Origin of the sequence: Burkholderia mayonis (genome assembly GCF_001523745.2) — a bacterium.
Lineage (GTDB): Bacteria > Pseudomonadota > Gammaproteobacteria > Burkholderiales > Burkholderiaceae > Burkholderia > Burkholderia mayonis.
Genome location: NZ_CP013386.1, coordinates 3,491,922 through 3,605,101, shown reverse-complemented (window position 1 = coordinate 3,605,101; position 113,180 = coordinate 3,491,922). Strand labels below are relative to the sequence as shown.

The window sequence follows — 113,180 nt, the reverse complement described above, 5'->3', positions numbered from 1 at the left end:
AGCGCTGTGCTGATCTCCGAGGCGTCGAACCGGTCGGCGCTGCAATGGGGAATCACGGCGGCGGTCGCGGTGCTCGCGTACCGCACCCGTGTGCATCCGCTGTGGCTGCTCGCGGGCGGCGCGCTCGCCGGACTCGTCGGCGGTCTCTTCGCATAGACGGGCCGCGGTGGCGCGCGGTGCGCATCGCGCGGCAAGACGGGCGCGAATGCTTGCGCGTCGGCGCCGGGTCCGCGCGAGCGCCGCCGCTGAGTCCGCCGCCGCTCGTGCGCGCCGGATCGCCGGGCGGACGTCAGTCGGCCGCGTGCGCGTCGTTCTTCACGAGACCGAGCAGCTTGCCTCGCTCGGTGTTCAGATCGGTGCCTGTCGACGACCAGTCGAGCACATAGCCGTGGTTGAGCGAATCGCGCACGATCGACGAGTAATCGGACTTCGCAAGCTTGCCGTCGCGCATCGCGCGGTTCACTTCGTCCTGGAGATCCGGCGTGAAGCCGGGATAGGCGGCGACGAGCGCCGCGTACTGGCGCGCATCGATTTCGCCCGATTCGCGGTTGAGCGCCCACACGACGACGAGCACGATCGCGACGAACGGCACGGCGGTGTAGCGCAGGAAGAATTTGGCGGCTGTCATGGCAAGGCGGATGCAGTGAATCGTGAGACGGATCGCCGGGTGCGGGCGGTGCGTACAAGCGGGCGAGTATACTTTCACGCATTCGATCAACTGCAAATAAGGTTGCAACACCATGTCGACGCTTCCCGCCTGCCCGCAATGCGCAATGGAAAACACGTATCCGGACGGCGAACATTATATTTGCGCGGACTGCGGACACGAATGGCCGATCGCGGGCGAGGCGAGCGCCGCCGATGACGACGCGTCCGCCGTCGTGAAGGACGCGAACGGCAACGTGCTCGCCGACGGCGATGCGGTCGTGCTGATCAAGGACCTGAAAGTGAAGGGTTCGTCGATCACGCTGAAGATGGGCACGAAGGTGAAGAGCATCCGGCTCGTTGGCGGCGATCACGAAGTCGACTGCAAGATGGACGCCGGCAACTTCATGCTGAAGGCGTGCTATCTGAAGAAGGTCTGAGCGGCGCGCGACGGACGATGAATCTCGACGCCGCAAGCCGCAACCTGACGGTTGCGTCGTTGCTCACGCTGTCGGGCGGCTATCTCGACGCGTACACGTACGTCGGCCACGGCCACGTGTTCGCGAACACGATGACGGGCAACGTCGCGCTGCTCGGGATCAACCTGTCGGCAGGCGGCTGGGCGCAGGCGCTGCACCACGTGCCGCCGCTCGTCGGGTTCGTGATCGCGGTGTTCGTCGCGCATACGTTCGGCCTCGCCGCGCAAAAGGGCTGGATCCGGCACACCGCGTTCATCAGCCTGATCGTCGAGATCGTTTTTCTCGCGTTCGCGTCGAGCGGCTGGCCCGCGATGTCGAGTGCGTGGCTGATTCCGGGCATCTCGTTCGCCGCGACGCTGCAGACGCTGTCGTTCACGCATCTCGAGGATCTGTCGTACACGTCGGTGATGACGACGGGCAACCTGCGGCGTGCCGCGCAACTGCTGTTCGCCGGCCTGATCCCGCGCTACGACGCGCTTGCGCTGCATGACTCGGGCCTCCTCGCGGTGATCAGTTTCTGCTTTCTCGCGGGCGCGGTGCTGGGCGGTTTCGTCACGCGCGCGATCGGCGACGGCGCGTTGTGGGGAGCGGTGCTGCTGCTCGTCGCGGCGTTCGCTGAAATCGTCCGGCGCGCGCGTTACGATGCGGGTGTCGCCGTGCAACGCGACTGACGCCGCCGCGCGGGATGCTCGGCGTGGCGAATCCATCGAACGCATCGAACAACAACGATAGCGAGGTCGCATCCATGCAGTTTTCTTCCGCGATTCCGGTGCTGCGCATCTTCTCCGAGCAGAAGGCAAGGGAGTTCTACGTCGATTTCCTGGGCTTCGCGGTCGGATGGGCGCATCGCTTCGAGCCCGGCCTGCCGCTTTACGCCGAAGTGCGGCGCGGCGATCTGATCCTGCATCTGAGCGAGCATCACGGCGACGCGACGCCGGGCTCGACCGTCTTCGTGCCGCTCGAAGGCATCGACGCGCTTTCCGCCGAGCTGAACGCCAAGCGCTATCCGTATGCGCGCCCGGGGATCGAGCGACACGACTGGGGGCGGGTGATGCAGATCGCCGATCCGTTCGGCAACCGCTTGCGCTTTTGCGAGCGCGATGCGCAGGGCGCCTGAGCATCCGAACGCCGTTGGCCGGCGCGCACCGTTGCGCCACGACTACAACGCCGCGATTCTCGCGGCGTTTATTTTTTACAGAGCTTACATCGTCATATGATTCGTGAGCTCGCCGCAAGCGGCACGTGTGCGCGGCGGAGTCGGCCGCGGCCGTGGCCGGAGAAGAGATGGAGACAATGCACAAAGGAAAGCTCATGAAGCAAACCACCAAGATTACGGGACTGGTAGGAGGGGTGACGCTGGCGATCGCAGGCCAGCAGGCGATGGCGCAGAGTTCGGTGACGCTCTGGGGCGTCGCGGATGTGAGCCTGCGCTACCTGAGCAACTCGAACGCGCAGAACGACGGGCGCTTTTTCATGACGAACGGCGCGATCACCAACAGCCGCATCGGCCTGCACGGCAGCGAAGACCTGGGCGGAGGCCTGAAGGCGATCTTCAACCTCGAGAGCGGCGTCAATTTGCAGGACGGCTCGTTCTCGGACAGCAAGCGCATCTTCAATCGCGCCGCATACGTCGGCCTGTCGAGCCAGTACGGAACCGTGACGCTCGGCCGCCAGAAGACGGTGCTGTTCGATCTGCTGAGCGACACGTACGATCCGTTGACGGTCGGCAACTATCTGGAGAACGCGTGGCTGCCGGTTGCGCTCGGCGCGGGCCTGTACACGGACAACTCGGTCAAATACCGCGGCACGTTCGGCGGCCTGACGATCGGTGCGATGTACTCGTTCGGCACCGACTCGACATCGTCGACGGGCGCGGGCGGCTTCTCCGGCCAGATCCCCGGCCACACGGGCGCGGGCAACATGTACGGCTTCTCGTTGTCGTATGTCGCCGGGCCCGTCAGCGTCGCGGCGGGCGTCCAGCAGAACAGCGACAACTCGAATCGCAAGCAGACGATCTATCACGCGAACGTCGTCTATGCGTTCAGCAAGGCGAAGATCTACGCGGGCTATCTGCATTCGAAGGACGACACGGGCTTCGTCGACTCGCTGCTCGCGCAGCAACCGGGCCTCTTCACGAACGGCGCGCCGAAGCGCACGGGCCGGATCGACGACGGTCCGTTTGCCGGCGTGAGCTGGCAGGCGACGCCCGCGCTCACGCTGACGGGTGCGTTCTACTATGATCGGATGCGCAACGCGACGGTCGCGAACGGCCAGCTCGACAGCGGCAACCGCTACACGGTCGTCGGCCTCGTCGAGTACGCGCTGTCGAAGCGCACCGAGATCTACGGCGCCGTCGACTTCAACAAGGTGAACGGCGCGGCGACGGTCGAACTGCCGGGCCGCAGCAATCAGACGGGCGTCGCGATCGGTCTGCGCAACATCTTCTGAGCGGCCCGACGTCGCGCAGATCCAGTGAAAAGGCCCGCGCGAGCGACAATGCAGTTCAGTTAAGCGTGGTTCGCCGTGGCCTGGCCTTGCAGAACCAAGGAAAAAGGCCGCTCCGGTATCAATCGGAGCGGCCTTTTTGATCTCAACTGAACGGCATTACCGCGCGAGCGAGCCTTTTCGTCGACGTGTCTCGGCGTTCCGCGCTTCGGCATCGATGCGCGGCGTCCGCATCACGCGTGCACCCGAGGCAGCGCCCGCGTCGCCGCGCGCGCCGTCACGCCGTGCCGGCTCAACGCGCGGCGGTCACCGTGCTGCCCGCTTGCTGCAACACCTGCATGAGGATCTGCCTGGCCGCCGTGAACGACTGGTTCATGTAGATCTTCGTGAACGAATGGCCGAGCGGATCGGTGAACAGATGCATGCCGAGCGAAAAATTCGACGGCAATACCGTCTGAACGAGACCGAGGCTGCCGATCACCATGTCCGACGACGACGTCAGATAGCTCGAGCCCGGCAGCAGATAGCGCGCCGCATTGCCGACGTTCACCGAGCTGATCTTGCCTTGCGCGCGCTCCGGTCCCGTGATCAGCAGGTTCATCTCGAAGTTCGCATACAGCGAGCCCTGCGAGTGGCCGACGAGCACGACCTTGCGGTTCTGCTGCAGATACGTGCGGTACTGGTTCAGATGATCCGGCAGCTCGGGAATCTCACTTTTCGTCAGGATGTCGATGTATTTCTGTTGCAGCGCCGTGTCCATGCTGCCCGCCGGAATCGTGCCGCCGTCGATCGCACGCCAGAAATCCGCCGGGCTCGTGCCTTCGACCGATTTCTGCATGAATACCTGCCACAAGTCCTTGAACGTGCCTTGCGTCGCGTTGTACGCGTTGCCGTACACGTACGCATTGCTCGTGTTCCGCGCGTTCAGTTCGTTCTTCAGCACCTGCAGGCTCGCGATCGCATCGTCGAACGTGTTGTTGATGCCGTTGACGAACACGATCGCGGAACCGGGTGCGGCAGTCGCGGCGGCCGTCGTCTGCGCGGCGCTCAGGCTCGTCGAGTAGGGCAGCGAGACCAGCGCGCCGGCAATCATCAGCGTCACTAACTTTTTCATCGATGGTTCCCTCCGGTGGTGGTTGAAGCGCTACAGCGTCGGTAAGCTCAATTCGGCATGGACGTCGGATTGAAGCCGCACGATGCGGGGCCGGGATCGTCGTAGAACTGGCCGCCCGCAAGCGACTGGAAGCGGATGTACGCGAGCGTGTCGGCTTCGGTGTCGAGCATGATCGCGCGCGTGCTCTTGATACGGTCGAGCATCGTCTGCTGGTCGACGCCCGCTCTTACGAGCACGCGTGCACTCAGCGCGCACGCGATGCCCTTCGCGATCGCGTCGCCCGCCAACTTTGCGTCGCCCGGATCGTGGACATCGTGGACGGCTTCGCTCCAGCCGTATGCGATCTGCGTGAGCGCTTCGCGCGTGACGGCCGAATCCGCGTATTCGTGCGCGATGTACTCGGTGACGCGAGAGGGAAGCGGCGGCGGCACGGGGCGCGGCGTCGCCGATGACGCGAGGGTGAATGCGTTCGCCCGCGCGGCGGGAGCGGTCGATGCCGTTTGCTCAGCCGGCGCGGCGGCGGGCGCGGCATCGGTCGACACGATCCGCACGCAGGCCCACACGAATGCAGCGATCGCGAGCGCGGCCGCGGTTGGGTATTGCCATCGCATGCCTCCTCCTTTTTTGTTGTGAAGTCTTGTAGTGGTTGTGGAGCGTGATCGGTTGCCCGTCACGATCCGGCGGTCCTCGATTCCGCCAATGGCTCGCAAACGTTACTCGAATTCGGCGCAACGGGAAAGCGTCGCCCTGCCGGCAGCGTGGGCACCGCTTCGCCGTGATTCGCGCGTGGCTTCAATCGGTGCGATTGTTGCGGCGTTCGATGTGATGCGTCGGTGCGCGAACATGCATTGGGCAGCGCGCACGGTCGTGCTCGCCGACGCGAGATGCGGGACGGCCGCGCCCGATCATGCACGCGGAAACTGAAAGTGGCGTGACGGCGATCGCGCGTTGCGCGACGAATCGCGTCGATCGCCTACGAGGTGCTCGTGGCGACCGACGCTTCCGCGAACTGCCAGGCGAACAGGCCCGGCACGAAGATCAGCAGATCGCGGATGCGCCGCGCGCCGGCGAGTCCGAGCGACGTCGCCGGATCGAGTCCGAGCGCGCCGCCGATCAGCACGAAGCCGCCTTCCTGCACGCCGAGCCCGCCCGGCACGAAGAACGCGGCGCTGCTGAGCGCCTGGATCAGCGCCTCGATCGCGAGCGCGTCGACGAGCGACACGGGCGTGCCGAGAAAATGCAGCGCGAGCCAGATCTCGAGCGACGTCGCGAGATGCTGCAGCGGCTGCCAGAAGAACAGATAGCGCACGACGGTGCCGCGCCGACGCCAGACTGCCTTCAGCGCATCGTCGATCTGCGTGGAGCGTTCGACGAGCGACGCGAGCTGGCCGCCCGCGATGCGATTGAGCGCGTGCATCGCGCGCTCGAACGGCTTTGCGTGCTGTATGAGCGCGAACAGGATCAGGAGCGGCACGAGCGCGGCGAGCCCCCACGCGAACATGCCGGCGACGCGCAGCGTGTCCGACGTCGCGCGCGTGAGCAGATAGCCGACGCCCGCGAGCGCGAACAGCGCCTGGCTGATCAGCGTCAACTGCATGTCGGACACGAGGCTCGCGCTTGCCGCGGGCGCCGTCAGGCCGTGCGCGCGCAGGAGGCGGAACGATACGAGCTCGCCGCCGATGCGCGCGACGGGCAGCAGGCCGTTTACCGACTCGCGAATCCACACGAGCCGCAGCATCGCGCGCAGGCTCGGCCGGTCCGGCCGCGCGATCAGCGTTTGCCAGTCCTTCGCGTTCGCGAGCATCGGCAGCAGGTGCGAGGCGGCCGCGACGACGAGCCCGATGCCGGCCGCGCGCATCAGGTCGAGCACCGCGCGGGGATTGTCGCGTGCGACGAGCCAGAGCGAGATCGCGAGGCCCGCGAGCGCCGCGACGCGCCCCGCGTGTTTCATCAGTCGTCGGTTGAGCGTTGCGTGAGGAGCGGTTCGTGGTCGGTTCGGTTCGTTTTGCATGACGAAGAAAAGTATTGCGGGCGCGCGGCGCCGATCAGGCGTTCGGGCTTTTTTCGGGCGCGGGGCACAGGCGGCCGTCGCGGTCGACGTCGAAGCTGAAGCCGCGCCAGATCACGCGCGACGACGAGAAGCTCGCGACGAAGATGCCGAATGCGATCAGATCCGCGAGCGGCAGCAGCAATAGATCGCGCACCGGCCGCTTCGTCGCGCGATCGACGATGCATTTCGCGGTGATGCGCACGGCGAGCGTGACGGGCACGAGCGGCCACGCCCACGCGGCGCCGTGCGACAGCACGACGCCCAGCAGCGCGAGCGCAAGCGGGTGCGTGAGCAGCGAGCCGAGATGTCCGCCCGGGTCGACCGCGCGGATCGTGCGGCTCCAGCGCAATTCGTGTGCGGCGAGCTGCGCGGCGCGCGTCTCGACACAGCCGTGCTCGACTGCGAACGGTGGCACGGCGACCCGCTCACCGCGCGCGCGCACGGCTTCGCCGATCGCGTGATCCTCGGCGAGATGGTGCGCGAACTGCGTGAGGCCGCCGATCGCGTCGAGCGTCGCGCGGCGCATCGCGATCGTCTGGCCGAAGCATGGCCGCGCGAGCTTGAGCGCGAGGCCCGCGACGACGCCGGGCAGGAACTGATGATTGGTGACGAGCGCCTCGACGCGCGGCCAGAAACCCGGATCGGGGCGGCCGCGATAGACGCAGGTGACGAGCCCGACGCCCGGCTCGTCGAGCTCGCCGACGATATGGCGCACGTAGTCGGGGCCGACGCTCACGTCGCTGTCCGCGAAGATCAGCACGTCGTGCGCGGCGGCGGGCAGCATGTTGACGAGATTCGCGATCTTGCGGTTCGGGCCGTACAGGCGCGCGTCGGCGACGATCGTCACGTGCGCGTCGGGAAACGCGCGGCGCAGTGCATCGACGGCATGCAGCGCGGGATCGTCGCGATCGTGCACGCCGAACAGGAACTGGATCGGACCGTCGTAGCGCTGCTCGCAAAAGCTCGAGAGGTTCGCGAACAACGCCTGCTCGGTTCCGTGCAGCGGCTTGACGATCGTCACGGGCGGGCAGTGTCGCGGTTCGTGCGGCGCGCGTGCGAAAAAGCGCTGCGTGAGCATGCCTGCGAACAGCGTGTACGCGCAGCCGAACACGGCGGCAAGCACGCACGGCGCGGCGAGCGATACGGCGAGCAGCGCGACGAAATGCCCGACGTCGCCGAACGAGATCAGCTCGGCCGCGAGCAGCGCGGCGACGGTGCCGGCGAGCCACGCCAGCGTCTTCATCGTGCGGTCTCGCGAATGCGACGGCGCATGCGAGCGGCTGCCGCGCGATCGTTCGAGCGATCGTGGCGGCGAACGGCGAGATCGAAACAGGACAAGCTGATAGCTCCGCGTGAATGCGACTCTCGTCGGGAGGCGCCAGGCCGGGCGTTCGTGTGGGGCGGACGACCGGCTCAGCATGCCGTATCCGGCCGCACTCCGCAATCGCTCGGTTACGCGGAGCACCGCTTGCGCGCGGCCGGGCGAGTCACGATAAGGCGCGGAGCCGACTTTCTGATGGCATTCCGGTGACAAATCGGTTTAAGCGATTTGACAGCGTGCGAGCGACGGGCGAATGCGCGCCGCGCCGCGGCGAACGGCGCGCGCAAAGCCCGAAAGGCCTGCAAGATGACGTAGGCGAAACGAATCAGAAGATGATCGTCGTGCGCACGCCGACGATCGCTTCGTTGCCGATCCGCGAGCCGGGCTCGTTCGGATTCGGAATTCCGCCGCCCGGCCGGAACGCGTACTGGAAGTCGGCCTGCAATTGCCACCACGGCGTCACCTGATATTGATACGTCGCTTCGACGAGCGTTTCCGCGCGTCGTACCGGATAACCCGGCGTCGTGAACACGCCGGTGTCGCCGTCGACGCCGCGCGCATGCGAGCCAACTTTCGCGTAGCTGACGGCGAGCCCCGCGGTGTCGTTGTCGCGTCCCGCGAAGGGCGCCTTCAGCGTGACGCCCGCGTTCAGCGCGAAGTCGACCGCGTTGCGATCGCCGGGCGCGCCCATCACGCGCGCGAACACGTTGAGCGAGCGCGGGCTGTCCGCGCTCGGGCGCCACACCATCTGGTCGGCGACCGCATAGAAGCCGTAGTTGCCGCGATGCGTCGCGGCGATGCCGTTGCTCGCCGGATCGGCGAGCGATACGCCGTTCGTGTCGTAGCGCGGATCGTCGAACCGCTCGGAGTTGTACCAGACGCCGAGCTTGTACATGCCGGGCAGGCCAGCGGGCTGCGGCGCCTTCGGATCGGCTGGCGGCGCGTTGAGCGCGTACTGCAGCTCGCCGATGAAGAGCGCGCCGTTGTGCACGTTGAAGTTCGTGCCGTGGCGATTGAGTCGCTGCGCATCGCCGATGCCGCCCGCCGGATTGCCGTCGAACACGCCCGCCATCACCGTCCACGCGTCGGACGGTTTATACCGCAGCCTGACGCCGAGCGACGACAGCGGATACGCGGGGCCGCCCGCCGGCATGTCGACGGCGGGCAGCACGGGCCAGCCGAACGTTGCGTTGATGAACGTGCCCGCGTACTGGCTCACCATGAATTCCTGATCGAGGCTCTGCTGGCCGATCTTCACGTCGGCGCGGCCGCCCGCGAACGACTGCTGATACCAGAGCTCCCAGAGGCGCGTCGACCCTTCGGCCTCGATGCCGCTCGCCGTCTGCAGCAACTGCAGGTTGCGCGACGTGAGGCTCGTGCCGTGAATTTGCAGACCCGACGCGTTGAACGTGCCGCCGGGCAGCCCGATCGCCTTTTCGGTGTCGACGCTGAAGCCGAATTGCGTGAGGCCGTCGTACGCGCCGCCGCGGTGCGTGCCGCCCGACAGGTTGCGCAGGTATTCGCTCGTCTCCTGCAGGTTCAGCGTGATCCCGTGATCGCCGAGCTTGCTGCGCAGGCCGCCCATGTCGCCGAGCAGGTTCGAACGTTCCCAGAAGCCCGTCGGTGCGGGAGCGGCCTCGGCAGCTCGTGCGGCTGGCGCGGCGGGTGGGCTTTCCGCGGCGGCCGCCGCCGGCGCTGAGTTTTCGGCCGGCGCCGGCGCGGCATCGGCCGCCTGCGCGAGCGCGGGCTGCGCGACGCCGAGCGACAGCAGCAACGGCAGGCCGGAAACGACGCCGGATTTGACGAGCATGTGATGAATGGTTTTCTTCATGACGAATCGTGGCTTGGTTGAATGCGGCCGAGGATACCGTCCGCTTGCCGCTTGAGGTTGCCCGCCGGGCACGGCGAACCGGCGAGCTCGCCGGTGCTTACGAGAACCACCAGCTGACGCGCATGGCCTGATTCAGGCTGGTGTGGTCGCCCGACGCGGACAGCAGCGCGACGAGCGCAACGGCGCCCGCGATGGCGCCGACGATCGCGCAGTTGACCGGCCGCACGAGAAGCCCCGCGCCCGGCAGCGTGCCGTTGCTCGATGCGTCTGCCGCATGCGCGAGCGGCGAGATCGGCGCGACGACGATCCGGTGGCTCGCGAGATGGGCGTAGCGCCCGAGCTTAGCCTTGAAGAATTGAACAAGCATGACTCCGCTCCCGTCCGTTCCGGCATGCACCGGACGACGTAAGACATCGCTCGCGCGCCAGGAGGCGGCTTGCGACGAGACCCAAACAGAGGAAGCGTGCTGCGGACGGGCGGACGGACGCCGCCGGCGATGAAGCGCGCTAACTCGACCCATGCGAGCTAGCGGCGAGGGAGATCCAGGCGGCTATCTCGCGATTGCGTTGCCGGTTTCGACCGGCGTCGGACTGCTACAACTGGGGGACGTGTCCACGAGGGACTCTCCTTCTGTGACGAATTGCGGCGGATTGTATGCGTGCCGTACATGGGGGCGCAAGTAAAAACCGGATAAAAATACCGAATCGGTTAGCATGCGCGGCATTCGGCGATGCGCGCGGCAAGCGCCGTGCGACGCGGTGCCAAGGTTTGCGATCCGGCTTCCGTTTTCGGCGGAACGAAAGCAAAGGGCACGGTTTCATCGCGTAAAAACTTACAGTGCCGGAAGCGCCAAAATTTTTTTTCAGCGATGCTGACAATCAGCATTGACTTTCGGGTTATCACATCCATAGAATCCGCCCATCTCCACAAAAGGGGCATACGCCTTGGACACTTGCAGTAGTCGACCTTCGAGCAGTTTTTTCGCCTGAACGACAAGACGTCCGCGCCTTTTTCATTGCCGCCGTCTAGCCGATCAGGCAGACGGTGCGCGTCGCAGTTCGCAGTACCACTCCCCGTGCACCCTTGATTTGCGCCGCATGAGCGCTGCGTTTTCGCGCGCCCGTTCGGCCTTCGCCGCGAACCCGATTCGCGGCGCGCGTTCGCTTGGCGTCGCCGCGTGACGGCAGCGCCGAGCGCGCATGCACGCGTGCGTATTCGTCGCACGCGTGTGCGCGTCGCGCCCCTATCTTCGACAAGGAGCCGAGATGCCGGACAGTGACAGTTATCCCATATGCCGCACCCTGGATCTTTTCGATTTCGATCATCAAGGGAAGCGCGTAGGGCTCGATCGATAAGCGCATCGCGCGCATGAGCTTCGAGCACGCGGCTTCCCGCCATGCGCGAGAACCCGCGCCCGGAGAATCATCATGCAATTCGGTCTGCTTCTGTCGCAACTGCCGCACGTCGATGAGTCGCGCGTCCAGTACGACGCGATGCTGTCGCTCGAATCCACCGGCAAGCCGGCCTCCGCTTCGATCTGGCAGCGTCTGAAAAAACTGATTTCCTGACGCCAGCAGCGTGCTTCGGCATACGCAAGCGATGCCGCCGTGTGGCGGCGCTTGCGTATGCGCATGCCGGCGAAGCGCTTCGACGATCACCACACGCATTCGGAGAAACAACATGTCAACGCCAACCGACGTCTCGCCGCCCATCGCCATCGAGCGCAGCGCGGTCCTCGACCACGCGCACATCGGCGACATCAAGGGCGCGTTCGGCACGATCGCGCATCACGACACGGCGCCGCGCAGCGGCTGGTGGGCGCGCGTGCGCACGCTGCTCGCGATCCTCGGGCCGGGCCTCATCGTGATGGTCGGCGACAACGACGCCGGTGCGTTCGGCACCTACACGCAGGCGGGGCAGAACTACGGCACGACGCTACTGTGGACGCTGCTGCTGCTCGTGCCCGTGCTGTTCGTGAACCAGGAGATGGTGCTGCGTCTCGGCGCCGTCACGGGCGTCGGCCACGCGCGCCTCATCTTCGAGCGCTTCGGCAAGTTCTGGGGCGCGTTCAGCGTGGTCGATCTCTTCATCCTGAACGCGCTGACGATCGTCACCGAGTTCATCGGCATCACGTTCGTGCTCGATTTCTTCGGCGTGTCGAAGGTCGCGGGCGTGTGCATTGCCGCTGCGTTGACGATGGCGGCCGTCAGCACGGGCGACTTTCGCCGGTTCGAGCGCTTCGCGGTCGTGCTCTGCGTGTTGAGCCTGTTGCTCGTGCCGGTGCTCGTGTCGATCCATCCGCCCGTGCATCAGATGACGCGCGATCTGTTCGCGCCGACCTGGCCCGCGCACGCGAAGCTCTCCGACGTGATGCTGCTCGTGATCGGCATCGTCGGAACGACGATTGCGCCATGGCAGTTGTTCTTCCAGCAGAGCTACGTGATCGACAAGCGGATCACGCCGCGCTTCATGAAGTACGAGAAGGCGGATCTCTGGATCGGCATCGTGTTCGTAATGATCGGCGCGATCGCGATGATCTCGTTCTGCGCGGCGCTTTACGACGGTCGTCCGGAAGCCGGCAACTTCACCGACGCGGGCGGCGTGATCGCCGGCCTCGCGAAGTACGCCGGTCACACGAGCGCGACGCTCTTCGCAATCGCGCTGCTCGACGCGTGCATCATCGGCGCGGCGGCCGTGTCGCTCGCGACCGCGTACGCGATCGGCGACGTGTTCAAGATTCGCCACTCGCTGCATCGCGGCGTGTCGGATGCGAAGGGCTTCTATCTCGTCTACTTCGGCATCGTCGCCGCGGCGGCCGGGCTCGTGCTGATTCCGGGCAGTCCGCTCGGCCTGCTGACGGAAGCGGTGCAGACGCTCGCGGGCGTGCTGCTGCCGAGCGCGACGGTGTTCCTGCTCCTGCTGTGCAACGACCGCGCCGTACTCGGTCCGTGGGTCAACTCGACAAAATTGAATCTGTTTACAGGCGCGGTGATCTGGGTGCTCGTGATGTTGTCGATTATCCTGACGGCGTCCGTGATGTATCCGGACATGAGCGGCGAGACGATGCTCGAGGTGCTCGCGGGCGGCACGCTGCTCGCCATGGCGGGGCTCGTGGCGACGCTCGTGGTGCGCAAGCGTGCCGGCGGCGCGAACGAGATGGCCGACGCCGGCTTCGACCGCCGCCTGCGCGACACGTGGCGGATGCCGCCGCTCGACGCGCTGCCGGCGCCGCGGATCACGCTGTCGACGCGCATCTGGATGGGTGTGCTGCGCGGCTATCTCGTGCTCGCGGTCGGGCTCGTGATCGTGAAGGTCGTGCAGATGGCGTTTTTCAGGTAGCCGGCGCATGCAGCCGTTCGTGGCGCGCGGCCGGCCGTTTTCCGACGATTCGATTTCAAACGGAGCGACAGGATGAAGCGTTACGCGTGGGTTGCATCGATGATGGCCGTATTGCTGGTTGCCGCATGCACGAGGACGGACGACGACGAAGTGAGCAGCAAGACCAACGATGCGGCCGCCACGGCGACGGCTGCGTCCGGTGTGTCGGCAAGCACTGCGGACGCGGCCGCCGCGCCCGCATCCGGTGCGAGCGAATGAACGGAAACGCGCGCGCGATGAACGTCGTGCGCTGCGGCGCGAGCAGGAAAGTAGAGGATTTCTGCGAATGAAAGCCAGCCGAAATCCTTCCGACATAGTTTGACAGTTGCGCAGGCGCGAGTGAGCTAAGCTGCTTGCGCGCGACGTCGCGATCGTTTTCGGTCGCGCGCCGCGCGTGCGTTCCCCGTTCGGTGGAACGTGCGCATTCGCCGGCGTCATCCGCGCCGGTTCTCGCGAGCGGTCGTGCCGACGTAACGGGCGCTACCGAATGTTACAAACGCGGCGCTGCATGAATGTCCATGCAATCATGCTCGCTCACGTTCAACCTAAACGGTGATTGCGATGGGAATCTTGAATACGGTGGGTGAGATTGCAGGCGCGGTGGCGGCCGTCGAGACGGCCGAGAAGGTCGATCCGGATGCCGGTCTGCTGACGAAGGCCGCGGCTGCGGTCGCCGGCTTCAAGGGTGCCGAGGCGCTCGAGAATCTCGTCGAAAAAAAGAACGACGACAACGAAGCGGCGGAAGGCGGCGACAACACGGCCGCGCCGGACAGCGACGCGTCGCAGGCGTAACGCGTCGGCGCGAAGGCTTCGCGCGACACGAAGCGGAAGGCACTGCCTTTCGCTTTTTTTTTGCGCCGGAGAATCCGCAGATGATTGCGGTGCATGACAGTGCGCGCGCGCGGCGCCGCAAGAATGGCGAAATCTTGTTATCGTCGCCTGATCGAGACTTCGATCAGGCGACGCAATGGAATTCGACTACGATCTCTTTGTCATCGGCGCGGGCTCGGGCGGCGTGCGCTTGGGCCGAATCGCGGCATCCTACGGCGCGCGCGTCGGCATCGCGGAAGAAGAGCAGATCGGCGGCACCTGCGTGCTGCGCGGCTGCATTCCGAAAAAGCTGCTCGTCTACGCATCGCATTACAGCCATGACGTCGAGGACGCGGCGGGCTTCGGCTGGACCTTCGACATCGGCCTGTTCTCGTGGCCGGCGCTCATCGAAGCGAAGGACCGCGAGATCGGGCGCCTGAGCGGCATCTACGCCGATCTGCTGAACCAATCCGGCGTCGAGATCCATACGGGGCGCGCGACGCTCGTCGACGCGCACACGGTCGACGTCGCGGGGCGTCACGTCACCGCGCGGCACATCGGCGTCGCGACCGGCTCGCGGCCGGTGATGCCGCCGATTCCCGGCATCGAGCACGCGATCACGTCGCGCGAGGCGCTCAGCCTGCCCGAGCTGCCCGAGCGGATCGCGATCGTCGGCGGCGGCTATATCGCGGTCGAATTCGCGGGCATCTTCAACGGGCTCGGCGTCGACGTCGACCAGTTCTATCGCGGCGAGCAGATCCTGCGCGGCTTCGACGACGACGTGCGGCGCGTGTTGCACGACGAGATGACGAAGCAGGGCATGGCGATCCATACGCGCGCGAACGTCGAGGCGATCGTGCGCGGCGCCGACGGCGCGCTGACGCTCCAGCTCGCGACGGGCGAGCATGGCCCTTACGACGCGGTGCTGTATGCGACGGGACGCGTCGCGAATTGCGACGGACTCGGGCTCGAAGCGGTCGGCGTCGCGCGCGATGCGGACGGTGCGATCGAAGTCGACGCGTATTCGACGACGACGGTGCCGTCGATCCACGCGATCGGCGACGTCACCGCGCGCCCGCAACTCACGCCCGTCGCGACGCGCGACGGCATGCTGCTCGCGGCGAACCTGTTCGGCGGCAAGCGGATCGCGGCCGACCATCGCTACATTCCTTCCGCGGTGTTCAGCCAGCCGGAGGTCGCGACGGTCGGGCTCGCCGAAGCGAATGCGCGCACCGAGTTCGGCGCTGTCGACATCTACAAGACGTCGTTCAGGGCGTTGCGGCACACGCTGTCCGGCCGCGACGAGAAGACGTTCATGAAGCTCGTTGTCGCGCGTGACAGCCAGCGCGTCGTCGGCGCGCACATGGTCGGGCGCGATGCGGCGGAAATCATCCAGGGCGTCGCGATCGCGATCCGCGCGGGCGCGACGAAGGCGCAGTTCGACGAGACGGTCGGCATCCATCCGACCGCGGCCGAGGAATTCGTCACGCTGCGGCAGAAGGAACCGGACGACGCGTGACGTGCGATCGGACCGGCGCGTCGCGCCGGTCCGACAACGGCGACGGACGTCCGAGGCGCGAGGCGCTGCTTCGACATCTGGCCCGATCTCCGGTCCACACGAGGCTCGCGCGAGACTTGCCTCATAATCAGGCACAGCCGATACTCTCGGATTCCGCGAAATTCCCCCTTCCAACTGATTGAACGGTTTTCGTCATGACCACGATTCTTGAAAATCTCCCGGCCGGCCAGAAGGTCGGCATCGCGTTCTCCGGCGGCCTCGACACGAGCGCCGCGCTGCACTGGATGCGCATCAAGGGGGCCGTTCCTTACGCCTACACGGCCAACCTCGGCCAGCCCGACGAAGACGACTACGACGCGATCCCGAAGCGCGCGATCCAGTACGGCGCCGAAGGCGCGCGCCTGATCGACTGCCGCGCGCAGCTCGTCGCCGAAGGGATTGCTGCGCTCCAATGCGGTGCATTCCACATCTCGACGGCCGGCGTCACGTATTTCAATACGACCCCGATCGGCCGCGCCGTGACGGGCACGATGCTCGTCGCCGCGATGAAGGAAGACGGCGTCAACATCTGGGGCGACGGCAGCACGTATAAGGGCAACGACATCGAGCGCTTCTACCGCTACGGCCTGCTCGTGAACCCGGACCTGAAAATCTACAAGCCCTGGCTCGACCAGCAGTTCATCGACGAACTCGGCGGCCGCACGGAAATGTCCGAATTCATGCGTCAGGCAGGCTTCGAGTACAAGATGTCGGCGGAGAAGGCGTATTCGACCGACTCGAACCTGCTCGGCGCGACGCACGAGGCGAAGGATCTCGAGAGCCTCGAGAGCGGCATCAAGATCGTCAATCCGATCATGGGCGTCGCGTTCTGGCGCGACGACGTGAAGATCGACAAGGAAGAAGTGACGATCCGCTTCGAGGAGGGCCGCCCGGTCGCGCTGAACGGCGTCGAATTCAAGGATGCGGTCGAGCTGCTGCTCGAAGCGAACCGGATCGGCGGCCGTCACGGCCTCGGCATGAGCGATCAGATCGAGAACCGGATCATCGAGGCGAAGAGCCGCGGCATCTATGAAGCCCCGGGGCTCGCGCTGCTGTATATCGCGTACGAGCGCCTCGTCACCGGCATCCACAACGAGGACACGATCGAGCAGTATCGCGAGAACGGCCGCCGTCTCGGCCGCCTGCTGTATCAGGGCCGCTGGTTCGATCCGCAGGCGATCATGCTGCGCGAAACCGCGCAGCACTGGGTCGCGCGCGCGGTCACGGGCGAAGTGACGGTCGAGCTGCGTCGCGGCAACGATTACTCGATCCTCGGCACGCGCTCGCCGAACCTGACGTACCAGCCGGAACGCCTGTCGATGGAGAAGGTGCAGTCGACGTTCTCGCCGCGCGACCGGATCGGCCAGCTGACGATGCGCAATCTCGACATCACCGACACGCGCGAGAAGCTGCGCATCTACTCGCAGGTCGGCCTGCTGGCGGCGGGCGAGTCGTCGGCGCTGCCGCAACTGAAGGAAGACCAGGGCGGCAACTGACGCCCGCGCCGCGCCGCCGCGCGCGGCCGGCAGCGAACCGATGTGTTCGCCTCCGCCGCGGGAAAGCGGTGCGGCCGATTCGAACGAAAACGCCCGCGCGGCGATCGCGCGGGCCGCGCGCAGCCAAGCGCGAAACGGCGGGCAGCTCGCGTGCCCGCGCCGCAAGGCCGGGAATGAAGCCTCCGGCCGTGCGATAAGCATCAACCGTTGGACGCCGCCGCATTCGCGCGTTCGCAGAATAGATCACAAGAATGGAGGTTGATATGTTCCAGATGCTTCCGTCGATGACGTTCGGCCGACGCTTGTCGGTGTGGTGGTCCTGCATGTGGCGTCAGATGGTCGCGAACGTGCCGGTGTGGATCGCCGGCGTCGCGGTCGTCGCTTTTGGGGCGTGGCAAACCCGTTCCGTGTCCGGTCATCGGCCGCCGTCCGCTCTGCTCATCGCGGTCGGCATCGCCGTCGTCGTCGTCTGCTTCCTGGTTTGCGTGCCGATTACCGGATACATGGTGCGCAAGGGTTTCGCCGTGCACGAGTTGAGCGCGCCCGACCGGCTGACGGTCCGGCAAGCAGTGCTGGTCGGCTTGACGACGGTGGGTTGGAGCGTGCTCGTGTCGCTGCCGATCGATGCGCTGACGTGGCCGCTGCGCCGTGATGGCCATCAGTTGCTCGGTCAGGCGATCCGGCTGGTGTGGTATTTCGCAGGCGGAATGTACGTCGTGCTGCCGCGGCAGGCGCGGCGGCTGCGGCTGCTTGCGGGCGGTTCGGCGTGATGCCGCGCGCGTGGCGATCGGCGATGCGACCGGTTGCGGCGCACGCGCATTGCGCCGCACATCGACGAGGGGGGAGCGAATGAACTGGGGAATCCGCATGCGAACGGCGGTCGTGGCGGCCGCGTTGTCGGCGAGCGCATCGGCGATCGCCGCCGGCTCCGCAGTGGAGCCGGGCCGATATCTGTACGTCGAAGGCGGCAGCGCGCACGGCGTGCTGACCGTCAAGGGCAGCGCCTTCACCCTCGATACGATCGGCGGCAACTGCCATACCTGCTCGCTGAGCGGCACGTTCAGAGGGCGCGTCGGCGTGGTGGGCGATCGCGACAAGGCATGCCGCATCGCCGTGTCCGGCGGGCAAGGCGTCGTCAAGCTGGACGCGTCCGGCTCGGAACCGTGCCGCGACTATTGCGGCATGCGCGCGTCGTTCGACGGCGAATATCGCCGCCCGCCTGCCGCGTGCACCGACCAGTCTCGGGCCGTGCGCACCGAGCAATCGCACAAGCAGTACGCGGCGCGGGACTACGATGCGGCGCGCGCGACGCTGACCTCGCTGCTTGCCGAGTGCAACGGCTTCATGGACTGGATCGAGCAGGACCGGGCGAAGAGCGACCTGGCGCTGACGGAATACCATCGCGGCGACCCTGCGCGATGCGTGGCCGTGCTGTCCGATACGGTCGCCGTTCGCGCGCAGCGGGAGCACAGCGATTCGTTCGGCCTTCCACCGTGCGATGCCGACAACTATCGATCGACGGGCGACGCGATCCTGCACAATCTCGCACTCTGCCAGACGCCGGCAAAGCGCTGACGCGCGAGTCTCGCATATCGATCGCGGCGAACGCGCGTTGCTCGGTGGAAGGCGGCGTGCGGATCGCCCGTCGCGATCGCAATGACTGCCACGACCGCCACGGCCGCAACGATCGCATCGCGCGATCTCGCGGCGCTCGCGCTCGAATCCGCGTTCGACACGCGGCTCCGCTCGCTCGTTGATCGCCTGCCTGAGCGCTCGCCTGAGCGCTCGCCTGAGCGCTCGCCTGAGCGCTCGCCTGAGCGCTCGCCTGAGCGCCGACGCTTGACCTTTCCACTGTGGGAAGGTTCATTCTTCGGTCATCTCACATCTCTCGGAGAAGCAACATGAAGTTCGAAGTGAAAGACATGTCGTGCGGCGGCTGCGCGAACGCGATCACGCAGGCGATCACGGCGGTCGATCCGTCGGCGACCGTTTCGGTCGACGTCGCGTCGAAGGTCGTCGAAGTCGGCTCGACGCTCGGCGCCGAGCGTGTGGCGGCCGTCATCGAAGCCGCGGGCTTTCATCCGGCCGTCGTGACGGCGTGAGATCGCGGGGCCGGCGGCCGCCATCCTGCGTGGCTCGTCACTCCGTGCAGGATGGCGCGCGAAGCCCGCTGCGCGCCGCGCGGGCTCCGTCAGGTTTTCACGGTACGCAGCCGCAGCGCGTTGCCGATGACCGACACCGAGCTCGCCGCCATCGCGGCGCTCGCGATGATCGGACTCAGCGTGATGCCGAACCACGGATACAGCACGCCCGCCGCGACCGGAATGCCGACCGCGTTGTAGACGAACGCGAAGAACAGGTTCTGGCGGATGTTCTTCATCGTCGCGACGCTGAGCGCCCGCGCCCGCGCGATGCCGCGCAAATCTCCCTTCACGAGCACGATCCGCGCGCTGTTCATCGCGACGTCAGTGCCCGTGCCCATCGCGATGCCGACATTCGCCTGCGCGAGCGCCGGCGCATCGTTGACGCCGTCGCCCGCCATCGCGACGACGTGCCCCTGCTGCTGCAGCGCCTGCACGTGCCGGTACTTGTCCTCGGGCAGCACGCCCGCCTTGACGCCGTCGAGCGACAGCGCCTTCGCGACCGCGTTCGCGGTGACCGGGTTGTCGCCCGTCAGCATCACGATGCTCGCGCCCGATGCCTTGAGTAGCTGCACGGCGTCCGGCGTCGTTTCCTTGATCGGGTCCGCGACGCCGACGTAGCCCGCGAGCCGCCCGTCGATCGCGACGTACATCACCGTCTGGCCGGCTTCGCGCAGGCGATCGGCCTCCGCTTCGACGGACGCGCAGTCGACTACGAGATCCGCCATCAGGCGCGCGTTGCCGAGCGCGACTGCGTGTTCGTCGATCACGCCTTTCACGCCTTTTCCCGGCACGGAATCGAACGATTCGACCGGCGTGCGCGCGGCGCCCGCCTGCTTCGCCTGTTCGATGATCGCCTGCGCGAGCGGATGTTCGCTCGCGTCTTCGAGGCTCGCCGCATAGCCGAGCAAGTCGCGCTCGTCGCGCGCCTCTAGCGCGACGAGTGTCTGCACGCGCGGGCGGCCCTCCGTCAGCGTGCCCGTCTTGTCGACGACGACCGTATCGACCTTTTCCATCAGCTCCAATGCTTCGGCATCCTTGATGAGCACGCCTTCGCGCGCGCCGCGGCCGACGCCGACGATGATCGACACGGGCGTCGCTAGGCCGAGCGCGCACGGGCACGCGATGATGAGCACGCTGATCGCGATGACGAGCGCGTTCGCGAGCGCGGGCGCCGGCCCGAACGTCGCCCACGCGACGAACGCGATCGCGGCAAGCGCGATGACGGCGAGCACGAACCAGCCGGATACCTGATCGGCGAGCTTCTGGATCGGTGCGCGCGAGCGGCTCGCGTCGGCGACCATCTGTACGATCCGCGCGAGCAGCGTGTCGGTGCCGACTTTCTCCGCGCGCATCACGAACGTGCCCGTCTGGTTGACGGTCGCGCCCGTCACCTTGCTGCCTTCCGTCTTTTCGGCCGGCATCGATTCGCCGGTGATCATCGATTCGTCGACGCTCGAGTGTCCTTCGACGACGACGCCGTCGACCGGAATCTTCGAGCCGGGCTTCACGCGCAGCGTATCGCCGGCGATGACCGCTTCGAGCGGCACGGTCTCCTCGGCGCCGTCCGGCTTCACGCGCACCGCCGTATGTGGCGCGAGCTGCAGCAGATCGCGGATCGCGCTCGACGTGCGCGAGCGCGCGCGCAATTCGAGCACCTGGCCGAGCAGCACGAGCGTCACGATCACCGCTGCCGCCTCGAAATAGAGCGGGATCTCGCGGCCGCTGCGGAACGCCTGCGGGAGCGCATCGGGAAAGAGCAGCGCGAACATGCTGAACGCGTATGCGGCCGCGACGCCGAGCGCGATCAGGCTGAACATGTTGAGCCGCCGCGTCACGAACGACTTCCAGCCGCGCGTGAGAAACGGCCAGCCGCCCCACAGCACGACGGGCGTTGCGAGCGCCGCCTGCACGCATTGCGACCACGACGCGGCTATCCCGGGCGGCAGCGGCCAGCGCGCGAGGCGCGCGTCGATGCCCATGCCGATGTCGAACGGCAACACCATCCGGCCCATCGTCATCAGCACGAGCGGCGCCGACAGCGCGAGCCCGACCCAGAAGCGTTTCGTCATCGATTCGAGCTCGGGATTCCTCTCTTCGACGGCGCCGGGCGCGAGCGGCTCGAGCGCCATGCCGCAGATCGGACAGTTGCCCGGCGCATTCGCACGTATCTGCGGATGCATCGGGCACGTATAGATCTCGCCAGGCTTGGTCGCGGATTCGCCGGCTGCCTGGTTCGGCATCCCGACGAATTTCTGCGGCGACGCGCGAAACGTCGCCAGGCATGTTTCGCTGCAGAAGCGATACGTCCGGCCTTGATAGTCGTGCCTGAGTTTCGTGTCGACCGGCACGTTCATTTCGCAAACAGGATCGACGACGGTTTCGCCGGGCTTCGCCGCATCGTGCGTGACATGCGTGACGTGCGCGCGATGCGGATCGCGCGGTTCGTTCGTGTTGTGATGGTGATCGTGATGGGCATGTGCGTCGTGCATGGCAAGCGCTCCAGTCGCGTCGGTGAGTGTCGGTTTCTCCCGCGTCGGCGAGCTCCGGCGAGACGCGCTGCGTCATCGCGGCGCCGCGCCGTGTGGCGGCTTCGAATCGTCTTTCGATGTTGCGCTTCTCCGGCCGGCTTCGTGAGCGCGGGAGACGGAAGCTCGCGGGCCGGTGTCGCTAGCGGTGCCGCTCATGGCCGTCTTCGGAATTGAGACGCGCATCGTTCCCGGATGCGCGCCGGTGTCGATGTCCGCGACGCATGACGAGATGGGCGAGCGGACATGCGAGCAACAACAGATACGGCAGGAAGCCAAGAACATGGTAACGGCGGCGAGGCAGCAGCACGAACGCAGCGACCGCGCCGACCGCGATGCTCGATCGCGCGGCCGGGCGTGATCATCGTCCTGCTCCGCGCGGCGTGTCGTCGTCAGGCGGCACGCGCCTCGCGAGCGGCCAGCCGACACCTATTGCCGTCGATGCGCGGGCTGCCCGGTTGTATCCGCCGATGCTCGCGCACGGCAAGCAATTCCGAATCGCATCGTGATGCGACGCGGCGACCGTTGCAATCGCGAATCGATCGAACGCTTTCATTCCGGGAGCCTGAGCATCGTTCGAAGGCGGGTAATCATTCCACTGTAGTGCCGGTTGCAAGGTGCGAATTGATATACCTCAATCGGGCCCCGTTGCTTGCCGGCCGCCGCGCGGTTCGAACGGGCATCGTGCAACGATTCGAAATAGCGGCAGCGCGCGCGGTGCTAGTTGCCCGCTCGCGCTTGTCGACTGTTGACGCAAATCAAGTTGATCCGGAACCGCATACGTAGCATCGATTCGACGCCTACGCGGCGATCCGATACCGGCCGTCCGATACCGGCCGTCCGCGATCGGTGCGACGCCTTCCCGGTGAACAGCAACGGAGGTAGCAGATGCGACATCACTCATCGATCCCGCGCGCCGCGGTGGCGTGGACACGTCTGGTCCGGGCCGCGATGCTGGCCGTGCTCGCATTCGCGTTGTCCGGCTGCGGCTACAACGCGATCCAGGTGCAGGACGAGCAGGTGAAGGCGAGCTGGTCGGAAGTGCTGAATCAGTATCAGCGCCGCGCGGACCTCGTGCCGAATCTCGTCAACACGGTGAAGGGCTACGCGAATCAAGAGCGCGACGTGCTCACGCGCGTCACCGAGGCGCGCGCGCAGGTCGGCTCGATTCGCGCGACGCCCGAATTGCTGTCCGATCCGCAGGCATTCGCGAAATTCGAGGCCGCGCAAGGGCAACTGACGTCGTCGCTGTCGCGGCTCCTCGCCGTGTCGGAGAACTATCCGCAACTGAAGTCCGATGCGAACTTCCGCGATTTGCAAGCGCAGCTCGAAGGCACCGAAAACCGCATCACGGTCGCGCGCAACCGCTACATCCGCTCGGTGCAGGCCTACAACACGACGATCCGCTCGTTCCCGAGCAACCTGACCGCGATGGCGTTCGGCTACCGGGAAAAGCCGAACTTCTCGGTCGCGAACGAGGCGGAGATCTCGAAGCCGCCACGCGTCGATTTCGGATCTGCGCCCGCGCCGGCCGCCGGAGCCTCGAATTGAAGTGCTTTCGTGCGGCGTGCCTCGCCATCCTCGCGTTCGCGTCGCTCGGCGGCGGCGTCTGCCGCGCAGAGCAGCCGGTGCCGCCGCTCGCCGCGCGCGTGACGGACGAGACGGGCACGCTGACGGACGCCCAGCGCGCGACGCTCGAACAGTCGCTGAAGGACTTCGAAACGCACAAGGGCAGCCAGATCGCCGTCCTGATCGTGCCCACGACGCAGCCCGAGACGATCGAGCAGTATTCGATTCGCGTCGTCGAGCAGTGGAAGCTCGGCCGCGCGAACGTCGACGACGGCGCGCTCCTCATCGTCGCGAAGAACGATCGCGCGCTGCGCATCGAAGTCGGCTACGGCCTCGAGGGCGTGCTGACCGACGCGACGAGCCATCGCATCATCGACGAGGTCATCGCGCCGAGCTTTCGGCGCGGCGACTTTTACGGCGGGATCTCGGCGGGCGTCGGCAGCATGATGCGCGTGATCGAAGGCGAGCCGCTGCCGCCGCCGCGCGTGCGGCACGGCGAAGACGGCGGGCTCGGCCGCTTGCTGCCGGTGCTGTTCGTGATGACGATCGTCGCGGGCGGCGTGCTGCGCGCGGTGTTTGGCCGGCTCGCGGGCTCGGTCGTCACGGGCGGGGCGGTCGGTTTCGTCGCATGGCTGTTGTCCGGCGCGCTGCTCGTCGCGGTCGCGGCGTCCGTGATCGCGCTCTTCTTCACGCTGTTCGGCGGCGGGATGGGCGCGCGCGTCGGCGGCCCGTTCATCGGCGGCCGCGGCGGCGGCTGGGGCGGCGGACAGGACGGTTTCCGCGGCGGCGGCGGCGGGTTCGGCGGCGGCGGCGCGTCCGGGAGGTGGTGATGGATATCGGACGCATCGCGAGACATCTGCTAATGACGCGCTGGCGCGTCGGCGCCGCGTTTCCGAAGCGCACGCTCGGCAAGATCGAGCAGGCGGTCAGGGCGAGCCACGGGAAGCACGTTGGTCAATTGCGCTTCGCGGTCGAGGGCGCGCTGCACGCATCGACGCTCTTCAAGGGGGTGACCGCACGCGAGCGGGCGATCGACGTGTTCTCCGAACTGCGCGTCTGGGACACCGAGCACAACAACGGCGTGCTCATCTATCTGTTGTTCGCCGATCACGACGTCGAGATCGTCGCCGATCGCGGCATACATGCGCGCGTCGACAGCGACGACTGGGAAGAGATTTGCCGCGCGATGGAAGCCGAGTTCCGGCGCGGCCGCTTCGAGGCGGGCTCGATCCATGGAATCGAGCGCGTGACCGCGCTGCTCGCGCGGCACTATCCGTCACGCCGGGCGCCGGGCGACGAGCTGTCGAGCGCGCCGGTCGTGTTGTAGGCAACGCGCTTTGCGCACGGTCCTTCGAGATCGGGCGGCTTGCCGTTTCGCGCTCGCATCGAATCGGACGAGTCGAGCCCGTTGCATCGCGCGCGTCGCGAAACCTGCTCGCGTATCGGTCATGGCGCGACGAAATTCCGCCTCATCGCCGGGCGCGATGCACTACTGTTTCTTTATGTCCGTGCCCCATGCGATCCGATAGAAAGCGAGAGCCTTGGCGCGACCTGCGCCCCGCCGGCGGCCGGCTGCCGTCGACTCGTAAATTAAGGAGGCGAAAGATGCAGCGATTGGAACATGCGCTCAAGCGCGTCAAGGTCGGCACCGGCACGCCGATCGATTTCTCCGGCACGTGGAAGAACGAGCTCGGCTCGACGATGCAGATCGAGCAATCGGGCGACAGCGTGACGGGCACGTACAGGAGCGCGGTCAGCGAAAAGGGCGGCTCGACGAGCGGCGATCTGATCGGCTACGTCGACGGCGACTTGATTGCGTTCGTCGTTCACTGGGATCAGTTTCAGGCGATCACAGCGTGGGTCGGACAGTGCGAGCCCGGCACGTCGAACGACAGGATCAACACGCTGTGGCAGATGACGCAACAGGTGGAGGCGGGCGAGGAGTGGGCGTCGATCAACGCGGGGGCCGATACGTTCGTTCGGGTTTGATGAGGGCGTGAAGCTCGGGGTTTGGTGCGAACGATCCGCGGCGTTGCGCAGCGGATCGCTCGCCCGGCGGCGCGCGATTATTCCACCGTCACCGATTTCGCGAGATTGCGCGGCTTGTCGACGTCGGTGCCGCGCGCGCAAGCGGTGTGATACGCGAGCAGTTGCAGCGGCACGACGTGCAGGATCGGCGACAGCGGCCCGTAATGCTCGGGCATCCGGATCACGTGCAGCCCTTCGTCGTTGACGATGTGCGTGTCGGCGTCGGCGAACACGTACAGCTCGCCGCCGCGCGCGCGCACTTCCTGCATGTTCGATTTCAGCTTTTCGAGCAGCGTGTCGTTCGGCGCGACCGTCACGACCGGCATCGCTTCCGTCACGAGCGCGAGCGGCCCGTGCTTCAGCTCGCCCGCGGGATACGCTTCCGCGTGGATGTACGAGATTTCCTTCAGCTTCAGCGCGCCTTCGAGCGAGATCGGATAGTGCAGCCCGCGGCCGAGGAACAGCGCATTCTCCTTGCGCGCGAACTCGTCGGACCACGCAATGATCTGCGGCTCGAGCGCGAGCACGCTGTTCAGCGCGGCGGGCAGGTGGCGCAGCTGCTTGAAGTAGTCGGCTTCGCGCGCCGCGTCGACGTGGCCGCGCAGCTTGCCGAGCGTCGCCGCGAGCACGAACAGCGCGACGAGCTGCGTCGTGAACGCCTTCGTCGACGCGACGCCGATCTCGGTGCCCGCGTGCGTGAGGAATTGCAGCTCGGTCTGGCGGACCATCGCGCTCGTCGCGACGTTGCAGATCGCGAGCGTGTGCGCGTGGCCGAGCGCCTGCGCGTGCTTGAGCGCGGCGAGCGTGTCAGCCGTCTCGCCCGATTGCGAGATCACGACGACGAGCGAGCGCGGGTTCGGCACCGATTCGCGATAGCGGTACTCGCTCGCGATCTCGACTTGCGTCGGGATCTTCGCGATCGATTCGAGCCAGTACTTCGCGGCCAGACCCGAGTAGTAGCTCGTGCCGCAGGCGAGGATCAGCAGGTTGTCGATGTCGGCGAACACGCCGGCCGCCTTGTCGCCGAACAGCGACGGATCGAACGCGTCGGCGGCTTGCGGAATCGTGTCGGCGATCGCGCGCGGCTGCTCGAAGATCTCCTTCTGCATGAAGTGCCGGTACGGGCCGAGCTCGACCGCGCCGCCGTATGCGTTAACCACGCGCACTTCGCGCTCGGCGCGCGCGCCGCTGCGATCGACGATCCGCACGCCGTCGAGCGTCAGCTCGCAGACGTCGCCTTCCTCGAGGAACGTGAAGTGATCGGTGCTGCCGGCGAGCGCGAGCGCGTCGGACGCGAGGAAGTTCTCGCCCTGGCCGAAGCCCACGACGAGGGGCGACCCCTGGCGCGCGCCGACGACGGTGTGCGGCTCGTCCTTGTGGATCACCGCGATCGCGTACGCGCCGTGGAGCTGCTTGACGGCTTCCTGGACGGCGGCGAACAGGTTGCCGCGATAGAGGCTGTGGACCAGGTGCGCGACGACTTCGGTGTCGGTCTGAGACACGAACGCGTAGCCCTTGCCGCGCAGCGTCTCGCGCAGCGTCTCGAAGTTCTCGATGATGCCGTTGTGCACGAGCGCGAGCGCGTTCGACGAGAAGATCGGGTGCGCGTTGTGCGTGACGGGCGCGCCGTGCGTCGCCCAGCGCGTGTGCGCGATGCCCGTCGCGCCATCGAGATGCGACTCGCGCACCTGCGCATCGAGATCGGCGACGCGCGCGACGCTGCGCGCGCGCTTCGGCGCACCCGGCGTAGGGGCGTTGGCGTCGAGCACCGCGACGCCGCACGAGTCGTAGCCGCGATACTCGAGACGGCGCAGTCCTTCGATCAGCACCGGAACGATGTTACGTTGCGCAACTGCGCCGACAATTCCGCACATGAAAATCTATCCTCGAAATTCGACAATGATGCGGGCGCATCCGTGCGCGCCCGAAAAACGGTTCAGCTCTTCTTCTTGACGGGGCGCACGTAGCCGCTCTTCGCGGTCTGCGTCTTGTCGTTCAGCACGAGCATGCCTTCGGCGACGTCCTTCCAGACCGTCGTGCCCGCCGCGATCGTCACGCCGCGGCCGACGCGCACCGGCGCGACGAGCTGCGTGTCCGAGCCGACGAATACGTCGTCCTCGATGATCGTGCGGAACTTGTTTGCGCCGTCGTAGTTGCAGGTGATCGTGCCCGCGCCGATGTTCACGCGCGCGCCGATGTCGGCGTCGCCGAGATAGGTCAGATGATTCGCCTTCGAGCCGTGGCCGAGCGTCGCGTTCTTCATCTCGACGAAGTTGCCGACGTGCGCTTCGTCGGCGAGCACCGCGCCCGGCCGCAGCCGCGCGTACGGGCCGACGACGGTGTGCGCGCCGAGCGTCGCGCCGTCGAGATGCGAGAACGCGTCGATGCGCGCGCCCGAGGCGATCGTCGCGTTGCGGATCACGCAGTTCGCGCCGATCGTCACGTTGTCGGCGAGCGTCACGTCGCCTTCGAACACGCAGTTCACGTCGATCGACACGTCGCGGCCGCACGTGAGCGTGCCGCGCACGTCGATGCGTGCCGGATCGGCGAGCGTCACGCCGCCGGCGAGCAGCGCGTCCGCGAGATTGCGCTGGTGAATGCGTTCGAGCTCGGCGAGCTGCGCCTTGCTGTTGACGCCAAGCGTCTCCCATTCGTCGTCCGGCTGCGTCGTGACGATCTCGAAGCCCGCTTCGATCGCCCGCTCGACGACGTCGGTCAGGTAATACTCGCCCTGCGCGTTGTCGTTGCCGAGCGCGCCGAGCCACATCGACAACTGCGCGGTCGGCGTGACGACGATGCCCGTGTTGATCTCGGCGATCTTCAGTTCGTCGGCCGTCGCGTCCTTCTGTTCGACGATGCGCGTCACGCAGCCCGCCTGATCGCGCACGATGCGCCCGTAGCCGGTCGGATCGTCGAGCATGACGGTCAACACGCCGTAGCGCGCGTCGGTCGCAGCGTCGACGAGGCGCTTGAGCGTCGCCGTGCGCGTGAGCGGCACGTCGCCGTACAGCACGAGCGTCGGCTGCGACGGTTCGAGGAGCGGCAGCGCCTGGCGCACCGCGTGCCCGGTGCCGAGCTGCTGCTCCTGCACCGCGAACTGCACGTCGGGCGCGGCGACGGCCGCCTGCACCTGCTCGGCGCCATGGCCGACCACGACGACGAGCCGGGACGGCGCGAGCGCGCGGGCGGTATCGATCACGTGGGAGAGAAGGGGCCTGCCGGCCAGAGGATGAAGCACTTTCGGCAGCGCCGAACGCATGCGCTTGCCAGTGCCTGCCGCCAAAATCACGATATTCATGGCGCCAGTTTCGTAGGGAGAGTTCGAAGCTGGCCATTCTAGCATGCAGGGCCCCGCCGGCGCGGGGGGCGCGGCGGGCCGGGAGGGGCGCGTAGGCCGCCGGCGGCCGGGGCGGCGGACGGGCAGTCCGGCTTGCGCGGATGTCGGGTCGGAGCGGGGCTGTGGGCAGGCGATCGCGCTGGAAATCGGGGCGCCGCGCTGCCGGAGTGGGCGGGCAATGAGCGCCGGGCGACGCGCATCGAGGCGCGGCAGGCGTCGCGCACGCCGCATGGATTGGGGCGGCGGCCGGCTTGCCGCGCAAGCGCGTGTCGTGCGGATCAGGCCGAGGCTGGCCGCGTGCGCTGCGTGCGTGCTCGCTCGGCGAGATCGTGCCGCGCTATGCGTCGTTAGTCGGCATTGGTCATTGGTAATACGAGATTCGCGTCGCGTGCGAGCTGCCGGCGGCCGTCGGCCTCCTTGCGCGGGATCGTCAGCGTGCGTCCGCTGCATCGCGCGGGCGGCGCGCCGTTCGGGCCGCACACCATCCGATCGAGACGGTTGTGCAGATACGCCCCGTCGCCGAGCACGCAAAGCGCCTCGATGTCACCATCGATGCCGGGTTCGACGCCCTCCGCCGCCCTCCGTCGCGTCGGCCGACGCCCCACATGCGCACTTGCCGAACGGCTCCTGGCACGGGATCAGGAGGAGCGCGTCGTCCGCCATCAGGCTCGGCGTCGTTGCGACGTCGCCGGTTCGGCTCGCAGCGAGCCAAGTGTCGATCCGCTCGCGAATTGCACGCTTGTCATCGCTCGTCTCGTTCGCTCCTTCGGCGTGGCGCGTTCGATTCCATTGCGCGCGCCGCACGTCACGCACGTCGCTTCGCCGCACACGATTCGCGGCGCGCAGCGGAATCGGATTTTTTTTGCACGGACCGCATTCGCCCGATGTTTTACAGTCCTGAGCGAATGATGTTCGGATGTCTGAATAAAAGAGAGTTTCCCCTCGAATCGTTTTCATCGTCAGCGGCGTGTCACAGACGAAACGCGAGACTCCGGCTCGCATCACGCGGCGGCAGCTCGGCGACATGGATCGATCGCGCCGCACGCGGCTTCTCAGGGGAAGGGCAGTGAGTCATGATCAAAACAATTCGTCGGCGCGTTTCCACGCGCGCCGGCGTATTGTCAGCGCGGCCGCCGCAGCACTCGCAAGCACGGTCGGCCTCGCGAGCGGCGGCGACAGCGTCGGCGGTTCGGGCGGCGCGCAAGCCTGCGCGCCGCCGTTCGATTCCATGCTCGGGCGAGCGCGCCGAAAAAGCGCGAGGACGATGCCGCCGGTCTTGGCGGCCCGATGTCGCACCGCGCACGAGCGACGGTGCATCGTCATGATGCATGCACGGTGCCCGACGAACAGCCGCATCGCGTGCGCGGAAAGCCGCTCGCCGTGCGTCGGGCGCCGCGTTTTACAGATCGTCGAACTGCACGATCGACACGGATTTCGCACCGTCCGGCGCGCCCGCGTCGGTGCCGCACGGCTCTTCGTCGAACGCGATGTCGCCGTCGGGATCGGCGCGGCCCGTTGCGCGCAAGTCCGCGAACGGGAACAGCTTCGCGTCCATCAGGTGCGACGGCACGACGTTCGCGAGCGCGTTGAACATGTTCTCGACGCGGCCCGGGAAGCGCTTGTCCCACTCGCGGATCAGCGCCTTCATCTCCGCGCGCTTCAGGTTCGGCTGGCTGCCGCACAGGTTGCACGGGATGATCGGGAATTCGCGCAGCTCCGCGTACTTCTCGAGATCGGTTTCCTTCACGTACGCGAGCGGGCGGATCACGACGTTCTTGCCGTCGTCTGACTGCAGCTTCGGCGGCATCCCCTTCAGCTTGCCGCCGTAGAAGAGATTGAGGAGCAGCGTCTGAAGGATGTCGTCGCGATGGTGGCCGAGCGCGATCTTCGTCGCGCCGAGCTCGCCCGCGACGCGGTACAGAATGCCGCGGCGCAGCCGCGAGCACAGCGAGCAGGTGGTCTTGCCTTCCGGCACGAGGCGCTTGACGATGCTGTACGTGTCCTGGTTCTCGATATGGAACGGCACGCCGACAGTCGCCAGATACTCGGGCAGCACGTGCTCCGGAAAGCCCGGCTGCTTCTGATCGAGGTTCACGGCGACGATGTCGAAATCGATCGGCGCGCGCTCGCGCAGGCGCAGCAGGACGTCGAGCAGCGCGTAGCTGTCCTTGCCGCCCGACAGGCAGACCATCACCTTGTCGCCGTGCTCGATCATGTTGTAGTCGCCGATCGCCTGGCCGACCTGGCGCGCGAGCCGCTTGAACAGCTTGTTGTTTTCGTACGCTTCCTTCTGCTCGCGGCGCGTGAGCGCGCGGCGGCCGATCTCGGCGGCGTTCGCCTCGACGGCGGCGGCCGCGTCGGCTTCGTTCAGATGCGGGGTGTGGGGCGCATTCATGCTCGCTCCTCGTCCTTGATGCGAAATACTTCGACGCCGACGGCGTCGCAATCGGAATAGGCGTCCGGCTTTTCGGTGGAGACGCGCACCGCGCGCACCGCGTCGTGCGCGAGCAGGTTCGCCGCGATCGCGTCGCAGAGCGTTTCCTGCAGATGGATGTGGCCGCGCGCGACGCACTGCGCGACGCTTTGCTTCATCAGATCATAGTCGACGACTTCGCGCAGCTTGTCCTCGACGGGCGTCGTCACCGCGAGCGGCACGAACAGGTCGACGTTGATGACGACGCGCTGTTCGCCGCGCTTCTCGTGCTCGAAGGCGCCGATGTTCATGTACACCTCGTAGTCGCGCAGGTAGAGCCTGCGGCAATCGGCGAGCCTGGGGTGCAGGAGGACGGCAAACATGGTCGTTCCAGTCAAAGGGTAATGCATGCAAAGGGGCGCGGCCCGGCGCGGCGTCGATACGTCCGTACGTCCGCGCGCGGCCGCGCCCGTCAGTTCTCCTCGTCTGCGGGCGGCGCGAGATGCTCGCCGCCGTCGACGGTCAGCGTCGCGCCGGCGACGCCCGGCGCGTCCGCGAGATAGCAGGCGGCATCGGCGATGTCGTCCGCGCGCGGCGCGCGCCCCCGCACGAGGCCGACGACCCGCACCTTCGGCGCGAGCGCGAGCGCCTGCGCGGTCGTCGCGCGATGCAGCGCGGCTTGCGCGAGCGAGTGCGACAAGCGCTCGGGCGCCGGATGAAACAGCGTTTCATCCAGCAGGTGAATCACGACCGCGCGCGCGCGCTCGTCGTCGCGCGCGGCGTCGGGCGTCGCGTCGGCGAGCGTGCGGGCGAGCACGAGCGGCGCGGCGACGCTGCGCGCCATCGCGCCCGCGAGCGACGCGTAGCCGACGTCGTGCGCGTTGTCCGCGACGGGTGCGGCTTGCGCGACGACACACGTCGGCCGGCCGAGCGCCGCACCGCAGGCGGCGACGAGCCGCGCGACGTCGTCCTCGACCGACAGGTCGGCGACGAGCACTGCCGCGCGGCGGCCGAGCGCCTCGACTTCGGCGGCGAGCGCGGCGGCTGCGCGGGCTTCGTCACCCGCGGCGGCCGCGAGCGCGACGTCCCAGCCGCGCCGCGCGAAGCCGATCGCGAGCGCGCGGCCGACGGCCGCGGTGTCGAGCGCGGGCGGCTTGGCGGCGGGCGAACGGCTCGGGCCGCTCGAGCCGGTCGTGCCGGTCGTGCCGGTCGTGCCGGACGCGCCGGTCGTGCCGGACGCGCCGGTCGCGCCGGTCGCGCCGGTCGCGGCGGCGGTGCCGGACGCGCCGCTCGAGCCGGACGCGGCAGGCGCCCCGGGCATGCTGCCGGAACGTGCGGCGTCCGACGCGACGTTCGCTCGCTCGGCGCGCGCTCGCAGGGCGTTCGCCGGCGCTGTGTCCGCCCGTGCGGCGCCGGATCGCGCGTCGTCTGCCCGGGAAGCGGCATCCGCCGCACGCAAGGCGTCCGTCCGCAAGGCATCGGTTTGCACGGCGCCCGTGATCAGCACGACCCGTGCGGCGCTTGCCGCGGATGTGTCGCAGGTGTCGGCTAAGACGGTCATTTACAATGCCGGGATGAATCCGAAAGCTCACGAACCCGCTAGTTTACCCGTTCCCGGCCCCGACGCGCTCGCGCAGTCCGAATCGCTCGCCGCTTCGCTGCGCGCCGAAATCGCCGTGGCGGGCGGCTGGATCCCGTTTTCGCGCTATATGGAACGCGCGCTGTATGCACCGGGCGCGGGCTACTACAGCGGCGGTGCGCAGAAATTCGGCCGGCGCGCCGAAGACGGCAGCGATTTCGTGACCGCGCCGGAGCTGTCGCCGCTCTTCGCGCAGACGCTCGCGCGTCCCGTTGCGCAGGCGCTCGAAGCGAGCGGCACGCGGCGCGTGATGGAATTTGGCGCGGGCACGGGCCGGCTCGCGGCGGGGCTCCTGGACGCGCTCGCCGCGCTCGGCGTCGAGCTCGACGAATACGCGATCGTCGATTTGTCCGGCGAGCTGCGCGCGCGCCAGCGCGAGACGCTCGAAGCGGAAGCACCCGGACTCGCCGCGCGCGTGCGCTGGCTCGATGCGTTGCCCGAGCGTTTCGAAGGCGTCGTCGTCGGCAACGAAGTGCTCGACGCGATGCCGGTGCGGCTCGTCGTCAAATATGCGGACGGCTGGCGCGAGCGCGGCGTCGCGATCGACGACGCGGGCGCGTTCGCGTTCGCCGACCGGCCGCGCGCGCGCGCCGAAGACGCGGCGCGGCTGGTGGAGATCGACGCCGACGAGGGCTACGTGACCGAGACGCACGACGCGGCGGCGGCCTTCGTTCGCACGGTCTGCACGATGCTCGCGCGCGGCGCGGCGTTCTTCATCGACTACGGCTTTCCGAGCCACGAGTACTACCACCGGCAGCGCGCGCAGGGCACGCTGATGTGTCACTACCGGCACCGCGCGCACGGCGACCCTTTCCTTTATCCGGGGTTGCAGGACATCACCTCGCACGTCGAGTTCAGCGCGATCTACGAAGCGGGCGTCGGCGCGGGCGCGGATCTGCTCGGCTACACGTCGCAGGCGCGCTTCCTGCTGAACGCGGGCATCACCGACGTGCTCGCCGAGATCGACCCGTCCGACGTCCAGCACTTCCTGCCCGCCGCGAACGCAGTGCAGAAGCTGATTTCCGAAGCGGAGATGGGCGAGCTCTTCAAGGTGATCGCGTTCTCGCGCGGCATCGACGGCACGCTCGACGCGTTTGCGCGCGGCGACCGCTCGCACACGCTGTAGCCGACGGGAGGCGACGCGATGCTGCGCTGGCTGCTCACCACGTTCATCGCCGTGATGGTGCTGACGCGCGCGTGGCCGTGGCTGTCGAAGCTCGGGGTCGGGCGCTTGCCGGGCGACGTGACGCTGCGGTTCGGCTCGCGCGTCTATCCGTTTCCGTTCATGTCGACGCTCGTGATCATGGGCGTCGTGTCGGTGATCGCGCGGCTCTGGTGACGCCGACGTGCGGCGAGTCGCGGTGCGGCCGCGCTCGATGCGACATGCCGCGTCTCGCCCGGCGCCGGCGAATGCGCGACGGTGCGGCCGCGAGCCGCTGCGTTCGGTGCAGGCTGGCTATCTCCGAACCACGGAGACTCACGCCGACGGCTCGTCTAGGCCGTTATCGGCGCGATCGGGCCGGATGGCTGCGCCGACCGCGACCGTCTCACAGCTCGAGCTCGCCGAGAATCCGGTGCGCGAGCGCCTTCGCTTCGTCGAACGCTTCCGCTTCGTTCGCGCTCGTCGCGTCGACCTCGTAGACCGTGTTGTCTGGCGTGCCGCCTTCGTCCCGGGACAGGATCACGTACCCCTGAAAGCGTCCGTCATCCGTCTTGCGGGTGTGCGCCTTGGCTGTATAAAGGCCCTTCGTGTAGGTGTTGCCGCCGTCCATGTTGCCTCTCCCGAGAAAGGACGCCTCATCGTAACATCCCGACGCCGCGCTTTCAGCGGCGGCAAAAGGGCACGGCTGGTTCAGGCGCGGCCGGTCAGGTACTGGGCGGATTCGACTGGGCCGGTCAGGCACACGGCCGGCTGGGCGCGGCAAGCCAACGCATGTCAGGCCATGGCCCGGTCGGTCGGAGAGGGCGGGGCCGCCCGGCTCGGGCATGGCCGGTCGAGGCACGGCCGGTCACGTGCACGTACGACCGGCCCGCGCGCGGCAGGCCGAGGCACCCGGCCTGCGGCTCGCCGTTCGCGGCGCGGCCGGCCCGTCCGCGCGCGACTGCTCACGCGCGACCGGCCGGCAAGAACGTCACGTCACGACGCGACGAGCGCGACGACCTCGTCGAGCGTTGGCGCGTGCGCGCCCGTGTGGCGGCACGCCGCCGCGCCCGCCGCGAGCGCGAACGACAGATGCTCGCGCCAGCCGCGCGCCGGCACCGCCATCAGGCTGAACAGCAGGCCGCCGATGGTCGCGTCGCCCGCGCCGACCGTGTCCGCGACCTCGATGCGCGGCGGCTGCGCGTCGAGCGTCTCGCCGTTCGCATAGAGCGTCGCCATGCCCGGCCCGCGCGTGACGAGGAGCGCCGCATGCGGATTGAACGCGCGCAGCCGCGCGATCGCACTCGCTTCGTCGACGCCCGCGAACAGATGGCGCAAGTCTTCGTCGGACACCTTGATCAGGTCGGCGAGCTCGGCCATCTTCGCGAGCGTCGGCCGGTAGCCGTCCGTCATCAGATTGCGGTAGTTCGGATCGAAGCTGATCTTCACGCCCGCTTCGCGCAGTTCGGCGGCGAGCGCGACGAGCGTCGCGGCAAGCGGCTCGCGCACGAGACTGATGCAGCCGAAATGCGCCCACTTGACGTGCTCGCGCCAGCCGTCGGGCAGCCGCTTCGGCTCGAATGCGAGATCGGCGCTGTTTTCGCCGATGAAGAAATACGCGGGCGGCTGCGTCTCGTGGACGATCGCGAGGAGCGGCGCGCGCTCGACCCGCTGCAGGAAGCGCAGATCGAGGCCGGCCGCCTCGCTCTCGCGCCACAGCTCGTCGGAGAAGCAGTCGCGGCCCACCGCGCCCGCGCATGCGCTCGGCGCGCCGAGCCGCGCGACGGCGCGCGCAACGTTCCAGCCGGCGCCGCCCGGGCGCGACGTCCAGTGCGCGCCGCCCGTGCGGACCATGTCGGTGAGGATGTCGCCCGCCGACACGAATTGCGGAAACCCTGCGCTCATCGAGCTCCTCCGCTGTGGCGGCGCGCGGCGCCGTTGCCTTTGTCCTCGCCGTTGCCGCGGTTGCTGCCGCGTCGGTTGCCGCGCTTCGCGGGCGCGGCTTCGCCGTTGCCGCCGCGTGCGCCGCGGCCGCCGTCGTCGCGCTTCTCGGCGAGCGCGTGCAGCGCCTCGTAGCACGCGCCCATCGTGTGATAGTCGGTCTTGCCGGCCGGGCTCTTCTCGTCGCTGTACTTGCGGTTGTCGCAGGTGAGGATCCGGTACCACGCGCCGAAGCGATGATCGACGAAGTGCGTCCAGCTATAGCGCCAGATCTCGTCGTACCAGTCCCAGAAGCGCTCGCTGCCGGTGCGCTGCGCGAGGAGCGCGGCGGCCGCGAAGCTCTCCGCCTGCACCCAGAAGTACTTGTCGTGGTCGCACACCTTGTAGTCGGGGCCGAAGCCGTAGCAGAGGCCGCCGTGGTCGCTGTCCCACGCGTGCGCGAACGCCGCGTCGAACAGCTCGATCGCGCGCGGCAGCAGCCAGTCGAGCGGACGGTGGCGTTCCAGGATCAGCAAGAGCTTTGCCCATTCGGTCTGATGGCCGGGCTGGAAGCCCCATGGGCGGAAGATGTTCGAGCTGTCTTCCCTGTTGTATTCCCAATCGACCGACCAGTCCGCATGGAAGTGCTCCCACACGAGCCCCTGCGACAGCGCGGCCTGCCGCAGCACGATGTTCGTCGCGACCTTCTCCGCGCGGTCGAGGTAGGTCAGGTGGCCCGTCGCCTCGTACGCGGCGAGGAGCGCTTCCGTCGCGTGCATGTTCGCGTTCTGGCCGCGGTAGCTCGACACGGTCCAGTTCGCCGTCGCGTCGTCCGCGTAGAGGCCCGCCGCCCGATCCCAGAAACGATGCTCCATCAGCTCGAACGTGTGCGCGATGAGCGGCTTCGCCTCTTCGACGCCCGCCATCGCCGCGTGCGCGGCCGCGAGCAGCACGAACGCGAGCCCGTAGCAGTGGCGCGCGCCGTCGCGCGTCGCGCGCTTTTCGCCGTCGCGCCACTCGATCTCCCAGTCGTAGCCTTCGAGCTCGGCGTTCCAGTGCGCGTCGCGCAGGAAGCGCAGCCCGTGGCGCACGCGGTCGAGATTGCGCGGATCGCCGAAGTGGCGATACGCCATCGCGTAGTTGAAGACGAAGCGGCAACTGCTGACGAGATGGCGCGTCGTGCGGTCGTAGATGCTGCCGTCGTCGCGGAAGAAGTGGTAGAAGCCGCCCGTCGGATCGAACACGTTCGGCGCGTAGAAGCGCAGCGTTTCCTCGACATGCGAAAGCAGGAACTGCGGGTCGCGGAAGCTCGCGACGTACGGCGCGGAGGCGTGCGGCGCGTCGGGCGCCGGACGGGGAGCGGGCGTGGCTGAGGTCGTCATGATCCGAGTACCGAGGTGAGGGCGCGCGGCGCGCGGGCGGCGCCTGCGCTGCTGGCCCGCGCGATCAGCTGCACCGGGAGGCTGAGTTCGGCCTGCGCGGGCAAATCGGCGAGCAGCAGCTCGACGCCTTGTCGGCCGAGCGCTTCCTTGTCGATCGCGAGCGTCGTGAGGGGCGGCGCCGCGTGCGCGGCGGCCGGAATGTCGTCGAAGCCGACGAACGCGATGTCGTCCGGCACGCGCATGCCGCGCTCGACGCACACGCGCATCGCGGCGAGCGCGGCCGCGTCGTTGTACGCGAACACGGCGTCGGGCAGCGGGCCGCCTGCGTCGAGCAGTTGCCGCATCGCGTTCGCCGCGCCGGCATCGGGGCCGAGGCTCGTGTCGATCGACAGCTCGAGCGACGGATCGAACAGCATGCCCGCGTCGAAGAACGCGCGGCGATAGCCGAGCGCGCGCTGCGCGATGCTGTAGTGCGCGAGCGAGCCGCCGATGAACGCGACGCGCCGGCGGCCCGATGCGAACAGATGATGCATCGCGAGCGCCGCGCCGCCCGCGTTGTCGACGTTGATCGAGCGCAGCCCGGCCGCGCGGATGTCGATGAGGACGAGCGGCCTGCCCGTCGCGGCGAGCGCTTCGAGCGTTTCCGGCTCCATGAAGCCCGCGACCGCGATCGCGTCGGGCGCGTGCGGGCGCATCTGACGGATCACGTCGTCGGTCGGGCCCGTCGTCAGCAGCGACGGCACGATTCCCCGTTCGCGGCACGCGTCCTCGACGCCGTGCAGCACGTGCGAGAAGAACGGCGTCGTCGCGAAGTTGTTGTGCTGGCGATGCAGCAGGAACGTGAGCCGCTTGATCCGCGGGCGTAGCTGCGTCGGATCGTAGTTCAGGCGGTGCGCGATCTCGACGATGCGAGCGCGGGTCGCTTCGGACAGGCCTGGCTGATGCTTGAGCGCGCGCGACACGGTGCCGATCGACACGTTGGCCGCCTGTGCGACGTCGCGAATGGTGGTGCCCATCGGGTTGAGCCGGGATGTTTAGGGTGTTCGCGATTGTATAGTAAAAATCGCCGCGCAACGCCCCAGGATTGCACCGATCCGACTCATAAGTGCTTATATATGAATGGTTAATCGGATCATAATTGTTTACTAAAAATACTAAACAAGTTGCTTTGCGTGCGTTTTCGCGACGCTCACGCCGCGACCCGGAAGATGGCGGCCGCCTCGCGCAGCGCGGCGGCCTCGTCGGCGAGCGCGCCTGCGGCGCTCGCGGCCTTCTGCACGAGCAGCGCGTTGTGCTGGGTCATCTCGTCCATTTGCGCGACCGCGTGATTCACTTGGTCGATGCCGGAGCGCTGCTCGTCGGACGCGTGCGAGATTTCGTCGACGAGCGTCGCGACCTGCCGCACCGATGCGAGCATGCCGACGATCGTGCCGCCTGCCGCCTTCACCGTGTCCGTGCCGAGCTCGACTTCGCCCGTCACGCCGGCGATCAGCGCCGAGATCTCCTTCGCCGCCTGCGCGCTGCGATGCGCGAGGCCGCGCACCTCCTGCGCGACGACCGCGAAGCCGCGGCCCGCCTGGCCGGCGCGCGCCGCCTCGACGGCCGCGTTCAGCGCGAGCAGGTTGGTCTGGAAAGCGATCCCCTCGATCGTCGACGAGATGCTGCGGATCTGCTGCGAGCGCACCGACAGCGCCTCCATCCGCGCGATCGCGTCGCGCGCGGCGGCGTCGCCCTGCTCGGCCTGCGTCGACGCCGCGAGCGCGAGCGAGCTCGCCTGCCGTGCGTGATCGGCGTTCGTGCGCACCGTCGCGGCGAGCTGTTCCATGCTGCTCGCCGTCTGCTGCAGGCCGGCCGCGTGTTCGTCGGTGCGGCGCGACAGGTCGTGGTTGCCGTGCGCGATGTCGGTCGTCGCGTGCGCGATCGCGTCGGCCGCGCGCTGCAGCGTGCCGATCGTTCCGGCAAGCCGCGCGCGCATCGCGTGCATTGCGTGCAGCACGCTGCCGGATGCGGCTGCGCCGGCATGCACGTCGAGCGCGAGATTGCCGGACGCGATTTCGTTCGCGACGGTCGCCGCGTAGTCCGGCTCGCCGCCGAGCTGCCGCGCGAGCGCGCGCGCCATCGCCGCGCACAGCATCGCGACGGCGGCGACGCCCGCGACCACGCAGCCCGCGACCGCCCACTGCACGAGCCGCGCGTCGCCGCGTGCGCGGTCGTACGCGTGCTGCGCCGCTTCGAGCTGCCACTGGCGCAACTGCGCGGTTTCGCCTTTGACGCGCTGCGCAATGGGGTCGAGCGTCTGCGTGACGACCCATTGCGCTTCGGACAGGTTGTTCACCTTCAGCAGATCGACGGCGGGCCTGATGCCCTTGTCGCGCAGCATCGCCCAGTCGGCGGTGAGACGCTCGGCCTGCGCGCGTTCGGTGTCGGCGCGCGGCGTCGTGCGATAGTCGGCGAGCAGGCGATCGATCGCGGCAATGTCGCGCGCCGATGCGGCCGCGACCGATTCGGTTTTCGCGGCGGACGGATCGAGCACCGCGTCGCCGACCGCGTAGCGCGTTTGCGTGACGAGTTCGTCGATCGACGAGATTCGCTGCAGCGTCTTCGCGCGATCTTCGAAGACGTGCGCGAGCGCATCGCCGACGCGTGCGACGCCAGTGAGGCCGATGCCGCCGACAGCGGCCAGCACGAGGACGACGACCGCGACGAGGGCGCGCAGCCGGGTTTTGACGGTGAGGCGGGTGGTGTTCATCAGGGGCGATTCCGGAAGCGGAGCGTCGCGCTCGTGACGCGTCGAGCCGTGACGAGAAGCCGGCTTAACGGCGTCGGGGAACCGAGATTGAATGAATTTTTTGTGAAGCGACGCCCTGTTTTGGCGCGTCGGGTTTGTGAAGCGCGTTGCGCGGAGTTCGGGCTGACGCAGGGGAAAGCGGCGGGACTGAGCGGAGCTTGACGGGATCAGCGAGCCGGGCTGGACTGCGGGCGCGAAGCGCCCGAAGGATCGAAGGATCGAAGGATCGAAGGATCGAAGGCGCGGACGGGGGAGCGTCGGGCGAGTCGCGAGCGTCCGGATGAACGAATGGCGGGAGGATGAAAAAAGGCGAAAGAACGACGAGGAGAGAAATGGGGAAACGGAAAGGCGGAAAGGCGGAAAGGCGGAAAGGCGGAAAGGCGGAAAGGCGGAAAGGCGGAAAGGCGGAAAGGCGGAAAGGCGGAAAGGCGGAAAGGCGGGGGAGGCTGCGAAGCCAAACAAGCGCGGCGCCGCGGCCGAAGCAACTCGCTTCGCCGCGCGCGCCCCGTCGCGCTCAGCGCTTCGCCGCCCCGGCGCTCGCGCCCGGGCCGATCGACCCGCCGCCGTGCGCGCCCGTCTCCCGCTCGCGGCTCGTGTCGCGAGCGCCCCAGCGCTGCGCGAGCGCCGCGCAGGTCATCAACTGGATCTGATGGAACAGCATCAGCGGCAGCACGACCGCGCCGACCGCGTGCGCGGCGAAGATCACCTTCGCCATCGGCACGCCGGCCGCGAGGCTCTTCTTCGATCCGCAGAAGATGATCGTGATCTGGTCCGCGCGATTGAAGCCGAGCCGCTTGCTGACGAGCGCTGTGACCGCGAGCGCGATCGCGAGCAGCACGACGTTGACGACGATGAGGCCCGCGAGCGCGATCGGCGGAATCTGGTGCCAGAGCCCTTCGTTCACTGCTTCGCTGAACGCGACGTAGACGACGAGCAGGATCGAGCCTTGATCGACGAAGCGCAGCACGCCGCGGTTGCGCTCGATCCAGCGGCCGATCACGGGGCGCAGCAGCTGGCCGGCGATGAACGGCACGAGCAGTTGCATCACGATCGCGCCGATCGTGCTCCACGGCGACGCCGTCGCGCCCGTGCCCTGTGACGTGATCATCAGGCCGACGAGCGCGGGCGTGACGAAGATGCCGAGCAGGCTCGATGCGGACGCCGAGCAGACGGCGGCGGGCACGTTGCCTTTCGCGATCGACGTGAACGCGATCGACGACTGGACGGTCGACGGCAGTGTGCAGAGGAACAGCACGCCGGCGTAGAGCGCGGGCGTGACGAGCGGCGTGAGGACGGGCTTGAGCGCGAGCCCGAGAAGCGGGAAGAGCGCGAACGTGCTGAGCAGCACGACGGCGTGCAGCCGCCAGTGCGTCGCGCCCGCGATGATCGCCTCGCGCGACAGCTTCGCGCCGTGCAGGAAGAAGAGGAGGCCGACCGCGATGTTGGTCGCCCAGTTGAATACATGCGCGGCCTCGCCGCGGCACGGCAGGAAGCTCGCGAGCACGACGGTGCCGACGAGCGCGAGCGTGAAGTTGTCGGGAATGAAGCGGGAGCGCGCCATTTCGGATCTCGGGCGAATGCGGTGAAAGCGCCGGCGGCCTGCGGGCGGACAGCGCAGCGATTGTCGGCTTGATATTGTCGCGGCCGGCGATTGAATAGGCAAATTCATTCGAAGAATCGATTAATGATTCGAATGCATGTCGATGCACGTTGCCGGCGCGTCGCTACCTTACGGCGGAAACGTCAAAAACGGGCGGCGCGCGACGGGTGCAAAACGGCGCGGAATTCCCGAAAAGCCGTGCAGTAACACGGTGTTACACCGATGCTTTTGGTCTAACACTTTTGCGCTCGACACGATTTCGCCCCGCCCATAAATTACCGCTGAAAGCCTTTCGCGCGCGATTCGGGTGCGCGCAGGGCAGAAAAGCAAGCGGTAGACCAATCATGACGACGGAACGGGCAATACGGAAGATCGGGCAATGGGCGGCGAGCGTGATGTGCGCGCTCGCGGCAACGCTCGTCTTCGCGCAGCCGCCGCATGGCGGCGGGCCCGGCTTCGGCGGCGGTCGCGGCGGCGCACCGTACGCGGCGGGCGGCGCGGGCGGCTGGCGCGGCGCGCCCGGCTCCATGCACGCGGCGCCGCAAGGCCGCGAAGCGCGGATCGGCGTGAACGGCTACCGCCAGCGCTGGGGGCTGCGTCCGACGCCGTCGTACGGCCGCTACGCGGCGCAAAACCCGTACCGGCCGATCAGTGCCGAAGCGCGCCAGGCCCCGCACGGGCCCGGCTCGGGCAACGTGCCGATGCGCACCGGCTCGATCCGCGCCGACGTCGCGCGCTATAACGAGGAACGCGGCGGCCGCCCGGCGCCTCCGCCGCGCCAGGACGAAGCGCCGCATTTGCCGTTCTTCGCGCCGTTCTACCGCAACTGAGCCTCGATTCGGCCGGGGTGTGCGCCGCCGGCTGACGCAAATTCGCGACACTCGCGCGAAATCCTCCCGCGCATTTCCTTGGTTACGCTATCTTTCGCGCCTCGTTGCGAGGACGACGCGCGCAAGCCGGCGTTTTCTCCGCGTTCGAATTGCCGCTGGCCATCGTTGCCGGCGCTCGATCGTCGCGCGCAGGAGCGCCGTTCGTCAGTTTGAAACCGGCGCGCCCGTCGCCGACGCCCGACAAATCGCCGGGAAGTTAACGCTGACGCTATATCCGCAATAAGTCCCTCCTTTTTTGACCGGAAAAATGGCTCGGGAAGATGGCGACGCCCCCGAACGGCGTCGTGTCTTCCGGACGTCGCCCGCCCGTTCGCCTCGCTTCCGTTAGACGACAATCTGGAGATCACAATGAAGTCATCCGTCAGCCGCGCGCTGAAAACCACTTTCGCGTGCGCCGCCGTCGCGGCGCTGGCCGCGGGCGCGTCGGGCGTTCGCGCGCAGTCGAGCGTTCAACTCTACGGGCAGGTCGACGAATGGATCGGTGCGCAGAAATTCCCGGGCGGGCAACGCGCATGGGGCGTGCAGGGCGGCGGGATGTCGACGTCGTACTGGGGCCTGCGCGGCTCCGAGGATCTCGGCGGCGGCTATCAGGCGATCTTCACGCTCGAGGATTTCTTCCGCGCGCAGAACGGGCGCTACGGCCGCTTCGACGGCGACACGTTCTTCGGCCGCAACGCGTACGTCGGACTCGCGACGCCGTACGGCACGGTGCGCGCGGGTCGCCTGACGACGGAACTCTTCATCTCGACGATCCTCTTCAATCCGTTCATCGATTCGTACGTGTTCTCGCCGATGGTCTATCACGTGTTCCTCGGCCTCGGCACGTTCCCGACGTACGCGACCGATCAGGGCGCCGTCGGCGATTCGGGCTGGAACAACGCGATAGACTACACGAGCCCGACCTTCGGCGGCCTCAACGCGGCCGCGATGTACGCGTTCGGCAACACGGCGGGCGACAACCGCTCGAAGAAATGGAGCGGCCAGGTGAACTATTCGAACGGCCCGTTCGCCGCGACGGCCGTCTATCAGTACGTGAACTTCAACGGCGGCCCGGGCGATCTCGGCGCGCTCGTGTCCGGCATGAAGAGCCAGGGTGTCGCGCAGGTCGGTCTGTCGTACGACTTCAAGGTCGCGAAGGTCTACGCGCAATACATGTACACGAAGAACGAGCAAAACACCGGCAGCTGGCACGTAAACACCGCGCAAGGCGGCGTGTCGGTGCCGCTCGGGCCAGGCAGCGCGCTCGCATCGTATGCGTATTCGCGCGACTCGGGCGGACTCGACCAGGCGCATCGCACGTGGGCGCTCGGCTACGACTATCCGCTGTCGAAGCGCACCGACGTGTATGCCGCATACATGAACGATCGCTACTCGGGCATGTCGAGCGGCGACACGTTCGGCGCGGGAATTCGTGCGAAGTTCTAACGATTCGGAACCCGGGCGCGCGTCGCTCGGGCAATGCACGAAAAAGTGAGCGGCGTCACACTAAATGGCGCCGTTTTGCCTTTTTTGACGTTTTCAATTCTCCAGCTTTGTTACAGTTGCTTGCGATTGCATAATTCCCCTCGATTGTGAGCATTCTGGATGGATACCCTCGTCAGCATGAATGTGTTTCGCTACGTCGTCGAAGTCGGCAGCTTCGTCGGCGCGGCTGAGCGCATGGAGATGTCGGCGGCGATGGCGAGCAAGCACGTGATGCATCTCGAGCACCAGCTCGGCGCACGTCTCTTGCATCGCACGACGCGCCGCGTCGCGCCGACGGAGGCGGGGCGCGAATACTACGAGCGGCTCGTGCAGGCGCTCACCGAACTCGACGAGGCCGGGCAGGCAGTGGGCGCCGCGAGCGTCGTGCCGCAAGGGCGGCTGCGCGTGACGTCGCTGTCCGCGTTCGGGCTGCGGCACGTGATGGACGCGGTGACGTCGTACGCGGAGCGCTACCCGGACGTGACGGTCGAGATCACGCTGTCCGATCGCGTCGTCGAACTGATCGACGAAGGCTACGACGTCGCGGTGCGCGCGGCGCCCGCCGGCATGAAGTCGTCGTCGCTCGTCGCGCGGCAGATCGCGACCGCGCACATCCTGCTCGTCGCGTCGCCCGAGTATCTCGCGAAGCACGGCACGCCGACGACGATCGCCGATCTCCAGCAGCACAACATCATTCGCCGCGAGCCGAACGAGACGCTGCTCGACGCGACGATCGCCGATGTCGCGGCCGCGTCGCGCATGCCGCTGTCGGGCAACGTGATCGTCAATCATCTCGAGGGACTGCGCGTCGCCGTGCTGGGCGGCTCGGGCGTCGCGCTCCTCGGCACCGAAGTGGTCGGCGAGGACATCGAGTCCGGCCGCCTCGTGCCGCTGTTGCTCGACGCGCTGCCGCCGCGCGAGCTGCCGATCTATGCGGTGTATGCGAGCCGTCGCCACGTGTCGGCGAAGGTGCGCTCGTTCGTCGATTTCCTCGCGGACCGCTTCGCCGGCCAGTCGCTGTGCCCGTCGATCGACGAGCGGCTGCGGCAGCTCACGATGCCGCGGATGAAGCGGCTCGGGTAACGCGAGCGTGGTACGAGCGCCGCGCATCGACAAAAAACGCGGACCGGCGGGGCCGCGCTCAGACTGAAGACGAACCCTCGCGTGGCGAGGGTTTTGTTGTTTACCGCTTGTTGATTCGCGTTCGACGCCGGGGCGATTCGATTCGATTTGATTTAATGCTTCGATGCGGCGCATCGCCCGTCGCCTGTGCTTCGCATGCGCATCATGCATGCCTCGCGCCTGCGGCGCCGCGTGAATCGCGCGCCGCCCGACACGCACGCCGCCCGACACGCACGGCGACGACCGAGCACGGCGGCGACGATTACGCGCGAATCCCGAGCCGCGTCTTCGCGTCGTCGTATTCGCGCTTGAGCCGCGCGACGAGCTCCGCGACGGACGGAACGTCGTCCATCAGCCCGACGCCCTGTCCCGCGCCCCAGATGTCCTTCCATGCCTTCGCCTTGTCGCTGCCGAAGTTCATCTTCGACTTGTCGGCGACGGGCAGCGCGTCCGGATCGAGGCCCGCGTTCACGATGCTCTCGCGGATGTAGTTGCCGTGCACACCGGTGAAGAGATTGGTGTAGATGATGTCGGCCGACTTCGCGTCGAGGATCGCGTGCTTGTAGCCGTCGACCGCGTGCGCTTCCTGCGTCGCGATGAAGCGCGTGCCCATGTAGGCGAGATCGGCGCCCATCGCCTGCGCGGCGAGGATCGAGCCGCCGTTCGCGATCGAGCCGGACAGCACGATCGGGCCGTCGAAGATCTTGCGGACTTCGCCGACGAGCGCGAACGGCGACGTCGTGCCCGCGTGGCCGCCCGCGCCCGCCGCGACGAGGATCAGGCCGTCCACGCCCGCTTCGAGCGCCTTCTGCGCATGCCGCAGGTTGATCACGTCGTGCAGCACGATGCCGCCATAGCTGTGCACGGCGTCGACGATCTCGCGCGCGGGCGCGCGCAGGCTCGTGATGAAGATCGGCACCTTGTGCTCGACGCACACGCGGATGTCGTGCTCGAGCCGCACGTTCGACTGATGGACGATCTGGTTTACGGCGATCGGCCCGATCACGGCGTCCGGGGTCGCGGCCCGGTGCTCGGCGAGCTGCGCCTGGATCTGCGTGAGCCATTCGTCGAGCAATTCGGCCGGGCGCGCGTTGAGCGCGGGGAACGAGCCGACGATGCCCGCCTTGCATTGCGCGAGCACGAGTTCCGGATAGCTGACGATGAACATCGGCGACGCGATGACGGGCAGCGCGAGGTTTTGCAGGATGGCGGGCAGGGCCATGCGGTGTCTCCTGAATCGTCGCCGCGCGTGCGGCAAATGCGTGAAGTTCGTCGCGTTGCGTCGTCCTCGCCGGGGCCGTCGCGCGCGGTCGATATGTTATGTGAGTGTCGTGCCGACTGCGCGCTCGCGGCGAATTAATACGAACGGTCGTGCCATTATAGGCGCGCTTCGACGAACGCGCTGCGGCCGGGCTGTCGAATGAGTGCTCTGTTTCTATGCTTTGCGCGGGCATGCCGGCGATGACGCGACGATCGCGCTCCTACAATAACGATCACAACAATCCGAGAGAACAAGACCATGTCGTTTGAGGAGTTCGCGCCGTTTCGCGTGACGGCGCAGGACGTCGACATCTTCGGCGTCAAAGGAGGCTCGGGACCGCCGCTTCTGTTGCTGCACGGCCACCCGCAGACGCACGTGATCTGGCATCGCGTCGCTGCGACGCTCGCCAGGCATTTCACTGTGATCGTCACCGATCTGCGCGGCTACGGCGCGTCGGGCAAGCCGGCGAGCGACGCGCGGCACGCGCCGTATTCGAAGCGAGCGATGGCGGCCGATCAGGTCGCGGTGATGCGTCACTTCGGCTTTCCGCGCTTCTACGTGTGCGCGCACGATCGCGGCGCGCGCGTCGCGCATCGGATGGCGCTCGATCATCCGGACGCGGTCGAGCGGATGCTGCTCCTCGACATCGCGCCGACGCTCGCGATGTACGAGCGCACCGATCGCGCGTTCGCGACCGCGTACTTCCACTGGTTCTTCCTGATCCAGCCCGAGCCGCTGCCGGAGACGCTGATCGGCGGCAACTCCGATGCGTACGTCGAATCGGTGATGGGCAATCGGTCGGCCGGCCTCGCGCCGTTCTCGCCGGAGGCGCTGCACGCGTATCGCGAAGCGCTGCGGCAGCCGGGCGCCGTGCATGCGATGTGCGAGGACTATCGCGCGTCGGCGACGATCGACCTCGATCACGATCGCGCGGATCTCGAACGCGGCAACAAGGTTGCGTGTCCGTTGCGCGTGCTGTGGGGAGAGAACGGCGTCGTCGGGCGCTGCTTCGAGCCGCTCGACGAATGGCGGCGCGTCGCGCGCGACGTGAGCGGCCGCGCGCTTGCCTGCGGACACTACATCCCGGAAGAGGCGCCCGTCGTGCTGATCGACGAGATCGTCGCGTTCTTCGAGGCGCGCGAGGTGGCGTGACGCCGCGGCGCGGGCTTCGTTACCCGAAGCCCTCGTTTCTCCGATGCGAGCGCCGCGCCGCTTTCGCGCGCACGGTGCTTCCGTCGATTTCACACGGGGTGGCGCTGCGCTTCGCGTCCGCTCCACGCTTGCGTCAATCCTCTTCGATCACGAGTGGTGGCAAGCGCCGCGCGACGGGCGTCGATTTGACGATCGCCGTGCTCGTCTCCGCGCGCTCGGTCACCTTCGCGAGTATCCCGTCGAGCTGCTCGATCGAGCGTAGATAGAGCCGGCAGACGAAGCAATCGTCGCCCGTCACCTTGTCGCATTCGACGAATTCGGGAATCCGCCGCAGCAATTCCTCGACGAGATGCAACTGGCCGGGCAGCGGCTTCACGCGCACGATCGCCTGCAGCGTGTAGCCGAGCGCGCGCGGATCGAGCTCGACCGTGAAGCGCGCGATCACGCCTTGCGCTTCGAGCCGGCGCAGGCGGTCCGCGGTGCTCGGCGCGGACAACCCGACGCGCCGCGCGAGTTCGCTGACGGGTTGGCGCGCGTCGTCGGCGAGCGCGCGCAGCAGTTCGCGGTCGATCGAATCGAGTGTGCTCGCCGCAGGCGGCGGCGAAAGGCGTTTTTGCATGGCAGCCTTCTTTTCAAAGGTGGATAGACGCATCTCACTCAGTTTAGCGATGGAGAGAAACCAATCAAGTGCCTAGAATCGAAGTCAGGCTTTCCTCTCGCGAGAATTCACATGGCTTCGAACGATATGCGCCGCGGGGCGCTCGAAATGGTGATCGCGATGCTGATGTCCGGGACGATCGGCTGGCTCGTCGTGTCGTCGCGGCAGCATCCGATGAACGTCGTGTTTTTTCGCTGCCTGTTCGGCGGCGCGACGATGCTGATCATCTGCGCGGCGCTCGGCTTCCTGCGCCGCGATCTGCTGTCGAAGCGCGTCGTCGCGCTCGCCGCGCTCGGCAGCGTCGCGATCGTCGCGAACTGGGTGCTGCTGTTCGCCGCGTACTCGCGCGCGTCGATCTCGATGGCGACGGCCGTCTACAACACGCAGCCGTTCATGCTGGTCGCGCTCGGCGCGATCGTGTTCCGCGAACGGCTCACCGCGTCGGCCGTCGCGTGGCTCGTGCTCGCGTTCACGGGGCTCGCGCTCGTCGTGCGCGTCGAGCCCGCGGTGCTCGCGGTGCCCGGTCAGTATCTCGAAGGCGTCGTGCTCGCGCTCGGTGCGGCGTTCCTGTACGCGGTGTCGTCGATCGTCACGAAGCATCTGAAGGGCACGCCGCCGCATCTGCTGGCGCTGTTCCAGACGGGCGTCGGCGTGCTCGCGCTCGCGCCGTTCGTCCACTACGACGCGCTGCCCGCGACGCCGAGCCAGTGGCTCGACCTCGTCGTGCTCGGCGTCGTCAACACGGGGATCATGTACGTGTTGCTGTACGGCGCGATCCAGAAGCTGCCGACCGCGACGATAGGCGCGCTTTCGTTCGTCTATCCGGTCGTCGCGATCGTCGTCGATCGGATCGCGTTCGGGCAGACGCTCGCGTGGAGTCAGGTGTTCGGCGCGGCGTTGATCCTGCTCGCGGCGGCCGGCGTGAATCTCGGCTGGCGGATCGTGCCGGCGCGGCGGGTCGAGGCGCGGGGCTGAGTGTGCCGGGCGGAGTGCGCGGCGGTTCGTGGCGGTGCGCGGCGCGGTGGATGCGTGGCGGTGCGCGGGCGATCGGCGCTTCGCTTCAGTGCGCATCGAATGGCGCGGGCGCAGTCCGATCGAGCGGCGAGCATCGTCTGGCGGAAAGGCGATGCGCGCAGCGCGTCACGGCGGGCGGCGGCGATGGGCGCGGATAAAGCATCGGCTGGTCGAGCGGCGTGCGGCGGCTTATCGGGAGGCGAGGCGCGCCGTGCAAGCGCGGCGCGTCAGCAATGACGGAGGCGCGCGACGTGTCGTCCGATCGATCGGCGCGCGTCGGTTGACAGGGATCGCACGCGACGCATGCGTGGTGCGCCGGCGGCGCTCCGGACAGACGGACGCAGCGCCGCGATCGGGCGATGCACGCTGATTCGCGCAGACGACATCGCGCGCGACGCGAAGCCAGACCGAGACATTCCGACACGCGCAAAAAAGTTGTAGGGAAACTCCTGATGCGATGCAGCGAGGGCGCTCGTATGATGCGCAGTGACGTTGATCACGTCCACAGAATTCTCATTACGCTCGCCGTTCGCCAATCTGGCTGAACGGCATTTTTTTGCGCCGTGCCTGCCGCTTGCGGCAACGCGCGCGGGCGCGGCCCGCTGCCGGCGCCGCATCACGCGCAGGCCGTCTGCCGCGCCGCCAGCCGCGCGAGCACTGCGCGCTTCGCGTCGTCGTCGAACTTGCGCCAGCCGGCGATCTCGTCGCGCGTGCGACGGCAGCCTTCGCACCAGCCGGTTTTCGCATCGATCCTGCAGACGTTCGTGCATGGCGACGGCACGTTCGTGCCCGGCGCAGCCGTCGTCTCGCTCGCGGCGACCGCGCTCACCGCCGCCTCGCTCGCCGCTGCATGCGTTGCCGCCGCATCGGCCGCTGCCGCGCCCGGCGTCCCCTCGACCTTCGCCATGCCGCCGATCTCCGTCTTGTCGCTCATGCGTCGCTGCGCTCCGCGACGTCGGCCACCGGCGCGCCCGTCAACGTCACCAGCTCCTGCGGAGACAGATTGAACACTGCGTGCGGGTGGCCGGCCGCTGCCCACAGGTTGTCGAGCTCGAGCAGGTCGCGATCGATCAGCATGACGGGCTCGACGAGATGACCGATCGGACACACGCCGCCGATCGCGTAGCCGGTGTTGTCGCGCACGAACTTCGCGTCCGCACGGCCGACTTCGCCGACGTGTTCGGCGACCTTCTTCTCATCGACGCGATTCGCGCCGCTCGCGACGACGAGCACGGGCGCGCCGTCGGCGCGGCGGCGGAACAGGATCGACTTCGCGATCTGCGCGACCGAGCAGCCGAGACCCGCGGCGGCTTCGGCCGACGTCTTGCCGGTTTCCTCGAGCATCACGATGCCCTTCGCATGGCCGCGCTCGCGCAGCAGCAACGCGACGCGACGGGCGGAATCCGGAAGCTTGTCGATGGGGGCGGGGGTAGCCATGGGTGCGCTTCGTATCCTCGTGGAGTAGTGGTGTGATGGGCGCCGCGCGGATCACGCGCAGGCGGACGGTTCGGCGGCCGCACGCTGCTTCGCGAGCAGCGCGCGCCCCGCGCGCGACACATTCGCGCGGCCGATCGCGGTCGAGATGAAATCGCCGGCGGCGACGACCTGGCCGAGATCGACGCCCGTATCGATGTTCAGGCCGCGCATCATGTACAGCACGTCCTCCGTCGCGACGTTGCCGGTCGCGCCCTTCGCGTACGGGCAGCCGCCGAGGCCCGCGACCGACGCGTGGAAGATCCCGATGCCTTCGAGCAGCGCCGCGTAGATGTTCGCGAGCGCCTGCCCGTAGGTGTCGTGGAAGTGCCCCGACAGCCGTTCGCGCGGGAACGCCTTCGCGACCGCGTCGAGCACCGCGCGCGTGCGGCCCGGCGTGCCGACGCCGATCGTGTCGGCGATGTCGATCTCGTCGCAGCCGAGCGCGGCGAGGCGCTTCACGACGTCGACGACGGCGTCGACCGGCACGTCGCCCTGATACGGGCAGCCGAGCGCGCACGACACACTCGCGCGCAGCCGCACGCCCGCGTCCTTCGCCGCGCGCGCGACGGGCTCGAAGCGCGCGATGCTCTCCGCGATGCTGCAGTTGATGTTGCGCTGCGAGAACGCCTCGCTCGCCGCGCCGAAGATCACGACTTCGTCGGCGCGCGCGGCGAGCGCGTTCTCGACGCCCTTCAGGTTTGGCGTGAGCGCCGAGTAGATCGTGCCCGCGCGGCGCTCGATGCCGGCCATCACGTCGGCGCCGTCGGCCATCTGCGGCACCCATTTCGGCGACACGAACGACGCCGCCTCGATGTTGCGGAAACCGGCGCGCGACAGCCGGTTCACAAGATCGATCTTGACGTCGGTCGGCACGAACGCCTGCTCGTTCTGCAGCCCGTCGCGCGGGCCGACTTCGACGATCTTCACGGATTGGGGGAGCGTCATCCGAGTCTCCTGATTCCTGTCTTCTGATGAATGGATCGCTGCATGGGATTTTCCTGCGAGCGTATTCGCGGGCCGCCGCGGTCAATAGCCGAGTGCGCGGTCGACGACGCCGCCGATCGGCTCGCCGCGCTCGAGCGCGCCGATCTTCGCGGCGATCTGCTCGACCGCTTCGGCGCGCAGTGTATCCGCCGAGCAGTGCGGCGTGATCACGATTCGCGGCTCGCGCCAGAACGGGTGATCTTCAGGCAGCGGCTCGGTCGCGAACACGTCGAGCGTCGCCGCGGCGATGCGGCCGCTCGAGAGCGCGTCGAGCAAGTCCGCTTCGACGAGATGCGCGCCGCGCGCAATGTTCACGAGATACGCGCCGTGCGCGAGCTTCGCGAACGCGCGTGCGTTCAGGATGCCGTCGGTGTCGGCGGTGCTCGGCAGCAGGTTCACGAGCAGCTTCACGCCGTCGAGGAACGCGTCGAGCTGCGCGACGCCCGCGAACGTCGCGATGCCGTCGAGCGTCTTCGCCGCGCGGCTGTAGCCGCGCACCGGCAGCCCGAGCGCCGCGAGCGCGCGCGCGACTTCGGCGCCCAACGCGCCGAGCCCCAGCACGCCGACGACGAACGTGTCGCGCGGATGCGGCGCGAGCGCCTGCCAGCGGCGCTCGCGCTGCAACAGCGCATATTCGTCGAAGCGGCGCAGATAGCGCAGCGCCGCGTGCGTCGTGTATTCGACCATCTGCCGCGCCATCCCGGCGTCCTCGAGGCGCACGAGCGGCACGTCGCGCGGCAGCATGCCCGGATGCGCGCGTTCGAGCGCGAGCACCGCGTCGACGCCCGCGCCGAGATTGAACACGGCCTTCAGATCCGCGCGCGGCGCGAAGAACGCGCGCGGCGCGCGCCAGACGAGCGCGTAATCGGCGGGCGCGTCGTCGCCGGGCGTCCATGCGCGCAGCCGTGCGCCGGGCAGCGCGCGCTCGATGTCGCGCTTCCAGTCTTGCGCGTCCCGATGCGGCGTATAGAGCAGTATTCGCATGCGTCTACTTCGCGAACAATTGACCGATGTCGGCGAATGCCTTGAATTCCAGCGCGTTGCCGCACGGATCGAAGAAGAACATCGTCGCCTGCTCGCCGGCCTCGCCCTTGAAGCGGATGTGCGGCTCGATCACGAAAGCCGTGCCGGCCGCCTTCAGTTTGCCGGCGAGCGCGTGCCATTCGTCCATCGACAATACGACGCCGAAATGGCGCACCGGCACGTCGTCGCCGTCCACCGGGTTGACGGCCGGGCGGCCCGTCTCGTCGGGCGCGAGGTGCGCGACGAGCTGGTGTCCGAAGAAATCGAAATCGACCCAGCGATCGGAGCTGCGGCCTTCCGGGCAGCCGAGCAGGCCGCCGTAGAAGCGGCGCGCGCGCTCGAGGCTCGTGACCGGAAACGCGAGATGAAACGGGCGCAACGCGCCTGACGGCGTGGCGGACATGCATCGTCTCCTCAAATGAAGCCCTCATTCTACGGTTTTGCCGCGCTTTGCGTCGCCATGCGCGGAAATGCAAAGCACAAAAAATTGGTTCGCCGCGCATCGCGCGCACGCGACAATCGACGCCAGGCTCCTAGCTTCGCGAGGGACACATGCGCTCATGCAGCAAATCGACGTGGCCGCCGCGGCTCGTCACGGTGCCCGGTCTGCACGGCAGCGAAGGCGCGCACTGGCAGACCTGGCTCGAGAGACAGTTCGCGCGCGCGCTGCGCGTCGAGCAGGACGACTGGGACGCGCCGCATCTCGCGCGCTGGGCGCAGAAAGTGCGCGATCTGTTCGTGCGCGAGCGCGGGCCGTTCGTGCTCGCCGCGCACAGCTTCGGCTGTCTCGCGGCCGCGCATGCGCTCGTGCAGCACGCATCGGTCGCGGGCGCGCCGGCGGCGAACGTCGTCGGCGCGCTGTTCGTCGCGCCGGCGAATCCGAGCAAGTTCGCGTTCGCGGGCGACTTCGATCCGCACCGCCTGGCCGTGCCGTCGATCGTGATCGGCAGCGAAAGCGACCCGTGGATGACGCTCGCCGCCGCGCGCGAGCTTGCGCACCGGCTCGGCAGCGCGTTCGTCAATCTCGGCGACGCCGGGCACATCAATACCGCCGCGGGCTACGGGCCGTGGCCGCGCGCGAAATATCTCGTCGATACGCTCGTGCATTGCGCGGCGCCGCTGCGGTTTCGGGACGACTCGCCGGCAATCGGCGCGATCGCGCGCGATGTGCTCGTGACGGCGGCTTGATGCGCTTGCCGCAATCGCCGGGTTCGACATTTCAGGCCGCCGTCACGAGCTGCGCGACGGCGACGCGCCGCTCGTGCGTGAGCGGCGGCGGCAAATCGCTCAGCGCGAACCAGCCGAATGCGTCGTGCTCGTCCGGCTCGACGATGCGCGGCTCGCCCGCGAACGCGCGCGCAAGATAGACGGGCGCGACCCAGTGCGCTCGATTGGCGGCGTCGATGTGATCGACGACGCACAGCAGCGTGACGCGTTCGAGCGCGATCGCCTGCGCCTCTTGTGCGATGTGCGTCACGTCGTGTCTTCGGAAACGATGTTCGGCGCACACAACACGCATCCGGGTTTCACTTCGACGCTTGTCGTCGCGCGCATTTCTTTCCGCATCGAACTGAATCGATCGCGCGACGGCGTCCATCAAGCACGCCGTCGCGCGTGCACCTTCAGGCCGTGACGGGCGCGACCGCCGCCGGATCGGAATAGCTCGCCTTGCCGTTCTCGACGTGGCCCGCGAAGCGGCGCAGGAACGTGCCCGCCGCGCCGTCCGACACCGTCACGTCGTACCAGTGATGGCTCGGCGCGAGCGCCCATTGCTCGATCCGCTCGTCGCCGCCGCGCAGCGTGATCTGACGCGACTGCGCGCCGTACGCGTTGTCGGTCAGCGTCAGCGGCACGCTCTGGCCGCCGTGATTCTGCAGCTTCAGATACAGGTTGCCGTTCGCGATGTCGTAGCCCGCCTTCACTTCCGGATGCGCGGCTGCGTGCCGGCCATGGCCCTCGGCGGCGGCGACGCCTTCGAACACGCGCACGAAGCCATTCGGGCCGTACACCGAGAACGCATACGCGCCGTTCGTCGCGCCGAGATCGAACTCGTCGTGCAGCGAACGATGCGCGCCGACCGTGTAGCGCCACGGGCCGTCGCTGCGGTTCGACGCATACACATAGAAGTGCGCGCCTTGCTCGCCGCGATTCGCGAACTCGATCCGCAAGTGTGTGCCGCCGCGCACCGACGCGTTCACGTGCAGTTCGTACGGCAGCGCGCGCGCCGGACGCACGCCGGGTTCCTGCGGATCGACGGGGCTCGGCGCGGCGGGCACGGTCGGCGCGGGCTTCGTCGAGCAAAGCTGATCGGCGATCGACCGATAGTTGCTCGTGTCGGGCAACGGCGGCAGCGTCGCGTCCGGCGTGCGGAAGTCGAACGCGGACGTGAGATCGCCGCACACGGCGCGGCGCCACGGCGTGATGTTCGGCTCGTCGATCCCGAAGCGCGCGGCGATGAAGCGGATCACCGACGTGTGGTCGAACACCTGTGAGCAGACGAAGCCGCCCTTCGTCCATGGCGACACGACCGTCATCGGCACGCGCGGGCCGAGGCCGTACGGCAGGCCGTCGGCGGTGTAGCTGCCGCCGCGGCCCGGATTCACGACGTTGTGGATCTCGCCGTCGACGGCGACGGTGGACAGGCCCTGCGCGCGCGTCGTCGCCGGCTGCGGCGGCACGACGTGATCGAAGAAGCCGTCGTTCTCGTCGTACATGATGAAGAGCACTGTCTTGCGCCATACGTCGGGGTTCGACGTCAGCGCGTCGAGGATCTGCGACGTGTAGTTCGCGCCGTAAGCGGGCGTGTACTTCGGATGCTCGGAGAACGCGGCGGGCGGCAGCAGCCACGACACCTGCGGCAGCTTGTTCGCGAGCACGTCGGCCTTCAGGTCGTCGAGCGTGCGCGCCGTCTGCGCGCGCTGATACAGCGACGAGCCCGGCTTGGCGTTGATGAAGTTCGCGAAGTTCTGCAGGACGTTCGTCCCGTAGTTGCCGTTCAGCGGATCGCTGCCCGTCGTGCCTTGCTGATAGATCTGCCACGAGACGCCGTTCGCTTCGAGACGCTCGGGATACGTCGTCCACGTGAGCAGGTCGTACTTCGGCGGCACGTCGCCGTCGACGTAATCGTTGTTGTCGAGGAGCGGGCCGCCGTACTTGCCGGTCGGGTCGACGGTGCCCGTCATCAGATACGAACGGTTCGGATGCGTCGGGCCGGGCAGCGAGCAGAAGTAGTTGTCGCAGACGGTGAACGCATCGGCGAGCGCGTAGTGAAACGGAATGTCCTCGCGCACGTGATAGCCCATCGTCATGTCGGTCTTGTTCGCGGGCCACTGATCGTAGCGGCCGCCGTCGATCGCCGCGTGCGTCTTGTACCACGAGTGATCGAGGTCGCCGATGCATTGCGCGCTCGTCGTCAGCGTGTTGAGGCGAAACGGCAGCACGGGTTTCGACGGATTCGCTTTCGACGGCTGATACCAGACCGGTTTGCCATTCGGCAGCGCGATCGGGAAGCGGTCGTTGTAGCCGCGCACGCCGCGCAGGTGTCCGAAGTAATGGTCGAACGAACGGTTTTCCTGCATGAACACGACGATGTGCTCGACATCGCGGATCGTGCCCGTGCGCGACGCGGCGGGGATCGCGAGCGCACGGCGGATCGATTCGGGGAACACGGTGAGCGCGGCGGCGGCGCTCGCGGATTGTGCAACGGTATGCAGGAAACGGCGGCGGCTTTCTGACGTCATGTTTTCACCTTTGGCTCTGCGGGGAAGAGGGCGCGGCGGAACGCGATCAGCCGGGATTCGATGCGGGATGCGCGGATGCCGCCGTCGTGCCGGATGCGTCGCCGGCTTCGTCTTCGGGCGGGTAGTGGATCACGGGCGTTGCGAGCGGCGCACTCGCCGGCGCGGTGTGGCTGGCCACGGCGCCGCCGTTGAACGAATTGGCGGCGGTGTCCGGCGGCGATGCCGTTTGCGCGCCGGCGTTCGTCTCCGCGCGAGCGTGAGACGCATCGTCGCCGCACGCGGCGACGAGCGGCACGACGCAAAGTGCGGTGACGAGGGCGGCGAGACGCTGGCGCATCGGGGGGCCTCCTGAGAATCGATCGCGTGTCTTGGACGTCCGCTAGTTTGAGGAAACGATGCGTCGGTTACGTGAACCGTTTGCGACGGCCATATTATGACGATTTGCTTTCGGTCGGCTGGCGGCGGTGGGCAGGCGGCGCGTCGGCGGTGAGCTTGCGGCGCGGCGTCTTGCGGCGCACCTCGTCGCGCAGCCAGTCGAGCCACGCGGCGATCGCGCGCTCCTTCGGATGTCCGGGCCGCCAGACCAGATAGTGAGCGTAGACGTCGGCGATGCTCGCCTTCGACACGCGCACGAGCGCGCCCGACGCGAGCTCCGGCGCGATCAGCGAGCGGCGCGCGAGCGCGACGCCACGGCCTTTCAGCACGGCTTCGATCAGCGCTTCGGCATCGTCGAATTGCGGCGCGCGGCGCGATTCGACGAGATCGAGCCGCGCCGCCTGAAACCACGGCTCCCACGGCTGCGCGGGATGACGCAGCAGCGTCGAGCGTGCGAGGTCGACGGCCTCGCGCGGCGCAACGCCGTCGCGGTTTCGATAGGTCGGACTCGCGACCGGAAACACCGCCTCGTTCATCAGCTTTTCCGCGACGACGCCGGGCCACGTGCCGGGGCCGTAACGCAATGCGACGTCGATGCGGCTGCGCTTGTTGAGCGGCGCGAGCGCGACGTCCGGATGAAGCGTGACGTCGATTGCCGGATGCGCGGCGCGAAAACGCGGCAGACGCGGCGCGAGCCAGCGCGTCGCGAAACTCGGCAGCACGCTCACGTGCAGCGTCGTGCTCGCCGCGCGGGAGAAGCGGGGTGCGCGCGTCGCTTCGAATGCGCGCGCGAGCACGCTCAGGCCTTGCCGCACTTGCAGCGCGAGCGCGTGCGCGGCTTGCGTCGGCGTCGCGCCGTTGCGCTCGCGCGTGAAGAGCGGACGGCCGAGCTGCGCTTCGAGCGCGCGCACGTGCTGGCTGACGGCGCCTTGCGTGAGCGCGAGCTCGTCGGCTGCGCGCGTGAAGCTCTGCAGCCGCACGGCAGCTTCGAATGCACGCAGCGTCTGCAACGGGGGGATGCGGGGTCGTGTCATCCGTGTATTAGTAACACTAATGCCTGAGCACGACAATTCATCGTTTGCCGCGTGCCTGGCCGGTTCCTACACTCGCTGTCATTGCCATTCGATGGAGGGGGGACGGGAACCATGAGCGCTTATCGACTCTACTATTCGCCGGACGCGTGCTCGCTCGCCGCGCACATCGCGCTTGAAGAAACCGGCGCGCCGTTCGACGCCGAGCCGGTGCTCGTATCGCGCCGCGAGCACCTCGGCGAGCGCTATCTCGCGATCAATCCGAAGGCGCGCGTGCCCGCACTCGCGATTCCCGGCGAGACGCGCGTGCTGACCGAGACGCCCGCAGTTCTCACGTATCTCGCGCGCAAGCATCCGGAAGCGGGTCTGCTGCCGATCGACGATCCGTTGCGTGAGGCGCGGTGTCACGAGTGGCTCGCGTGGCTCGTCGGGTGGGTGCATGGCGTCGGATACGGCGCGCTGTGGCGGCCGGGACGGTTCATCGACGACGCGTCGACTCATTCGGCGATCTCCGCGCATGGCCGGCGCGTGATCGAAGCGGCGAACGGCGAGATCGAGGCGGCGCTGCGCGACGGGCGGCAATGGGCCGAGCCGGACGGATATTCGATCGTCGATCCGTTCTTGCTCGTGCTGTATCGATGGGGGCGCGCGGTCGGTCTCGATATGGACCGCTGCGAAGCATGGGGTGCGCACGCGGCGCGGGTCGCGGAGCGTGACGCGGCGAAGCGGGCGTTGGAGCGGGAGGGGCGGTGAGGCGCTCAGCGATGCAGGCGCGCCGTCGTCGGCCCGAATTCGCTCGTCGGCGTGCTCAATCTTGCGCGCGCCCGATGGTGTCGGGTCCGGGCCGACGACGGCGCCGTTTCATGGGCAAGGCGGAGCCGCCGCGACCGTGACCGGCGAGGTCGATATGCCGTTGGCGTCCTCATGCAATTGCCGCACCCGGATGCGCGCGGGACCGACGTCGCCTTCGGCGGAGACTTCGAATCCTGCCCGGGCTTCGGCGTGAACGTGCCCGCTCCGCGCGGCGGCGTTTCGATATACGTCGTCGCGCCTCGCAAGATCCGACGCGAAATCCGGGCGCTGATGGTCAGGGGCCGGTCGGCGGCTACGATGTACTCGTGGTAATAACGGGCGGCGTCGGGCGGCACCGGCATGCCGACGGTCTCGTTCGTCAAGCTGGTCAGTCCGCACGACGACGGCAACGCCCGCTGGTGCGCAGCCGGCCCATTTTCGGTTGGTCCTCCGCGGGCGTGCGCAAAGTCAAACCGGCACCTCCGAAGTCAACTTCACCTTCTGCAGCGGGATCTCGGTCTTCACGCTCTGCACGCCCTTGATCCGCGTCAGATGATGCATCTGGAATTGCCGGTAGTCGTCGATGTCGGCGGCGACGACTCGCAGCAGAAAATCGCAGTCGCCCGCCATCAGGTGGCACTCGACGACCTGCGGCAGTTGCCGGACTGCTTCGGCGAAGTGATCGACCGTGTCGGCGTCCTGCTCTTTCAGCCAGACACGCGTGAACACGGTCAACCCCTTGCCGACCTTCGCGGGATTGAGCACCGCGACGTACCGTTCGATCACGCCGGCTTTCTCGAGCAGCCGGACTCGTCTGAGGCACGGCGAAGGCGACAGGCTGACTTCTTTCGCGAGCTCGACGTTCTGCAGCCGGCCGTCGCGTTGCAGGGCTTGCAGGATGCGTCGATCGATGGCGTCGAATTTCATTGGAATCCAATTCCAGGAAGATTAAAAAAATGGGTTGTTCATACTAATTTGATACCGAAATATAGCAACAACGCAACCCGATTTCATCGAATTTGGCAGACAATATTGCCCCTCGAAGGAGGTGTAATGAACAGTTTGCCGACGTCAACCGTCATTTCCGAGGAATCCACCGCAAAATCCGAAGCCTGGCGCGGCTTGCGCGCATCGCTGCCCGTGATGCTCGGCTTCATTCCGTTCGCGCTCGTGCTGGGCGCGCAGGCGACGCAAAAAGGCTTGAGCGTCGTCGAAGTGCCGCTGATGACCGGCCTGAATTTCGGCGGCGGCTCCGAATTCACCGCGATCCGGTTATGGACGTCGCCGCCGCACATCCTGCTCATCGTCGCGATGTCGTTTCTGGTGAACTGCCGGCACATCCTGATGGGCGCGGCGTTCGCGCCGTATCTCCGGCACCTGTCGCGCAGGCGGACTTTTCCGGCGCTCTTCTTCATGTGCGACGAGAGCTGGGCGATGGCGCTCGCCGACGCGCGGCAGCAATCGCGCAGCCGCATCAGCTTTCCGTATTACCTGGGCGTGTCGGCAGGGCTGTACCTCACGTGGATCGCGTGCACCGCGCTCGGCGCGACATTGGGGCCCACGATCGGCGACGTCGAGCAATACGGCTTCGACATGGCGTTCACCGCGGTTTTCCTCGTGCTGCTCCGGGGCATGTGGAAAGGCGCGCGCGCGTGCCGTCCGTGGCTCGTCAGCCTCGTCGTAGCGGCGGCGACTTACCTGCTCGTGCCGGGCGCCTGGTACGTCGCGGCGGGCGCGCTCGCCGGCCTCGTCGCCGCCGTCGCCTGGGGAGAGCCGTCATGATCGATGTATCGACGCTGCTGACGATCGTGCTGATGGCCTCGTCCACTTACCTGAGCCGGATTCTCGGCTACGTCGTGCTGCGTAATCGCACGCTGAGCCCGCGCATGCTGTCGGTGATGGAAAATGTGCCGGGATGCGTGCTGGTGGCGGTGATCGCGCCGGCGTTCGTCTCGGACAAGCCGGCCAATTTGCTCGCGCTGGCGATTACGCTGCTCGCGGCCACCCGACTGTCGATTTTGCCGACCGTGATCATCGGCGTCGTGTCGACCGGCTTGTTGCGGCATCTGCTCGGTCAGTAGCGGAACATGGACAACCGCCGAAACGCGACGAAAGACTGCTGGGTCGACACCGGAAGGGGGCGCTTGTTCGTGCGGTGCTGGCCCGCGCCGCATCATGCGGACGCGCCCGACAGCCTGCCGCCCATCGTCCTGCTTCACGATTCGCTCGGCTGCGTTCACCTGTGGCGGACGTTTCCGAACGCGCTGGCCGAATGCACGGGGCGGCGGGTGATCGTCTACGATCGCCTCGGCTTCGGGCAGTCCGATCCCCGCACGGACGCGCTCGACGCCGACTTCGTTCGCGACGAGGCCCGGCGATTCTTCCCGATGCTGCGCGAACAGCTCGGCTTCGATCGTTTCGTCGCGTTCGGCCATAGCGTCGGCGGCGGCATGGCGGTGCACTGCGCGGCGGCGTATCCGTCGGCGTGCGAAGCGTTGATCACCGAATCCGCCCTGGCGTTCGTCGAAGGCAGGACGCGCGCCGGCATCGTCGACGCGCGCGAACAGTTCAAGCAGCGCGAGACCTTCGAACGTCTGCAGGTGTATCACGGCGAGAAGACGCGCTGGGTGCTGGACGCGTGGATCGAGACGTGGCTGTCGCCGGCGTTTTCCGATTGGTCGTTGAACGATGTCCTGCCGCAGGTGACGTGCCCGACGCTCGCGATCCACGGCAGCGACGACGAATACGGGTCGAACCTTCATCCCGAGACGATCGTGCGCTCGGTCGGCGGACCGGCGCAGATCGAAATCGTGCGCGGCGTGCGGCATGTGCCGCATCGCGAGCGCGAGCGTTGGGTGGCCGAGCGCGTCGCCGGATTCATCGGCGCGAATCGACGCGGCGTCGACGAATAGGCCGTATGCCGGTCGGCGGTGCCGGCCGGGCTTTCCGGGGCGAGCGCCAGCGGAGGCCAACTGCCGCGTTTGCGGGGCTGCAAATCGGCAAATCGGCAAATCGGCAAATCGGCGCATCGCGCGATGAGGCGGCGCTCGAATCGGTGGACTCGAGCCGTCGCCGCATGACGAATCCGCCGGCGATCGACGGATGTCCGCGCGCTCAGACTTCGGCCGTCTCGCTCCGCCGCAGCGCTTCCCAATGCCTGACCAGCCGCGCCGCGAGCGCGTCGCTCACCGGCAGGAACGGCAGCCGCAGCGCGTTGTCGCACCAGCCCTGCGCGGCGAGTAGCGCTTTCACGGGCGCAGGATTCGGTTCCGCGAACAGATCGGCGACGAGCGGCTGCAGCGCGACGGCGACCCGTCGCGCGTCGTCGAGCCTGCCTTCGCGCAGGAGCGCATGGATGCGCACGTGCCACGCGGGCAGCACGTGCGCGGCGCTCGCGATCACGCCGTGCGCGCCCGCGCAAAGCGCCGCGAAATTCTGGTTGTCGTCGCCGGAGAAGATGCGAAGCGGCGTTTCGTGCACGAGACGCAGCATGCGCTCGAGGGTCCCGCCGCATTCCTTCACGCCGACGACGCGCGCATCGCGCGAGAGCGCCTGCAGCGTGTCGAGCTCGACGTTTACGCCGGTCCGATATGGAATGTTGTAGACGAGTACGGGCAGATCCGCCGCTTCGACGATCGCTTCGATGTGCCGCTGCACGCCGGCTTGCGTCGGCCTCATGTAGACGGGCGGCGTCGCGAGCAGCCCGTCCGGGCGCAGCGACGCGAGTTCCCGCGCGCGCTCGGCGGCCGCGTGCGTTGCGCTCGCCGTCAAGCCGAGCACGATCGGAAGATTCGGCGCGGCGTCGCGCAGCGTCGCGAAAATTGCTTCCTGTTCGCCCGCGTGCAGGAGCGCGCCTTCGCCCGTCGTCGCGCCGGCGACGAAGCCCGCAATCCTCTCGGCCGCGTAGTGACGCGCCAGGCGCGCGAGCGCCGGATGGTCGATCTCGCCATCGTGGAACGGCGTGATGAGCGGAAGCCAGATACCTTCGAAACGTGATTGCATGTGCATCCTCTGGTATTACTGTGTCACAAAAATATATAACAAGAGCACTTTAGCACTGTTCATGAGAAGCGATGAGACGGTGCAACGCCGCGTGATACGCACAACTACCTTCAATGGCAATGGAGCCGTTGTCGTGCGTGGCTGCATCGCCAGCAGGTCTGCTGCTATGGGATGAGAACGATCGAAGCGCATCAGGATGGTCCGCTGCACTGGAGCCTCATGGTGTTCGTCCGCGACTCTGCGCACGTGAAGCTCGCGCGCGCGGCCATTAATCGCCATTTCCTGTTGAACGACTTGTCTGACGAACCTGACACGTGGATTCACCGTATTCGTTTCGAGCACGCCAAGTCGGCGAAAGGCGGTGCCACGGATTACATTGCCAAGTCCATCTCCAAGCATATCGATGAAAAGGGAATTGAACATGATCTCCCCGCAGTTCCCGTTTGCTGTCGTGACATAGCTGCGTTATTTGGATGCGAACGAGCACGTGAGGCGCGCGTCAGCCGAGCGGCGCGAACGAAATGAAGGGGCGGATAGTTGGAGTTATCCGCCCTTCATTTTCGGACGAGCACCGAAGCGGATGGCCGGGGACGTTGACATGGCGCGCGCAGCGGCGCAAGCGGGTTCGATCGGGCAAGCGACGGCGACCGGACGAGGCACGTCGAGCCGGCGCCCGCGGTTGGGTGAGCGCTGGCGACGCTTCCCGTCAGTGCGCTGCGTCGGCAAAACGCCTATAATGAACGGGCAAATTGCCACGGAGATGACGATGACCACCATCGCATTCAAGCCGACCGGCACCGCCGATCCCCGCCGCACCGAATTCGGCGTGCTCGAGCGCTTGCTGGAGGCTCGCGTCCGATCCGGCGCCGATCTGGCCGAGCTTGCCAGCGCGCGAGTCGAGGTCAGCGTGATTGACCGGTTCTCGGAGCTGGGGCTGAAGAACGACGAATTGGCGTTCATCATTCCGCGTCGTACGCTGACCCATCGCCGCCAGCATCACGAGCGTTTGTCGACCGATGAGTCGGACAAGGCGATTCGGCTCGCGAAGATCCTCGCGCAGGCGACCGCGACCTTCGGCTCGCCGGACAAGGCGATGACGTGGCTGCGCGAAGGCCTGACGCGCTTCGGTGGCAGATCGGCCCTCGATATGGCGAGTACCGAGCATGGCGCACGGCTGGTCGAGGAGGCGTTGATCCAGATCGACGAAGGGTACTTTGCCTGATGCTGCTGTGGCGAATCAGTAACTATGCCGATCTGAAAGGCATCGGCGGGCTGCGCGCGGCGGGGCGATGGCACTACGCGGGCCAGCCCGTCGTCTATCTCGCCGAGCATCCGGCGCTCGCCTTGCTCGAGACGCTGGTGCATCTGGAGATTCGCAGCGTCGACCAACTGCCGGACGGCTATCAGCTGCTGCGCGTCGAGATCCCCGACGCGGTGACGGTGGCGGAGATTGCCGAGGCCGACACGCCCGTCGACTGGCGGCAGAATCCCGGCTGGACCCGCGGCGCGGGCACCGAATGGCTGGGCGCACAACCGAGCGCCCTGCTGCGCGTGCCGAGCGCTATCGTGCCGTTCGCGCATAACTGCCTGCTGAATCCTGCCCATGCTGACGCCGGTGTCGTGCGGATTGTCGAAATCGTGCAAGCGCCGCACGATAGCCGCATTCTGAAATTGCTCGCGGGAGGCGGGTAAGAAACGGTTTCATCAAGACTGCGGATCACACTTGAGCGTATTCCAGCAGGTCAAACAGCAGCCGAGCTTCAAGGGGTAATCGTCCGATTCGTGCAATTTCTGGCGGTGTTGTCCAGAAAGGCGTTATCTCAATGGACTGCTGTCTTAGCGGGGCGGGCGATCAACAAGACCCGCGAGCCTTGCCGGCCGCGGTCCGGCGCTAGGTAGCCGCAGATTTCGCGCGAATCGGACGATTACCCCTATCGGGACACGCGTGCGCCCGCGCGAGCCTCAGCCTGGCGAATGTTCGAAATGTCGATCGGTCAGAGTGAGCTGGTTGATTTCATATTTGTAATCGAGGAACGCCCGGAAGCTGCTGAAATGCTCGTCGACGAGCGCGATCGCTTCGGCCCGCTTTTCATTGGATAACGGCTGTTCGAGGAAGACCGATGAATCAATCGGGTGATCCATCTCGCTGTCGATGTGCTCGGCCCCCAGATAACACAGCCTGTCGCCCGTATCCGCCTCGTAAGCGGCCGCAATCCTGCGGGATGTGGTGAAGAAGATCTTCGAGGTCGCTTCGCCGGCCTCCATCGCGGCCATTCGCAACAGCGGGCAGTCGCCGCAGCGCCGCGCGCGAGCCATGACCGAATACATGTACTCGCGAACTGGTTCGCCGGTATCGTCCCAGATCAGTTTGATCGCGCTTTCGCAATCGAAGGCCTTGTCGTTCGCATCCAGGGTCTTGAGATCGGCCACCATCAGCTGCCAATGCGAGCTGTCGACGTCGACATGCTCGTTGATTGCCCGCTGCAGCTTGTCCGCCGGCGTCTTGTAGTGGTAGTACATCCGGTTGATGTCCCTGAACGTCATCGCAAAATGAATGAGAAGCGGCGCCCATGTCCGCATCAATTCCTTGATTTCCGGAACTGTGACGTTGGCGAGCTGCGGGAAGAACGGATGATCGGCAAGGGATTCTTTTTTTACGCGGATTCTATCGAGAACTTTCCTCATGATGAAAACTCCTATTTGATTTAATTGACCAATCAATTTATTAAATTGAGGGCGGTATCGCATCCGGGCATAAACCGCAAACCTCAATGCCCATTCTATAATTCCAGCATGAATTTAAAAGGCGCAATGCAAGTAAAAACAACCGCAAATCAATATCGACCAGACCCGATCAAATTGACTCATAAGGATTTGAATCTTAATTTTGATATTCGCAAAACTTAAAATATTGAAATTTATTTTTTCGATATTGAAATCGTTCGCGCCAATTCCTGAGCGTGCTACCGTTTCACGAATCCCATAGCCGAGGCTATCAGGCCGCTTGCCCCTGTTGAAGGGCAGCCCAATTCTTCTCGAACGTCATGGGGCTGACGTAGTTCAATGTCGAATGTAGTCGGCGAGCATTGTAGAAGCCGGGCCAGTCGACGATTTCATCCATCGCGGCACGCCGCGTCGCGAAGTGCCGACCGTGCAGTCGTGCGACCTTCAGCGAACCCCACAGGCTTTCGGTTGGCGCATCGACGCTCCTATGTCAAGTTGTGTGCGTCGAATCAGCCAGATCGGCCAAGATCGGGTGGGGGGAGCAACGGAACAGCGAACCGATTTAAACCGCATCGGCACACCGCAGCGATCTGTCGCGGCCAGGACGCTTGACTATCCGACTGTCCGAATTTTCGCGGGCACCTCTCCGTTGCCGTCGCTCAATACGCTGCGTGCGCGGCTCGTTGTACTGGCCCGGTGGTATCAGGTTCGAGCGTCGTGCGCGGCGCTTCCACCGGTGCGCGGTGCGATGGGGCGTCGCGGCTCGGCGCACACCGTCGAATCGCCAAGCTGCCGAGTCGCCCGACCATCGAGCTGCCGAACCTTCCCCGCCCGTCCCGCCAAATCAGCTTTCGCGCATCGCTATCCACGACAGATTGGCTCGTATCGCAGCATTCGCCGCTAAAATCGTCGCTTACCAAAACCTGACGAATCACCCCGAACCACCAGCGGAGCACCAACGATGAAGCACACCCAAGGAATCGGCCGCCGGCTCTTCGCCGGCATCGCTGCGGCGATGCTCGTGACGGCCGCGCACGCCGACACGTCGCTGCTGAACGTGTCCTACGACGTCACGCGCGAGCTGTACAAGGACATCAACGCGAGCTTCACTGCCGCGTACAAGCAGAAGACGGGCGAGGCGGTGTCGATCCGTCAGTCGCACGGCGCGTCGAGCGCGCAGGCGCTGTCGGTGCTGCAAGGGCTGCAGGCGGATGTCGTGACGATGAACCAGCCGAACGACATCGATCTCCTCGCCGAGCGCGGCCAGCTGCTGCCGAAGGACTGGCGCACGCGCTTGCCGAACAACAGCTCGCCGTACTCGACGACGATGGTGTTCCTCGTGCGCCACGGCAATCCGAAGCAGATCAGGGACTGGAGCGATCTCGCGAAGCCGGGCGTGCAGGTGATCATCGCGAATCCGAAGACGTCGGGCAACGGCCGCTACGCGTATCTCGCCGCGTGGGGCTATCAGAAGCTGAAGGGCGCGACCGATCAACAGGCGCTCGATTTCGAGAAGGCGATCTTCCGCAACGTGCCGGTGCTCGACTCCGGCGGCCGCGGCGCGACGACGACGTTTACGCAGCGCGGGATCGGCGACGTGCTCGTCACGTTCGAGAACGAGGTCGCGCTGATCGACACGGGCGCGGCGGGCGCGAGCTTCGACGCCGTCTATCCGTCGGCGAGCATCCTTGCGGAGCCGCCCGTCGCGATCGTCGACAAGGTCGTCGACAAGAAGGGCACGCGCAAAGAGGCGCAGGCGTATCTCGAGTATCTGTATTCGCCCGCGGGGCAGGAGATCGTCGCGCGGCACCATCTGCGTCCGCGCGATCCGAACGTGCTGAAGAAGTACGCGAGCGAGTTCAAGCCGCTCAAGACGTTCAGCGTCGAGCAGATCTTCGGCAACTGGGCGAACGCGCAGAAGACGCATTTCGCCGATGGCGGCACGTTCGACAAGATCATCGTCGATCGCAAGTAAGCGTCGGCCAGTCGACGGTTCGCGCGCACCGCTCGGCATCCGCCCGGATCGGAATTGCCGCGCGACCGTTTCATTGTTTTCCGCTGGTTGATGCTTGCATTATTCTTTCGGAAATTCACGGGCGCATTCCATTCAATCGGAATGTGCCCGTTTTGTTTTCATTCTCCGGTTTGGATGCCGATTCCGTCCGCGCGCTTTGGCATTTCCCGATAAGTGTCTTGTTGCGGCGGAATCGCGGTTTATCGCAACTCGCCGAGCTGCGGCTCTTCGATGTTCGCCGATTCTCTGTTGGCGCGACAGATGTCCATATATCGAGATGCGCGTCGTGTGCATCGCATCTCGCTCGTCGCACGAGATTGCGTTCCAGCAAGAGGCAAATGCGGCCGGATTTATCCTTTTGCCATCGAATAATCAACGGTGGAAATGGTGGTTGACGAGCCATTTTTTCATAATTACGATGCGAAAAATTGAGTAAATCAATTGAGATAATACCGAGGAAGGCATTGCGTCGTCATGCCTTACGTATTGAAATAAATAGAAAGCGAAAATGAAAAGATCGATGGATGGAGGGCGCGCCGGATCGGCGGGATGGCGTCGCCGGATGTCGGCGGCGGCGGTTGTTTCGACGATGCTGCTGGCACTGGGAGGGTGTGGCGACGATCTGCAGAGCAGCACGACGCCCGCGCAGCTCAATCAACCGTACACCGACACGACCGCTTACTCGCCGAAGGCGGGCGACGGGCTCCCCGCGTCGCAGGCATCCGAGCGCGCCGCGGTGATGAGCCATCAATGGTCGTCGAACGGCGCGTCGGTCGACTACCTGACCACGACAGGACATTTGACGGCCTGCGATCCGAACGGCAACGCGGAAGCGACGATGTCGTATGTCGCTTATACCGCCCCGAGCCAGAACGGTTCGCCGCGGCCCGTCACCTTCTTCTACAACGGCGGGCCCGGTTCGTCGTCGGTGTGGCTGCGGCTCGGTTCGTTCGCGCCGACGCGCGTCGCGACGCCCGATCCGCTGATGACCAACTGGCCGAATTTCCCGCTCGTCGACAATCCGGAAAGCCTGATCGCGACCACCGACATGGTGTTCATCGATCCGCCCGGCACCGGCCTGTCGGAGGCCATCCAGCCGAACACGAACCAGACGTTCTGGGGCGCGGACGCCGACGTCAAGGTGATGCGCGATTTCATTCGCCGCTATCTGTCCGTCAACGGCCGCAGCGGATCGCCGATCTACCTGTACGGCGAATCGTACGGCACGCCGCGTACGGACATGCTCGCGCTTGCGCTCGAATCGGCGGGCGTGCAGCTGACGGGCATCGTGTTGCAGTCGTCGATCCTGAACTACATGGCGGCGACCGGGGATCAGGCGGTCGGCGCCTTCCCGTCGTATGCGCAGGTGGCGGCGTACTTCAACCAGGTGTCGCCGTCGCCGACGAATCTGGGCGCGTATGCGCAGCGCATTCAGGATTTCGCGACCGCGCAGTACACGCCGATCGTGCATTACGCGACGGCCTCGACGGCGGTGTCTCCGGACGGCGGCACGCTCGCGGTATGGTCGACGCAAACGAGCATGACGACCGCATCGCTCAACGCGTACTTCCTGTATTTCTATGACACCGAGGCTTCGCCCGGTCAGACGACGCTCGTGCCGGGCTACACGATCGGCCGCTACGATGGCCGCGTGTCGCTGCCGAACGGCGATCCGCGTCTTGCGAGCGACGACGACCCGTCAGACATCCTGATCTCGAAGCCGTTCACGACGGCGCTGGCGTCGCAGATGCCGAACGACCTCGGCTACACCGCGCCGAACGCGACGTATCAGACGCTGAATCCCGACATCATCGGCGCGTGGAATTTCAGCCATGCGGGGCAGCCATATCCGGACACGATCCCGGATCTGCTCGCCGCGCTGCAACTGAATCCGAAGCTGAAGGTGCTGGCGTCGAACGGCTATCATGATCTCGCGACGCCGTATTTCGAAACGGAAAAGGAGCTCGCGCGGCTGCAGACGGTGTCCGGTCTCGATCCGAATCTGCAGGTCACGTTCTATCAGGGCGGCCACATGATCTACCTCGACGATGCCGCGAGGCCGCAGATGAAGTCGGATCTCGTCGCGTTCTACCAGAACCAGCCCGTGGCGAACGCGCTGACGCTCGCGGCGCTGCCGTCGCCGTGGCCCGACGAGAGCCCGGCCAATACGCCGACGGCGAAAATCGCGCGGGCCGCCGCGGCCCGCTGAGTTTGCGGCGAGCGGACCGCGCCATCGGCGGCCCGCTCCTTGAAACCCGATATTGCGAGTCACGTCATGTTCCAGATTCTTCAGTTGCAGCGCGTGTTCCCGGCTATCGCACTCATTGTCGCCGCGACGTTCGCGTTGAGCGCATCCGCTGAAACCTTGCAGGCCGTCTCGTCCGTTCCGCCGCTGCACGGCGGCGTCGACGGTCCGTTCTTCCCGAAGGCCGCTTCCGCCGTGCCGGCGTCGGCTTCCGCGACGACGGGCGTGCAGTTGCAGCAGCAGGCGCAAAGCCGGCTCGCGGCGAGCCTCGGCGCGAGCGGCGCGCTCGGCAACGGCGCGGCGGTCACGAAGGCGCAGGCGCAAGCGAGCGGCCTCGGCTACGTCGCGAAGCATTTCGATGAAATCGACGCCGCGCATACCGGCAAGGTCACGCTCAAGCAGGTTCAGCAATTTATCGAGCAGCCGCGCCAGTGACGGGCGGCGGGGCCCGGCACCTGCCCGCGGAAGGCCGGGCGCGTCGCGCGCATCGAACGAACCGGGCGGCGTGACGACCGCATCGTAAGCGCTGCATGCTACGCTCGCCGCACCCGACCCCGGCGAGACTGCGATGAACGTCGATTCCTCTTCCCCGCACCCCCCCGAGCATCCCGCCGGCAGCGGCTCAGGCGCGCGCAAGCCGCCGCGCGGCGGCCGCAGGATCTGGTCCGGCACGCGCGACGTGATCGCGTACGGCATGCCGGCCTCGGTCTGGCGCGATCTCTACTACTGGGCGCTCAAGGTGAGCTGGCCCGTGTTCTTCGCGTCGCTCGCCGCGCTGTTCGTCGTGAACAACACGCTGTTCGCGCTGCTGTATCTGCTCGGCGACGCGCCGATCGCGAACCAGTCGCCACCCGGCTTCGCGGGCGCGTTCTTCTTCAGCGTCGAGACGCTCGCGACGGTCGGCTACGGCGACATGCATCCGCAAACCGTCTACGCGCACGTCGTCGCGACGCTCGAGATCTTCGTCGGGATGTCGGGGATCGCGTTGTCGACGGGGCTCGTGTTCGCGCGCTTCGCACGGCCGCGCGCGAAGATCATGTTCGCGCGCCATGCGATCGTGCGTCCGCTCAACGGCCGGATGACGCTGATGGTGCGCGCGGCGAACGCGCGGCAGAACGTGATCGCCGAGGCGCGCGCGAAGCTCAGGCTGATGCGGCGCGAGCAATCGTCCGAGGGCTATTCGCTGCTGAAGATCCACGATCTGACGCTCGTGCGCAGCGAGCATCCGATCTTCCTGCTCGGCTGGAACCTGATGCACGTGATCGACGAATCGAGCCCGCTGTTCGGCGAGACGGCCGAATCGCTCGCCGAGCGCCGCGCGCTGCTGCTCGTGATGATCGAGGGCTCCGACGAAACCACCACGCAGATGATGCAGGCGCGCCACGCGTGGGAGCACGGCGACATCCGCTGGCATCACCGCTATGTCGATCTGATGAGCGAGGTCGACGGCATGACGCACATCGACTACACGCGCTTCAACGACGTCGAGCCGATCGAATCGCAGCCGGCGGCCGATGCATCCGATGCGCCCGGCATGGCCGGTGCGCCGAGCACGCCGAGCACGCCGAGCACGCCGAGCACGCCGAGCACGCCGACTACGCCGACTACGCCGACTACGCCGACTACGCCGTCCGCCGAAGGCGGCGCCCGCCTGGTCTGACCCTGCTGATTCGGCTCGAAGCGAAATCCTTCTCAAATTGCAAGCAAAGCTTCAGCCGTCTTTCTCGAAAACGCTGATCGATATCAAGATGAGCAAAGAAATTCTTCTATTGGCGTAAAAAAATAAAGTGTATTGGGTTGCGCATCGAAATGGAGAGCCACGCCTTTCCGGCGCGAGGCGATGCCGCAATCGCGAACAGCACATCGAGGAGACGACAATGAACGCTCGCCTGCCGGTCGACGGCCCGCCCGCGTTGGCCGACTATCGCCTGACCGACAATCTTTCCGCGACGCGCGGCCGCATCTTCCTGACGGGCACGCAGGCGCTCGTGCGCCTGTTGCTGATGCAGCGCGCGCTCGACGCCGAGCAGGGCATGAACACGGCGGGCTTCGTCAGCGGCTATCGCGGCTCGCCGCTCGGAATGGTCGACCAGCAACTATGGAAGGCGAAGAAGCAGCTCGACGCGTGCGGCGTGCGCTTCCTGCCCGCGATCAACGAGGAACTCGGCGGCACGGCGGTGCTCGGCACGCAGCGCGTCGAGGCCGATCCGGAGCGCACCGTCGACGGCGTGTTCGCGATGTGGTACGGCAAGGGTCCGGGCGTCGACCGCGCGGGCGACGCGCTCAAGCACGGCAACGCGTACGGCTCGTCGCCGCACGGCGGCGTGCTCGTGGTGGCGGGCGACGATCACGGCTGCGTGTCGTCGTCGATGCCGCATCAGAGCGACTTCGCGATGATCGCGTGGCACATGCCGATCGTGAATCCGTCGAACATCGCCGACATGCTCGAGTTCGGCCTGTACGGCTGGGCGATGTCGCGCTACTCGGGCGCGTGGGTCGGCTTCAAGGCGATCTCGGAGACGGTCGAGTCCGGCTCGACCGTCGATCTCGACGCGCTGACGATGCGCTGGCCCGCGCCCGAAGGCTTTGCGCCGCCCGCGGGCGGCCTGCACAACCGCTGGCCCGATCTGCCGAGCCTCACGATCGAGGCGCGGCTCGCCGCGAAGCTCGACGCGGTGCGGCACTTCGCGCGCGCGAACAGCATCGACAAGTGGGTGGCGAAGAGCGTGCACGCGAATGTCGGCATCGTCACGTGCGGCAAGGCGCATCTGGATCTGATGGAGGCGCTGCGCCGGCTCGACCTGACGCTCGCCGATCTCGACGCGGCCGGCGTGCGGATCTACAAGGTCGGCCTGTCGTTCCCGCTCGAGACGTCGCGGATCGACACGTTCGTCGACGGCCTCGCCGAAGTGCTCGTGATCGAGGAGAAAGGCCCCGTGATCGAGCAGCAGATCAAGGACCATCTGTACAACCGCGCGCCACACGCGCGGCCTGTCGTGCTCGGCAAGCACGACGCGGCGGGCGCGCCGCTCCTGTCCGAGCTCGGCGAGCTGCGGCCGTCGCGGATCCTGCCCGTGTTCGCCGGCTGGCTCGCGCGCCACAAGCCCGCGCTCGATCGCCGCGCGCGCGTCGTCGATCTCGTCGCGCCGACGATCCTGTCGAACGAAGCCGATGCGGTGCGGCGCACGCCGTACTTCTGCTCGGGCTGCCCGCACAACACGTCGACGAAGGTGCCGGAGGGTTCGATCGCGCAGGCGGGGATCGGCTGCCACTTCATGGCGTCGTGGATGGAGCGCGACACGACAGGGCTGATCCAGATGGGCGGCGAGGGCGTCGACTGGGCCGCGCACGCGATGTTCACGAACACGCGCCACGTGTTCCAGAATCTCGGCGACGGCACGTATTTTCATTCAGGGATCCTAGCGATCCGGCAGGCGGTCGCCGCGCGCGCGAACATCACCTACAAGATCCTCTACAACGACGCGGTCGCAATGACGGGCGGCCAGCCCGTCGACGGCAGCATCTCGGTGCCGCAGATCGCACGGCAAGTCGAAGCGGAAGGCGTGTCGCGCTTCGTCGTCGTGTCCGACGAGCCGGAGAAGTACGACGGCCATCACGATCTGTTCCCGCAAGGCACGACATTCCACCATCGCCGCGAGCTCGACGCGGTGCAGCGCGAGCTGCGCGACACGCCGGGCGTGACCGTGCTGATCTACGACCAGACCTGCGCGGCCGAGAAGCGCCGCCGCCGCAAGAAGGGCGCGTTCCCCGATCCGGACAAGCGGCTCTTCATCAACGAAGCCGTCTGCGAAGGCTGCGGCGATTGCGGCGTGCAGTCGAACTGCCTGTCGGTCGAGTCCGTCGAGACCGTGCTCGGCCGCAAGCGGCGCATCGATCAGTCGTCGTGCAACAAGGATTTCTCGTGCGTGAACGGCTTCTGCCCGAGCTTCGTGACGGTCGAGGGCGCGAAGCTGAAGAAGGCGGCGGGCGTCGCGTTCGACGAGGCCGCGCTCGCCGCGCGCGTCGATGCGCTGCCGCGCCCCGCGACGCATCTCGACGCCGCGCCGTACGACATGCTCGTGACAGGCGTCGGCGGCACGGGCGTCGTGACGGTCGGCGCACTCGTCAGCATGGCCGCGCATCTCGAAGGCAAGAGCGCGTCGGTGCTCGACTTCATGGGCTTCGCGCAGAAGGGCGGCGCGGTGCTGTCGTTCGTGCGGATTGCGTCGTCGGACGCGTGGCTCAATCAAGTCCGGATCGACACGCAGCAGGCCGACGTGCTGCTCGCGTGCGACATGGTCGTCGGCGCGAGCGCCGACGCATTGCAGACGGTGCGCCGCGAGCGCACGCGGATCGTCGTCAACCTGCATGCGATCCCGAACGCGGCGTTCGTTCGCGATCCGGATGCGAACCTGCACGCGGATGCGCTCGTCGCGAAGATGCGGCACGCGGCGGGCGACGGCTTCCTGTCGAGCTGCGACGCGCAGGCGCTCGCGACGAAGTTCTTGGGCGACACGATCGGCGCGAACATCCTGATGCTCGGCTTCGCGTGGCAGCAGGGGCGCGTGCCGGTGTCGCTCAATGCGCTGATGCGCGCGATCGAGATGAACGACGTCGCGGTGCCGATGAACAAGCTCGCGTTCTCGATCGGCCGGATGGCGGCGGGCGATGCGGCTGGCCTCGACGCGCTGTGGGACGCGCGCCATCCGGTGCACGAACCGCTGCCGCCGCAGACGCTCGACGCGCTCGTCGCCGATCGCGAGGCGCGCTTGGCCGACTATGGCGGCGCGCGTTACGTCGAGCGCTATCGCGCGCTCGTCGGCGCAGCGCGCGCGGCAGGCGACGAGCGTATCGCGCGCGCGGTCGCGACGACGTTCCATCGGCTGCTCGCGGTGAAGGACGAGTACGAGGTCGCGCGGCTCTATGCGGACGGCGCGTTCCGCACGGCGCTCGAAGCGCAGTTCGAAGGCGCCGCGGGCAAGGACTTTCGCGTCAAGTTCAACCTTGCGCCACCCGCGACCGCGAAGGCTGGCCGGGACGGCGCCGCGCCGAGAAAGCAGGTGTTCGGCCAATGGCTGTGGCCGGTGCTCGGCGTGCTCGCGCGCGTGCGCGGCCTGCGCGGTACGTGGCTCGATCCGTTCGGCCGCACGGTCGAGCGCAAGATGGAGCGCGCGTTCGCCGACGACTACGAGGCGACGATGCGCCGCGCGCTCGCGGCGCTTTCGCCGCAGACGGCCGATACGGTCGCGCGACTCGCCGAGCTGCACGCGAAGGCGCGCGGCTACGGGCACGTGAAGCTCGCGAACGTCGCGAGCGTGAAGCGCGCCGAGCGCGAACTGGCCGCGCGTCTTTCGATCGATGCGGCGACGGGCGCGGCCGTGCAGCGCGCGCTCGACGAGATGAAGGGCGCGGGCGCGCTGCGCGGGATTCCGGTCGTCGTCGCGAAGTCTTGAGCGCGGCGTGAGCGCCGTTTGAGCAGCGGCGGGCGGCTGCGCGGGGCATCGCGCGGCAGCCCGCCGTTTTTGCGCTGCTTCGGCTTCTTCGTTTTGCTCTTCGTCCGTCCGTTGTTTCGCCGCTCCGCCGTCCGCTCATCGAGCGACGATGACGCGCGTCGGCGCGCGCTGCGTCAGACGATCCCCTTCTTGCGCGTCGACAGCGCCGTTTCCGCCAGATCGACCTCGCGCATCAGCTTGGCGAGCGTCTCATCGTTGATCTTCTGCTCGCCGCGCAGCCGATAGAGCACCGTCCGCTCCGCGCGAATCGCCGCGATCTTCAGGTGCAATTCCATCTTCTCGGTCTGCCGCGCTTCCTCGCGCGGCGTCGCGCCGTCGTCGGCCAGGCCCGCGAGCCGGCGGCGGTACAGGTCCATCACGCGCGCCGTCACGTCCGCGCAGCGCGCGGCAGCCGTCTCGTCGAGATCGACGGCGAGCGTGTCGTGCGCCGCGTCGACCGCGCGGATCGCCGCCTGCGCGGCCGCCGCGCGCGCGGCGCGCTCTTCCTCCGCGTGCGGGTTGCGCATCGGGCGCACGCCGCGCAGCAGGAACGGCAAACCGATCACCGCGGCGACGAGCGAGCCGAGGATCACGCCCGACGCGACGAAGATCGCGATGTCGCGGCCCGCGAGCGGGGCGCCGTCGGCGAGCGCGACCGGAATCGACAGCACGCCGGCGAGCGTGATCGCGCCGCGCACGCCGCCCACCGTCATCACCGCGATCGTGCGCACGCCCGCCATCGTGCCGGCGAGGCCCTGCTTCGCCGCGCGACGGCTCGCGATCCAGCGCAGCAGCCACACCCACGCGAAGCGGATCGCGTAGAGCGCGGCGAGCATCGCGGCGACGTAGCCGATCAGCGCGCCGACGAGCGCATCGCTCGTATGGTGCGCGTCGACGAGCGCGCGGCCGATGATGTGCGGAAGCTGCAGCCCGAGCATGATGAACACCATGCCGTTGAACACGAACTCGATCATCGCCCACGTGCTCTCGGCGCGCACGCGCGCGGCGACCGTGCTGCTCTTCGAGAAGCTCGTGTAGTTCATCATCATCCCCGACGCGACGGCCGACAGGATTCCTGACAATGCGAGGTGCTCGGCGATCAGATACGACGCGAACGGCACGAGCAGCGTCATCACGATGCCGGGTGCCGGATCGCCTTCCTGCGCGGCGTTCAGGAAGCGCGTCGACAGCGCGCTGAACAGCCACGCGAGGGCCGCGCCCGTCGCGAGGCCGCCCGACGCGACGATCACGAAGCTGATCGACGCGTCGCGCAGCGAGAACATCCCGGTCAGCGCGGCCGCGATCGCGAACTTGAGCGCGACGAGGCCCGATGCGTCGTTCATCAGCGCTTCGCCTTCGAGAATATGCATCAGTTGCGGCGGGATGCGCCCCTTGCCCGCGATGCCGGACAGCGCGACCGCGTCGGTCGGCGACAGCACCGCGGCGAGCGCGAATGCGATCGGCAGCGGCAGGCCGGGAATCAACCAATGCGCGAAGTAACCGACCGCGAGTACCGTCATGAACACGAGGCCGAACGCGAGCATCAGGATCGCGCGCCGCTGCAGATACAGCTCGCGCTTCGGAATGCGCCAGCCGTCCGCGAACAGCAGCGGCGGGATGAACAGCAGCATGAAGATTTCGGGATCGAACGTGACGTGCAGGTTGAACCTCGGCCATGCCAGCACGGCGCCGATCGCGATTTGCATCAGCGGCAACGGCAGACGCAGCGGCAGCACGCGCGTCGCGACGCCCGACAGCGCGACCGCGAGCAACAAAATCAAAACAGTGAAGACGATTGCCATCGATGATTGAAACGGGGATGAAACGACGGTACGCAGTGTAGCGTGCGCACGAAATGCGCGTCGGGAAGCGAGGGTTGCGCACGGCCGCACTGTCATGGTGCGCACAATCCCCGTTCGAACGCATACGCAACGTATCGGGGGCCGACGCATCGGCGCCTGGGTTCGGACGACTGAGCACGGAGCTTGCTTGGAGCAATGCGACAACTACGATTGAACAACCGAGGATCACCGATGAAAACCCGCGAGCCGCATGTTTCGCCTGCAGACGTTTTCGTCATGAGGAGGGCCGCCGCATGACCACCACCGTCCAGCAGGAGCGTCCCGTCGCCGCGTCGCCGTATCGCTTCGAATCGGAGATGACGTCGGGTCTCGAGCGCGTCGCCGCGCACCACCACGATCTCACGCTGACGAGCGTGTTCCAGCCGATCTTCAGCCTGTCGCACATGCGCGCGGTCGGCTATGAGGCGCTGTTGCGCGCGCACGATGCGCTCGACCGGCCGGTGTCGCCGCTCGACGTGTTCGGCGAGGCCGCGCGCCACGGCGAAGCGACGCAGGTCGACCGCCTCGCGCAGGCGCTGCATCTCGAGAACTTCGCGCGCTTCGGCGCCGAGCGCGAGTGGCTGTTCCTCAACGTGCACCCAGGCGTGCTCACCGATCCGTTCCAGGCCGCCGCGCTGTTCGCGAACCTGAAACGGCTCGACATTCCGCCGCGGCGCGTCGTGCTCGAAGTGCTCGAGCAACGCGCCGACGATCTCGATCGGCTCGCCGACGCGGTGCGCGAGTTTCGCGAGCACGGTTTCCTGATCGCGCTCGACGATTTCGGCGCCGGTCATTCGAACATCGAACGAATCTGGCAGTTGAGTCCCGACATCGTGAAGCTCGACCGGATCATGCTGTCGCACGCGCAACATCGCACGGGGCTCACCGCGATCCTGCACGGGCTCGTCACGCTGTTGCACGAGGCGGGCAAGCTCGTGCTGATCGAAGGAATCGAGACCGAGCACGAGGCGCAAATCGCGCTGTCGTGCGAGGCGGATTTCGTGCAGGGCTATTTTTTCGCGCGTCCGGGGCCGGGGCTGCCCGACGGCGCGGCGGTGTCCGCCTGCATCGGCGAGCTGACCGAACGCTATCGCAAGCAGACCGAAGCGACCGAGCGGCGCGACGCGCAGCGGCTCGCGCCGTACCAGCGTGCGTTCGAGCGCGCGGCCGAGCGCCTCGCGGCGAGCGAGCCGCTCGACGAGGTCTGCTGGAACTTTCTCGCGCTCGATCACGCCGCGCGCTGCTTCCTGCTCGACGAACGCGGGCGGCAGGCGGGCCGCAATGTCGTGCTGCGCGCGGATCGCGCCGCGCACGAGACGCGCTTTCTGCCGCTCGCCGACGCGCAGGGCGCGAACTGGCTGAGGCGCCCGTATTTTCGGACGGCGATCGCCGAGCCGGGGCGCGTGCACGTGACGCGGCCGTATCTGTCGATCAACGAGGCGCTGCCGTGCGTGACGCTGTCGATCGCGGTCCGTGTGAACGACACGCTGTGCGTGCTCTGCGGCGATATCGACTGGATCGACGACGAGGAGCCGCTCGGCACCTGACGGCCGGCACGTCGGCGAGCCGCGGCCATGCCGGCCGCCGCGCGCCGTGTGCCGTGTGCCGTGTGTGGGGGGCGGCCGCCGGCGCGTGCTTCGCAGGCGCCAGGGGGCGCTGTCGCGGGCGTGGCTGCCGATTCGCGCCATCGTGCGGATCGCGCGGCGGCGCCGCTTCGTCGAAGCGCGACGAACAGTATCCCGTGTCTCGTGCGTCGGGCTTTCCGACATCGACGACGGCGGCGGCTTCGTTCGCACGAAGCGGCGCGCCAGGGGGCGCGCGCATGCGGCGTTGCTTTTTCCGAATGCGAGGCCGAGAATGCGCTGAGGATTGCGCCGGGCCGATGTCGCGCGATCCCGCCATCGGCACTACGCGGATAAAGATCATGAAAAGACCGCTTTCGCTGACAGTCCTGGGGTGGTTCGTCATCGTCTCGAACGTGATCGGGTTGATCTCGCTGCCGTTTTCGCTTCGCGATCCCACCTCGCTCGCGGTGCTGCGCCACTCGCCGCTGCCGCTCGAGGCGACCGTCGCGCTCGCCGTCGTCAGCGAGACGCTGCATCTCGTCGCCGGGGTCGCGATCCTGAAGGGACGGATCTGGGGACGCAATCTCTACGCGATCGTCGCGCTCGTCGGATTCGCGATCTCCGCGTTCACGACGCCGTTCAAGGGCATGTTGATCATCGTCGCCGCGCTGATCGCGCTGTTCCTGCTCATTCTGTATAGCCCGGCCGCGACGGCCTACTTCAGGCAGGCAGCGTCATGAACGTGCTGCGCGACGTGCTCGCCGTGCTGCTGCACGTGCTCGGCAGCTTCTTCGCAATCACCGCGACGATGCTCATCGTCTGGCTGCAACCCGCGATGCCGCGGCGGCTCGTCTGGATTGCGGCGCTGCTCGTCGGCGCGGGCGCGCTGTATGCGGCCGGTGCGGCGATCGGCGCGTTCAGGCCGCGACTGCGGCCCGTCGGCATCGCGCTCGTCGTGTCGTCCGGGCTCGTGCTCCTCGACGTGCTCGCGATGGTTGGGCTGCGGCTGTCGCCGGATCTGCTCGCGATGGCGACCGCGTAGCATCCGGGGCTTGCGTTCTCGCTTCAGGATTTCGTGTGGGCGGCGCTGCTCGCGCTTGCGATCGGCGTCGCGGGCTGGCGGTTTGCTACGCGCAGCGGCGACTGACGCACGCTTGCCGGAACCTCGGCGGATTGTCTGCCGCACGACGGCGAAGCACGGCCGAGTCGGTGTGCCTGGCCGCGCCGTCCGCCGCTCAGCCCGTGACGCCGTCGATCCTTCGCGCGAAGCCTTCTGCGCTGCACAAAACCATTCAATTTCCAATCTCAGTTCTTTCAATTTCATTCATGTCGGCGTCATATCTCCCCCGTATCGTCCTTTCGTTTTTGAAAGAAACCACACCAACGGGAAGCCGAAAACATGAAGCGAGTGAGACTGGCGGCGCTCCTTTGCGCGAGCGTCTTCGGGGCGGCGGGCTGCGGCAGCGACGAGCCGAAGAGCCCAGCCGCATCGGACGACGGCGCGCAAACGACCGCCGCGCGCAATGTGATCTTCTTTCTGGGCGACGGGATGGGGATGACGACGCTGACGGCCGCGCGGATCTATGCGGTCGGCGAGGACGGCGCGCTCACGCTCGACACGCTGCCCGAGACCGCGTTCGTGAAGACCTATTCGAACGATGCGCAGGTGACGGACAGCGCGCCGTCGATGTCCGCGTACATGACGGGCGTGAAGACGAACAACGAAGTGATCTCGATGACGCCCGACACGAAGGCGATCGAGCCGACCGCGAGCCTCACCGGCAATTGCGGCGCGAACAACGGCAAATCGGTGCCGACGCTTCTCGAGATCGCGAAGGCGAAGGGACTCGCGACGGGCGTCGTGACGACGACCCGCGTCACGCACGCGACGCCCGCCGCGACCTACGCGCACGTGTGCCATCGCGACGCCGAGAACGACATCGCCGCGCAACTCGTGCCGGGCGGCGCGGGCTACAACGCGGCGCTCGGCGACGGCGTCGACGTCGTGCTGGGAGGCGGCACGCAGTTCTTCGTGCCGAAGGACGCGGGCGGCAAGCGCGCGGACGGCCGCAATCTCGTGAACGAGCTGAAGGCGAAGGGCTACGCGATCGCGCAGAACCGCGACGCGCTCCTCGCTGCCGATGCGACGAAGAGCGGCAAGCTCGCGGGCCTTTTCGCATCGAGCCACATGAGCTACGACCTCGACCGCGGCGCGACGAAGGAGCCGAGCCTCGCCGACATGGCGGCGCGCGCGCTCGACCTGCTGCAGAAGAACCCGAACGGCTACTTCCTGATGGTCGAAGGCGGGCGGATCGACCACGCGCTGCACGACACGAACGCGAAGCGCGCGCTGCAGGATACGGTCGCGTTCGACAACGCGATCAAGGCGACGCTCGACAAGGTCCGCCAGACCGATCCGGATCTGAAGAACACGTTGATCGTCGTGACGGCCGACCATGACCACACGCTCGTGCTGAACGGCTACGCGGCGCGCACGGGCAAGACGGAAGCGGGCAAGCCGGGCGTGCTCGGCGTGCTGCGCAACTATCAGACGGGCGCGATCGCGAAGGACGCGGACGGCGCGCCGTACACGATCATCGGCTTCGGCAACGGCGAGAACCGCGTGCAGGGCAGTCGCGCGGGCACGAGCCTCACCGACGCGGTGACGGGCGCCGACGACTACCGGCAGGAAGCGGTCGTTAGGATGGCGAAGGGCGGCGAGACGCACGGCGGCACCGATGTGTTCCTCGGCGCGATCGGGCGCGGCGCCGACGGCTTCCACGGCGTGATCGAGAACAATAAGGTGTTCGAGCTCGTGCGCAGCGCGGCGCAGCTCTGAGCGCGGCTTTGACGGAACAGGGGAAAACAGGATGTCGACTATGAAGCGCATCGCGGCGGCGGCGTTCGCCGCGGCGGCCCTCGCGGGCGGTTTCGGCAACGCGGCGCATGCCGAGGGCCAGGCGAAGAACGTGATCTTCTTCCTCGGCGACGGGATGGGCCCGACGACCGTGACGGCGAGCCGCATCTACAAGGTCGGCGAGGCCGGTCAACTGACGATGGAGAAGCTGCCGCGCACCGCGCGCATCAAGACTTTCTCGAATGACGCGCAGACGACCGACAGCGCGCCGTCGATGGCCGCGTACATGACCGGCGTGAAGATGAACAACGAAGTGCTGTCGATGTCGTCCGACACGCGCGCGATCGCGCCGGGCAGCGACGCGAACGGCAACAAGACGGTGAACAACTGCGGCGCGAACAACGGCAAGGCCGCGCCGACGCTGCTCGAGCTCGCGAAGGCGCGCGGCAAGGCGGTCGGCGCGGTCACGACGACCGAGCTCACGCACGCGACGCCCGCCGCGACCTACTCGCACATCTGCCATCGCGATGCGCAGTACGACATCGCCGCGCAGGCGGTGCCGGGCGGCGCGGGCTACAACGCGGCGCTCGGCGACGGCGTCGACGTGCTGATGGGCGGCGGCCGAAATCACTGGACGCCGTTCGATCCGGTCGCGAACAAGCGCGGTCGCGCGGACGGGCGCAATCTGCTCGCCGAGCTGCAGGCGAAGGGCTACGTGGTTGCCGCGACGAAGGACCAGCTCGCGCAGGCGGGCGGCGGCAAGCTGATCGGACTCTTCAGTACGACGAGCCATCTCGAGTACGAGCTCGATCGTGTCGCGGGCAAGGGAGAAGGCCCGGCGCAGCCGAGCCTCGCGGAGATGACCGCGAAGGCGATCGACGTGCTGTCGAAGAATCCGAACGGCTATTTCCTGATGGTCGAAGGCGGCCGGATCGATCACGCGCTGCACGGCACGAACGCGAAGCGCGCGCTCGAAGACACGGTCGCGTTCGACGAGGCGATCCGCACCGCGCTCGCGAAGGTCGATCTGTCGAACACGCTGATCGTCGTAACGGCCGACCACGACCACACGATGACGATCAACGGCTATTCGAAGCGCGGCAATCCGATTCTCGACATCAGCCGCAGCTATCGCGACGGCCAGCCCAGCAAGGACGCGGACGGCAACACGTATACGACGCTCGTGTTCGGCAACGGCGCGAACCGGCCGAACCTGCGCGCGTCGGTGGATTCGGCGACCGCGACGGGCGAGGCGTACCTGCAGGAAGTCGGCGTGCGGATGGGCAGCCCCGGCTCCGAGACGCACGGCGGCGGCGACGTGATGCTGTTCGCGGACGGCGCCGATGCGAAGGCGTTCAAGGGCACGCTCGACAACACGAAGGTGTTCGGCCTCGTGAAGTCGGCGTTCGGGTTCTGAGCAAACGGGAGGCGATGCGGATGTTCGCGGTGAAACGAACCGTCGCGCGGCGCGTGTGTGTTGTACTTGGTGCGGCGGTTACGCTCGCCACTGCGTCAGCGGTTGCCGCGTCTTCCGCACCCGATCTCGACGCGGTACTGCTGCACGAAAGTACATCGGTGAGCGCGGACGGCGTGACGCGCACCGTCGTCTATCGCGAGCGGATGGTGCGCCGCGACGGGCACGTGTGGATCGAGCGCGTGCTGCCTGCGGGTGTGAAGCATGCCGAAGCAAACGACGCGCACGCGCATGGCGATCACGCGCACGACGATGCGCGTGCGCAAGCACCGCGCGGCGGCGTGCGTCCCGCCGCGGCGACGACGGACGCGCACGCGGGCCACAAGCACTTCAACTTCGATGCGGCGACGCGGCACGTGACGTACGACGGCGGCCGGGTCCGCATCGAATACGTGGATGCGGCGCAGCGCACGATCGTCGCGGTGCCGTCCACCGAGTACGAGACGACGGGCTTCGACGGCTCGTGGGACAACGCGTACTACATCACGCCGCCGTCGCAATTGAAGCGCTTCGCCGCGAAGTCGAAGCCGGGGCCGACGCCCGGCACGCGCTGGTACGAGCAGACGGTCGGCGCGCCGCGCGCGCAGGGCATGAACCGCATTCTGTGGAGCGACACGCTGCAGGCGCCGCTCGCGATCGAGTATCGCAGCGCGGACGGCCACGCGGCGCGCAAGCTGACGCTCACGCCGGCGCCGCGCGCGAAGGTGCTGCCGTGGCAGCAGTTGCAGTCGTATGCGCGCAAGGAATACGCGGACTATCTCGACTGACGTGCGAAGCGCGATACGTTCGCGTGCGATGCTGCGCAAGGCAAGGCAAGGCAAGGCAAGGCAAGGCAAGGCAAGGCAAGGCAAGGCAAGGCAAGGCAAGGCGCGCGTAGGTACGTTTCGTCGTGCCGCGCTGCGCCGCGCACGCGCACGCGGGTTTTTCGTCGGTTACGATGCTGGCTGGTTCAATTCGACCCGGGCCGCTTCGATGCCAGCTTCCTCGATCCTTCTCGAAGTCATCGCGACGACGATCGGCGATGCGAAAGCCGCCGCCCGCGCGGGCGCCGATCGTCTCGAACTCGTCACCGCGATCAGCGAAGGCGGATTGACGCCGAGCATCGGCGTGATCGAGGCCGTCGCGGCCGCGGTGCCGATTCCCGTCAACGTGATCGTGCGGCCGCACAGCCGCTCGTTCCATTACGACGCGAGCGAGCTCGCGGCGATCGCACGCGACGTGCGCGCGGCCGTCGCGGCGGGCGTGAACGGCGTTGTGTTCGGGATGCTCGATGCGCACGGCGACGTCGATCTCGATGCGTTGCGGCGCATCGCCGACGCGGCCGACGGGCGCGACCTCACGTTTCATCGCGCCTTCGACGTCGCGCGTGATCTGAATGCCGCGCTCGACACGCTGCTGCGCGTGCCGTCTGTCACGTCGGTGCTGACATCGGGCGGGCATCCGTCGGTGCTCGACGCACGCGAAGTCGTCGCGCGGATGGTGCGCCGCGCCGAAGGCTCGACGTGCACGGTGCTCGCGGGGGCGGGGCTTACTGTCGATGCGGTCGGCGGCTTCGTGCGCGCGACAGGTGTGCGGGCCGTGCACTTGGGCTCGGGCGTGCGCGAGCGCGGCGAGGTGCTCGCGCCGATCGACGAGCGGCTCGTCGCGAAGGCGCGTGCGACGCTCGATGCGGCGGGGCGGGAGTAGGGCCCCGATCGAACGCGGGCACGTGTGCGTGCGAGGATTCGTCGATGCGTGACAAAAAGGACCGGGATCTCATGATCATGAAAAACACCTCAAAGATTGGATCGGCGTCCAACTTTCGGGGGGCAGTTCATCGTCCCGGCATTTTTGTATCGATCATGCTGGCGTTTGGTGTTCGGCGTTCAACTTCCGCACCGAGCACCGAGCACCGAGCACCGAGCACCGAGCACCGAGCACCGAGCACCGAGCACCGAGCACCGAGCACCGAGCGATAAGCGCCGAGCCTGCGTTGACCGGCAGCCGCATTTCCGCGCGCACCGCCGACATCGGCCCTCGTACTCAAGCCCTCAAGCCCTCAAGCCCTCAAGCCCTCAAGCCCTCAAGCCATCAAGCCCTCAACTGCGTCGCCTCGCTCGCCGACATCCCGAGCCGCGCGAGCAGCTTGCGGTCCGCTTCCGCGCGCGGATTGCCGGTCGTCAACAGCACGTCGCCGTAGAACATCGAGTTCGCGCCCGCGAGGAAGCACAGCGCCTGCATCGAATCGTCGAGCTGCTCGCGGCCCGCCGACAGCCGCACCATCGCCTTCGGCATCGTGATCCGCGCGACCGCGATCGTGCGCACGAACTCGAGCGGGTCGAGCGGCTCCGCGCTCTCGAGCGGCGTGCCTTCGATCGCGACGAGATTGTTGATCGGCACAGATTCCGGATACGGGTTCATGTTCGCGAGCTGCGTGAGCAGGCCCGCGCGCTCGCGGCGCGATTCGCCCATTCCGATGATCCCGCCGCAGCACACGTTGATGCCCGCGTCGCGCACGCGCTCGAGCGTGTCGAGGCGATCCTGGTAGGTGCGCGTCGAGATGACCTGGCCGTAGAACTCCGGCGACGTGTCGAGATTGTGGTTGTAATAGTCGAGGCCCGCTTCGGCGAGCGCCTTCGCCTGATGCGCCTCGAGCATGCCGAGCGTCACGCAGGTCTCGAGGCCCATCTCCTTCACGCCGCGGATCATGTCCTTGATCGGCTCGATGTGCCGATCCTTCGGATTGCGCCACGCCGCGCCCATGCAGAAGCGCGTCGCGCCGTTGTCCTTCGCGGCGCGCGCGGCGGCGAGCACCGCATCCACTTCCATCAGCTTCTCCGCCTTCAGGCCGGTGTCGTGATGCGCGGACTGCGAGCAGTAGCCGCAGTCCTCTTCGCAGCCGCCCGTCTTGATCGACAGCAGCGTCGACAGCTGGATCGCGTTCGCGTCGAAGTGCTCGCGATGCACCTGCTGCGCACGGAACAGCAGATCGTTGAACGGCAGCTCGTAGAGCGCGATCACGTCGGCGACGCGCCAACGCGGCGCGACGGGCGCGGCCACCGGCGTTTCGGTCGTCGCGGAAGCGGTTTGAGCTTGGGTCATGTCGGTCATCCTTCGGAACAGGGATCGATTCGAAAAATCATGGGCGATCGGCGATAAGCCGGCAAAAAATCAGCGCGGCGCGGCGGCGCGCAGCGCGTTCAGCAAGCGGTTCACGTCGAGCGCGTCCGACGCCGCCTCCGGCGACGGCGGGCGCATGTGCGCGACGTCGCCGACGAGCGGCGCGCAGTGCTCGCGTTCGAGCCATGCGCGCAGCGTGTCGACGTTCTCGTCGGCGAAGCGCATCGCCGGATCGACGCGGTTCGCGACCCACCCGGCGATCGCGAGGCCGCGCGCGGCGATCGCGTCGGCGGTCAACAGCGCGTGGCTGATGCAGCCGAGCCGCACGCCGACGACGAGCACGACGGGCAAGCCGAGCGCGATCGCGAGATCGGCGGTGTCGCGCGTGTCGGTCAGCGGCACGCGAAAGCCGCCGACGCCTTCGACGACGACGACATCCGCTGCTTCGCACGCGCGGCGATGCGCGGCGACGATCGTGTCGATGTCGAGCGTCACGCCTTCGCGCGCGGCGGCGATGTGCGGCGCGGCGGGCGCCTTCAGCAGGAACGGCGTGCGGATCGCGGCGGGCAGCGCGACGTTCGCGGCGGCGTCGAGCTGGTCCGCGTCTTCGTTGCGCCATACGCCGTCGCGCTCGTATGCGCCCGCGGCGATCGGCTTCAGCGCGGCCGCGCGCAGCCCGGCGCGCGCGAAGCCGTGCAGCAGCGCGGCTGACACGAAGGTCTTGCCGATCTCGGTATCGGTGCCCGTCACGAACAGCGAAAGCGGCGCGCTCATGCGGCGGCCTCGACCGGTGTGACGAGCGCCGCTTCGAGGCGCGCGAGATCGTCGAACGAATGCGCGGCCGACAGCGAGATCCGCAGCCGCGACGTGCCGGCCGGCACCGTCGGCGGCCGGATCGCGGGCACCCACAGGCCTTGCGCGTCGAGCGCGGCCATCGCGGCGAGCGTCGCTTCGTTGCTGCCGATCACGAGCGGCTGCACGGCCGTGTGCGAATCGACCGGCCGCCACGGCGTCGCGCGCAGGATCGCACGCGTGCGGTCGATCAGCGCGGCGAGATGCGCGCGCCGCGCGTCGCCTTCGTCGCTCGCGATCACCTCGAGGCTCGCGGACACCGCGCACGCGACGGACGGCGGCGCGGCCGTCGTGAAGATGTAGCTGCGCGCGCGCTGCACGAGCCATTCGATCACGGTCTCGTGCGCGACGACGAACGCGCCCGCAACACCCGCCGCCTTGCCGAGCGTGCCGACGTAGACGAGGTTCGGCGAGCGCAGCCCGTATGCGGCGAGCGCGCCGCGCCCTTGCGGGCCGAGCACGCCGAAGCCGTGCGCGTCGTCGACGACGAGCCATGCGCCGTGCGCTTCGGCGAGCGCGACGAGGCGCGCGAGCGGCGCGACATCGCCGTCCATGCTGAACACGGTGTCGGAGACGATCAGCTTCGTTTGCGCGTCGGATGCGGCGAGCCGCGCTTCGAGCGCGTGCATGTCGCCGTGCGAATAGACCGCTACGTCGGCGCGCGACAGCCGCGCGCCGTCGATCAGCGATGCGTGGTTCAGTTCGTCCGAGAAGATCGTCGCGCCGCGGCCCGTGAGCGCGGTCAGCGCGGCGAGGTTCGCCATGTAGCCGGTGCTGAAGTAGAGGGCGCGCGGCGCGTCGGAGAAGCCGCCCGAGAATGCGGCGAGTTCGTCTTCGAGCGCCGCGTGCGCGCGCGAGTGGCCGCCGAGCAGATGCGAGCCGCCGCTGCCCGAGCCGTAGCGGCGCGCGCCTTCGGCGAAGGCTTCGATCAGCCGGGGGTGGGCGGCGAGCCCGAGATAATCGTTGCTGGCGAAGCCGACGATCTCGCGGCCGTCGACCGTCATGTGCGCGCTGCACGCGGTGTCGGCGATGCGACGGCGGCGGCGCAGCCCTTGCGCGTCGAGATCGGCGAGGCCGCGTTCGAGCGTGGCGAGCAGATTCATGAGCGTGCCTCCGTGAGCGTTGCGTCGAGCGTCGCGCGCGTGCGCGAAGCGAGCCATTCGATTTCGCCGTCGTCGAGAATGTACGGCGGCATCAGATAAACCGTCGTGCCGATCGGGCGCAGCAGCGTCTCGCGCGCGAGCGCGTGCTCGAAGAAGCGGCGCGGGAACGTCTTTGCCGCGTCGCCTTCGAGCGCGACGTCGAACGCGAAGATCGTGCCGCGCTCGCGCAGGTGACGCACGTGCGGATGCGACGCGAGCGGCGCGAGCGCTGCGCGCATCAGCGCGGACTTGCGCGCGTTCTCGGCGAGCACGTCGTCGGCGTCGAACAGGTCGAGCGTCGCGACCGCCGCGCGGCACGCGAGCGGATTGCCGGTGTACGAATGCGAGTGCAGGAAGCCGCGCGCGACGTCGTCGTCGTAGAACGCATCGAAGATCGCGTCGCGCGACAGCACGAGCGACAGCGGCAGATAGCCGCCGCTGATGCCCTTCGACAGACACATGAAATCGGGCCACACGTTCGCCTGCTCGCACGCGAAGAATGTGCCGGTGCGCCCGCAGCCGACCGCGATCTCGTCGGCGATCAGATGCACGTCGTGCGCGTCGCACAGCGCGCGCAAGCCGCGCACGTACGACGGATCGTGCATCGCGAAGCCGGCCGCGCACTGCACGAGCGGCTCGACGATCAGCGCGGCGATCCTGTCGCCGCGCTCGGCGAAGAGGCGCTTCACGTCTTCGAGCGCGCGCGCGGCGACGTCCGCGGCCGTTTCGCCCGGCTGCGCGTTGCGCGCATCGGGCGACGCGACGACGTGCGCGGCGCGGATCAGAGGATCGTACGCGTCCTTGAACAGCGCGACGTCGGTCACGCCGAGCGCGCCGATCGTCTCGCCGTGATAACCGTTCGCGATGCAGACGAATTCGTGCTTGTCGCCGCGGCCGCGATTGCGCCACGCATGGAAGCTCATCTTCAGCGCGATCTCGACGGCCGACGCGCCGTCCGATGCGAAGAACGCATGGCCGAGCGTGTGCCGCGTGCGCGCGGCGAGACGCTCGGCGAGCTCGATCGCGCTCTCGTGCGTGCAGCCCGCAAGCATCGCGTGCTCGAGCGTGTCGAGCTGCGCTTTCAGCGCCGCGTTGATGCGCGGGTTCGCGTGGCCGAACAGGTTCACCCACCACGAGCTGATCGCGTCGAGATAGCGGTTGCCTGCGCGATCGACGAGCCACGCGCGTTCGCCGCGCGCGACCGGGATGAGCGGCAGCCGTTCATGGTGCTTCATCTGCGTGCAAGGGTGCCAGACCGCGCGCAGGCTGCGCGCGACCCAGTCGTCGGTTGCGTGTGTGCTCAAGACTGCTCCGGGACCAAAACGCGTCGAGGGCGCGAGAGGCGCCGCTCGCTCATGCGGGATCGACGGCGGCGAAGGCGCTCGATCGGATGGCGAAAACGCGTGTGCAAAACGAAAACCGGGGCTGAGATTAGCGTGTTTTGCGCTTCGTTGCAGTACCCGTTACAAAACGCTGGCGCCTTTCTGGTGGCGGAGTTCGGCGCATTTCGCGACGGCTCGCGACGGTTCGGTTCAGATCGTTCGAATAGGGCGCATAAGGCGACGGCAAAGAGTCGCTACCCGTTGAACGGAAACCGTGCGGCGCATGGCCGAAAAACGGTGAGCGACGGAAAAAAGCGCTTTCGCGCGCGGTCGAATGCAATCGGCGTGGACTGAGGAGCCGGTGGCGCGCGCGGACGACGCGCGGCATCGATGTGAGGAAAGCGGAAAAAAAGCGGGGAAGGAAAGCGTCTTGCCTCGACGCTGGCACACGCGCGGCCGATGAGCCGATCAGCGGCTCGCGAGCGCGCGCGCGGCGCTCGGCGATTCGTCTGCCGTTTGCGCGCCCGCATCGCGCCAGACGACGCGATTGTCGACCGCATAGAGCTGGCATTGTCCGGCGCCTTGCTTGCGGCAGCCTTCGAGCGCGAGCGCCATCGGATCGTCGCCGCCTTCGGCCCACGACCACGCGCCTTCGCTCGATACCGCGAACGCGCGGCTCGGATGCTGCGCGAGGAAGCGGCGATACGCGGCGCGGCCGGCGTCGTCGACGAACGGCACGGCTTCGACCGCGTCGATCGCCGCGTAGCCGGTCGCCTTCGGCTCGTGCGGATTCGCGACCGCGTAGCGGACCGAGGTCGGCAGATCGAGCTGCGCGAGGAACGACGCGACGGGCGGCCACCAGATCGGCACGCCGTCGCGATCGACGATGATCCGGTGCGCGTCGTCCTTGTAGCGGCCGAAGTCGACGAAGAGCGTGCTCGCGCCGTGCGACGTGTACGCGTCGCGCAATCGCGCGACGAGCGCGGGCGACCACACCGAGTCGTTGTCGCCGTACAGCCACAGCGATGGCACGTGCGTGCGCGAGCCGTACGTATCGAACGCGTTGACGAGGTTCTTCTGCCAGCCTTCGCAGAGATCCTGGCGCAGCCCGCCCGAGAAGTTGATGATCCCGCGCACGCCGCGCGCGGCTTCGGCGCCGTAGGCGAGCGACACGAGGCCGCCGTGCGACGTGCCCGCGACGACGACGCGCCGCGCGTCGACGTAAGGCAGCTTCGACATGTAGCCGATCGTCGCGGCGACGTCGCGCGCCTGCGCGACGCCGTTGCGCTCGACGTCGCAGCCTTCCTGGATGTACGCGCCGCCCGAGCCCGCGAAGCCTTCGCGGTTCGGCGCGACGACCGCATAGCCGCGCCGCACGAACTCGCGTGCGAACGACAGCGGCCGGCTGCGCGGCTGCGCGCGCAGATCGCCGGGATTCTTGCCGTGGTTGAAGACGACGAGCGGGAACGGGCCGGGGCCGTCCGGCTTGAACACCGTCGCCTCGAGCGTGACCGTGCCGGCGGCGTCGATCGGGATGCGGATGATCGTTTCGTTGAGATTCGCGGCGACGGGCGGTAGGCCCGAATCGCCGTAGTCGAAGCGCTCGGCGTTCGCGAGCGCGCGGGGCGCGGCGGCAGGCGCGGACGGAATGCCGGACGGCAGCGGACCGGCCTGAGCGGCCGACAGCACGCATGCCGCGATCCATCCCGTCATCACCTTGCCAAATGCCATGCCTGAGCCCACCGACGCGAATTGCACCAAATGTGGGCCATCCTAGCCTGACAAATTTCGGTTGTGCAATGCCGGAATAACCCGGCATTGCGAAATTCGTCGCAGTCCGCGGATATCGGCCGGGGCGAACTCAGCGGTCGCTTACATCGCCGTCGACATAGCGCCACGCGCCTTGCGCGTCGCGCGTGAAGCGGCTCGTTTCGTGCATCCGGTGCGCGCGTCCGCCGACTTTGTAGCGCGCGACGAATTCGACTTCGGCGTGCGTATCGTCGAGCGGCGCATGACGCCTGATCGCGAGGCCGAGCCAGCGCGGCGCGTCCGCGCGGCCGGCGTCGGCGTTTGCGTTGAGGTCGGGCGGGCAGGTGCGCGGGTCCCAGGTCGCGCGCAGGTAGTCGGTCGCGCCGAGCACGTAGGCGCTATAGCGCGAACGCATCAGCTCGAGCGCCGTCGACGCGGGGACATGCTCGTCGATCAGGCGTCCGCAGCAATCCGCGTAACGCGGCGCCCGTGCATTCGCGGACGCGCCGGGCGCGGCGCCGCCGCACGGACAGTCGAGCGGACGCTCGGAGATATTCGTCGTGGCTTGCATCGTGATTCGAGGGACGGAGCGGCCGGCTCACCAGCCGAGCTCGACGCCGTCGTATTGGAAGAAGCGGCCGTTCGCATGCTCGCGGTCGCCCGCCGCCTGCGCGATCACGCGGCGCATGCCGGCGACGCTCGCCTGCGGATCGAGCGCGGCCTGCGCGCCGCCCATGTCGGTGCGCACCCAGCCCGGATGCAGCGCGATGCAGGCCGCATGCCGCGCCTGCAGCGACGCGACCCGCAGCGCGTCGTTCACCGCCGCCTTGCTCGCGCGATACAGCCAGCCTGTCGTGCCGGTCGCCTCGCTGATGCTGCCCATCTTGCTCGACAGCACCGCGAGGACGCCGCGGCTCTCCTCGACGAGCGGCAGCAGGATCGGCAGCAGCAGCATCGGGCCGAGCACGTTCGTGTGCATCACCGCGTCGAAGTCCCCCGCGCTGACGGGCTCGACGCCCGCCGTGCGCGGACCGTACACGCCCGACACGACGACGGCCGCGTCGAGCGCGACGTCGCCCAGCCGCCCGTCGAACGCGGCGACCGCTTCGGGCTGCGCGACGTCGAGCGCGAGCGCGCGCGCGCCGATCGAATCGAGCGATGCGAGCGACGCTTCGTCGCGCGCGGTGGCGATCACGCGCCAGCCGTCGTGCAGATATTGGCGCGCGAACTCGCGGCCGATGCCGCGCGATGCGCCGACGATCAATACGGTCTTCATCGAAGGACTCCTGTTCGAGTGCGCGCCGGATCGGTCAGATCAGCTCGATGCCCATCGCGGTCGCCTCGCCGCCGCCGATGCACAGGCTCGCGACGCCGCGCTTGGCCGCGCGCGCGCGCAGCGCGCCGATCAGCGTGACGAGGATGCGTGCGCCCGATGCGCCGATCGGATGGCCGAGCGCGCACGCGCCGCCGTTCACGTTCACCTTGTCGTGCGGCAGGTCGTGCTCCTTCATCGCCGCCATCGTGACGACCGCGAACGCCTCGTTGATCTCGTACAGATCGACTTCGGCCGCGCGCCAGCCGTTCTTGTCGAACAGGCGGCGGATCGCGCCGACGGGCGCCGTCGTGAACTTCGACGGCGCCTGCGCGAACGTCGAATGGCCGACGACGCGCGCGAGCGGCGCGACGCCCAGCCTGTCGGCCGTCGAGCGGCGCATCATCACGAGCGCGGCCGCGCCGTCGGAGATCGACGACGCATTCGCGGCGGTCACGGTGCCCGTCTTGCTGAACGCGGGCTTGAGCGTCGGAATCTTCTCGGGGCTTGCCTTGAACGGCTGCTCGTCGCGCGCGACGATCGTTTCGCCCTTCTTGCCGGCGACCGTCACGGGCGCGATTTCCCACGCGAACGAGCCGTCTTCGTTCGCCCGCTTCGCGCGCGCGAGCGATTCGATCGCGAACGCGTCCTGCGCCTCGCGCGTGAACGCGTACTCGCCCGCGCATTCATCGGCGAACGTGCCCATCAGGCGGCCCTTGTCGTACGCGTCCTCGAGGCCGTCGAGGAACATGTGGTCGAGCACCTGGCCGTGGCCCATCCGCATCCCCGCGCGCGCCTTCGGCAGCAGGTACGGCGCGTTCGTCATGCTTTCCATGCCGCCCGCGATCGCCACGTCGACCGAGCCCGCGACGAGCATGTCGTGCGCGAACATCGCCGCGCGCATGCCCGAGCCGCACATCTTGTTGACCGTCGTGCAGCCGACGGAAAGCGGCAGCTTCGCGCCGAGCGCCGCTTGCCGCGCGGGGGCCTGGCCCTGACCCGCGGGCAGCACGCAGCCCATGATTGCTTCGTCGATCTGCTCCGGTTTCAGGCCCGCGCGCTCGAGCGCCGCGGCGATCGCGGCCGCGCCCAGCTGCGGCGCGGCGAGCGAAGCGAAGTCGCCCTGAAAGCCCGCGATCGGCGTGCGTGCCGCCGAAGCGATGACGATCGGATCCTGATCAACAGCCGTCATGTTTCGTCTCCTTGATGGTTTGGGCAATGAGATCGACCGCGCCGGCGAGCTGCGCCGCGTCGGCCGCCACGACGTCATTGTCCGCCGAATGCGCGCTTTTTGCCGAGAGCGCGCCGACCGCGCGACGGTACGTCGCATCCAGTTCGTCGGGATGCGACACGGACATCCCGAGATTGCGCATCCGGCCGTCCTGCACGCCGTACACGAGCGCGTGCACGGTGAGCGGCTGGCCGCGCGCCCACGCGTCGTTGACGATCGTCGTGCGGCACACGTTGACGACCTGCTCGATCGAATTCAGTTCGATGAGGCGCCGGTAGCGCGCTTCGCCGAGCGGCCATTCGTCGAGCAGCGACGCGTGCTTCTCGCGCACGTCCTGCACGTGATGCAGCCAGTTGTCCGCGAGCCCGACGCGGCGGTTGTGCAGCGCCGCGTTCACGCCGGAGCAGCCATAGTGGCCGACGACCATGATGTGCTTGACCTTCAGCAGATCGACCGCGAACTGGATCACCGACAGGCAGTTGAGGTCGGTGTGCACGACGACGTTCGCGATGTTGCGGTGGACGAACACTTCGCCGGGCGGCAGGCCGATGATCTGGTTCGCGGGCACGCGCGAATCGGAGCAGCCGATCCACAGATACTCGGGCGCCTGCTGGTCGGCGAGGCGCGAGAAGTATTGCGGGTCGCCGGCGAGCTTGCGTTTGACCCAGGCGTCGTTGTTGTCGAACAGATGGGAGAGCGGATGGTCGTTCGTGTTCATCTCAAGTCGTTTCCGTGGGATGAAAGAGGGGCGTTCGTGCGCGGCGGGCGGCCGCGCTCATGCGGCGGCGCGCTTGCCGGCGTCGGCCGCGTCGCCTTCGGAGAAACGCGCCGGATAGCGGATGCAGAAGCGCAGCGCCGGCTCGTACGCGAAGAAATCGGGCAGCTCGCCGCGCAGCAGGCGGTCCTTGCTGTCCTGCCAGAGTTGCGGATCGAAGAAGTCGGCGTGATGCTTCATGAAGTATTCGCGCACGCGCGGATCGCCGAGCAGGAACGGCGCGTAGGTTTCCGGGAAGATGTCGTGCGGGCCGACCGTATACCACGGTTCGTCGGACATCTCGTCTTCGTCGGTGCGCGGCGGCGGCACGCGGCGGACGTTGCAGTCGGTCAGGTACTCGATCTCGTCGTAGTCGTAGAACACGACGCGCCCGTGGCGCGTGACGCCGAAGTTCTTGTACAGCATGTCGCCGGGGAAGATGTTCGCCTGGATCAGCTCCTTCACCGCGTTGCCGTACTCGCGCACGCCGTGCTCGATCTTCGCGTCGTTGCCGCTTTGCAGATACAGGTTGAGCGGCACCATCCGGCGCTCGATGTACAGGTGCTCGATGACGAGGTTGTCGCCGTCGTATTCGAGCAGCGACGGCACTTCCTTTTCGAGCTCGCGCACGAGCGCGTCGTCGAGCCGCGCGAGCGGCAGGGCGACGCTCGAGTATTCGAGCGTGTCCGCCATCCGGCCGAGACGGTCGTGGCGCTTGACGAGCAGGTACTTGTCCATGATCTGCTCGCGCGTCGTTTCCTTCGGCGGCGGGAAGCGGTCCTTGATCATCTTGAACACGTACGGAAACGACGGCAGCGTGAACACGAGCATCACGAGCCCCTTGATGCCGGGCGCGACGATGAAGCGGTCGCTCGAATGCGACAGGTGATGCAGCAGATCGCGATAGAACAGGTTTTTGCCCTGCTTCTGCAGGCCCACCGACGTGTAGATTTCGGCCTTCGGCTTGCCCGGCATGATCGAACGCAGGAACTGCACGTACGCGGACGGCACGTTCATGTCGACGAGGAAGTACGAGTGCGAGAAGCTGAAGATGATCTTCAACTGGTCGCGGCGCAGCAGCACGGTGTCGAGCGCGAGAAGGCCCGCGCGCACGTGGCGGATCGGCACCGCGAACGGCAGCACGCGGTCGCCGTTGATGATGCGGCCGATGATGTACGCGGTCTTGTTCCGGTAGAACAGCGACGACAGCACGTGGATCTGGAAATTCACCGCTTCGTCGAACGCGCCGAACTCGTCGTGGATCGCCTGCATGATGCAGGCGATGTCGCGCTCGAGATGCTCGAACGGCGGGTTCAGCTGGAAATTCGTGACGATCCGCTCGAGCGTCGCCGCGAGCCCCTCGCTGCCCGGATAGTACGCGCGGTAGGTCGGCTTCGCGGCGGGCTCGTCGTTCTCGATGTATTCGGTCGAGATCGCCGGGCGCACGAAGATGAAGTCGTTGTTGAAGTACGAGCGATGCAGGATCTTGCAGCACACCGAATTGAAGAACGTCTCCGCGCATTCGGGCTGACGGTGCGATGTCAGGAGACCGATGTAATGCAGCTTGATCTGCGGCCAGACTTCGCTGTCGATGTTCTCGGCGTCGTACTCGTCTTCGAGCAGCTCGACGCATTCGCGCACGCGGTCGTCGTACGACGTGATGCGCTCGCGCGCGAGCCGCTGCAGCCCATGCCAGTTCGCGCCCTCGAACAGATCCTTCGCTTCGACGGCCGCTTCGCGGAAGATCCGGTAGTGGCGATCGAAGTTCTCGAGGATCGTCTGCGCGACGTCGAAGCCGATCTGCGAGGACAGCAGTTTGGGAAAGTGATTCATCGTGCGCGGGCTCACAGGCGGAAAGCTCACGCCATTTTAGCGCCCGGACGGCGTGCTTTAGGCAAAGCGGGGCGATTCGGCGCAGGCGGCCCGCGCGAACGGTTCAGCGACGTTCGCCGACGTTTCGCGGATCTTCCCGCAACGCTCGGGGTTCGCGCGGGATCGTGGCGCGATCTTTTTTCAGGGGCGCGAAGGCTCGCGGCGCGCGGTTTCGCGTTGAGCGATAGAATCGGTTCCGGTTCGCGCCGCACCGCGGGCCCGACGACAACGCAACGAGACACCCCCGATGAACGCACTGGAACACCAACTCGATTACCCGTTCGCCGACACGCTGCCCGAGCCGGGCAGCTTCGTCGAGGTCGCGCCGGGCGTGCGCTGGCTGCGCATGCCGCTGCCGTTCGCGCTCGACCACATCAACCTCTGGCTGTTGCGCGACGAGATCGACGGGCAGGCGGGCTGGACGATCGTCGACTGCGGGATCGCGTCGGCGGACATCAAGGCGCATTGGGAGCGGATCTTCGATGCGCATCTGGACGGCCTGCCCGTGCTGCGCGTGATCGTCACGCACTGCCATCCGGATCATTTCGGACTCGCGAACTGGCTGTGCGAAGGCGGCGACGGCGCGCGCTGGAACGTGCGGCTGTGGATGACGCTCGGCGAATACCTGTTCGGCTGCCTGATGGCGGCCGGCAACGGCTCGAATGCGGGCGGGCCGGGCGCGGCCGAGCACTTCGCGCGCCATGGCCTGACCGACGCCGCCGCGCTCGACAAGCTGCGCAACCGCCGCAGCTACTTCTCGGATCTCGTGCCCGGCGTGCCGCCGCGCTACCGGCGGCTGCGCGAGGGCGACGCGGTCGAGATCGGCGGACGAGAATGGCGCGTCGTCACGGGCTACGGCCATTCTCCCGAACATTGCGCGCTCCACAGCGCAGCGGACGGTGTGCTGATTTCCGGCGACATGGTGCTGCCGCGGATCTCGACGAACGTGTCGGTGTTCGATCTCGAGCCGGAGGCGAATCCGCTCGCGCTCTATCTGGGCTCGCTCGGCCGCTACGAGGCGATGGCGTCCGACACGCTCGTGCTGCCGTCGCACGGCAAGCCGTTCCGCGGGCTGCGCACGCGCATCGCGCAGCTGCGCGCGCATCACGACGCGCGGCTCGCCGAGGTGCGCGACGCGTGCCGCGAGCGGCCGTCGAGCGCGGCCGACATCGTGCCGATCATGTTCCGGCGGCGCGAGCTCGACATTCATCAGATGACTTTTGCGCTCGGCGAGGCGATCGCGCACCTGAACCTGCTGTGGCTCGCGGGCGAGCTCGTGCGCGAGACGGGCGCGGACGGCGTGATCCGGTTCCGGCAGGCGGGCTGATGCGGCCAGCGGCGCGGGGGCGGCTTCGGGCGATCGATTTAGGGCTGTCGATTGCGGCGCGTCGATGTCGCTTGCGGGCGGTTGATTCGATTGCCGTTCGCGTTGCGCCGATCGTCGATTGCCCGGCATCGTTCGGCGTGCGATGTTTGCCGCGCGCATGCCCTCCCCTGAGGCAGGCAGCCATCCGCCGCCTCAGCAAGCGAGCGCATCGCTTGTTGCGGGCCGTCGGCCGTCTTCAGGCCACCGGTTTCATGCCTCGGCTCGATCCCGCTCCCGACATCGAATCGCCGTCGCCGGCCCAATCTCGGATGCCCGGCGATCCGGCGTCACGCGACGGGCTCGAAGCGCCACCCATCTGCCGTCCACCGCATCGTATGCGTCGGTGCGAGCGCGTCGATGAACGCCGCGTCGTGCGACACCACGACGATCGCGCCCGGGAAATCCTCGAGCGCCGCTTCGAACGCCTGCACCGATTCGAGATCGAGGTGGTTCGTCGGCTCGTCCAGCAACAAGAGCTGCGCGGGCGTCTCGCGCCAGAGCGCACACGCGAGCGCGGCCTTCAGCCGCTCGCCGCCGCTCAGGCGCGCGGTCGGCTGAGTCGCGCGCGTCGCGTCGAGCTGTAGCAGCGCGAGGCGGCTGCGCAGCTCGCCTTCCACGAGCGGCGTGCGCAGCGCCGCGAGCTGCTCGACGACCGAGCGCTGCGGATCGAGCAGCGCGAGCCGCTGATCGAGATACGCGAGCGGCACGTGCGTGTCGCAGCGTCCCGAGCGAGGCGCGAGTTCGCCGGCGAGCACGCGCAGCAGCGTCGATTTCCCGCAGCCGTTCAGTCCCGCGAGCGCGATCCGCGCGGGCCCGTACGCGGACCACGTGACGGTCGCGGCGCGCGCGTGCGCGGGCAGCCACGGCAGGCGCGCGGCGTCGAGCGTGAAGAGCCGGCGGCGCGCGCCGACTTCGGTGCCCGGCAGCGACACCAGCACCGGCGCGTCCGGCTCGACGCGCTGCGCCGCCTCCTGCACTGCGTCGCTCATTGCGGCCTTCGCGTCGCGATGATCGCGCCGCACGCGGCCCATGATGTCGTTCGCACTGCCGATCAGCGCCATGCGCTCGGTACTCGACACGTTTGCCGTCAGCGCATAGCGGCGTGTGCCGGCCGCATGCCGCTGGATCGTGTCGTGCTCGCGCGCGAGCCGGCGGCGCTCGCGGTCGCGCTCCGCGCGTGCGTGATCGAGCGCGGCCTGCGCCGCGTGCGCTTCGGCGTCGCGCTGCGCGCGATACGCGGCGTAGTTGCCGCCGTAGACGCGCGCGCCGCGCGGCGTCAGCTCGACGATCCGCGCGACCTCGTGCAGCAGCGCGCGATCGTGGCTGACGACGATCAGGCCGCCGCGCCAGCGGGCGAGCGCGGCGCGCAGCCATGTGCGGCCGGGTGCATCGAGATGGTTCGTCGGCTCGTCGAGGACGAGCAGGTCGGCGCCCGACAGCAGCGCGCCGATCATCGCGACGCGTGCGAGCTGGCCGCCGCTCAGCGTGTGCGCGGGCGCATCGGCGTCGATCGGCAGGCCGGCATCGTCGAGCGCCGCGCGCCAGCGCTCGGCAAGATCCCAGCGCCCGTCGAGCGTGTCGAAGTCGTCTTCGAGCGCATCGCCGCGCGCGACGCGCTCGAGCGCCGCTAGCGGTGCGTCGAGATGCGCGACGGCGGCGGCCGTGCGTTGCGGGTCGTGCGTCGCGTCGGCATCGTGCTGTGCGACGAAGGCGATCGACGCATGCCGGCCGATCGCGCCCGCCGTCGGCGCGAGCCGGCCCGCGATCAGGCGCGCGAGCACGCTCTTGCCGGCGCCGTTGCGGCCGACGATCGCGGTCGGCGTGCGATCGAACGTGAGGTCGAGCGAATCGAACAGCGTGACGCCGTCGTCGAAGCGGAAGGAAACGCGATGGAGCGCGACGAGCGCGGTGGCGGATGCGGCCTGAGCCATGAGCACCTCCGAAAATGGGTTGCGACTTTCGCGCGGCGCGCACGATATGCATCGCACGGCGGCGAAACCATTCTGGAAAGGCTCAGTTGTTCACTTGGCGGCTCGGAATTCGTCGGATGAAAGGTGCGCGCAGTATAGCAAGCGGTGCGCTCGACAGACAAGCATGGCCCGGTGCGCGGCTTGCGCCCGGGCCGTGGCGGCTCGGCTTTACTGCACCGACACCGTGTCGAAGTGCTGCCGCCCGAACGGGCTCACGCGATAGCCGGTGACGTTCGGGCGCGTGATCGCCGCCGCGGTCGGATAGCCGAGCGGAATCCACAGCGCCTCGTCGTGGATGATCTTCTGCGCGGCTTCATACAGCTTCGCGCGCTTCGCCTGGTCGGCGGTTTCCTTGCCGTCGGTGATTAGCTTGTCGAGCTTCGGATCGCAATAGCGCGCGAAGTTGAGCCCCGACTTCACCGCGTTGCAGCTGAATTGCGGCGTGAGGATGTTGTCCGGATCGCCGTTGTCGCCGGCAAAGCCCATGAACAGCAGGTCGTGCTGGCCGAGCTTCGCCTGCTTGATCAGCTCGCCCCATTCGATCACCTTCACGTCCGCCTTCACGCCGATCTTCGCGAGGTCCGCCTGCAGCAGCTCCGCGCCCGCCTTCGGGTTCGGGTTCAGCACGCTCCCCGTCGGGCGCACCCAGATCGTCGTCGCGAAGCCGTTCGGGAAGCCCGCCGACGCGAGCAGCTGCTTCGCCTTCGCCGGATCGTGCGGATACGGCGCGATCGATTTCGCATAGCTCCACGTGTTCGGCGGGTACGGGTTCGTCGCGGGCGTCGCGGTGTTGTCGAACACGACTTTCAGGTAGGTCGTGCGATCGAACGCGAGATTGATCGCCTCGCGGACCTTGTCGTTGTCGAGCGGCTTCTTCTGCGTGTTGAGCGCGACGAACGCGGTCATGAACGCGGGCGTCTCGACGACCTTCAGCGCGCGGTCGGCCTTCGCCGCCGCGACGTCCTGCGGCTTCGGCGACAGCGCGATCTGGCATTCGCCCGCCTTCACCTTCTGCGCGCGCACCGACGGATCGGGCGTGATCGCGTAGATGAGGCGCTCCACCTTCGGCTTCGGCCCCCAGTACGTCGGGTTCGCTTCGTAACGGATCACCGCGTCCTTCGTGTAGCTCTTCAGCACGAACGGGCCGGTGCCGATCGGCTTCGCGTTCAGATCGGTCTGCTTGCCCGCCTTGAGAAGCTGATCCGCGTACTCGGCCGGGTAGATCGACGCGAAGCCCATCGTCAGGATCGGCACGAACGTCGCGTTCGGCTCGTTCAGCTCGAATTTCACGGTATCGTTGTCGACCTTCGTGACCGCCTTCACGAGCTTCACGAGCCCCATCGACTGCGCATGCGGAAAGCCGCTCGCGCCCGCGACCTTGTGCCATGGATTCGCATCGTCGAGCATCCGGCTGAACGTGAAGACGACGTCGTCCGCGTCGAGCGCGCGCGTCGGCTTGAAGTAGTCGGTGGTCTGGAATGCGACGTTCGGGCGCAAGTGGAACGTGTACGTGAGGCCGTCGGCGCTGACGTCCCATTTGTCCGCGAGCGCGGGCACCACCTTCTTTGTCGCTTCGTCGTACGACACGAGCGTGTTGAAGATGACGTCGGCGGACGCATTCGTCGTGACGAGCGAGTTGTACTGCACGACGTCGAAGCCGTCCGGGCTCGATTCGGTGCAGACCGTCAGCGGTTTCGCGGCGACGACGGCGGGGGCGGCGGCGATGAGCGCAGCGGCGGCGATGAGCGTGAAGCGCATGAGATCTCCCACGTGGCGTAATTCTGATGACGGCGGGCGGCAACGCCGCAGCGGCCGCACGCCAGCGGGATAGCATACCGTCAATATGCGCTCGACGTTAATCGGCGTCGGAACGCACCGTGTCGCGACGCCGGAATCGCCGCCGCAGCGGCGCGGTGCCGCGGGGCGGCGGCGTTACGTCAGCTCGATCGCCAGCGCGGTCCCCTCGCCGCCGCCGATGCAGAGGCTCGCGACGCCGCGCCGCGCGCCGCGTGCGCGCAGCACGCCGAGCAGCGCGACGACGATGCGCGCACCCGACGCGCTGATCGGATGGCCGATCGCGCATGCGCCGCCGTGCGCGTTCACGCGTGCGCGGGGCAGGCCGAATTCGCGCATCACCGCCATCGGCACGATCGCGAACGCCTCGTTGATCTCGTAATAGTCGATGTCCGACGGCTGCCAGCCGGTGCGCGCGAACAGCTTGCACAGTGCGCCGATCGGCGCCGTCGTGAACCATTCGGGCTCCTGCGCGTGTGCGGATGGGCGCGTGTGCCGCACCGCGGCGCGCAGCATGGAGCGGTGCGCCGCGTGGGTGGAGCGTCGCCGAACGGCGGATCAGTCCGAGAGCGCCTCGGCGAGCGCGAAGATCTCGGCGTCGAGCGCTTGCATGTTCCGCTTGCCGATGCGCCGATACACGTCGCGCTGCGCCGCTTCCCAATCGACACGGGACGCCTTGTACAACGCGGCGCCCTTCGGCGTGAGGCGCCATAAGCGCACCCGCTGATCGTCGCCGGTTTCGGCGCGCACAAGCTGATTCGATTGCAGCGTCGCGAGCGTGCGGCTCAGCGTGGTCTGGTCGAGCAGCAGGCGCGTCGCGAGCTCGCCCGTCTGCAGCGTGCCGCAGCCGTGCAGCGCCGCGAGGATCGTGAACTGCGTGACGCGGATGCCGTGCTTCGCGAGATGCGTGTCATAGAGCGACGTGATGGCGCGCGTGGCCTGGCGCAACGTGCCGCAGTGGCACAGGAGTCTCATCGGAGCGTCGCTCATCGCGGGTCCTTCTGAAGGGTTCGTCGGCAACGAATATTCTATGACGTACAAAATGCATATGCATGATTTCGTGCCGATTGGCGGCGGCATATCGGGGTAATGTTTCGCTGTCTTGGCCGACGAATAAATGCATATGCATCGATTTGGCGGCGAGACGTGCGCGTCGATCTCGACGCATGCGGCTTCGTCCGGGTTGCGGCGTTGCTCGCTTGCGCATGCGGACAACGCCGTGCGAATCCGTGGTCTTGTCAGCCAGCATTGAGATGAAACTGGATGATGCTGTCGTATTGGTGACCGGCTCGAATCGCGGTCTGGGGCGCGCGTTTGTCGGAGGGCTGAAGGCCGCCGGCGCGAAGAAGATCTACGCGGCCGCACGTGATACGGCTCGTGTGACGATGACGGGACGCGAAGGTGCAGTGCGGGATGTGCGAGCGTTGACCGGCGACGGGGAGCGGGCCGCGGGCGACGGGGCGTGAAGCTCGTTGCGATTGTCGGCCGAGGCTTGTTTTTGGCACGCTACCGTTCGTCGACGTTCGTCCGACGAGCGAACGAGAGACGAGAGACGAGAGACGAGAGACGAGAGACGAGAGACGAGAGACGAGAGACGAGAGACGCAGCGCAAAGCGCGCCGCTCAACGGCAACGAGAAAAACGGCCAACGACGAACCGGCAAACGGCGACAGACGCCGCTCGCGGCCCTGTTCAGCCCGCCTTCGCCCGCGGCTTGCGCGGCGCTTTCTCGAAGAGGCGGTCGTACAGCCAGCGCGGCATCACGTGCAGCAGCTTCGCGACGACGCCCATCTGCCAGGGAATCACGCGAAACGCCGCCTTTTGCGCGATCGCGATCGCCGCGCGCTTCGCGAAGCGGTCCGCGTCCATCAGGAACGGCATCGGATACGGGTTGTGCTCGGTCATCGGCGTGCGGATGTAGCCGGGCGCGATCGTCACGACTGCAACCTGCGCGGGCCGCAGCTCGACCCGGAGCGCCTCGAGATACTTGATTGCTGCCGACTTCGACGCGCTGTACGCGCCCGAGCCAGGCAGCCCGCGCACGCCGGCGACGCTCGCGACGCCGACGAGCGTGCCGCGCCGCGCGGCTGTCATCGGCGCGATGAACGGCTCGAACGTCGCGACCATCCCGTAGTAGTTGACGTCCATGATCTCGCGGAACGCGGCGAGATCGCCTTCGCCCGTGATCGCACCCTTGCTGATGCCGGCGTTCGCGATCACGACGTCCGGACAGCCGTGCGCGGCAACGAAGCGCGCCGCAGCGAGCGCGAGCGCGTCGGCGTCGCGCACGTCGGCCGGGTAGATCGAGATCGCGGCTTTGGGGAAGCGTTGCGCGAATTCGGCGAGCACATCCGCGCGCCGCGCGACGAGGCCGAGCGTCGCGCCCTGCCGCGCATATTCGGCGGCGAGCGCGAGGCCGAGGCCACTGGACGCGCCGGTGATGAAGACCTTGAGGGGAAGAGGGGCGTTCATGCCGGCGCGGGGCGGGACGTTACAGCTTCTTGTCCTGCACTTGCTTGACGAGGTAGTCGAGCACTTGCGCTGTACCTTCCAGGCTGTTCGTGTATGCCGGGCCCGTCTTGTACTTGCCCTGGACGACGATCGTCGGCACGCCGTCGATGGCGTAGCTCTTCAGCAGCTCGGCCGATTGCTTCACCTGGCTCTGCACGCTGAACGAGTTGTACGCATCGAGGAACTTCTTCTTGTCGACGCCTTGCGTCGCGAGGAAGTCGGCCTGCGCCTGCGGCGTCAGCAGATAGTTCTTCTCCTTGTGGATCGCGTTGAACACGGCGGGCGTGACCTTTTCGGAGATGCCGAGCGCCGACAGCGCATAGAACAGCTTCGAGTGCGGGATGAAGTCGTCGCGGAACGCGACCGGCACGCGCTTGAATGCGATCTTGTCGCCTTGCTTCTTCACCCACGTCTCGACCGTCGGCTCGAACTCGTAGCAGTGCGGGCAGCCGTACCAGAAGAACTCGATCACCTCGACCTTGCCGGCCGGCGCGGACACCGGCTGCGGCGACTTCATCACTTCGAAGTCCTTGCCGGCCACGGGCGCGGCGGGCGACGCCTGCGCGAAACCCGCGACGAGGCTCAGGGACAGGAACAGCGTGCTAAGCAGTTTTTTCATGTTCGAACGTTCAATCGGTTGCGTGGGTAACGATGTCGGGCGGATGCCGGGCGACGGCGCAGCTTACTGCTTCGTGAAGCGGATCACGGCGGTATCGACTCCCGCATCGGACAACCGCTGACGCGCGGAGTTCATGTCCTCGAATTTCGAGAACGGCCCGATCCGCACGCGGAAGTAGGTGACGCCGCTCACGTCGCGCTTCGACACTTTCGACTCGAAGCCCTGGAAGCCCAGGCGCGCGCGCTGCTGCTCGGCGTCCGCCTCGGTCTTGTACGCGCCCACCTGCAGGAAGTAGCCGGTGTTCGCGTCGGCGCCCGGCGCCGGCTTCGCGGCGGCCGTCGTCGCCGACGACGCGCCCTTCGGCGCCTGCGCGGTCTTCGGCGGCGTCGCGGCGCTCGCCTGCGCGTTGTTGTTCGCGACGTGCGGCGCCGAGCTGCCGTTCGCGGCCGTCTGCGGCTTCTTCGCGGGCGGCGGCGTGATGTCGGCGGGCTTCGGCGCGACGGCGACGCCGTTGTCCGCGGCGTTGTTCGACGCGCTCGTCGAGCCGTTGCCGTTATTCGACGACGGCACTTCGACGATCTGCGGCTCGGGCAAGAGCGGCGGCTGGCTCGGGTTCGCTGCCTGGCCGGGCGCCGTGTTGGGCGGCGCGGGCTGCGCGGCCTGCGGCGTGACCGGCTGGCCGGGCGTCTTGCCCTGCAGCGCGCGGTTCGGGTCGAACTGCTGCGGCTGGCTCGCGTTGTTGTCGGACGGCGGCGCGACCTTCGACACGAACGGCGACGGCGCGCGGGTGATATAGAGCGCCACCACTACCGCGATGGCCAGGCCGACGATGAGGCCCAGCACGATACCAAGAAATGTTCCTCCGGCTTGTTTCGATTGCTTCGACGTGCGGCGTGGTTTTGCCATTGCTTGAGTCACCTGCGAAAAATTTCGTGAAACAGCCGCGGCGCGCTGCACCGCGGCGCTTGGCCGACGGCCTCGGCTTTACATCTTGCTGGGCGCGGATACGCCGAGCATCGCGAGACCGTTTTCGAGCACCTGGCGCGTCGCCGCAAGGAGCGCGGCGCGCGCGGTGCGCGGCGCTTCTTCGTCGACGAGCACGCGCTCCGCATTGTAGAACGAGTGAAACTCGCTCGCGAGGTCGCGCAGGTAGAACGCGACCGCGTGCGGCGCGAGCTCGCTCGCCGCGTGCGCGAGCACGTCCGGGTATTCGGCGAGCTTCTGCATCAGCGCCGTCGCCTGTTTGCTGTCGAGCGGCGACAGGTCCGCGTTCGCGAAGAGCGCGTCGGTCGCGCCGTAGCGCGATTTCCACTCGTTGAGCACCGAGCAGATCCGCGCATGTGCATACTGCACGTAATAGACCGGGTTTTCGTCATTCTGTTTCAGCGCGAGATCGATGTCGAACACGAATTCGGTGTCCGCCTTGCGGGAAATCAGGAAGAAGCGCACCGCGTCGCGGCCGCGCGTGATCGTCGCCTCGTCGAGCAGGTCGGGCGACGCCTCCGAGCCAGGCGTCGCGCCGCCCGACCATTCGATCAGGTCGCGCACCGTCACGTAGCTGCCCGCGCGCTTCGAGATCTTCACTTCCTGGCCGTCGCGCATGACCGTCACCATCTTGTGCAGCACGTAGTCGGGATAGCCCTTCGGAATCCCGATGTGCAGCCCCTGCAGGCCCGCGCGCACGCGCGCGATCGTGCCGTGGTGATCCGAGCCCTGGATGTTGATGACCTTCGTGAAGCCGCGCTCCCACTTCGTCACGTGGTATGCGACGTCCGGCACGAAGTACGTGTACGTGCCGTCCGTCTTGCGCATCACGCGATCCTTGTCGTCGCCTTCGTCGGTCGTGCGCAGCCACAGCGCGCCTTCCTGCTCGTAGGTCATGCCGGCCTCGATCAGCGCATCGACCGTTTTCTCGACGCGGCCTTCCGTGTAGAGCGACGACTCCAGATAGTACTGGTCGAACTTCACGCCGAACGCCTTCAGGTCCATGTCCTGTTCGCGGCGCAGGTACGTGACCGCGAACTTGCGGATCGCTTCGAGATCCTCGATGTCGCGCTTGCCCGTCACCGGCTCGCCGTCGCTCGCGGCGACGGTTTCGCCGTTCAGGTAGTCGCGCGCGATGTCGGCGATGTACTCGCCGTTGTACGCGGCCTCAGGCCAGCCGGCGTCGCCCGGCTTCAGGCCCCGGGCGCGCGCCTGCGTCGAGATCGCGAGATTGCCGATCTGCACGCCCGCGTCGTTGTAGTAGAACTCGCGATGCACCGCGTAGCCCTGGCTCGCGAGCACGTTCGCGAGCGCGTCGCCGAGCGCCGCCTGGCGGCCGTGGCCGACGTGCAGCGGGCCCGTCGGGTTCGCGGACACGAATTCGAGCAGCACGCGCTTGCCGTGGTCGCGGTCGGACGCGCCGAACGCGCGGCCCTCGGCGAATACCGCGCTGATCACCGCCTGCTTCGACGCGGGCGTCAAGCGCAGGTTGATGAAGCCGGGGCCGGCGATCTCGGCTGCGTCGACGAGGCCCGCCGCTTCGGGCTGCGCGGTCAGCGCGGCGACGATTTTCTCGGCGAGCTGGCGCGGATTGGCGCCGAGCGGCTTCGCGAGTTGCAGCGCGACGTTGCACGCGACGTCGCCGTGCGCGGCGACCTTCGGGCGCTCGAGGGCGATCGCGGGGAGGACGAATGTGGCGTCGGCGTCGCCTTTCGACGCCTGGACGACCTGCTTCACGCTGTTTTCGAGCAGGGTTTCGAGAGTATGTTTTTGAGCAGGCAGCATGCTGGTCGAAGATATCGTTGGCGGCGGTCCTGCCGGGCCGCCGTCGCGCCGCACGGCGCGCGTTTCAGGGATCGCTGAATTTTAACAGGTGCTAATATGCCGCTAAGGTGCCAAGCGCCCCCGACGTTTGTTCAGCGCGCCGGCCGGGCGTCCGTCGCGGACGTACGGCGAGCACGACAAGATGAAAAGGGAGTTGTCATGATTACGTTCAAAAGCAAGGCGGCACAAGATCTGGATGTGCTGAAGGATTTCGCAGTCTACGTGCTCGGCGTCGTCGGCAAGCAGCTCGGCGAGCGCGGCGTGATCACGTCCGACGAGCTCGACGACGCGATCGCGAAGCTCGAAGGCGCCGTCAACCAGGCCAGGCAGGCGCGGGCCGAGCATGCGGGCCACTTCCATGAAGACGAACCCGATCATCCGCACCACGAAGTCGCGCCGAGCCTCGCGCAACGCGTCGCGCCGTTCCTCGTGATGCTGCGCGAAGCGAAGGCGCAGAACGCCGACATCCACTGGGGCTTCTGAGCGCCGTTCGCCGGCCCTTCGCCACCCGGAAAGCCCGCCTCGTGCGGGCTTTTTGCGTTTTTGGGGCCGCGGAGGGCGGCGTGGCCGCCCGCCCGCGGCGCGACGAGGCTTGCGCGCGCCGAGGGCGGAAACGGGTTGCGGCGGCGGCGGAGACGCACTGCCGCCACTTCCCCGACTCGCCCCCCGCGCGCGGCGGCGGTAGCGGCCGTCAGAGCAGCGGCGCGAGCGCGCGCTCCGCGTCCGCCTTCGACAGCGCCATCCGGCGCGCGTAATCATCGAGCTGGTCCTGGCCGATCTTGCCGACCGAGAAGTACGTGCTGTCCGGGTGCGCGAGATAGAAGCCCGACACGCTCGCGGCAGGCAGCATCGCGAGCGAATCGGTGATGCTCATCCCGATCTCGTCCGTATGAAGCGCTTCGAACATTGCGCGTTTCACGAGGTGATCGGGGCACGCCGGGTAGCCGGGAGCCGGGCGGACGCCCGCGTACTTCTCGGCGATCAGCGCGTCGTTGTCGAGCTGCTCGCCCGCCGCGTAGCCCCACAGCTCGCGGCGCACGCGCGCGTGCATCGCCTCGGCGAACGCTTCGGCGAAGCGGTCCGCGAGCGCCTTCAGCATGATCGCGCTGTAGTCGTCGTGATCCGCCTCGTACTGCTTTTCCTTCGCATCGACGCCGATCCCGGCCGTCACCGCGAACATCCCGATGTAGTCGGCGACGCCCGAATCCTTCGGCGCGATGAAGTCGGCGAGCGACCGGTTCGGCCGCATCACGCCGTCCACCACCGGGCGCACGCTCTGCTGGCGCAGGTTGCGCCACGTGAGCAGCACTTCCGAGCGCGTGTCGTCCTTGTAGATCTCGATGTCGTCGTCGCCCACCGTATTGGCGGGCAAGAGCGCGATCACGCCGTTCGCGGTCAGCCAGCGGCCCTGGATCAGGCGCGCGAGCATCGATTTCGCGTCGGAGAACACGCGCCGCGCCGATTCGCCGACGATCTCGTCGTTCAGGATCGCCGGGTACGGGCCGGCGAGATCCCAGGTCTGGAAGAACGGGCCCCAGTCGATGTAGTTCGCGAGCTCGTTCAGGTCGTAGTTCTTGAACACGCGCCGGCCGATGAACTTCGGCTTGACGGGCGTGTAGTGCGCCCAGTCGATCTTCGTCTTGTTCGCGCGCGCCTCTGCGAGCGTGACGAGCGGCAGCGCCTTCTTGTTCGCGTGCTGGTGGCGGATGCGTTCGTAATCGGACTTCAGCTCGTCGAGGTACTTCGTCGCGCCCTCGTCGGACAGCAGGCTCGACGCGACCGACACCGAACGCGACGCGTCCGGCACATAGACGACGGGGCCTTCATAGTTCGGCGCGATCTTCACGGCCGTGTGCACGCGCGAGGTGGTCGCGCCGCCGATCAAGAGCGGAATCTTCTTCACGCGGAAGTAGTTGTCGCGCTGCATTTCCGACGCGACGTACGCCATCTCCTCGAGGCTCGGCGTGATGAGGCCGGACAGCCCGATGATGTCCGCGCCCTCGACCTTCGCCTTCGCGAGGATCTCGTTGCACGGGACCATCACGCCCATGTTGACCACTTCGAAGTTGTTGCACTGGAGCACGACCGACACGATGTTCTTGCCGATGTCGTGCACGTCACCCTTCACGGTCGCGATGACGATCTTGCCCTTCGCGCGCACGTCGCCGCCCGCTTCGGCGAGGAGGCGCTTCTCTTCCTCGATGAACGGGATCAGGTGCGCGACCGCTTGCTTCATCACGCGCGCCGACTTCACGACCTGCGGCAGGAACATCTTGCCCTGGCCGAACAGGTCGCCGACGACGTTCATGCCGTCCATCAGCGGGCCTTCGATCACGTTGATCGGGCGGCCGCCGGCGGCGGCGATCTTCGCGCGCGCTTCCTCGGTGTCCTCGACGATGAAGTTCGTGATGCCGTGCACGAGCGCGTGCGCGAGACGCTTCTCGACAGGCTGGTTGCGCCACTCGAGGTTCTCTTCCTTCTTCGCCGCGCCCGTCTTGAACTTGTCGGCGATCTCGAGCAGGCGGTCGGTGGAATCCGCGCGGCGGTTCAGGATCACGTCCTCGACGCGCTCGCGCAATTCCGGATCGAGTTCCGCATACACGCCGAGCTGGCCCGCGTTGACGATGCCCATGTCCATCCCCGCCTGGATCGCGTGGTAGAGGAACACGGTGTGGATCGCCTCGCGCACCGGGTCGTTGCCGCGAAACGAGAACGACACGTTCGACACGCCGCCGCTCACCTTCGCGTACGGCAGGTTCTGCTTGATCCAGCGAGTCGCCTCGATGAAGTCGACCGCGTAGTTGTTGTGCTCCTCGATGCCCGTCGCGACCGCGAAGATGTTCGGATCGAAGATGATGTCTTCCGGCGGGAAGCCGACTTCGTTTACGAGGAAGTCATACGAGCGCTTGCAGATCTCGGTCTTGCGCTCGTAGGTATCGGCCTGGCCCGTCTCGTCGAACGCCATCACGACGGCTGCCGCGCCGTAGCGGCGGATCAGGTTCGCGTGGTGGCGGAACGCTTCCTCGCCTTCCTTCAGCGAGATCGAATTGACGATCGCCTTGCCCTGCACGCACTTGAGGCCCGCCTCGATCACGTCCCACTTCGACGAGTCGATCATGATCGGCACGCGCGCGATGTCCGGCTCCGACGCGATCAGGTTCATGAAGCGCTCCATCGCCGCCCTGGAATCGAGCATCGCCTCGTCCATGTTGACGTCGATCACCTGCGCGCCGTTCTCGACCTGCTGGCGCGCGACGGCGAGCGCCTCGTCGAACTGGCCGTTGAGGATCATTCGCGCGAACGCCTTCGAGCCGGTGACGTTGGTGCGTTCGCCGACGTTGATGAAGAGCGTCCCGGACGTGACGTTGAACGGCTCGAGGCCGGCTAGGCGCATCGTATGGTCGGTCATGGCGGTGCGTATTCGGGTTGGAGTGGGGAGGCGGCGGCTCGTGCGTGCGTCAGGCGGCTTCGCTGTACTGGTTCGGCCAGCGGCGCGGCTTGACTTCGGCGAGCGCCTTCGCGATCGCCGCGATGTGTTCGGGCGTCGTGCCGCAGCAGCCGCCTGCGATGTTCACGAGGCCCGCCTGCGCGAATTCCTTGAGGAGGCCGGACGTGACGTCGGGCGTCTCGTCGAAGCCGGTTTCGCTCATCGGGTTCGGCAGGCCCGCGTTCGGGTAGCACGACACGTAGGTGTCGCACAGCTTCGCGAGCTCGGCGATGTACGGGCGCATCAGCGCCGCGCCCAACGCGCAGTTCAGGCCGAACGTGAGCGGCTTCGCATGGCGCAGCGAATTCCAGAACGCTTCGACCGTCTGGCCGGACAGGATGCGGCCAGACGCATCGGTCACGGTGCCCGAGATCATGATCGGCAGGCGTTCGCCGGAATCTTCAAACAGTTGATCGAGCGCGAACAGCGCGGCCTTCGCGTTCAGCGTGTCGAAGATCGTCTCGACGAGGAACAGGTCGACGCTGCCGTCGAGGAGCGCCTTCGCCTGCGCGTAGTACGCGTCGCGCAGCTCGTCGAACGTGATGTTGCGCGCGCCCGGATCGTTGACGTCGGGCGAGATGCTGGCCGTCTTCGGCGTCGGCCCGATCGCGCCCGCGACGAAGCGGGGTTTGTCGGGCGTCGCGTATTTGGCGGCCGATTCGCGCGCGAGCTTGGCCGACTCGGCGTTCATCTCGACGGCGAGGTCTTCCATTCCGTAATCGGCCTGCGCGACGGCCGTCGCGCCGAACGTGTTCGTTTCGACGATGTCCGCGCCCGCGGCGAAGTACTGATCGTGGATCTCGCGGATGATCTGCGGCTGCGTGATCGACAGCAGCTCGTTGTTGCCCTTCACGTCGCGCGGGAAATCCTTGAAGCGCTCGCCGCGATACGCGGCTTCGTCGAGCTTGTAGCGCTGGATCATCGTGCCCATCGCGCCGTCGAGGATCAGGATGCGCTTCTGGAGCAGCTGCGGCAGCTCGGCGCCGCGCGTATACGACGCGGCGAGGGCGGCGGATTGGGCGGAAGACACGATCGGCGTAGGCTCGGACATGGCGGATTACCGGCAATCGGAAAGCCGTCATTGTAGCCGCTGCTTCCGTCGTACGTGAGGCGCTCGCTCGCGGGCAAACAAAGCCCCCGCGCGGCAAGCCGGGCGGGGGCGGGTTGGAGTGCGCCGGATCGCGTCGGGCGGCGGCGCTTCGGCGGACCTGCGGGTCCGGCGAGCGGCCGCGTCCGCGCGACGTCAGTGGAGGACGACGGGCTGCGTCATCAGGCTATCGAACTGTCCGAGGAATTCGTCCACCTCGTCGAGCGACGGCTCGGCCTGGATCAATTGCTTCACGTGCTCGCGAAAGCGCGCGGCGAGTTCGCCGTCGATGAAGATTTCGCGCTGCGCGTTCTTGTCGACGATTTCGTAGCCACCTGAGTTCATCGCGTGATGGCCGTCCTGCGGCGGAAATTCGACGACGCAGTAGTTGGGGCTGTTGTAGATCATTTGCATGGCGGCACTCCTCTTTGCTATGGCTTTCGGCCTCGTTGCCCCGTAAGTGGGGCAGACCGAGCCGGTTTCAAGGGGTTGGCGCTGCACGCCGGTCGTTTTTACACTGGGCGTATCGGTTGGATGCCGATGACCTTAAAACGTTTCCGATTCTCCACCCGTGGACGAAACTTGGTGTCAAAGATTGTCAAGGTTGTTGCTGCTCGTGAACAGCCGGCGAAATGGCCGGCGTAGCTTCGGTCGAATTTACCGAATTGTCTGCGCCGAGCGGTGCGCCCGATGCCGATGTGGGTGCGGCGCCCGCGTTTGCGCTTGAGCCCGCACGTGCGTTCGCGCTTATGTCTGCGCTATCGCTCGACGCGCCGCGCGTGCTCGTGCGGCGATGCAGGAGCAGTTCGATCTGCGCGCCGTTCGGTTCAGTCTGAACCATCCGCACGGGCAGCCAGCCGAGCGACGGCGCGAGCCAGATGTCGATGCGGCGCGTGTCGCCCGTGCGGCGCGGCAGGCGCATGAAATGTCTGGCGTCGAGCGAGCCCGCGCTCGTCGAGATCGTCTCGTCGCCGATCGTCGTGATCGGCCAGGTTTCGCCGCTGTCGCGATCGACGATGAAGAACTCGCGCGTGACGCCGGGGCGATACGCATCGGGATCGCCGCCGACGAGGCCCGCGAGCTGCATCAGCATGCTGAAGCGGTCCTGCGCGCCGTCCGGCAGCGCGACCGAATTCGGCGTGCTCGTGAACACGATTTGCTTCGTCTCGCGATTGAAGATCGCGAAGTCGGGCGGCCGCCTGCCGCGCGTCTCGACGTAGCGCTCCGGCGCGATGCCGAATGCGTCGACGCGGCCGCGGCTCTCGTACGTGTACGGGCCGACGAACGGCATCGGCATCGACACGTACAGCGAATAGCGGCTGCCGTCCGTCTGCCAGTGGATCGTGCCCGGCATGTTCTGCATGCCGTTGTAGAACGTGTCGTATTGCAGCTCGCCC

The 113,180-nt window shown here is 67.4% G+C and carries 103 protein-coding genes and 6 pseudogenes (2 of these 109 cut by a window edge); 48 read left to right on the top strand and 61 right to left on the bottom strand.

The window, feature by feature from the left end; translation table 11 throughout:
* Positions 1-156, top strand: the final stretch of a protein-coding gene (locus tag WS70_RS17400; protein ID WP_010113459.1) for a chromate transporter. It extends 375 nt beyond the left edge of the window; the window shows 156 of its 531 coding nt (coding positions 376-531); the start codon falls outside the window, past its left edge; its stop codon occupies positions 154-156.
* 133 nt (positions 157-289) lie between these two features.
* Here WS70_RS17400 and WS70_RS17395 read toward each other — a convergent pair whose 3' ends face one another.
* Entirely contained in the window at positions 290-628 is a 339-nt protein-coding gene (locus tag WS70_RS17395) for a hypothetical protein (RefSeq protein ID WP_059596857.1), read from the bottom strand.
* Positions 629-740: 112 nt separating this feature from the next.
* Between WS70_RS17395 and WS70_RS17390 the strand changes: the two genes are divergently transcribed.
* The 4 genes and pseudogenes from WS70_RS17390 (at position 741) to WS70_RS17375 (ending at position 3,572) form a co-directional block, all read left to right on the top strand.
* Positions 741-1,085: a zinc ribbon domain-containing protein YjdM gene (locus tag WS70_RS17390; RefSeq protein ID WP_059471962.1), complete on the top strand. Its 345-nt coding sequence runs from the start codon at positions 741-743 to the stop codon at positions 1,083-1,085.
* 17 nt (positions 1,086-1,102) lie between these two features.
* Positions 1,103-1,856: pseudogene (locus tag WS70_RS17385) on the top strand (YoaK family protein).
* Between the two features lie 13 nt (positions 1,857-1,869).
* Positions 1,870-2,241 (top strand): glyoxalase superfamily protein, encoded by a 372-nt coding sequence (locus WS70_RS17380; RefSeq protein ID WP_059596875.1) that lies wholly within the window; start codon positions 1,870-1,872, stop codon positions 2,239-2,241.
* Between the two features lie 194 nt (positions 2,242-2,435).
* On the top strand, positions 2,436-3,572 hold the full coding sequence (locus WS70_RS17375; protein ID WP_059596874.1) for a porin: 1,137 nt from the start codon (positions 2,436-2,438) through the stop codon (positions 3,570-3,572).
* Between the two features lie 289 nt (positions 3,573-3,861).
* On the opposite strand, the gene WS70_RS17370 is transcribed toward WS70_RS17375, so the two are convergent.
* The 8 genes from WS70_RS17370 to WS70_RS32155 form a co-directional block, all read right to left on the bottom strand.
* Positions 3,862-4,671 (bottom strand): hypothetical protein, encoded by an 810-nt coding sequence (locus WS70_RS17370; RefSeq protein WP_059596856.1) that lies wholly within the window; start codon positions 4,669-4,671, stop codon positions 3,862-3,864.
* 59 nt (positions 4,672-4,730) lie between these two features.
* Positions 4,731-5,294, bottom strand: coding sequence for a hypothetical protein (locus WS70_RS17365; RefSeq protein WP_059596855.1), 564 nt, complete (start codon positions 5,292-5,294; stop codon positions 4,731-4,733).
* Between the two features lie 362 nt (positions 5,295-5,656).
* Positions 5,657-6,637: an HpnL family protein gene (locus WS70_RS17355; RefSeq protein WP_197419275.1), complete on the bottom strand. Its 981-nt coding sequence runs from the start codon at positions 6,635-6,637 to the stop codon at positions 5,657-5,659.
* A gap of 91 nt (positions 6,638-6,728) precedes the next feature.
* Entirely contained in the window at positions 6,729-7,976 is a 1,248-nt protein-coding gene (gene hpnI, locus WS70_RS17350) for a bacteriohopanetetrol glucosamine biosynthesis glycosyltransferase HpnI (protein ID WP_059471957.1), read from the bottom strand.
* A gap of 403 nt (positions 7,977-8,379) precedes the next feature.
* The gene (locus tag WS70_RS17345) at positions 8,380-9,885 is read right to left on the bottom strand and encodes a carbohydrate porin (protein WP_059596854.1); all 1,506 of its coding nucleotides are present in this window, start codon (positions 9,883-9,885) and stop codon (positions 8,380-8,382) included.
* Positions 9,886-9,982: 97 nt separating this feature from the next.
* Positions 9,983-10,252 carry a hypothetical protein gene (locus tag WS70_RS17340; protein ID WP_059596853.1) on the bottom strand — a complete coding sequence of 90 codons (270 nt, stop codon included), beginning with the start codon at positions 10,250-10,252 and terminating at the stop codon, positions 9,983-9,985.
* A gap of 341 nt (positions 10,253-10,593) precedes the next feature.
* The gene (locus tag WS70_RS31635) at positions 10,594-10,770 is read right to left on the bottom strand and encodes a hypothetical protein (protein ID WP_159082913.1); all 177 of its coding nucleotides are present in this window, start codon (positions 10,768-10,770) and stop codon (positions 10,594-10,596) included.
* Between the two features lie 140 nt (positions 10,771-10,910).
* On the bottom strand, positions 10,911-11,567 hold the full coding sequence (locus tag WS70_RS32155; RefSeq protein WP_162498952.1) for a hypothetical protein: 657 nt from the start codon (positions 11,565-11,567) through the stop codon (positions 10,911-10,913).
* Between WS70_RS32155 and WS70_RS17330 the strand changes: the two genes are divergently transcribed.
* The 9 genes from WS70_RS17330 (at position 11,566) to WS70_RS17285 (ending at position 19,229) form a co-directional block, all read left to right on the top strand.
* A complete protein-coding gene (locus WS70_RS17330; RefSeq protein WP_059596851.1) occupies positions 11,566-13,224 on the top strand; it encodes an NRAMP family divalent metal transporter in 1,659 nt (552 codons plus the stop codon). The genes WS70_RS32155 and WS70_RS17330 overlap by 2 nt on opposite strands.
* Positions 13,225-13,296: 72 nt before the next feature.
* Positions 13,297-13,482 (top strand): hypothetical protein, encoded by a 186-nt coding sequence (locus tag WS70_RS17325; protein ID WP_059596850.1) that lies wholly within the window; start codon positions 13,297-13,299, stop codon positions 13,480-13,482.
* Between the two features lie 342 nt (positions 13,483-13,824).
* Complete coding sequence (locus tag WS70_RS17315; protein ID WP_059596849.1) at positions 13,825-14,055, top strand: hypothetical protein; 231 nt, start codon at positions 13,825-13,827, stop codon at positions 14,053-14,055.
* Positions 14,056-14,230: 175 nt separating this feature from the next.
* Positions 14,231-15,592 (top strand): glutathione-disulfide reductase, encoded by a 1,362-nt coding sequence (gene gor, locus WS70_RS17310; RefSeq protein ID WP_059596848.1) that lies wholly within the window; start codon positions 14,231-14,233, stop codon positions 15,590-15,592.
* Positions 15,593-15,786: 194 nt separating this feature from the next.
* Positions 15,787-17,127, top strand: a complete 1,341-nt coding sequence (argG, locus tag WS70_RS17305) for an argininosuccinate synthase (RefSeq protein WP_059471950.1) — start codon at positions 15,787-15,789, stop codon at positions 17,125-17,127.
* Between the two features lie 263 nt (positions 17,128-17,390).
* A complete protein-coding gene (locus WS70_RS17300; RefSeq protein WP_059596847.1) occupies positions 17,391-17,897 on the top strand; it encodes a hypothetical protein in 507 nt (168 codons plus the stop codon).
* A 97-nt stretch (positions 17,898-17,994) separates the two neighbouring features.
* Positions 17,995-18,702, top strand: a complete 708-nt coding sequence (locus WS70_RS17295; protein ID WP_059471999.1) for a hypothetical protein — start codon at positions 17,995-17,997, stop codon at positions 18,700-18,702.
* Between the two features lie 81 nt (positions 18,703-18,783).
* On the top strand, positions 18,784-19,032 hold the full coding sequence (locus tag WS70_RS17290; protein ID WP_108033969.1) for a hypothetical protein: 249 nt from the start codon (positions 18,784-18,786) through the stop codon (positions 19,030-19,032).
* Positions 19,029-19,229, top strand: a complete 201-nt coding sequence (locus WS70_RS17285) for a heavy-metal-associated domain-containing protein (protein WP_059471948.1) — start codon at positions 19,029-19,031, stop codon at positions 19,227-19,229. The genes WS70_RS17290 and WS70_RS17285 overlap by 4 nt, the downstream gene beginning before the upstream one ends.
* A gap of 89 nt (positions 19,230-19,318) precedes the next feature.
* Here the strand turns inward: WS70_RS17285 and WS70_RS17280 are convergent, their stop codons facing one another.
* Positions 19,319-21,760 carry a heavy metal translocating P-type ATPase gene (locus tag WS70_RS17280; RefSeq protein ID WP_059596846.1) on the bottom strand — a complete coding sequence of 814 codons (2,442 nt, stop codon included), beginning with the start codon at positions 21,758-21,760 and terminating at the stop codon, positions 19,319-19,321.
* Positions 21,761-21,938: 178 nt separating this feature from the next.
* Positions 21,939-22,106, bottom strand: coding sequence for a DUF2933 domain-containing protein (locus tag WS70_RS32960; RefSeq protein WP_231747155.1), 168 nt, complete (start codon positions 22,104-22,106; stop codon positions 21,939-21,941).
* A gap of 578 nt (positions 22,107-22,684) precedes the next feature.
* Between WS70_RS32960 and WS70_RS17265 the strand changes: the two genes are divergently transcribed.
* From WS70_RS17265 to WS70_RS17250, 4 genes are all read left to right on the top strand, one after another.
* Positions 22,685-23,347, top strand: coding sequence for a LemA family protein (locus WS70_RS17265; protein WP_059471944.1), 663 nt, complete (start codon positions 22,685-22,687; stop codon positions 23,345-23,347).
* Positions 23,344-24,195 carry a TPM domain-containing protein gene (locus tag WS70_RS17260; protein WP_059596845.1) on the top strand — a complete coding sequence of 284 codons (852 nt, stop codon included), beginning with the start codon at positions 23,344-23,346 and terminating at the stop codon, positions 24,193-24,195. The genes WS70_RS17265 and WS70_RS17260 overlap by 4 nt, the downstream gene beginning before the upstream one ends.
* Positions 24,195-24,692: a TPM domain-containing protein gene (locus tag WS70_RS17255; RefSeq protein ID WP_059471942.1), complete on the top strand. Its 498-nt coding sequence runs from the start codon at positions 24,195-24,197 to the stop codon at positions 24,690-24,692. The genes WS70_RS17260 and WS70_RS17255 overlap by 1 nt, the downstream gene beginning before the upstream one ends.
* Positions 24,693-24,970: 278 nt before the next feature.
* Positions 24,971-25,354, top strand: coding sequence for an avidin/streptavidin family protein (locus WS70_RS17250; RefSeq protein ID WP_059471941.1), 384 nt, complete (start codon positions 24,971-24,973; stop codon positions 25,352-25,354).
* 77 nt (positions 25,355-25,431) lie between these two features.
* On the opposite strand, the gene glmS is transcribed toward WS70_RS17250, so the two are convergent.
* The 6 genes from glmS to WS70_RS17215 all read right to left on the bottom strand — a co-directional run bounded on the left by glmS (position 25,432) and on the right by WS70_RS17215 (position 32,464).
* Positions 25,432-27,267 carry a glutamine--fructose-6-phosphate transaminase (isomerizing) gene (glmS, locus tag WS70_RS17245; protein WP_059596844.1) on the bottom strand — a complete coding sequence of 612 codons (1,836 nt, stop codon included), beginning with the start codon at positions 27,265-27,267 and terminating at the stop codon, positions 25,432-25,434.
* A 62-nt stretch (positions 27,268-27,329) separates the two neighbouring features.
* Positions 27,330-28,691: a bifunctional UDP-N-acetylglucosamine diphosphorylase/glucosamine-1-phosphate N-acetyltransferase GlmU gene (glmU, locus tag WS70_RS17240; protein WP_059471939.1), complete on the bottom strand. Its 1,362-nt coding sequence runs from the start codon at positions 28,689-28,691 to the stop codon at positions 27,330-27,332.
* Between the two features lie 386 nt (positions 28,692-29,077).
* The gene (locus WS70_RS33635) at positions 29,078-29,257 is read right to left on the bottom strand and encodes a hypothetical protein (RefSeq protein WP_331457982.1); all 180 of its coding nucleotides are present in this window, start codon (positions 29,255-29,257) and stop codon (positions 29,078-29,080) included.
* An 872-nt stretch (positions 29,258-30,129) separates the two neighbouring features.
* Positions 30,130-31,125 (bottom strand): tRNA 2-thiocytidine(32) synthetase TtcA, encoded by a 996-nt coding sequence (ttcA, locus tag WS70_RS17225; protein WP_059596843.1) that lies wholly within the window; start codon positions 31,123-31,125, stop codon positions 30,130-30,132.
* Positions 31,122-31,526 carry a dihydroneopterin aldolase gene (locus WS70_RS17220; RefSeq protein ID WP_059596842.1) on the bottom strand — a complete coding sequence of 135 codons (405 nt, stop codon included), beginning with the start codon at positions 31,524-31,526 and terminating at the stop codon, positions 31,122-31,124. The genes ttcA and WS70_RS17220 overlap by 4 nt, the downstream gene beginning before the upstream one ends.
* Before the next feature lie 89 nt (positions 31,527-31,615).
* Positions 31,616-32,464, bottom strand: a complete 849-nt coding sequence (locus tag WS70_RS17215) for an SDR family oxidoreductase (protein ID WP_226382778.1) — start codon at positions 32,462-32,464, stop codon at positions 31,616-31,618.
* A 253-nt stretch (positions 32,465-32,717) separates the two neighbouring features.
* On the opposite strand from WS70_RS17215, the gene WS70_RS17210 reads away from it, so the two are divergent.
* Both WS70_RS17210 and WS70_RS17205 read left to right on the top strand, forming a co-directional pair.
* Positions 32,718-33,908 carry a class I SAM-dependent methyltransferase gene (locus WS70_RS17210; protein WP_059596841.1) on the top strand — a complete coding sequence of 397 codons (1,191 nt, stop codon included), beginning with the start codon at positions 32,718-32,720 and terminating at the stop codon, positions 33,906-33,908.
* 18 nt (positions 33,909-33,926) lie between these two features.
* Complete coding sequence (locus WS70_RS17205; RefSeq protein ID WP_059471933.1) at positions 33,927-34,121, top strand: DUF2905 domain-containing protein; 195 nt, start codon at positions 33,927-33,929, stop codon at positions 34,119-34,121.
* 208 nt (positions 34,122-34,329) lie between these two features.
* Here WS70_RS17205 and WS70_RS17200 read toward each other — a convergent pair whose 3' ends face one another.
* The 6 genes from WS70_RS17200 to WS70_RS17175 form a co-directional block, all read right to left on the bottom strand.
* On the bottom strand, positions 34,330-34,554 hold the full coding sequence (locus WS70_RS17200; RefSeq protein ID WP_010101153.1) for a hypothetical protein: 225 nt from the start codon (positions 34,552-34,554) through the stop codon (positions 34,330-34,332).
* Between the two features lie 365 nt (positions 34,555-34,919).
* Positions 34,920-35,828 (bottom strand): carbohydrate kinase family protein, encoded by a 909-nt coding sequence (locus WS70_RS17195; RefSeq protein WP_059471932.1) that lies wholly within the window; start codon positions 35,826-35,828, stop codon positions 34,920-34,922.
* Complete coding sequence (locus WS70_RS17190; protein WP_059596840.1) at positions 35,825-37,225, bottom strand: AGE family epimerase/isomerase; 1,401 nt, start codon at positions 37,223-37,225, stop codon at positions 35,825-35,827. The genes WS70_RS17195 and WS70_RS17190 overlap by 4 nt, the downstream gene beginning before the upstream one ends.
* On the bottom strand, positions 37,222-38,241 hold the full coding sequence (locus WS70_RS17185; protein WP_059596839.1) for a LacI family DNA-binding transcriptional regulator: 1,020 nt from the start codon (positions 38,239-38,241) through the stop codon (positions 37,222-37,224). The genes WS70_RS17190 and WS70_RS17185 overlap by 4 nt, the downstream gene beginning before the upstream one ends.
* 173 nt (positions 38,242-38,414) lie before the next feature.
* Positions 38,415-39,974, bottom strand: coding sequence for a methyl-accepting chemotaxis protein (locus WS70_RS17180; RefSeq protein ID WP_059596838.1), 1,560 nt, complete (start codon positions 39,972-39,974; stop codon positions 38,415-38,417).
* A gap of 553 nt (positions 39,975-40,527) precedes the next feature.
* The gene (locus WS70_RS17175; protein ID WP_059471928.1) at positions 40,528-41,574 is read right to left on the bottom strand and encodes a bile acid:sodium symporter family protein; all 1,047 of its coding nucleotides are present in this window, start codon (positions 41,572-41,574) and stop codon (positions 40,528-40,530) included.
* Between the two features lie 383 nt (positions 41,575-41,957).
* On the opposite strand from WS70_RS17175, the gene WS70_RS32150 reads away from it, so the two are divergent.
* The 3 genes from WS70_RS32150 to WS70_RS17160 all read left to right on the top strand — a co-directional run bounded on the left by WS70_RS32150 (position 41,958) and on the right by WS70_RS17160 (position 45,050).
* Positions 41,958-42,443, top strand: a complete 486-nt coding sequence (locus WS70_RS32150) for a hypothetical protein (RefSeq protein ID WP_059471927.1) — start codon at positions 41,958-41,960, stop codon at positions 42,441-42,443.
* 408 nt (positions 42,444-42,851) lie between these two features.
* The gene (locus tag WS70_RS17165) at positions 42,852-43,928 is read left to right on the top strand and encodes a porin (RefSeq protein ID WP_059596837.1); all 1,077 of its coding nucleotides are present in this window, start codon (positions 42,852-42,854) and stop codon (positions 43,926-43,928) included.
* 159 nt (positions 43,929-44,087) lie between these two features.
* Complete coding sequence (locus WS70_RS17160) at positions 44,088-45,050, top strand: LysR family transcriptional regulator (protein ID WP_059471925.1); 963 nt, start codon at positions 44,088-44,090, stop codon at positions 45,048-45,050.
* Positions 45,051-45,351: 301 nt separating this feature from the next.
* Here WS70_RS17160 and WS70_RS17155 read toward each other — a convergent pair whose 3' ends face one another.
* On the bottom strand, positions 45,352-46,311 hold the full coding sequence (locus tag WS70_RS17155; protein WP_059471924.1) for an NAD(P)H-dependent flavin oxidoreductase: 960 nt from the start codon (positions 46,309-46,311) through the stop codon (positions 45,352-45,354).
* 297 nt (positions 46,312-46,608) lie between these two features.
* On the opposite strand from WS70_RS17155, the gene WS70_RS17150 reads away from it, so the two are divergent.
* Entirely contained in the window at positions 46,609-47,502 is an 894-nt protein-coding gene (locus WS70_RS17150) for an alpha/beta fold hydrolase (RefSeq protein ID WP_059596836.1), read from the top strand.
* A gap of 133 nt (positions 47,503-47,635) precedes the next feature.
* Here the strand turns inward: WS70_RS17150 and WS70_RS17145 are convergent, their stop codons facing one another.
* Positions 47,636-48,121 (bottom strand): Lrp/AsnC family transcriptional regulator, encoded by a 486-nt coding sequence (locus WS70_RS17145; RefSeq protein WP_059471922.1) that lies wholly within the window; start codon positions 48,119-48,121, stop codon positions 47,636-47,638.
* A 111-nt stretch (positions 48,122-48,232) separates the two neighbouring features.
* Between WS70_RS17145 and WS70_RS17140 the strand changes: the two genes are divergently transcribed.
* Positions 48,233-49,135: a DMT family transporter gene (locus tag WS70_RS17140; RefSeq protein WP_059471921.1), complete on the top strand. Its 903-nt coding sequence runs from the start codon at positions 48,233-48,235 to the stop codon at positions 49,133-49,135.
* A 655-nt stretch (positions 49,136-49,790) separates the two neighbouring features.
* Here the strand turns inward: WS70_RS17140 and WS70_RS17135 are convergent.
* The 5 genes from WS70_RS17135 to WS70_RS17115 form a co-directional block, all read right to left on the bottom strand.
* The gene (locus WS70_RS17135) at positions 49,791-50,108 is read right to left on the bottom strand and encodes a DUF1289 domain-containing protein (RefSeq protein ID WP_059471920.1); all 318 of its coding nucleotides are present in this window, start codon (positions 50,106-50,108) and stop codon (positions 49,791-49,793) included.
* Complete coding sequence (locus WS70_RS17130; protein WP_059596835.1) at positions 50,105-50,611, bottom strand: YbaK/EbsC family protein; 507 nt, start codon at positions 50,609-50,611, stop codon at positions 50,105-50,107. The genes WS70_RS17135 and WS70_RS17130 overlap by 4 nt, the downstream gene beginning before the upstream one ends.
* A gap of 51 nt (positions 50,612-50,662) precedes the next feature.
* Complete coding sequence (locus WS70_RS17125) at positions 50,663-51,595, bottom strand: hydroxymethylglutaryl-CoA lyase (RefSeq protein ID WP_059471918.1); 933 nt, start codon at positions 51,593-51,595, stop codon at positions 50,663-50,665.
* An 81-nt stretch (positions 51,596-51,676) separates the two neighbouring features.
* The gene (locus WS70_RS17120) at positions 51,677-52,618 is read right to left on the bottom strand and encodes a 2-hydroxyacid dehydrogenase (protein WP_059596834.1); all 942 of its coding nucleotides are present in this window, start codon (positions 52,616-52,618) and stop codon (positions 51,677-51,679) included.
* A gap of 4 nt (positions 52,619-52,622) precedes the next feature.
* On the bottom strand, positions 52,623-53,060 hold the full coding sequence (locus WS70_RS17115; RefSeq protein WP_059471916.1) for a VOC family protein: 438 nt from the start codon (positions 53,058-53,060) through the stop codon (positions 52,623-52,625).
* Positions 53,061-53,209: 149 nt separating this feature from the next.
* Between WS70_RS17115 and WS70_RS17110 the strand changes: the two genes are divergently transcribed.
* Positions 53,210-53,845 carry an RBBP9/YdeN family alpha/beta hydrolase gene (locus tag WS70_RS17110; RefSeq protein ID WP_059596833.1) on the top strand — a complete coding sequence of 212 codons (636 nt, stop codon included), beginning with the start codon at positions 53,210-53,212 and terminating at the stop codon, positions 53,843-53,845.
* 31 nt (positions 53,846-53,876) lie between these two features.
* On the opposite strand, the pseudogene WS70_RS17105 reads toward WS70_RS17110, so the two are convergent.
* The 4 genes and pseudogenes from WS70_RS17105 to WS70_RS17090 all read right to left on the bottom strand — a co-directional run.
* Positions 53,877-54,119, bottom strand: a pseudogene (locus WS70_RS17105) (NUDIX hydrolase); the annotation flags it as partial.
* A 160-nt stretch (positions 54,120-54,279) separates the two neighbouring features.
* Positions 54,280-56,397: a phosphocholine-specific phospholipase C gene (locus WS70_RS17100; protein WP_059596832.1), complete on the bottom strand. Its 2,118-nt coding sequence runs from the start codon at positions 56,395-56,397 to the stop codon at positions 54,280-54,282.
* Positions 56,398-56,443: 46 nt separating this feature from the next.
* Complete coding sequence (locus WS70_RS17095; protein ID WP_059596831.1) at positions 56,444-56,734, bottom strand: hypothetical protein; 291 nt, start codon at positions 56,732-56,734, stop codon at positions 56,444-56,446.
* Between the two features lie 94 nt (positions 56,735-56,828).
* A complete protein-coding gene (locus tag WS70_RS17090) occupies positions 56,829-57,806 on the bottom strand; it encodes a LysR substrate-binding domain-containing protein (RefSeq protein ID WP_082716249.1) in 978 nt (325 codons plus the stop codon).
* A 111-nt stretch (positions 57,807-57,917) separates the two neighbouring features.
* Here WS70_RS17090 and WS70_RS17085 point away from each other — a divergent pair, with 111 nt between their 5' ends.
* Positions 57,918-58,556: a glutathione S-transferase family protein gene (locus WS70_RS17085; RefSeq protein WP_059471912.1), complete on the top strand. Its 639-nt coding sequence runs from the start codon at positions 57,918-57,920 to the stop codon at positions 58,554-58,556.
* A 507-nt stretch (positions 58,557-59,063) separates the two neighbouring features.
* On the opposite strand, the gene WS70_RS17075 is transcribed toward WS70_RS17085, so the two are convergent.
* Positions 59,064-59,522: an Lrp/AsnC family transcriptional regulator gene (locus WS70_RS17075; protein WP_059471910.1), complete on the bottom strand. Its 459-nt coding sequence runs from the start codon at positions 59,520-59,522 to the stop codon at positions 59,064-59,066.
* A gap of 126 nt (positions 59,523-59,648) precedes the next feature.
* On the opposite strand from WS70_RS17075, the gene WS70_RS17070 reads away from it, so the two are divergent.
* The 3 genes from WS70_RS17070 to WS70_RS17060 are packed head-to-tail and all read left to right on the top strand — an operon-like array spanning position 59,649 to position 61,507.
* Positions 59,649-60,377: an AzlC family ABC transporter permease gene (locus WS70_RS17070; RefSeq protein WP_059596829.1), complete on the top strand. Its 729-nt coding sequence runs from the start codon at positions 59,649-59,651 to the stop codon at positions 60,375-60,377.
* Entirely contained in the window at positions 60,374-60,676 is a 303-nt protein-coding gene (locus WS70_RS17065) for an AzlD family protein (protein WP_059596828.1), read from the top strand. Before WS70_RS17070 ends, WS70_RS17065 begins: the two co-directional genes overlap by 4 nt.
* A 6-nt stretch (positions 60,677-60,682) precedes the next feature.
* On the top strand, positions 60,683-61,507 hold the full coding sequence (locus WS70_RS17060; RefSeq protein ID WP_059596827.1) for an alpha/beta fold hydrolase: 825 nt from the start codon (positions 60,683-60,685) through the stop codon (positions 61,505-61,507).
* Positions 61,508-61,709: 202 nt separating this feature from the next.
* On the opposite strand, the gene dapA is transcribed toward WS70_RS17060, so the two are convergent.
* Positions 61,710-62,597, bottom strand: coding sequence for a 4-hydroxy-tetrahydrodipicolinate synthase (dapA, locus tag WS70_RS17055; protein ID WP_203235989.1), 888 nt, complete (start codon positions 62,595-62,597; stop codon positions 61,710-61,712).
* 138 nt (positions 62,598-62,735) lie between these two features.
* On the opposite strand from dapA, the pseudogene WS70_RS17050 reads away from it, so the two are divergent.
* The 3 genes and pseudogenes from WS70_RS17050 to WS70_RS17040 form a co-directional block, all read left to right on the top strand.
* A pseudogene (locus WS70_RS17050) lies at positions 62,736-63,122 on the top strand (replication endonuclease); the annotation flags it as partial.
* Between the two features lie 241 nt (positions 63,123-63,363).
* Positions 63,364-63,819: a type II RES/Xre toxin-antitoxin system antitoxin gene (parS, locus tag WS70_RS17045; protein WP_059471998.1), complete on the top strand. Its 456-nt coding sequence runs from the start codon at positions 63,364-63,366 to the stop codon at positions 63,817-63,819.
* Complete coding sequence (locus WS70_RS17040) at positions 63,816-64,289, top strand: RES family NAD+ phosphorylase (protein WP_108034005.1); 474 nt, start codon at positions 63,816-63,818, stop codon at positions 64,287-64,289. Before parS ends, WS70_RS17040 begins: the two co-directional genes overlap by 4 nt.
* Before the next feature lie 270 nt (positions 64,290-64,559).
* Here WS70_RS17040 and WS70_RS17035 read toward each other — a convergent pair whose 3' ends face one another.
* Positions 64,560-65,282: a hypothetical protein gene (locus WS70_RS17035; protein WP_059471903.1), complete on the bottom strand. Its 723-nt coding sequence runs from the start codon at positions 65,280-65,282 to the stop codon at positions 64,560-64,562.
* 310 nt (positions 65,283-65,592) lie between these two features.
* Positions 65,593-65,799, bottom strand: a pseudogene (locus WS70_RS17030) (IS3 family transposase); the annotation flags it as partial.
* 483 nt (positions 65,800-66,282) lie between these two features.
* On the opposite strand from WS70_RS17030, the gene WS70_RS17025 reads away from it, so the two are divergent.
* From WS70_RS17025 to WS70_RS17000, 5 genes are all read left to right on the top strand, one after another.
* Entirely contained in the window at positions 66,283-67,296 is a 1,014-nt protein-coding gene (locus WS70_RS17025; protein WP_059596823.1) for a sulfate ABC transporter substrate-binding protein, read from the top strand.
* Positions 67,297-67,843: 547 nt separating this feature from the next.
* Positions 67,844-69,544 (top strand): S10 family serine carboxypeptidase-like protein, encoded by a 1,701-nt coding sequence (locus WS70_RS17020; RefSeq protein WP_059596822.1) that lies wholly within the window; start codon positions 67,844-67,846, stop codon positions 69,542-69,544.
* A gap of 66 nt (positions 69,545-69,610) precedes the next feature.
* Complete coding sequence (locus WS70_RS17015; protein ID WP_059596821.1) at positions 69,611-70,015, top strand: hypothetical protein; 405 nt, start codon at positions 69,611-69,613, stop codon at positions 70,013-70,015.
* Positions 70,016-70,148: 133 nt separating this feature from the next.
* Complete coding sequence (locus WS70_RS17010) at positions 70,149-71,240, top strand: ion channel (RefSeq protein WP_226382776.1); 1,092 nt, start codon at positions 70,149-70,151, stop codon at positions 71,238-71,240.
* A gap of 217 nt (positions 71,241-71,457) precedes the next feature.
* Positions 71,458-75,033 carry an indolepyruvate ferredoxin oxidoreductase family protein gene (locus WS70_RS17000; protein WP_059596820.1) on the top strand — a complete coding sequence of 1,192 codons (3,576 nt, stop codon included), beginning with the start codon at positions 71,458-71,460 and terminating at the stop codon, positions 75,031-75,033.
* A 173-nt stretch (positions 75,034-75,206) separates the two neighbouring features.
* Here WS70_RS17000 and WS70_RS16995 read toward each other — a convergent pair whose 3' ends face one another.
* On the bottom strand, positions 75,207-76,874 hold the full coding sequence (locus WS70_RS16995; protein WP_059471897.1) for a Na+/H+ antiporter: 1,668 nt from the start codon (positions 76,872-76,874) through the stop codon (positions 75,207-75,209).
* 293 nt (positions 76,875-77,167) lie between these two features.
* Between WS70_RS16995 and WS70_RS16990 the strand changes: the two genes are divergently transcribed.
* The 7 genes from WS70_RS16990 to WS70_RS16955 all read left to right on the top strand — a co-directional run bounded on the left by WS70_RS16990 (position 77,168) and on the right by WS70_RS16955 (position 84,495).
* The gene (locus WS70_RS16990) at positions 77,168-78,460 is read left to right on the top strand and encodes a sensor domain-containing phosphodiesterase (RefSeq protein ID WP_059596819.1); all 1,293 of its coding nucleotides are present in this window, start codon (positions 77,168-77,170) and stop codon (positions 78,458-78,460) included.
* 377 nt (positions 78,461-78,837) lie between these two features.
* A complete protein-coding gene (locus tag WS70_RS16980; RefSeq protein ID WP_059596872.1) occupies positions 78,838-79,218 on the top strand; it encodes a hypothetical protein in 381 nt (126 codons plus the stop codon).
* On the top strand, positions 79,215-79,520 hold the full coding sequence (locus WS70_RS16975; RefSeq protein WP_226382775.1) for a hypothetical protein: 306 nt from the start codon (positions 79,215-79,217) through the stop codon (positions 79,518-79,520). Before WS70_RS16980 ends, WS70_RS16975 begins: the two co-directional genes overlap by 4 nt.
* A 357-nt stretch (positions 79,521-79,877) precedes the next feature.
* Complete coding sequence (locus tag WS70_RS16970) at positions 79,878-81,317, top strand: alkaline phosphatase (RefSeq protein ID WP_059596818.1); 1,440 nt, start codon at positions 79,878-79,880, stop codon at positions 81,315-81,317.
* Between the two features lie 31 nt (positions 81,318-81,348).
* Positions 81,349-82,752, top strand: a complete 1,404-nt coding sequence (locus WS70_RS16965) for an alkaline phosphatase (RefSeq protein ID WP_059596817.1) — start codon at positions 81,349-81,351, stop codon at positions 82,750-82,752.
* 14 nt (positions 82,753-82,766) lie between these two features.
* Positions 82,767-83,576: a hypothetical protein gene (locus WS70_RS16960; RefSeq protein ID WP_059596816.1), complete on the top strand. Its 810-nt coding sequence runs from the start codon at positions 82,767-82,769 to the stop codon at positions 83,574-83,576.
* Positions 83,577-83,781: 205 nt separating this feature from the next.
* Entirely contained in the window at positions 83,782-84,495 is a 714-nt protein-coding gene (locus WS70_RS16955) for a copper homeostasis protein CutC (RefSeq protein WP_059596815.1), read from the top strand.
* 384 nt (positions 84,496-84,879) lie between these two features.
* Here WS70_RS16955 and bioB read toward each other — a convergent pair whose 3' ends face one another.
* The 10 genes from bioB to aceK form a co-directional block, all read right to left on the bottom strand.
* Complete coding sequence (gene bioB / locus WS70_RS16950) at positions 84,880-85,890, bottom strand: biotin synthase BioB (RefSeq protein WP_059596871.1); 1,011 nt, start codon at positions 85,888-85,890, stop codon at positions 84,880-84,882.
* Positions 85,891-85,959: 69 nt separating this feature from the next.
* Entirely contained in the window at positions 85,960-86,682 is a 723-nt protein-coding gene (gene bioD, locus WS70_RS16945) for a dethiobiotin synthase (protein ID WP_059471891.1), read from the bottom strand.
* Complete coding sequence (gene bioF, locus WS70_RS16940; RefSeq protein ID WP_059471994.1) at positions 86,679-87,863, bottom strand: 8-amino-7-oxononanoate synthase; 1,185 nt, start codon at positions 87,861-87,863, stop codon at positions 86,679-86,681. The genes bioD and bioF overlap by 4 nt, the downstream gene beginning before the upstream one ends.
* Positions 87,860-89,206, bottom strand: a complete 1,347-nt coding sequence (bioA, locus tag WS70_RS16935) for an adenosylmethionine--8-amino-7-oxononanoate transaminase (RefSeq protein ID WP_059596814.1) — start codon at positions 89,204-89,206, stop codon at positions 87,860-87,862. Before bioA ends, bioF begins: the two co-directional genes overlap by 4 nt.
* A gap of 486 nt (positions 89,207-89,692) precedes the next feature.
* Positions 89,693-90,955, bottom strand: coding sequence for a dienelactone hydrolase family protein (locus WS70_RS16930; protein ID WP_162498969.1), 1,263 nt, complete (start codon positions 90,953-90,955; stop codon positions 89,693-89,695).
* A 130-nt stretch (positions 90,956-91,085) separates the two neighbouring features.
* The gene (locus tag WS70_RS16925; protein WP_059471888.1) at positions 91,086-91,544 is read right to left on the bottom strand and encodes a YchJ family protein; all 459 of its coding nucleotides are present in this window, start codon (positions 91,542-91,544) and stop codon (positions 91,086-91,088) included.
* Positions 91,545-91,571: 27 nt separating this feature from the next.
* On the bottom strand, positions 91,572-92,249 hold the full coding sequence (locus tag WS70_RS16920) for an SDR family oxidoreductase (RefSeq protein WP_059471887.1): 678 nt from the start codon (positions 92,247-92,249) through the stop codon (positions 91,572-91,574).
* 34 nt (positions 92,250-92,283) lie between these two features.
* Positions 92,284-93,477 (bottom strand): acetyl-CoA C-acetyltransferase, encoded by a 1,194-nt coding sequence (locus WS70_RS16915; RefSeq protein ID WP_059596813.1) that lies wholly within the window; start codon positions 93,475-93,477, stop codon positions 92,284-92,286.
* Entirely contained in the window at positions 93,464-94,234 is a 771-nt protein-coding gene (can, locus tag WS70_RS16910) for a carbonate dehydratase (protein ID WP_059471885.1), read from the bottom strand. Before can ends, WS70_RS16915 begins: the two co-directional genes overlap by 14 nt.
* 57 nt (positions 94,235-94,291) lie before the next feature.
* Entirely contained in the window at positions 94,292-96,103 is a 1,812-nt protein-coding gene (gene aceK / locus WS70_RS16905) for a bifunctional isocitrate dehydrogenase kinase/phosphatase (protein WP_059596870.1), read from the bottom strand.
* Between the two features lie 286 nt (positions 96,104-96,389).
* Between aceK and WS70_RS16895 the strand changes: the two genes are divergently transcribed.
* Complete coding sequence (locus WS70_RS16895) at positions 96,390-97,469, top strand: MBL fold metallo-hydrolase (protein ID WP_059596812.1); 1,080 nt, start codon at positions 96,390-96,392, stop codon at positions 97,467-97,469.
* Between the two features lie 326 nt (positions 97,470-97,795).
* Here WS70_RS16895 and WS70_RS16890 read toward each other — a convergent pair whose 3' ends face one another.
* The 4 genes and pseudogenes from WS70_RS16890 to WS70_RS16875 all read right to left on the bottom strand — a co-directional run bounded on the left by WS70_RS16890 (position 97,796) and on the right by WS70_RS16875 (position 102,247).
* Positions 97,796-99,439, bottom strand: coding sequence for an ABC-F family ATP-binding cassette domain-containing protein (locus WS70_RS16890; RefSeq protein WP_059471883.1), 1,644 nt, complete (start codon positions 99,437-99,439; stop codon positions 97,796-97,798).
* A gap of 207 nt (positions 99,440-99,646) precedes the next feature.
* Complete coding sequence (locus WS70_RS16885) at positions 99,647-101,236, bottom strand: ABC transporter substrate-binding protein (RefSeq protein WP_059471882.1); 1,590 nt, start codon at positions 101,234-101,236, stop codon at positions 99,647-99,649.
* A 174-nt stretch (positions 101,237-101,410) separates the two neighbouring features.
* A pseudogene (locus WS70_RS16880) lies at positions 101,411-101,755 on the bottom strand (acetyl-CoA C-acetyltransferase); the annotation flags it as partial.
* 75 nt (positions 101,756-101,830) lie between these two features.
* Positions 101,831-102,247 (bottom strand): MarR family winged helix-turn-helix transcriptional regulator, encoded by a 417-nt coding sequence (locus tag WS70_RS16875; protein ID WP_059596869.1) that lies wholly within the window; start codon positions 102,245-102,247, stop codon positions 101,831-101,833.
* A gap of 230 nt (positions 102,248-102,477) precedes the next feature.
* Here WS70_RS16875 and WS70_RS33850 point away from each other — a divergent pair.
* Positions 102,478-102,690: pseudogene (locus tag WS70_RS33850) on the top strand (short-chain dehydrogenase); the annotation flags it as partial.
* Positions 102,691-102,963: 273 nt separating this feature from the next.
* Here the strand turns inward: WS70_RS33850 and WS70_RS16865 are convergent.
* The 4 genes from WS70_RS16865 to argS form a co-directional block, all read right to left on the bottom strand.
* A complete protein-coding gene (locus WS70_RS16865; RefSeq protein WP_059471879.1) occupies positions 102,964-103,743 on the bottom strand; it encodes an SDR family oxidoreductase in 780 nt (259 codons plus the stop codon).
* 19 nt (positions 103,744-103,762) lie between these two features.
* Entirely contained in the window at positions 103,763-104,401 is a 639-nt protein-coding gene (gene dsbA, locus WS70_RS16860; protein WP_059471878.1) for a thiol:disulfide interchange protein DsbA, read from the bottom strand.
* Between the two features lie 63 nt (positions 104,402-104,464).
* Positions 104,465-105,307, bottom strand: a complete 843-nt coding sequence (locus WS70_RS16855; protein WP_059471877.1) for an SPOR domain-containing protein — start codon at positions 105,305-105,307, stop codon at positions 104,465-104,467.
* Positions 105,308-105,385: 78 nt separating this feature from the next.
* On the bottom strand, positions 105,386-107,170 hold the full coding sequence (gene argS, locus WS70_RS16850; protein ID WP_059471876.1) for an arginine--tRNA ligase: 1,785 nt from the start codon (positions 107,168-107,170) through the stop codon (positions 105,386-105,388).
* A gap of 198 nt (positions 107,171-107,368) precedes the next feature.
* Here argS and WS70_RS16845 point away from each other — a divergent pair, with 198 nt between their 5' ends.
* Complete coding sequence (locus WS70_RS16845) at positions 107,369-107,692, top strand: DUF1840 domain-containing protein (protein ID WP_059471875.1); 324 nt, start codon at positions 107,369-107,371, stop codon at positions 107,690-107,692.
* A gap of 208 nt (positions 107,693-107,900) precedes the next feature.
* Here WS70_RS16845 and metH read toward each other — a convergent pair whose 3' ends face one another.
* The 4 genes from metH to WS70_RS16820 form a co-directional block, all read right to left on the bottom strand.
* A complete protein-coding gene (gene metH, locus WS70_RS16840; protein ID WP_059471874.1) occupies positions 107,901-110,618 on the bottom strand; it encodes a methionine synthase in 2,718 nt (905 codons plus the stop codon).
* Positions 110,619-110,667: 49 nt separating this feature from the next.
* Entirely contained in the window at positions 110,668-111,747 is a 1,080-nt protein-coding gene (locus tag WS70_RS16835; RefSeq protein ID WP_059471873.1) for a homocysteine S-methyltransferase family protein, read from the bottom strand.
* Positions 111,748-111,939: 192 nt separating this feature from the next.
* Entirely contained in the window at positions 111,940-112,197 is a 258-nt protein-coding gene (locus tag WS70_RS16830) for a BTH_I0359 family protein (protein ID WP_009893251.1), read from the bottom strand.
* 184 nt (positions 112,198-112,381) lie between these two features.
* Positions 112,382-113,180, bottom strand: partial view of a DUF3108 domain-containing protein gene (locus WS70_RS16820; protein WP_059596868.1) — the 3' portion only. Its footprint extends 509 nt past the window's final position; only the last 799 of its 1,308 coding nucleotides appear in the window; the start codon falls outside the window, past its right edge; the stop codon is at positions 112,382-112,384.

Excerpts from the sequence above, each read along its gene's own strand:
- WS70_RS17395 (WP_059596857.1), bottom strand. The coding sequence starts at position 628 with ATGACAGCCGCCAAATTCTTCCTGCGCTACACCGCCGTGCCGTTCGTC.
- WS70_RS17390 (WP_059471962.1), top strand. The coding sequence starts at position 741 with ATGTCGACGCTTCCCGCCTGCCCGCAATGCGCAATGGAAAACACGTAT.
- WS70_RS17380 (WP_059596875.1), top strand. The coding sequence starts at position 1,870 with ATGCAGTTTTCTTCCGCGATTCCGGTGCTGCGCATCTTCTCCGAGCAG.
- WS70_RS17375 (WP_059596874.1), top strand. The coding sequence starts at position 2,436 with ATGAAGCAAACCACCAAGATTACGGGACTGGTAGGAGGGGTGACGCTG.
- WS70_RS17365 (WP_059596855.1), bottom strand. The coding sequence starts at position 5,294 with ATGCGATGGCAATACCCAACCGCGGCCGCGCTCGCGATCGCTGCATTC.
- hpnI (WP_059471957.1), bottom strand. The coding sequence starts at position 7,976 with ATGAAGACGCTGGCGTGGCTCGCCGGCACCGTCGCCGCGCTGCTCGCG.
- WS70_RS17345 (WP_059596854.1), bottom strand. The coding sequence starts at position 9,885 with ATGAAGAAAACCATTCATCACATGCTCGTCAAATCCGGCGTCGTTTCC.
- WS70_RS17340 (WP_059596853.1), bottom strand. The coding sequence starts at position 10,252 with ATGCTTGTTCAATTCTTCAAGGCTAAGCTCGGGCGCTACGCCCATCTC.
- WS70_RS31635 (WP_159082913.1), bottom strand. The coding sequence starts at position 10,770 with ATGCTGATTGTCAGCATCGCTGAAAAAAAATTTTGGCGCTTCCGGCAC.
- WS70_RS17330 (WP_059596851.1), top strand. The coding sequence starts at position 11,566 with ATGTCAACGCCAACCGACGTCTCGCCGCCCATCGCCATCGAGCGCAGC.
- WS70_RS32155 (WP_162498952.1), bottom strand. The coding sequence starts at position 11,567 with ATGTTGTTTCTCCGAATGCGTGTGGTGATCGTCGAAGCGCTTCGCCGG.
- WS70_RS17325 (WP_059596850.1), top strand. The coding sequence starts at position 13,297 with ATGAAGCGTTACGCGTGGGTTGCATCGATGATGGCCGTATTGCTGGTT.
- WS70_RS17315 (WP_059596849.1), top strand. The coding sequence starts at position 13,825 with ATGGGAATCTTGAATACGGTGGGTGAGATTGCAGGCGCGGTGGCGGCC.
- gor (WP_059596848.1), top strand. The coding sequence starts at position 14,231 with ATGGAATTCGACTACGATCTCTTTGTCATCGGCGCGGGCTCGGGCGGC.
- argG (WP_059471950.1), top strand. The coding sequence starts at position 15,787 with ATGACCACGATTCTTGAAAATCTCCCGGCCGGCCAGAAGGTCGGCATC.
- WS70_RS17300 (WP_059596847.1), top strand. The coding sequence starts at position 17,391 with ATGTTCCAGATGCTTCCGTCGATGACGTTCGGCCGACGCTTGTCGGTG.
- WS70_RS17295 (WP_059471999.1), top strand. The coding sequence starts at position 17,995 with ATGCGAACGGCGGTCGTGGCGGCCGCGTTGTCGGCGAGCGCATCGGCG.
- WS70_RS17290 (WP_108033969.1), top strand. The coding sequence starts at position 18,784 with ATGACTGCCACGACCGCCACGGCCGCAACGATCGCATCGCGCGATCTC.
- WS70_RS17285 (WP_059471948.1), top strand. The coding sequence starts at position 19,029 with ATGAAGTTCGAAGTGAAAGACATGTCGTGCGGCGGCTGCGCGAACGCG.
- WS70_RS17280 (WP_059596846.1), bottom strand. The coding sequence starts at position 21,760 with ATGCACGACGCACATGCCCATCACGATCACCATCACAACACGAACGAA.
- WS70_RS17265 (WP_059471944.1), top strand. The coding sequence starts at position 22,685 with ATGCGACATCACTCATCGATCCCGCGCGCCGCGGTGGCGTGGACACGT.
- WS70_RS17255 (WP_059471942.1), top strand. The coding sequence starts at position 24,195 with ATGGATATCGGACGCATCGCGAGACATCTGCTAATGACGCGCTGGCGC.
- WS70_RS17250 (WP_059471941.1), top strand. The coding sequence starts at position 24,971 with ATGCAGCGATTGGAACATGCGCTCAAGCGCGTCAAGGTCGGCACCGGC.
- glmS (WP_059596844.1), bottom strand. The coding sequence starts at position 27,267 with ATGTGCGGAATTGTCGGCGCAGTTGCGCAACGTAACATCGTTCCGGTG.
- glmU (WP_059471939.1), bottom strand. The coding sequence starts at position 28,691 with ATGAATATCGTGATTTTGGCGGCAGGCACTGGCAAGCGCATGCGTTCG.
- ttcA (WP_059596843.1), bottom strand. The coding sequence starts at position 31,125 with ATGAATGCGCCCCACACCCCGCATCTGAACGAAGCCGACGCGGCCGCC.
- WS70_RS17220 (WP_059596842.1), bottom strand. The coding sequence starts at position 31,526 with ATGTTTGCCGTCCTCCTGCACCCCAGGCTCGCCGATTGCCGCAGGCTC.
- WS70_RS17215 (WP_226382778.1), bottom strand. The coding sequence starts at position 32,464 with ATGCCCGGGGCGCCTGCCGCGTCCGGCTCGAGCGGCGCGTCCGGCACC.
- WS70_RS17210 (WP_059596841.1), top strand. The coding sequence starts at position 32,718 with ATGAATCCGAAAGCTCACGAACCCGCTAGTTTACCCGTTCCCGGCCCC.
- WS70_RS17205 (WP_059471933.1), top strand. The coding sequence starts at position 33,927 with ATGCTGCGCTGGCTGCTCACCACGTTCATCGCCGTGATGGTGCTGACG.
- WS70_RS17200 (WP_010101153.1), bottom strand. The coding sequence starts at position 34,554 with ATGGACGGCGGCAACACCTACACGAAGGGCCTTTATACAGCCAAGGCG.
- WS70_RS17195 (WP_059471932.1), bottom strand. The coding sequence starts at position 35,828 with ATGAGCGCAGGGTTTCCGCAATTCGTGTCGGCGGGCGACATCCTCACC.
- WS70_RS17190 (WP_059596840.1), bottom strand. The coding sequence starts at position 37,225 with ATGACGACCTCAGCCACGCCCGCTCCCCGTCCGGCGCCCGACGCGCCG.
- WS70_RS17185 (WP_059596839.1), bottom strand. The coding sequence starts at position 38,241 with ATGGGCACCACCATTCGCGACGTCGCACAGGCGGCCAACGTGTCGATC.
- WS70_RS17180 (WP_059596838.1), bottom strand. The coding sequence starts at position 39,974 with ATGAACACCACCCGCCTCACCGTCAAAACCCGGCTGCGCGCCCTCGTC.
- WS70_RS17175 (WP_059471928.1), bottom strand. The coding sequence starts at position 41,574 with ATGGCGCGCTCCCGCTTCATTCCCGACAACTTCACGCTCGCGCTCGTC.
- WS70_RS32150 (WP_059471927.1), top strand. The coding sequence starts at position 41,958 with ATGACGACGGAACGGGCAATACGGAAGATCGGGCAATGGGCGGCGAGC.
- WS70_RS17165 (WP_059596837.1), top strand. The coding sequence starts at position 42,852 with ATGAAGTCATCCGTCAGCCGCGCGCTGAAAACCACTTTCGCGTGCGCC.
- WS70_RS17160 (WP_059471925.1), top strand. The coding sequence starts at position 44,088 with ATGGATACCCTCGTCAGCATGAATGTGTTTCGCTACGTCGTCGAAGTC.
- WS70_RS17155 (WP_059471924.1), bottom strand. The coding sequence starts at position 46,311 with ATGGCCCTGCCCGCCATCCTGCAAAACCTCGCGCTGCCCGTCATCGCG.
- WS70_RS17150 (WP_059596836.1), top strand. The coding sequence starts at position 46,609 with ATGTCGTTTGAGGAGTTCGCGCCGTTTCGCGTGACGGCGCAGGACGTC.
- WS70_RS17145 (WP_059471922.1), bottom strand. The coding sequence starts at position 48,121 with ATGCAAAAACGCCTTTCGCCGCCGCCTGCGGCGAGCACACTCGATTCG.
- WS70_RS17140 (WP_059471921.1), top strand. The coding sequence starts at position 48,233 with ATGGCTTCGAACGATATGCGCCGCGGGGCGCTCGAAATGGTGATCGCG.
- WS70_RS17135 (WP_059471920.1), bottom strand. The coding sequence starts at position 50,108 with ATGAGCGACAAGACGGAGATCGGCGGCATGGCGAAGGTCGAGGGGACG.
- WS70_RS17130 (WP_059596835.1), bottom strand. The coding sequence starts at position 50,611 with ATGGCTACCCCCGCCCCCATCGACAAGCTTCCGGATTCCGCCCGTCGC.
- WS70_RS17125 (WP_059471918.1), bottom strand. The coding sequence starts at position 51,595 with ATGACGCTCCCCCAATCCGTGAAGATCGTCGAAGTCGGCCCGCGCGAC.
- WS70_RS17120 (WP_059596834.1), bottom strand. The coding sequence starts at position 52,618 with ATGCGAATACTGCTCTATACGCCGCATCGGGACGCGCAAGACTGGAAG.
- WS70_RS17115 (WP_059471916.1), bottom strand. The coding sequence starts at position 53,060 with ATGTCCGCCACGCCGTCAGGCGCGTTGCGCCCGTTTCATCTCGCGTTT.
- WS70_RS17110 (WP_059596833.1), top strand. The coding sequence starts at position 53,210 with ATGCGCTCATGCAGCAAATCGACGTGGCCGCCGCGGCTCGTCACGGTG.
- WS70_RS17100 (WP_059596832.1), bottom strand. The coding sequence starts at position 56,397 with ATGACGTCAGAAAGCCGCCGCCGTTTCCTGCATACCGTTGCACAATCC.
- WS70_RS17095 (WP_059596831.1), bottom strand. The coding sequence starts at position 56,734 with ATGCGCCAGCGTCTCGCCGCCCTCGTCACCGCACTTTGCGTCGTGCCG.
- WS70_RS17090 (WP_082716249.1), bottom strand. The coding sequence starts at position 57,806 with ATGACACGACCCCGCATCCCCCCGTTGCAGACGCTGCGTGCATTCGAA.
- WS70_RS17085 (WP_059471912.1), top strand. The coding sequence starts at position 57,918 with ATGAGCGCTTATCGACTCTACTATTCGCCGGACGCGTGCTCGCTCGCC.
- WS70_RS17075 (WP_059471910.1), bottom strand. The coding sequence starts at position 59,522 with ATGAAATTCGACGCCATCGATCGACGCATCCTGCAAGCCCTGCAACGC.
- WS70_RS17070 (WP_059596829.1), top strand. The coding sequence starts at position 59,649 with ATGAACAGTTTGCCGACGTCAACCGTCATTTCCGAGGAATCCACCGCA.
- WS70_RS17065 (WP_059596828.1), top strand. The coding sequence starts at position 60,374 with ATGATCGATGTATCGACGCTGCTGACGATCGTGCTGATGGCCTCGTCC.
- WS70_RS17060 (WP_059596827.1), top strand. The coding sequence starts at position 60,683 with ATGGACAACCGCCGAAACGCGACGAAAGACTGCTGGGTCGACACCGGA.
- dapA (WP_203235989.1), bottom strand. The coding sequence starts at position 62,597 with ATGCAATCACGTTTCGAAGGTATCTGGCTTCCGCTCATCACGCCGTTC.
- parS (WP_059471998.1), top strand. The coding sequence starts at position 63,364 with ATGACCACCATCGCATTCAAGCCGACCGGCACCGCCGATCCCCGCCGC.
- WS70_RS17035 (WP_059471903.1), bottom strand. The coding sequence starts at position 65,282 with ATGAGGAAAGTTCTCGATAGAATCCGCGTAAAAAAAGAATCCCTTGCC.
- WS70_RS17025 (WP_059596823.1), top strand. The coding sequence starts at position 66,283 with ATGAAGCACACCCAAGGAATCGGCCGCCGGCTCTTCGCCGGCATCGCT.
- WS70_RS17020 (WP_059596822.1), top strand. The coding sequence starts at position 67,844 with ATGAAAAGATCGATGGATGGAGGGCGCGCCGGATCGGCGGGATGGCGT.
- WS70_RS17015 (WP_059596821.1), top strand. The coding sequence starts at position 69,611 with ATGTTCCAGATTCTTCAGTTGCAGCGCGTGTTCCCGGCTATCGCACTC.
- WS70_RS17010 (WP_226382776.1), top strand. The coding sequence starts at position 70,149 with ATGAACGTCGATTCCTCTTCCCCGCACCCCCCCGAGCATCCCGCCGGC.
- WS70_RS17000 (WP_059596820.1), top strand. The coding sequence starts at position 71,458 with ATGAACGCTCGCCTGCCGGTCGACGGCCCGCCCGCGTTGGCCGACTAT.
- WS70_RS16995 (WP_059471897.1), bottom strand. The coding sequence starts at position 76,874 with ATGGCAATCGTCTTCACTGTTTTGATTTTGTTGCTCGCGGTCGCGCTG.
- WS70_RS16990 (WP_059596819.1), top strand. The coding sequence starts at position 77,168 with ATGACCACCACCGTCCAGCAGGAGCGTCCCGTCGCCGCGTCGCCGTAT.
- WS70_RS16980 (WP_059596872.1), top strand. The coding sequence starts at position 78,838 with ATGAAAAGACCGCTTTCGCTGACAGTCCTGGGGTGGTTCGTCATCGTC.
- WS70_RS16975 (WP_226382775.1), top strand. The coding sequence starts at position 79,215 with ATGAACGTGCTGCGCGACGTGCTCGCCGTGCTGCTGCACGTGCTCGGC.
- WS70_RS16970 (WP_059596818.1), top strand. The coding sequence starts at position 79,878 with ATGAAGCGAGTGAGACTGGCGGCGCTCCTTTGCGCGAGCGTCTTCGGG.
- WS70_RS16965 (WP_059596817.1), top strand. The coding sequence starts at position 81,349 with ATGTCGACTATGAAGCGCATCGCGGCGGCGGCGTTCGCCGCGGCGGCC.
- WS70_RS16960 (WP_059596816.1), top strand. The coding sequence starts at position 82,767 with ATGCGGATGTTCGCGGTGAAACGAACCGTCGCGCGGCGCGTGTGTGTT.
- WS70_RS16955 (WP_059596815.1), top strand. The coding sequence starts at position 83,782 with ATGCCAGCTTCCTCGATCCTTCTCGAAGTCATCGCGACGACGATCGGC.
- bioB (WP_059596871.1), bottom strand. The coding sequence starts at position 85,890 with ATGACCCAAGCTCAAACCGCTTCCGCGACGACCGAAACGCCGGTGGCC.
- bioD (WP_059471891.1), bottom strand. The coding sequence starts at position 86,682 with ATGAGCGCGCCGCTTTCGCTGTTCGTGACGGGCACCGATACCGAGATC.
- bioF (WP_059471994.1), bottom strand. The coding sequence starts at position 87,863 with ATGAATCTGCTCGCCACGCTCGAACGCGGCCTCGCCGATCTCGACGCG.
- WS70_RS16930 (WP_162498969.1), bottom strand. The coding sequence starts at position 90,955 with ATGGCATTTGGCAAGGTGATGACGGGATGGATCGCGGCATGCGTGCTG.
- WS70_RS16925 (WP_059471888.1), bottom strand. The coding sequence starts at position 91,544 with ATGCAAGCCACGACGAATATCTCCGAGCGTCCGCTCGACTGTCCGTGC.
- WS70_RS16920 (WP_059471887.1), bottom strand. The coding sequence starts at position 92,249 with ATGAAGACCGTATTGATCGTCGGCGCATCGCGCGGCATCGGCCGCGAG.
- WS70_RS16915 (WP_059596813.1), bottom strand. The coding sequence starts at position 93,477 with ATGACGGCTGTTGATCAGGATCCGATCGTCATCGCTTCGGCGGCACGC.
- can (WP_059471885.1), bottom strand. The coding sequence starts at position 94,234 with ATGAACACGAACGACCATCCGCTCTCCCATCTGTTCGACAACAACGAC.
- aceK (WP_059596870.1), bottom strand. The coding sequence starts at position 96,103 with ATGAATCACTTTCCCAAACTGCTGTCCTCGCAGATCGGCTTCGACGTC.
- WS70_RS16895 (WP_059596812.1), top strand. The coding sequence starts at position 96,390 with ATGAACGCACTGGAACACCAACTCGATTACCCGTTCGCCGACACGCTG.
- WS70_RS16890 (WP_059471883.1), bottom strand. The coding sequence starts at position 99,439 with ATGGCTCAGGCCGCATCCGCCACCGCGCTCGTCGCGCTCCATCGCGTT.
- WS70_RS16885 (WP_059471882.1), bottom strand. The coding sequence starts at position 101,236 with ATGCGCTTCACGCTCATCGCCGCCGCTGCGCTCATCGCCGCCGCCCCC.
- WS70_RS16875 (WP_059596869.1), bottom strand. The coding sequence starts at position 102,247 with ATGAGACTCCTGTGCCACTGCGGCACGTTGCGCCAGGCCACGCGCGCC.
- WS70_RS16865 (WP_059471879.1), bottom strand. The coding sequence starts at position 103,743 with ATGAACGCCCCTCTTCCCCTCAAGGTCTTCATCACCGGCGCGTCCAGT.
- dsbA (WP_059471878.1), bottom strand. The coding sequence starts at position 104,401 with ATGAAAAAACTGCTTAGCACGCTGTTCCTGTCCCTGAGCCTCGTCGCG.
- WS70_RS16855 (WP_059471877.1), bottom strand. The coding sequence starts at position 105,307 with ATGGCAAAACCACGCCGCACGTCGAAGCAATCGAAACAAGCCGGAGGA.
- argS (WP_059471876.1), bottom strand. The coding sequence starts at position 107,170 with ATGCTGCCTGCTCAAAAACATACTCTCGAAACCCTGCTCGAAAACAGC.
- WS70_RS16845 (WP_059471875.1), top strand. The coding sequence starts at position 107,369 with ATGATTACGTTCAAAAGCAAGGCGGCACAAGATCTGGATGTGCTGAAG.
- metH (WP_059471874.1), bottom strand. The coding sequence starts at position 110,618 with ATGACCGACCATACGATGCGCCTAGCCGGCCTCGAGCCGTTCAACGTC.
- WS70_RS16835 (WP_059471873.1), bottom strand. The coding sequence starts at position 111,747 with ATGTCCGAGCCTACGCCGATCGTGTCTTCCGCCCAATCCGCCGCCCTC.
- WS70_RS16830 (WP_009893251.1), bottom strand. The coding sequence starts at position 112,197 with ATGCAAATGATCTACAACAGCCCCAACTACTGCGTCGTCGAATTTCCG.